Origin of the sequence: Motilimonas sp. E26 (genome assembly GCF_021278025.1) — a bacterium.
Lineage (GTDB): Bacteria > Pseudomonadota > Gammaproteobacteria > Enterobacterales > CBDFNC01 > Motilimonas.
On the sequence record NZ_JAIBHJ010000006.1, the window covers coordinates 57,672 to 173,014 of the forward strand.

A 115,343-nucleotide genomic window follows, 5' to 3' on the forward strand; every position below is an offset into this window, starting at 1 on the left:
AGACGGAAACCTTGGCCATTGAGCTGGATTTCGAGCTAGCGCAAGGATTAGGTGAGCCTTATGAGTTAGAGCTGGGTACTATCTATATTGATGTTCGAAAATAACTTAGTCAATGCGCTACTCAGCTAAATGCGGTAGCGCATTGTTAAGTGAAGGTGCTGACGAATCTTCTCATAATTTAAGCATCGTTGTTTGATGGATCACCTTTATATATTCATAGAGCGCCCACTCTAAATCCGCGCTACATATTCGGTGAACCTGCCGCCTTAGCAGCTCCCTTTGCAAGCCGTGTTATTGACTGAACGTGTCGTGTTTTGATGGTGTTGGTTTGAAACTGATATTGCCAATGTTGCTGCCAGCAATGAGCCCAATGCACCAAAATACGACTTGTGCCGACAGGCTGATTCGTAGAAGGATATCTAATCGCTTAGTGCTGCGACTCCGGCAATGGCCTAGGCCAAAACTATAAGCAGGGCTTTATCAGTCCCGAAATGATTTTTCGATTTACATCTGCTTGGCCTTGAAGCTCTTATTCGAAAGTCAACTTTGATTGCTAAGTTTCACGCCCACTTCGCCTCTTAAGCGGCCAAGTTTCTTTAAGGAGAAACGGTCACCTTGGAGCAATGCTTGAGTGGAATCAATGAGGGACTGAAGTCGCTTTTTGTGAATGAAATGACATTGATTTTGTAGCTGTTGGTGTATGATATTGAGTTGACGTATCTCGTTGTAATCTTGTTTTTTTTTGGCGAAATTAATTAGATCACACTACGAGGTGCGTTTCTATACATATGATAGCGAACGATATTTTGTGGGGACTCGCTAGCTTAAGTTATTAGGTTAGCTTTGAAATGTGATTTACATAATTTTTGGTGAATGAGTAATCATGAATGCGTTATATTTTTTTATACTTTTTATTTCATTTTCGGTTCAAGCCGTAAGGTTAGATAAAGTTAACCTACCTAAGCAAGGGGCATATGAATTTGGTAGTGAGCGCTCAGTCACCATTCCTAATTTAAAAAAAGGTTGTGTTGATGGGGTAGTTGAAAGAGCATTTAATCGAATAGTTGGTGCGACCAATACTCAGCAAGATGAGTTTATAACATCTGTTCTTGTCTATTATAAAGGTAAACCATGTCTTTCTTATATCGCAAATGGTCACGGAGATAAGAATCTCTATACCTTAAATTCGGTTACTAAGAGTATAACAAGTATTTTGGTTGGGGTGGCAATTGATAAAGGGTTTATAGATGGTGTCGGTGACGCTGCCTCTAAATATATTTCAGTAAGTTACAACTTTCTCGACGAAATAACCATACATGAATTGCTAACAATGTCGGCAAATATAAAATGGAATAATAATGATGTCTTTGTTAACGGTGAGGTTAACCTTAATTCACTACCTATGGAGTTCATGTATCACAAAAATCCTTTGAAATTTATTTCCACGTTAAGCAGGAAGAGTGTTAATAGCTTTGAATACAATGAATATTCCGCCTATTTATTAGGTAAAATTATAGAAGAAGCAAGTGGGTTGCCTATTCATATATTTGCAAAAAAATACCTTTTTGACCCGCTTGATATTAATTATTTCGAATGGACAATGCTCGGTGATAAAAGCGCTAATATGTCCGGAGGTTTGTGGTTAACAACATGGGATGTAGCGAAAATTGGCCAGTTAATAATGAATAGAGGAGTGTGGAGAAGCGAGCAAGTTGTCAGTTCTGGCTGGGTAGATGTGTCTACTAAAGCTCATACAAAAACAGCTATGAGTTGGGATTCGTACGGATATCTTTGGTGGCTTAAGAGGCAAATCATTAATGGCAAGGAGTTTGAACTAATATCAGCTCGGGGGACTGGAGGACAAACAGTCATAATTATGCCAGAACAAGAGGTTGTGGCAGTTATTACGGGGAACTATTTTCCTGAAAAAATGTTAGGCCACAAAGATTTCGATCGGCATTTTATTATGCGTTTTTTAACAAGATATTTTTAGTGTGTTCCGACCGTGCTTTCATAGCTAATTCCAGATTTAAAAATAGTGTGATCACATGTTCATTTATGCGCAATATTGTCAGCAGCCTCTTGACCTTGATCCCCTATTTTGATTTATTGCTGCTATTTAACGGTCACTCATTATGTTTGCTCCTCAGCCCGCCATTAACGTTTAGATCACTTGGGATTAATCGCCGTTTGTTGTCACGAAGTGGGGTTGCCTCGCATGATTGAGCGCATCAGTCGGCTTACAACCATTACTGCTGACGATTGCCTTCCATAATGGTTTGTAATAACGAGCCATCAAGTAACACGCGCTTGACTAGGGCAAAACCGCCCATGGTTGGCTGCTTTTGAAATTTTGCTGGCACAATCGGCAAGTTGTCATGAAAGCTAGGCAAAGATTGATGGTGAACACATTGTTTAATGGCTGGCAGCAATACTTGGTCTGCCGCCATTATCTCTCCGGCAATTAACACTTTTTCAGGGTTAAATAAGTTCACCATGATCGCGATAGCTTGGCCGAGATATTTACCGACATTAGTAAGCACTGAAATCGCAAGCGCGTCGCCTTTGTTGGCCGCTTGGCAAATACTGGAAATGTCGATTTGCTTGCCGCCGAGGCTGCTTTGACGGCCTTCTTCAATATACTGCTTAACCTGTTCAACTATGGCTTCATTAGACGCCACGGTTTCGAGGCAGCCATAGTTGCCACAATGGCAGCGTTTACCTAATGGATCAATTTGGATATGGCCTATTTCACCCACATTTCGGTTACTTCCAAGAAATACTTGGCCACGAGACATAATCCCTGAGCCGGTACCGTGATGGATAGTGATAAGAATAGAATCGTCACAATCGTTTGATGCGCCAAAGTAGTGCTCGGCCAGTGCCATGGCGCGGGTGTCGTTACCGACAAAGGCTGGCATTGAAAAGCGTCGTGAGATGATGTCTGCCAGTGGGCAGTTGCGCATATTGTATCGGGGCGTATAAATTACAATACCAGATTGCGGGTTAACCAAACCCGATAAGGTTACCGCAATGGCGATTAACTTTTTGGTTTTACGTGCATACTCGTCAATAAAGTCGGCTAATGTTTGGCAGAGAAACTCGACTAAATCATCTTGCTCTGTTACTTGAATCGGTAGCTGGATACCTACAATTTCTTTGCCGGATAAATCGTATAAAGAAAGGGTAAGAAGTCGCCGGCCAATTTTGGCGGCGACAAAATGAAATTTGGATGTCTCGGTGGTGAGTGAGATCGCGCGTCGGCCGCCGGTTGAAGCTTGTTGTGCAACTTCTTTAATTAACCCGTGTTCAATTAACTGGCGGGTAATTTTGGTGACACTTGCCGGAGCCAGTTGACTGACTTCGGCAATTTTAACGCGAGAGATTGGCCCTTGAGAATCAACTAAGCGATAAACAGCTGCGCTATTTACTTGTTTAATTAAATCTACATTGGCTATCAATCCGTTTTTCATTATTTATTGCTTCTTATAAAGACCGTTAACCACGGTACCGGTTACTTTGAAGTCACTGTTGAAAATAGCCAAGTTGGCTACTTTACCCGGCGCGATGGTGCCCAGTTTATCTTCGACAGAGACGGCTTTCGCAGGATAAAGAGTGGCCATGCGAATAGCTTCATCTAATTCAATACCAACGAACTTAACCGATTGTTCGATTGACTCGATCATGGTTACTGCGCTGCCACCTAAGGTGCCGTCTGCGCCGAAACATTTACCATCTTTGTAGTATACCGTGGTACCGACAAAGTCGAATTGGTCAATATTTGCACCTGCAGGTGCCGTCGCATCAGTAACTAAAATCAGTTTGTCACCTTTGATTTTTTTTGAAATGCGCACGTTCGGATAAGCAACATGGAAACCATCTACAATGATGCCAGTGTAAACATCTTCACTGTCATAAACTGCGCCAAGTACTCCAGGCTCACGGCCTGTCATTGGGCTCATCGCATTGAATAGATGGGTAGCAAAAGTCGCACCAGCATCGATAGCTGCTTTGGCTTGCTCATAAGTTGCATTGGTATGGCCTAGTGATACCACAACACCTGCTTGAGATAATTGTTTAATTACTTCAATAGGGGTGTTTTCTGGTGCCAGTGTGACCTTGCTCACTACATCGGCGTTTTCACAAATCAAATCAATCATTTCTTGAGCTGGTTTGCGAATAAACTCAGGGCGGTGAATACCTTTTTTCTCTAGGCTTAAATAAGGCCCTTCTAGATGTAACCCTAATACTTCATTAGGCGTTGCATCCATGTACTGACGACCTACTTGCAGTGCCGCTTTCATATCTTCGTCTGAAGATGTGATCAGGGTGGGTAGGTAGCTAGTACAACCTGATTTCAGATTGGCTTCTTGCATGATTTGCAGTGTTTTAATCGACACATCATCATTAAACATCACGCCACCACAGCCATTAAGCTGTAGATCGATAAAGCCTGGGGCAAGATTGGCGCCATTCAAATCAACTTGCTCGATATCGGCTGCTATATCAGCAGCCGCAACGATCGAGTGAATTTGGTCGCCTTCAACTAATACAGCATGCTCAGTAAGCACCGCTTCAGTTGTGTAAATTGTACAGTTAGTTAACGCGTACATCTGTCACTCCTTAGGGCTTAAAGGTTACCTACATTGCCAGCTTCAAGCTCTTTGAAGTATTTTAGGGTTTTCACTTTCAGTTCTAGTGTTGCTGGCTCGTCACAAGCGATAATTGATTTAGGGTGAAGTTGCAGTGCAGATACCGTCCATAAATGGTTTACGCTACCTTCAACTGCGGCTTCAAGTGCTTGTGCCTTGTTATGACCTGTTACTAAGATCAATACTTCTTTTGCATCAAGTAGTGTGCCGACACCAATGGTTAGGGCAATTTTTGGCACTTGGTTGATGTCGTTGTCAAAGAAACGTGAGTTAGCGATGCGGGTATCTGGCGTTAATGTTTTGATACGTGTACGAGACGCTAACGATGATGCTGGCTCGTTAAATGCGATGTGGCCGTCTGTGCCTACGCCACCCATGAATAGGTTGATTTGGCCGTAGCTTTTGATTTTGTCTTCGTAACGTTGGCATTCCGCTTCTAAATCTTCGGCATTACCGTCAAGTAGGTTGATGTTCTTTTCTTGAATATTGATGTGATTGAAGAAGTTGTTGTACATGAAGCTGCGGTAGCTTTCTGGATGATCAGGGGCGATGCCTACGTATTCATCCATGTTGAATGTGACGACATGCTCAAAACTTACTTCGCCCGCTTTGTTAAGTTCAATTAAACGCTTGTAAGTGTTTAGAGGCGTACCACCAGTAGGACAACCTAGTACAAAAGGGCGTTCAGCGGTTGGCGCAAACTTGTTAATACGATCAGCGATGTAGCGTGCAGACCAAAGGCCAACGTCTTTTGCTGTGTCAAGTGGGATAAGTCTCATGAGGTATCTCTCCAGTACAAATTAAAAGGATTAAAGTGAATGTAATTTACGTTGTGGGTGATAATCTCACCCCTAAATTTAAAGTCATTGTGGCGATTGTCGTGAAATATTGCAATAGTTAATTCGCAGCGAGAAGAAACTTTTCTTAGTATTTGTGATGGCTTTTAGCAAGTTTTTATTTTTCTGGCCAAAATTACATATTTTTAGCAAGAATCTAAGCTGAAGGCATTAAATAAGTGTATGATTTTACTTTGTAGTATTAGTACTACTCAAGGTCAAATATCGCCACCGAAGCAACGTTTCGTAATTTATCATCGCATTCAGTCAGTTTGAGCTCACCATAAGGCCCTTTCATATTGTTCTTGCTACCTTGGCATAATGGCCTCAAATTGCCATATAGAAGCTTTTAAGAGGCTCATTGGAGCTAATTATGTGGTGTTAAGCACAGTTATGAGACTAAAGGTGTAGTGCTGTTGACCGTGATCACAAAAGTTTTGAATATTAATTTGCGCAGCGAAATAAATCCCTTATGCTGCCATCTATGCTTGCTTTAGGTAGATAAAAGCTAGCTTAAAAATAAAAAATCTACGCACTCAAATACACACATAATGACCTATTGGAAAGGAGAGGTAATTGTGAATATTCTTGGTTATTTACAAAAGATTGGTAGAGCGCTAATGGTCCCCGTGGCCGTTTTGCCAGCTGCTGCCGTATTAATGGGTATTGGTTACTACATTGACCCAACGGGTTGGGGTGGTGGTAATGCTATGGCCGCATTCCTGATTAAATCAGGTGCAGCGATCATTGATAACATGTCAGTACTGTTCGCCATTGGTGTGGCATACGGCATGTCAAAAGATAAAGACGGTGCAGCGGCTTTAGCAGGTTTTGTTACCTTTATGGTAATTACGACCCTTCTTGGTCCAGGTGCAGTGGAGCAAATTGGCTTAGTTGCAATGGACAGCCCTGAAACGAAACTTGCGTTTGCTAAAATTAGCAACCAGTTTGTGGGTATCCTATCAGGTGTGGTTGCGGCTGAGATTTACAACCGTTTCTACCAAGTAGAGCTACACAAAGCACTATCATTCTTCAGCGGTAAACGCCTTGTTCCTATCTTATGTTCTTGGGCTGCTATTGTTCTTGCATTTGTGCTTATGTACATCTGGCCAATCATCTTCGGTGGCCTAATTCACTTTGGTGAAGCAATTACGGGTATGGGTGATTTTGGTGCAGGTCTATACGGTTTCTTCAACCGTCTGCTTATCCCTGTTGGTCTACACCACGCACTAAACACAGTATTCTGGTTTGATTTCGCAGGCATTAACGATCTAGGTAACTGGTGGGCTGCTGGCGAAGTGGTTAACGGTGTGAAACTAGACGCTGATGGCAACACAATTGCAGTTGTAGGCGAAACAGGTCGCTACATGGCTGGTTTCTTCCCTGTAATGATGTTTGGTCTACCGGGTGCAGCTTTAGCTATCTACCACACAGCTAAACCAGAAAACAAAGAGCGCGTGCTATCTATCATGATTGCAGCTGGCTTTGCATCTTTCTTCACAGGTGTAACTGAGCCGCTAGAATTCTCATTCATGTTCGTAGCGCCTGTACTGTACTTCTTACACGCTGTATTAACAGGTATCTCGCTATTCATCGCAGCTTCTATGCAATGGACAGCAGGCTTTGGTTTCTCAGCAGGTCTTGTGGATTTATTCTTATCAGCAAACAACCCGCTAGCGAACAAATGGTACATGCTAGTAGCACAAGGTTTAGTGTTCTTCGCTATCTACTACAGCGTATTCCGCTTTGTGATTGTTAAGTTCAACCTTGCAACACCAGGTCGTGAAGCAGTTGAAGCAAACACTTCTTCTAAAGCAAGTGGTAATGAAAGCAAGCGTGAACTAGCTGAAAAATACTTAGCGGCGTTAGGTGGTGCAGATAACCTAACAGTTATTGATGCTTGTATTACTCGTTTACGTCTGACTCTTAAAGACCGCAGCGTGATTGACGAAGGCACCCTTAAAGGCTTAGGCGCTATGGGTGTGGTGAAACTAGGTGATAACAACTTACAAGTTATCCTAGGTCCACAAGCAGAGCTTGTTGCTAGCGAAATGAAAGCTATCGCAGGTAAATAATCAACTGGGTCTTAACCTAGTATGAACTAAGGGAGCTTCGGCTCCCTTTTTTGTTGCTAAAATATATCATTGCGATGCGATCAGCTATTGTGCTTAAGCCGCGAATGGGGGATCATTAGCGGCTATTTTATTGGTATTATTTTAATTACTCGAGGTATGCGATGAGTCAGGCGGACATTCGTCCTAGCAATTTCATTCGTCAAATCATTGATGAAGATATTAAAAACGGTAAGCACGGTGGACGCGTACATACCCGTTTTCCACCTGAGCCAAACGGTTACTTACATATAGGTCACGCGAAATCGATTTGTTTAAACTTCGGTATTGCTCGTGATTACGATAATGCGCTATGTAACTTGCGCTTTGACGATACCAATCCAGAAAAAGAAGACATTGACTACGTTGAAGCAATTAAGCGTGACGTGCAATGGTTAGGGTTTAACTGGCACGGTGATATTAATTACGCGTCCAACTACTTTGACCAATTGTACCAATTTGCGGTTGAGCTAATTGAAGCAGGCAAAGCCTATGTATGTCAGTTAAATGCTGAAGAAACACGCCAATACCGCGGTACTCTGATTGAGCCTGGTAAAAATAGTCCTTACCGCGATCGCCCAATTGAAGAAAACTTAGATTTATTCCAGCGCATGCGTGCGGGTGAGTTTAAAGAAGGCGAAATGATGTTGCGTGCCAAGATTGACATGGCATCGCCTAACATGAAAATGCGCGATCCGGTGATCTATCGTATTCGTTTCGCTCATCACCATCAAACCGGTGACAAGTGGTGCATTTATCCCATGTACGACTTTACTCATTGTATCTCGGATGCGCTCGAAGGTATTACCCATAGCCTGTGTACTCTTGAGTTTGAAGACCACCGTCCGCTATATGACTGGGTATTGGATAATATCACCATCCCATGTCATCCACAGCAAATTGAATTTTCACGTTTAAACCTAGAAAGTACGTTAACGTCGAAGCGTAAGCTAAATGCTTTAGTGACAGAAAAGATTGTCAGTGGTTGGAATGACCCGCGTATGCCTACTATTGCTGGTATTCGCCGTCGTGGCTATACACCTGCTTCTATTGTTGATTTTTGTCAGCGCATTGGTGTTACCAAGCAAGAAAACACTGTTGAAATGGCGATGTTAGAAGCGTGTATTCGTGAAGATCTTGAAGTGAATGCTCCACGTGCAATGGCGGTAATTGATCCACTTAAAATTGTGATTGAAAACTACCCTGAAGATCAGGTTGAAATGATCAATGCGGCTAATCATCCAAAAGATGAAACCATGGGAACTCGTGAGTTACCTTTTAGTCGTGAAATTTATATTGATCGTGATGACTTCCGTGAAGAAGCCAATAAAAAGTACAAGCGTTTGGTGTTAGGCAAAGAAGTGCGTTTACGTAATGCTTATGTGATCAAAGCTGAACAAGTGATTAAAGATGAGCAAGGTGAAATAGTTGAGCTACGTTGTAGCTATGATACTGATACCTTGGGCAAAAACCCTGCTGATGGTCGCAAGGTAAAAGGTGTGATCCATTGGGTGAGCGCGGCGCAAAACGTGCCTGCGGAAATTCGTTTATATGACCGTTTGTTTACTGTTGCCAACCCGGGGAGTGCTGAAGATATTCACGAGGTGTTAAACCCTGATTCTTTAGTGGTTAAACAAGGCTTTGCAGAGTTGTCATTAGCCAATGCTGAGCCTCTAAAAGCGTATCAGTTTGAACGCGAGGGTTACTTTTGCTTAGATGATGTGGATACCAGCGAAGGTAAACTTGTATTTAACCGCACTGTTACCTTACGTGATACTTGGGGCAAAGTGGAAGGCTGATCTTGAGGCAATAAACAGACCCTACTAAAAAAGCCGCTATTGCGGCTTTTTTATTAGTTGACTACCGACATCTTTGACTTAGGTGTCGTATTGTTGACGTAACTTAGTGGTTACATTTACCATCAACTGAGCGGCCATAAAGGTATAAGCTGTGGTTAGTGAGCTCAATACCGTTCTCGGCTGCAATTTTTTCTTGGCGATCTTCAATCATTTGATCAGTAAACTCAATCACTTCGCCACAGTCTAAACATACAAGGTGGTCGTGGTGCTCTATTGTCGATAGTTCAAATACCGATTTGCCGCCTTCAAAATGGTGACGCGTGACAATGCCTGCGTCATCAAACTGGTTAAGGACACGATAAACGGTCGCTAAACCAATTTCTTCACCGAGTTCGATAAGTTTTTTGTAGAGATCTTCTGCGCTGATGTGCTGGCTATCAGGCTGTCTTAAAAGCTCAAGAATCTTGAGCCGAGGCAGGGTGACTTTTAAACCTGCCTGTTTGAGTGCTTTATTGTTATCGGCCATGGTAGGGATATTGTCCTGATATTTTGCGTGAAATCGGAGTTATTCCGATACGAATATATTTAGCTTACAATGCTTTTGTTAAAGTGGGCAAGGTCCACCTTAACAAAAATAGCATTCAATTGTATTTATAATATGACACCGCGGGCACGCGAGGCTCATATCTACTCAGAGAATTAATCTTCTAACTCTGCTAAGCACATTTCGTCGTAGATTTGTTTCACCCAAGTTTCAACACGCTCTGCAGTTAGCTCTGGTTGACGGTCTTCATCGATACCTAGCCCGATGAAATGTTGATCGTCTACGAGTGCTTTAGAGGCTTCAAATTCATAACCTTCGGTAGACCAGTGGCCGACAATGGTTGCTCCTTTTGCTTCGATGATATCGCGTAGGGTACCCATCGCATCTAAGAAGTATTCAGCATAGTCTTCTTGGTCACCACAACCGAAGATAGCGACCAATTTTTCACTAAAATCAATTTCTTCTAGCTCGGGAAAGAAGTCGTCCCAGTCACATTGCGCTTCGCCGTAGTACCAAGTTGGGATACCAAACAAAAGTAAGCTGAATTCATCGATTTCAGCTTGGCTACTTTTAGCGATGTCTTTCACTTCAACTAGCTTTTTACCAAGTTGCTTTTGGATCATTTTTGCGACGGCTTCAGTATTTCCTGTGTCGCTTCCAAAAAATATCCCTACACTTGCCATATCGAAATTACCTGTTGTTTAAGATTACTATTGTGGTGTGAGCTGTTGTTCTAAAATATAAACAATGAGTTCACTGCGGCTAATGTTTTGCTGCAATGCCAAATCGTTTAGCTGTTCAAACAACTGTTGCTCCACCTTTAATTCTACTCGTCTCAAACCTTTCGCTTTATCGCGTTTGATTTGATTGCGTTTGTTAATTTTAAGTTGTTGTTCGCGCGATAGCGGATTCGTTTTCGGCCTACCTGGCCGTTTATCCTCAGAGAAAAGGTCTATCGTCGTTCTATCAGTTAGCTCTTTTGCCATGTTTCTTACTGCTTAACCTAGCCCGTTAGACTCCCAAAAAACTTCAATAATGCCTTTGGATACAAATCCCGCACAGCCTAAAAACAATACCATCCATACAATTGTACGGCCAAATTTAGGCACATTACTGCGCTTTAATACATCATTAATTGAAAGCCCAATAAGTAGGAAAATCATGATGTAAAAGCCATAAAGGCCTAAAGTTTCTATTTCTTCAACATATTCACTTAACATAAGACACTTAATTTAAGATCAGTTAGGCTCAATTAGACCCAAGTAACGTCAAGGCCTATGCGCAGCGAGGGTTGCTTGGGTATCTAAACCGCGGGAATATACCATAACTGATGCCCATTCGCTAACTTGTTGCGTGTAAAAAATCGTTTACTAATTTATTAAAAATGGCTGGCTTTTCAGCATGCAACCAATGCCCAGTGCCCATGATCATTTTTATTTTTGCATTGGGAAAATGGCGCCGCCCGTGTGGCCAATAGTCGTCAATAATGTAGTCGGACAACTGCCCCTTTATAAACAGGGTTGGTCCATTGAATTTCTGGTCGGTATCAGGCCACGCAATGATGTCTGAGTAGCCCTCGACTAAGGCGGCTAAGTTATAGCGCCAAATCATTTTATCTTTATGGTGGTATAAAGACTTAAGCAAAAACTGTTGTACACCAACCTCTTCAACGTGTTTGGCTAAATATTGTTGCGCTTGGCCACGGGTTTTTACCTCACTTTCAGCAACGGCTTGTAAGCCGGCAAACACGCCTTGGTGACGAGGCTCGTAGTTGACGGGTGACATATCGGCTACCACTAATTTATGCACTTTTTCTGGTGCTTTCAGAGCTACCATCATGGCAATTTTACCGCCCATTGAATGGCCTACCAGTGAGAAGGTTTTAATGTCGAGTAGTTTCGCTAACTTCAGCACATCATCGGCCATTTCTTCGTAGGCCATACTTGGGTGGTGCGGCGATTCGCCATGATTGCGAACGTCTATCGAAATGACTCGGTAATGATGGCTCAGTACTTGGTGCAACAAGCCAAAGTTAGACAAGCTACCAAATAAGCCATGGATAAGAAAGACGGACTCTCCCTGACCATTTATTTTGTAATTAAGTTGCATGGGTTACTCTTTCATTAACTGTGTTGTCATTTTGATGCAATATAGTATCAATTATCTCTGCCACTGGCTTAGACATCTCAGGTGCTTAGCATAAAGAGAATCAGTCGCGATAACCAGAGCGTTTCAAACTCGCCTTTAACATTCTTGGAACTCACCTCGGCCCAGCTTGAATACATACTGAGCAAGTGTACTGATAGATCAGCGCAAAGTCTTGGAGTGTCAGCCTGAGTCTGGGTATAATCCCCCCATGTTTTGTCGGAAATACCTGTAAGAAATGAAAAAAATAGAGCTTGATGATGAGTTGTATCAATATATTGCTGCTCAAACAAAAGATATAGGTGAAAGCGCTTCACAAATTTTACGTCGTTTACTATCGTTACCCCCGCTAACGGATCAAGGGACGACAGAAGCAGTAAAATGCAGTGAACCCCTTGCAACAAAACAAACGGTTAAAAAAGTACTTGTTAAGGCTGAACCGTCGGTAACACAACAAGAGACGCCTGACTCCGCTAGCTTGCAGTCTTTTTTAGACAGCGCCATGTTAGCCAATGTTGAACATTCAGTAGAGCGCTTTTTGCTGATGTTGTCGCAAATGTATAAACATAACCAAGCATTATTTGCCAGTGCTAGCGAGACCACCCGTGGTCGCAAGCGCTTGTATTTAGCTACCTCGCAAGAGGCCCTTGAAGAAGGGGGGAAAACCTGTAAGCCAAGAGCGATCCCTGATACACCATTTTGGGTGATCACCAATGCTAATACAGGTAGAAAACGTATTATTATCGCGCAGTTGATGGCAAGTATGGGGTATGCCCATCATGTGATAGAAAAAGCATGTGAAAAAATCTGATATCAAACTTTAAGGATAATTATGTCACTTCACCCACGTGCAGGTTTACCTGCCGAGCAACAAGATTTAACGGATATTCCTACTTTAGTTTCGGCTTATTATACTAATAAGCCAAACGTAGAGGTACGTGAACAGCAAGTCGCTTTTGGCACTTCTGGTCACCGTGGTTGTTCATTTGACAGTGCATTCAATGAAGATCATATTTTGGCTATTAGCCAAGCGATTGCAGAATATCGTCAGCAGCAAGGCTATCAAGGTCCGTTATTTTTAGGTAAGGACACCCACGCTTTATCAGAGCCAGCGTTTGCTAGTGCGATTGAAGTGTTAGTTGCCAATGGGGTTAATGTTGTGGTGCAAGCGGGTTTAGGCTATACCCCAACACCGGTTATTTCTCACGCCATTTTGAGCTTTAACCGTAGTGGTGATAATCCCTTTGCTGATGGTATCGTGATTACGCCATCACATAATCCACCGCGTGATGGCGGGTTTAAATATAATCCGCCAAATGGTGGCCCTGCCGATGGCGATGTCACGAAAATTATTCAAGACCGAGCTAATGAAATTTTAGCGCAAGGTTTAACCGCCGTTAAACGTATGGATTATCAAACCGCACTGGCCAAAGCTGAGCACTATGATTATGTCGCTCCTTATGTGGCGGATCTTGAAAATGTGCTGGATATGAAGGCCATTGCTGCAGCGGGCGTAAAAATTGGCGTCGATACGTTAGGCGGCTCTGGCGTGGCATTTTGGCCCGCTATCGCGAAACATTATGGTTTAGATATTACCGTGGTTAACGATAAAGTTGATCCTACTTTCTCGTTTATGACCTTAGACAAAGATGGCAAGATCCGCATGGATTGTTCATCACCTTACGCCATGGCGAGTCTGATCAAACTAAAAGACCAGTTTGATATTGCGGTTGCCAATGACCCAGATTATGACCGTCACGGTATTGTTGCCCCTTCTGTTGGCCTGATGAACCCAAATCATTATCTTGCTGTTGCGATCCAATACTTATTTGGCCATCGTCCTCAATGGCCTGCCAGTGCAAAAATCGGTAAAACGCTAGTGTCTAGCTCGATGATAGATCGCGTAGCAGAAAAACTGGATAAACCATTGTGTGAAGTGCCAGTGGGCTTTAAATGGTTTGTTGATGGTTTATTTAATAGCGAATTTGGTTTTGGTGGTGAAGAAAGTGCTGGTGCGTCGTTTTTACGCAAAGACGGCGGTGTTTGGAGCACTGACAAAGACGGCATTATTTTAGCGCTATTAGCGGCAGAGATTATTGCGGTCACCAAAAAAGACCCTGGCGTGCATTATCAAGCGCTTGCCGCTGAATTTGGTGCGCCTTTGTATCAACGCTTAGATGCACCAGCCTCACCAGAACAAAAAGCGGTTCTTAGTAAACTTAGCCCTGAGATGGTTGAAGCCAGCACACTAGCAGGTGAGCCTATTCTCGCTAAGCTAACCAATGCGCCAGGCAATAATGCAGCGATTGGCGGCTTAAAGGTGGTTACTGAAAATGGTTGGTTTGCCGCGCGTCCATCCGGCACCGAAAATATTTATAAGATTTACGCGGAATCTTTTTTAAATGAAGAGCACTTAAAGAGTATCCAACATGAGGCTCAACAAATTGTCTCGGCGGCATTTACAAAAGCCGGGCTGTAAACTTCATTAGGTGTGATTAATAAAGGGAGCTTCGGCTCCCTTTTTGATAATTAAATTTCTATATATCATTGAAGTGAAACAAATGTTTGTCATGCTGTCGTCTTATTTACTGGTAAATCAACAATGAATGGTTTACTTTTAATTACCAAACTTATTCACGTTTAACCGTCTTATAGCTGTGATGTTTAAACCTCTCTTTTGTAAAGGAATCCATAATGGCGGCGACAAAAAAGCAGACCAAACCCTTTGATCTCAGTGCAGATAACCTACAACAACGCATCGTTCACCATCTTCGCTCTACTTTAGGTACTCATGAAGATAAAGCTAATGACAAGGCTTGGTGGAATGCGACCTGTGCCGCAATTAATGAACTCGTTTTTGAAAAGTTAACCGATACCCAAGCGTCACACTCTAAGCAAGATACTCGTGCGGTTAACTATTTATCTCTTGAATTCTTAATGGGCCGTCTACTGTCAAATAATTTACATAATCTCGAATTATTTGGTGAAGCAGAGCAAGCCCTCAAAGCCTTAGGTAAAGATATCTACCAAGTATGTGAAGAAGAGCCTGATATGGCATTAGGCAACGGGGGGTTAGGGCGCCTTGCAGCCTGTTACATCGATTCGTTAGCAACCTTAGGTTACCCGGCTATCGGTTACGGTATTCACTATGAACATGGCTTGTTCCGTCAAGAATTCAAAGATGGTCACCAAATTGAGCGCCCTGATAGCTGGCGTGAATACGGTAACCCGTGGGAAATTTGCCGCCCTGAGTCAGTGCAAGAAGTGCCTTTATACGGTTATGTCGAAAGTGTATTTGAAGACGATGGTAGCATGCGTAAAGTGTGGCATGCCGGTCGAAAATTAAAAGGGGTGCCTTGGGATATTCCCATTGTTGGCTACGGTGCGAAATTAGTTAACGTGCTACGTCTATGGGAAAGTAAACCCGGTGAAGCCTTTGATTGGGATGTCTTCAACGCGGGAGGTTATGTCGATTCGCAATCAGAAAAAGCGCAAGCGGAAACCGTGTCTAAGGTGCTTTATCCGAATGACTCAACCGAGCAGGGTAAAGAGTTGCGCTTAATTCAGCAGTATTTCTTCTGCGCTTGTTCAGTTAAAGATATTCTTCGCCGCTTTAAACGTACCAATGACAATAATTGGGATGTGTTTGCCGACAAAGTAGCAATCCAGCTTAATGATACTCACCCTGCTATTTCTGTGCCTGAGTTGATGCGCATTTTAATTGATGAAGAAGGTGTCACTTGGGCTAAAGCTTGGGATGTGTGCCGTCATACGTTTGCCTACACTAATCACACATTACTACCTGAAGCCCTAGAAAATTGGTCTGTGAGCCTATTTGAACGAGTACTGCCGCGCCATCTTGAAATTATCTACGAAATTAACCGCCGTTTCTTAGAAACAGAAGTAGAAGCGAAATGGCCAGGAAATGATGAGATGAAGCGCAAGTTGTCGATCATTAAAGAAGATGGCGGCCGCATGGTGCGCATGGCTTACTTAAGCGTGGTTTCATCATATAAAGTAAACGGTGTTGCAGCGATACATACTCGTTTAGTGAAAAAAGACTTATTCCCTGAGTTCAATGAACTATACCCAGAGAAAATTGTTAATGTAACTAATGGTGTAACACCACGTCGTTGGTTAAAAGCCGCCAACCCTGAGCTATCGGCATTGTATGACGAAACCGTAGGCACAGGCTGGCCAACCCAGTTAAATTTGTTAAAAGATGCATTGCCAAAAGCTAAGGATAAAAAATTCCAACAAGCGTTCATGGCCATTAAGCATGACAATAAACAGAAACTGGTTACAGAAATTAAAACGTTGACTGGTATTGATGTCAGCGCTGATGCGATCTTTGATATCCAAATTAAACGTCTACACGAGTATAAAAGACAGCAACTTAATCTGCTGCATATTTTAACCTTGTACCGCCGTTTATTGGCTAATCCTGAATTAGACATGGTGCCTCGTGTATTTATCTTTGGTGCTAAGGCTGCGCCGGGCTATCACATGGCTAAGCAAATCATTTATGCCATTAATAAAGTTGCAGATAAAATAAATAATGACCCGCGGATCCAAGACAAGCTAAAAGTGGTCTTTATGCCAAATTACCGTGTGTCATTGGCCGAGAAGCTTATCCCTGCGGCAGATGTATCTGAGCAAATTTCAACTGCGGGTCTAGAGGCATCGGGCACCGGTAATATGAAACTTGCTCTTAACGGCGCATTAACAATTGGTACCCTTGATGGTGCCAATATTGAAATAGCCGAAGAAGTAGGTGACGACAATATCTTTATTTTTGGTTTGAATGTAGATCAAGTCGAAGCGCTTAAAAAACAAGGTTATAACCCTTACGATTACTACTATGGTAATGCAGAGCTAAAAGCTGTGCTGGACTGGTTAGACAGTGATTACTTTACGCCAGGCCATCCAGGTGCGCTATCTGATATTAAGCGCAGTCTGTTAGAGTGGGGCGATCAGTACCTTTGTTTGGCTGATTATCAAGGTTATTGCGATGCCCATGGTCGTATTGATCTCGCATATCGTGATACAGCAAAGTGGGCAGAAATGGCGATCATTAACTCCGCATGCATGGGCAAGTTTAACTCTGACCGCTCTATTCAAGATTATGTTGATAACATTTGGCACTTGAAAGCTTGCCCACTAAGTTAGTTTTTTGGCTAGAAGAAGTTATAGAGGGAAGCCTATTGGCTTCCCTTTTTTGTCTATACTTCAGTTAAGTAAGCTTAGTTGGAGTGATGATGGACTTCATTGATTACACCTTAGGTCGATGTGAGGCAGCAGAATTTTTAGCGTCTAATACCAGTGGTATTCGAGTCGAATGTTGGGCGCCGGGAGTATTGTATCTTGATGGCAATGGCCCCCGTAGCCTGATTCTTTCCGCTGGCATTCATGGCGATGAAACGGCGCCTATCATTATCATAAATCAACTGATTAAACGGGTATTCTTGGGTGAATTAGAGGTTGTTAATCCATGTTTGTTTATTTTGGGGAATCCGGATGCGATTGAGCTTGGGGTGCGCTACCTTGATACTAATCTAAACCGTTTATTTTGCGGCGCACATCGTAGTATTGAACCCTGTAAAGAGGCGGCCAGAGCTGATTTATTAGAGCGTTGTGTGGAACGGTTTTATACCATTCATCAAGACACTGACAAGCTGCATTGGGATTGCCACTGTGCTATTCGGGGTTCGGTTTATAATACCTTTGCTATTGTGCCTATCGTCACCCACGAATTGAGTTTATTGAGTCACATAGATGAGCTCCAGCATGCCGGGATCCAGGCCGCGGTATTGAGTCAGCTAGCAACCAATACCTTCAGTTATGCATCATTTCAACAATTTAAAGCTCAAGCCGCTACATTAGAGTTAGGTAAAGCGTTGCCATGGCATGAAAATAAGATGAGCGATCACCAGAAGCTCGTGTGTTATTTAATTCGGCTTTTAGCTCATGTTGAGGACGAAGATGAAACGATAGCGAAAGATGCGTTGATTATTTACCAAATAGCGCAACAGATAGTCAAAACTCAAGCAGACTTTAGTTTTAATTTTTCAGCAGAGGTAGACAACTTTACCCCCTATCAGCAAGGTACCTTATTAGCGCAAGAGGCGGGGGCTGAGTATCATGTGCAAGCAGAGCGAGAATTAATTTTGTTTCCCAACGCGAATGTTGAATTAGGAGCAAGGGCATTATTAACGCTGACACCCTGCTCCTTGTAAACCAATACAACTTATTTTAGTTGCATTGGTTAACAGGTGGTGATTATTTGCGGCTATCGCGGCTTGCTTTAGCCAGTTCGTGTAGCATTTTTTCTGTGTCTGACCAATTGATACAAGCATCGGTAATACTTTTACCAAACACGAGCTCTTTACCATCTTCGACCGCTTGATTACCTTCTTCTAAGAAGCTCTCAATCATGACGCCGGCAATGGCTTTGCTGCCACTGCGCATTTGCGTCATGATGTCTTCAGCTACATCCCATTGCTTTTTATATTGCTTTAAGCTGTTGCCGTGGCTGAAGTCAACAATGATGCGCGGAGTAAGACCAACATCGCTCAGCTGTTCTGCTGATGCTGTCACATGTTTTTGACTGTAGTTCGGTGTTTTGCCGCCGCGTAGAATGATGTGGCCATATGGGTTACCTGCTGTTTTATAAATAGTCATGCGACCATTTTTGTCCGGCGAGTAAAAAATGTGACGCGCTTTAGCGGCGCGAACGGCATCCATTGCGATTTGTAAATTACCATCGGTGCCGTTTTTAAAGCCAACAGGGCAAGAAAGAGCAGATGCCATCTCACGGTGAATTTGGCTTTCCGTGGTACGTGCACCTATTGCGCCCCAAGTGATTAAATCGGCTAGATATTGCCCTGTTACCATGTCTAAAAACTCAGTGGCAGTGGCAAGGCCCAGTTCGTTAATATCAAGCAACAGGTTACGTGCAAGGGCTATCCCTTTATTCACGTTGTAGCTACCGTCCAGATCCGGATCATTTATTAAGCCTTTCCAGCCAACAATGGTGCGAGGTTTTTCAAAGTAGGTGCGCATCACAATGCATAAATCATCACTCAACTCGTCTTTTAGTTTGACGAGGCGTTTAGCGTATTCAATGCCTGCTGCTGGGTCGTGAATGGAGCAAGGGCCAACCACGACAAGTAAACGCTTGTCTTCACCGGATATGATGGCTTCTACTTCTCGTCTTGCTCTGGTGACGACACCAGCCGCCGCGTCACTGACGGGTCTGATTTCGGTTAACTCGGCAGGGGTAATTAAAAAGTCTTGTTTTTCTGTACGTAACTCGTCAGTTTTCAATGGCATCTGGCCTATTTCCTAATCGTTTGAAACTGCTTTTTTGAGCAAATGTTTAATTATGAATGATAGCTGTCATCACCTTAGCTAAAAACGCCAAGTGTTTAAAGAAAAAGGCTAATGCTGGGCTAAAAAAGCTTATCAGGTGGCAAAAATTCACAGATGTTTGTTCCTTGGTAGGGGAATAGGTAGAATGCGCGTCTAAGTCAGTTAGATAGCGTTTCGAGGTTTGGTTGCACCATTATCAAGATTTAATTGCCATATTTGAACAGTGCTTTCTCGTACATGAGAATACTCAGTTAGTGGCGGGCGAGGGAGAGCCTATCTATTTGCCGGCAGATGAAAAGCATGCGCATCACCGCATTATTTTTGCACATGGTTTTTTTGCTAGTGCGTTGCATGAGCTCTCCCATTGGTGCATCGCGGGTAAAAAACGCCGTTTGTTGGTTGATTTTGGTTATTGGTATGAGCCAGATGGACGAAACGAGCAGCAACAAGCTGCCTTTGAGCAGGTAGAAATTAAGCCCCAAGCAGTTGAATGGGCTCTGGCGGTTAGCTGCGGGTTTGATTTTTCGGTCAGTTGTGACAACCTGTCTGGCATTGAAATTGACCGGTTAGGTTTTCAGCATAGAGTGTACGACCAAGTATTAATCTATCTCGAACAAGGTTTTCCGGCAAGAGCTCAGCTTTTAATTAACGCCTTAGGTGAATTTTATGGCGTTGCTCCATTACAGCGAGGGTCATTTGACTATCGCGGCATGTATTTAAGGTAAATTTAATGTACTCCCTATATGAACAAATAGAACAAAAAGCGGCAGCTATTTTAGATGCGGGCACCAGTGATGAGCTGTTTGCGTCTGGCTATCTATCGGGGCACTTGAGCTTAGCGTTAGCCCAGTGTGAACAGAAAAATACACTGTCAGAACAAGATTTTAAGAAACAAGTTGAATCAGGTTTAGCGCAAGCTTTTACGGCTAAAGAGCTGACCCCACCCGATCAAGTTTTGGTGCAAGAAATGTGGGCGTTTTTATCACAGCCATAGACAGTACTATTGCTGTTTACGTTTCTTTATCGTCATTCGTTTTTTTCGGCAAGGCGGCAGTGCAGGTTTTGTTACGGCCTGATTCTTTTGCCTTGTACAGCGCTGCGTCAGACTCTTTAAGCCAAACACTCTCATCGGCCATATCCTCGTGAGTTTGCGCCACACCTAAACTGATGGTGAAGCAAATATCATGTTCTTCATGATAAACGTGAAGAGCTTCAATGCTTTTACGTAAACGCTCCGCAAAAAATAGGGCTTTTTCGGCTGGGGTATCAATTAATAACACGGCAAATTCTTCGCCGCCATATCGACCCGCTATGTCAGTTTCTCTTAAATTTTGCTTGAGGGCGGCACTAACAGCTTGGATTACTTTATCACCAGCTTGATGACCATAAGTGTCGTTGACACGTTTGAAATGGTCTATGTCAAACATAATTAAACAAGCGTTGGCTTGGGTACGCTTATAACGTAGAAACTCATGTTTGAATTGCTCTTCCCAATAACCACGATTAAAAAGCTGGGTTAGGGCATCAATGCGACTTAGTTCTTTCAGTTGGTTATTCAGATCTTTTAGTTGTAGTTTGTTAACTGCGCTGTCGGTGACGTCGTAAATAATCAAGCTCACATGAGTCACTTCACCGGTTAAGCTCATCAATGGAATGATGGTCATATTTTGGTACATGAACTCAGCGGTGCCGGTTATGGGACGATAATTTTTAAAACGAAAAATATATGGGCGCTGCTCCCAGGTGGTAAACGCGCGGTTTTTTAATAAAAAGACGGATTCAATTTTTTGAGTGAGCCACTCTTTGGGAATTTCATCAAACAAATCAAACATCACTTGGTTTTGTACTTGGCTACCACCTTTGCCACTGTGGTTTTCCATAAAACCATTCCAAGCTTGTACTTTATGCTCACGATCAAGGACCACAAGGCCAACATCGATGGTTTGTACCATCTCGACCATCCAATGAAATTCTTTTAAATCAAAAGCGCTATTTTGCATAATTTAATTCAACAAGTAAGTGAGTTTATTATTTAGGGTTGTGATGGAATCTTCGGTAAATAGCATCAATAAGTCACAATGAATGTTATGATTTTCAATCACATAGTTTATCTCAATAGCTAAGGTTTGCTTCCATCGGGCTTGGTTTTCATTCACTAACTCTGAAATCTGACAATGTTGACCGAGTACTACGGGGTGTCCTTGGCTAAATGACATATCTAATTGTTCTGCAAATCCTTTTAAGAAAGCACCGATCAAAATATTGGCGATATCCATCATCACTTCTACTTCGGCTTGCTCGTTAAGCTCGCCTTTAAAGTTCATTAAGCCTGCCATGTCTTTAAAGCTGGAGTCATGAAATAAAATCAGTGCCTCACCGGCAATACCAGCACCAATATAGCCTTGGCAAACGGCAGAGATAGTATCGGTCGACTCAGCCGCCTCGAGAGCCATGGTTAATTCACTAACTTCGAGTAGGTTTACCGTTGGGATAGGTAATAGTACAAATACGTTAAGTAGTCTTGCGAGTAAATCGGCCGCTTGGCCCATCGCGACGTTTGCGACTTCTTGGTAGGCGTCACGAGCATCATTAGAAAGTTCAATCTTTGGCCCCGCGTAAGCGGTTATGTCATCTTCGGCTAATTCAGCTTCCACAACACTTGGCTCCGGTGCGGCGGGTGGGGCAAGATCAGGGAGTAAGTCCGCTTCATTGATAACGCCATATTGTTTTAAAATATCAGCTATTTTTTCTTTGCTTACCGGCTTCTTAATAAAATCTAATGCGCCAAAGCCCATCACTTTTTCACGGGCTTCAGGCTGAATATCACCTGAAACAACAATTACCATGGCATTTAAGTCTTGTTTGCAAACAGCCTCTAATACTTCGTAGCCATCCATAACAGGCATGTTTAAATCTAAAAATACAACACTGCCTAGGCCCTTTTTAATTGCTTCTAAGCCTTCACCACCGTGGGTGGCAAAGGTAATCTCAACATTCCAATTATCAGGAAGGCTGCGAGCCATCTGCTTACGGGCCAGTGCCGAATCATCACAAATAAGAACGGGTAATGACATGTGAAATTCCTAAAATTGCTTTATTTCATCTTATGGCAATAAATGGGTTATTGCCACGTAAGCGGACCATATATATTGTTTTTTGTGGCATTTTTCGTTGATGTTTGTGGCATAAAGGGGGGCTGATGATTCTTTCTATCAGTTGATAGGATTAGATAAGTTGTAGTTAGATTGCATTATTCTTATTAAGAAAAATGTAAAAGAGTCTGCTTTTTGTGAGAAACATCAGTAAAAAAGCAAAAACAATCATCATCAAACTTGCTCAATTAGAATGCAAGTGATAGCTTGGAGCAGATTTTTATTGGGCTGCTCAATTTCATTTGTGACTCGATCACAGGGAATATTATAACTAAAAATGAAATACTTATCTTTACTCTCTCTGTTTTGCTGTGCAATTAGCTTAGGTTTAAACAGTGCTCATGCTGCCACACAATGGCAAGCTTCTAGTAAACTCGACATGCTGACGCCAAATGTGAACGTCAACTTTAAGTTCTATGATCTTGAAGCTAAGAGCATGTATGAATTATTCCAAAAAATTCGTATTGTTGGTCCTGCTGGACAAGCTGGCAACAAGGCGGCAGGTAAAGCCAGTTATAGTATGAACTGGCAACTCAACTTTGAAAAAAATGGGGCGCAATGTCGTGTTGGCGATGGTGCAGTGGATATCGAAATTGATATTGTGGTGCCACGTTGGTTGAATGTTGATTCTCAATCAGAGCAATCGCAGGCGCACTGGCAAACCTATTTAGGTGGCTTGTTAGACCATGAGAGTGGTCACAAAGATATCGTACTGAAGGCTGCCGACAAGCTTATTGATTACATCAAGTCATCTCCGGTTAATAAGGGATGCGCTCAATTGCAGCAACAAATAGACAAAGCTGGCTATCAATTTTTGGCCCAAGCAAAAGCAGAAAGTGATACTTATGATCAAAGAATGAAGCTGTCTTTCAAATAACGGCTCATTCTGATAAGCATATTGTTACGCAGGCCGCTTATAGCGGCCTGCCTTTTTTCAGGCTTCTAAGCCAATACCGATTCGGATGTAATAACGCTAGAATAGCTTGGCTCACTGGCAATGGCTCACCACTTAGCTCACTGGCCAGTATTTCAGCCATTAACGGAGCGGTACACAAGCCTCTTGAGCCTAATGCGCCCAGCATATAAAGGTTAGGGTAGCAGGCACTGCTTGATGACTCGGGGTTAAACTGCGAAAACGCTTCAAAGATAGGTACGCCGCCAACAAAAGGTAAGTTATCGCGGGTGCCACAGCGCACTCCGACACGCGCATTTTGACCAGAAAAGTCTAATGACTCCGGCCAGTTTACCTTATCAAGAGACGAGATTATCTTAGTGTGATTTTCTTCGTGCTCTTCCAAGCTAAAGGCGCGAGAGTTATCATTTCGTCCGTAGCTAGCACCAATGCAATGCATACCATCATGTGCTGGGGTCAGGTAACCTTGGTAGCATAAAACCGTGCTCAGATTGCTAGTCTGCTCTGTATTCGGTACATGACTCACTTGCCCGCGCACAGGATAAATAGGCAGTTGCTTTAGCGGTGCAAAGTTTAGCTGATTCGCACCACTGGCAATGATGAGCAGATCCGCCTGATGGGTTTGATCGTTACAGGAAAATTGCCAGCTTAATTGGTTTTGCTCAATCTCCTTAACCTCTGCGTTATGGTGAAGGGTTAGTTGACCGCGATCTTGTGCTTCTTTGATCAATGCGTTGGTTAAGTCACTTGGACTAAGCCAAGCGCCATTGGGGTAAAGCAGTCCTCTGGCACCAATGTCTAAGCCAACTGTCTTGCACATTTCTTCTGCACTCAGCGCTTTCACTAAAGTTGTAGGGTATTGTGTATCGATAATTCGTTGAATTTTTTTCCCAGATTTTTCATTGTAATCCACCTCAACAACACCGCAAAAATCATGACGAATAGGGTGGTGAGCGAGTTGTCTAAGGGTTTGACAGCTAAATTCAAAGGCATGAGCAAAAAGCTCGCTGTTATTGACATTGTTAGGACTCAGCAGTGGGTAGAGGGCTCCTTGTCGGTTGCCCGAGGCATCTTGTGCGAGTGTTGCATCTTTACAAAATAGCTCAACTTGCCAGCCTTTATTGACCAACGCGAGAGCCGTTGCTGCTGATGCGATCCCCCCTCCGATTATTGTTGCTTTATTGCTTGTGCATTGGGGGGGGTCTCTGCGCTGAAAAGGATGAGAAGGCTCTTCGGCGCGATGATATTCAATTTCCCCAGCTAGCATTTCTCGTTTTCTGCCAAACCCTTTTACTTTTGACATGGTAAAGCCTGCTTCTATTAAACCGCGGCGGACAAATCCTGCTGCCGTGAAAGTTGCAACAGTGGCACCGGGTTTTACTAGTTTAGCCATGGCGTTAAATAACTCTTGCGACCACATATCCGGGTTTTTACTAGGCGCAAAGCCATCTAAGAACCAACAATCCACTAAGCCGCCCAGTGGGCAATAAATTTTTGGTAAGGAATCGTGTATGTCGCCAAACCATAAATCCAATACTATCTCGCCATGTTGTAAATTCAGTCGATGGCAACCAGGCGTGGCGCTAGGGTAGTGCTGGAGCAATTGTTTCGCTAATTCAGCCAGTTCAGGCCATTGACTTAAAGCTTGAGCTAAGTCTGCATGGGTTAAAGGGTACTTTTCAAAACTGGTAAAATACAGCCTGCTGGGCCCTGAATCGGGGTTACAGACTTTAAACTCGTTGAAGCACTGCCAAGCAGTTAAAAAGTTTAGGCCGGTACCGAAGCCTGTTTCCGCGATGACAAAGTGATCTTGAGCAAAATTATGCCATCTATTTGGCAGTTTGTTAGCACTGAGAAAAACATGTTTAGTTTCATCTAATCCATTGATATTTGAGAAGTAAATATCATCAAATTGTTCCGATGTCGGGGTGCCATTGTCGTTCCAGTTGAGATTTGCGTGCTCGAGTTTTTGATTTAACAAGGAAAATTTCACTATTTTATGGCATGATGTTGCCGATTTTACCTTAAATTGTCGAAAGCCGACCAGTTGTCATAAACAAAATGATATAATAGTCGGCAACGTGAGAACCACAGGGTCTATAAATGAGAAGAGCAGTCATCACAGGTATCGGTGTTATTTCCAGTATTGGTAACAATAAAGAGGAAGTACTAACGTCACTACAACAGGGCAAGTCCGGTATCCGTTTTTCTGAGCAATTTGCAGAATACAAGTTACGTAGCCAAGTTTGGGGTGCATTGAATGTGCAACCAAAAGATCACATCGACCGCAAAGTTATGCGTTTTATGGGTGATGCAGCCGGTTTTGCTTACTTAGCAATGGAGCAAGCAATTGCTGATGCACAGCTGTCCGATGAAGACGTATCAAATGAGCGTACGGGCTTAGTGGTTGGTTCAGGTGGCGGCTCGTCTGAAAACCAAGTGGCAGCAGCAGATATATTACGTGAAAAAGGCGTAAAACGCGTTGGTCCTTATATGGTACCAAGAACGATGGCTAGTACTACATCGGCTTGTTTGGCAACGCCTTTTAAAATTAAAGGCATTAACTATTCAATTAGTTCGGCCTGTGCAACCAGTGCACACTGTATTGGCAACGCGCTAGAGCAGATCCAACTTGGCAAACAAGACATCGTTTTTGCTGGTGGTGCTGAAGAGCTACACTGGACATTGGCGATGGAATTTGATGCCATGGGTGCATTGTCAACAAAGTACAATGAAACACCTGAAAAAGCGTCTCGTACTTATGACGCTAATCGTGATGGTTTTGTTATCTCTGGCGGCGGCGGTATGGTTGTGGTCGAAGAATACGAGCACGCAGTTGCACGTGGCGCAAAAATTTACGCTGAAATTGTCGGTTATGGCGCAACATCTGATGGCTACGACATGGTGGCTCCTTCAGGTGAAGGTGCGGTACGTTGTATGAAGCAAGCCATGGCGACGGTTAAAGGTGACATTGATTACCTTAATACGCACGGCACTTCTACACCCGTTGGCGACGTTCGTGAGCTTGAAGCTATTAAAGAAGTGTTTGGCGATAAGGCACCAAAAATCAGTGCAACCAAGTCAATGACGGGTCATGCTCTTGGTGCAGCAGGTGTGCATGAAGCCATTTACAGCCTGCTAATGGTTGAAAACAACTTTATTGCGCCAAGCATTAACATCGACCAAGCAGATGAAAAAGCGGAAGGCTTGCCAATTGTTAAAAATGTTGCTGAATCAGCAGAGCTGAAAACAGTGATGTCAAATAGCTTTGGATTTGGTGGCACTAACGCAACGTTAGTATTCCAAAAAATCTAATTTAGTTGGATTGAATGGATAGAGCAGGGAGCATTCTCTGCTCTTTTTTGTTTCTGACGCTTATAAAACTTAGGCTAACGTTATTACTAAGATGAAAATTTTTCTCGATTCCAATATCCCGTTTGCTCAAGAAATGTTCAGTGATTTAGGTGAGCTGCACTTTTTCGAAGGGCGAAATGTGACCGCTGAGCAATTAAAGGATGCTGACGCCCTTTTGGTGCGTTCAATTACGCAAGTCAATGAAGCCTTATTATGTAAGAACGAACGGCTTCAGTTTGTGGGTACCGCCACCATTGGTATGGATCATATTGATAAAACCTATCTATCTGCGCGCGATATTCCATTCCATAGTGCCCCAGGTTGTAATAAAGAGTCAGTGGCACAATATGTCGTGAGTGCGATCTTAGTACATGCTGAAAAACACCTGATTAATTTACAAGGTAAAACCGTTGGTATTGTGGGTGCCGGGAATACGGGGAGCGCTGTTTGGCAAAAATTAACGGCATTGGGCATGAAGTGCCACCTATGTGATCCGTTGCTGGAGCAGGCCGGAGACAAACGTCAGTTTGTTGACATGAAAACCATCATGGAATGTGATTTTATTAGTTTGCATGTACCGCTCACGGTGGATGGGGATTATGCAACCAAGCATTTATTCGATCAGCAGCGTTTACGTCAGTTGAATCAGCATCAAGTGCTAATTAATACTTCACGTGGTGATGTTATTAACAATCAAGCTTTATTAGAGCGTGTTGAATCAGGTTCGTTACCAACCTTGATTTTAGATGTATGGGAAAATGAACCAAATATCGAAATGGCTTTGTTACCTTATACTGACATCGCGACACCGCATATCGCGGGCTACAGCTTAGAAGGAAAAGCCAATGGTACAGAAATACTGTACCGGGCTTTGTGTCAACAATTAGGTGAAACGCCAAGTAAAAAAGTAAGCCAGTTTTTACCACCTGCGGTCGTCGACAGTATTCAAATTAATGCAGAGTTGAACCAAAACTTAGTGAAGTCACTCGTTCATCTTGTTTACGACGTAAGGCGTGATGACAACATTTTTCGTGCCGAGATAGGCCTACCTAATGGTTTTGATTTAATGCGGAAAAATTATCGTGAACGGCGTGAGTTCTCGACACTGAATGTGTCTCTTGGCGCAAATCAAGAAGCTCACTTACTGGCTGCGTTAGGTTTTACCATCGCAAACTAATTTAATAACAATATTATTCTATGCATCTCAATATGATGCTTGGAGAGGGATTATGGAACGTTTAATCAATATCGCAGTACTTGGCGCTACAGGCACAGTAGGCAATGCTGTGGTCGAGCAGCTAGAAGAGCGTGAATACCCCGTTAATCAATTATTCCTACTGTCTAGTGATAATGGCGCGGGTGAAACCCTGATGTATAAAGGCAAGCGTCAACGGGTGCAAAATGTCGCTGATTTTGATTGGAGCCAAGTTGAAATTGCCATTTTTGTCGCTGGCGAGCAAGGTGCTAAAGAGTGGGCAACAGTGGCGACAGATGCTGGCTGTTTAGTAATAGACAGCTCGGCTGCGTTTACTGGTGATCCCGATATCCCACAGGTTATTCCGGAAATCAATGCAGGCGCTTTGGCACAAATTCATCAATCGAAAATTGTCGTTAGTCCAAGTTGCGCCGTTATTGCTAGCGCTTTAGTGCTGAAGCCAATCCATGATGAAGTGGGTATTACTCAGGTCAATATTTCAACCTATCAGTCAGTGTCTAGCGCGGGTAAAAAGGGCATTAGCACCTTAGCCAATCAAACCGCGAAATTACTGAACGCTAAACCTATTGAGCCTGACTATTTTGCTGCGCAAATTGCTTTTAATTGTATTCCTCAATCAGGAAATCGGTTAGCTAACGGTTACAGCCAAGATGAGATGTTACTCGTGTCGCAAACACAGCGCATTCTCTCAGATCCTGAGTTGAAAATAAGTCCAACCTGTGTCGTGGTACCGGTGTTTCATGGTTTAGGTGCATCTTTACACATTGAAACACGCTTTCCACTGGAGATAAACGAAATTACGGGCATGATCCGTGATGCGCAAGGTGTTGAGCTTGTTGAAGAAGCTGACGAGATCGCTACCCAAGTTAGCCATGCCGTTGGTCAAGATACTGTTTACGTTGATCGTGTCCGTAAAGACCTATGCAATGATAATGGAATCCAACTCTGGTTGACCCTAGATAACTTGAAAAAAGGCAGTGCAACCAATTTAGTACAAATTGCTGAACATATAGGCCAGTACTATTTATAATTTTATGTTGCTAACGCACTCGTTTTAATAGAAATATATCATCAATAGCTCCAAAATAGGGGGCTGGATCTCAATTCTAGCCCCTATCCCCCCTGCACTTTCTTTTGTAACTAGATTAGCCCTTCATGCTGGTTTATAGTGATGGGTCATTGAATAAGTATATGCGCTCTCTCAGCGTTATATTTGCTGGTTTTTTGAGCAAATCAAAAATAAAGGATAAAACATGGGACGTTATTTTTCCCGCGCGGCTGTAGCTTTACCTCTATTACTCGCTGCGAGTAACATTAGTGCCGAAGAAGATGTATTCAAAGATGCCCCGGGTTTTTATGTTGAGCTAACTGGGCCCAAAGGTGAAACCGCCAAAGAAGTAAGAACGGTGAAAGCCACGCCTACCGCAGCATCTGCTAGCAGCAGCGCATCAGCTGGAACCTATGGGCCGTTAAAATCTTCTGATACTATGTGGTCTATTGCCAGCAAGGTAAGACCTAATCGAAATGTATCCGTCCATCAAATGATGGCGGCTATCTTTAATAAAAACCCACATGCATTTCTAAATAATGATATTAATCGGCTAGTCAATGGTGCGGTATTAACCATCCCTAGCTATGAAGAAATCAGTGGTGTTGACAAGCAAGTTGCTCGTGAAAGTTTTATTGCAAAAACGCAAGCCGCTAAGCCTGCCACTAAACCTGTGGCCAAAGCTGCTGAACCAGCTAAAGCAGAAAAAGTAGCCGAGCAAGTCGTAACTGAAAAGGTGAAGCCAACGCCTGCGCCAGCAGCTTCTCCTGAGCCGGTACAAAAAGTTGCTGAAACCAAAGTCGAACAAACCATGCCTGATATGGCGGCTAATAATGCCGCGGTTAGTGGGGAGCTTGAGCAGTTAAAAACGCAACTTGATGACTCAAATGAGCAATTGATGCAAGTTGCTGAGTCTAATCAACGCATGAAAGTCAAGTTGGAAGCATTGTCCAATGATTTGTCGACGCTGAAAACACAGCTTCAAGAAGACTCTAAGGTTCAGTTAGAAATCAAAGAGCTGTTATCCCAGCAATTATCCAAGCCAGCACCTGAAGCGGCAGCGCAAGAGGAAAGTGATGATCTACTAAAAATTATCACCTCAAGCTGGTTATATCTAGGCGCGTTAATAGCGATGCCTATTTTAATTCTGTTAGTTATCTTAAGTTTCTGGTTACGAGCTAAAACGAAAAGAGAAGCAGAAGAGCAAGAGCAAGAGATCGCCACATCAACCAGCACTTTGATGGAAGAGAAAAGTGAATATGATGAATTACTTGCCGCCGATGAAGAAGCTCAAGAAGCAAGTGCTTCTGAGCAAGAGTTCACTGTTGAAGATAACTTAGCTGCTGATGAGTTAACCAATGCGAATCTAGCGTCTGATGACATTGACTTAATGAGTGAAATTGACCTTGATTCTGATGACAGCCTTAACGCAGATTTAGATTTTGGCAATGATGAACTTGAGAGTATCAATGATGAGTTTGACTCATTAAAAGAGATGAGTGAGCCCGAGTCTAAAGCAGAGCCTGAAGACAACTTTGATTTTGACTTGTCCGATGGGCTGAATCTGGAAGACGAGTTAATTGAGCCAGAAGTTGAGCAAACTAATAGCATTGAAGAGTTAGCTACTGAAGCGCCAGTGATCGAAGACGAAGTTGTTTTTGAACAACCAATCGAAGAGCCGGTAACGGCTGATACTGTAGCAGAAGCAGAAGAAATAGCATTTAACCCTGATGAGTTACTGTCTGCGGATGATCTTGAAAATATCGAGTTCGAAGAAGCTGAAGATGAATTATTTGAATTAGCTGAGAGCAATGAGTTAGTTCAAGAAGAAGACATGATTGTTGAGCTAGGTGAAGACGATGACATCTTATTAGAAGAGTTGTCGCCAAGTGCCATGGACGATGATCTGGTTTCTGATTTAGCGCCTAAGGCTGAAGCCGCTACTGAGGTTGAAGCACCTAAATCAGCAACAGACCTAGACGAATTTGACTTCAATATGGCAGAGGATACGCCATCAGAGGCGATAGAAGAGTCAGCTGCTGAGCCGATAGAAATTGAAACTGCTGAAAAAAGCAGTGGCGATGATAACGAATTAGATTGGGACTTTGCTGAGATTGATACGGTAGATGAGCCTGTTACTGCACCTGAAATAACAGAAGTCGATGATATTGACGACACTGATCTATTAGCCAGTCAACTTGGAGAGATCGCATTTAACGAGCCATCCTCTCCGGCGGATGTTCCCAATGTAGCTGATGTATCAGACGATTACATTGATATCGAACGTTTACTCGAAGAAAGCGGTGACGAAAGTACTGATGAGCCATACCAAGGTGCTAACTTTGATTTAGGCTTAGACGACTTCCCAGAAGTGTTACCGGAAGCCGGTGGTGTTGATGTTGACATCGATGAAGGCGGAATTGGTCAAAAGCTAGATCTAGCGCGTGCTTATCTTGAGATAGATGACAAAGATGGCGCCAAAAGTATTCTAGAAGAAATCCAAGGCCAAGGAAGTGAAGAGCAAATAGCGGAAGTGACGAAATTACTAAACCGTTTAGGTTAAGTGTTCAGCAAAACTTCACCATAAGGGATGCCAAAGGCATCCCTTTTTTGTTGCACTCGTTCCATCTTGACAAGGTTTGGGTATAATTGCCTCTTTTTTTAATAGGCACATTTTCTCATGCAAATAGCACTCGGTATCGAATACGATGGTTCAGCGTATTATGGCTGGCAAAAACAAATAGAAGTCGATACGGTGCAAGACCGCTTAGAAGCAGCCCTGAGCTTAGTAGCCAATGAAAAAATTGATACATTTTGCGCCGGTCGCACCGATGCGGGCGTTCATGCGACTGGTCAAGTGGTGCATTTTACCACTAACGCTATTCGCAATGAGCGTGCTTGGACGCTTGGTGTAAATGCTAATTTACCTGACGACATAGCAGTCGTTTGGGTTAAAGAAGTACCGGATACCTTTCATGCAAGGTTTTCAGCTACTGCAAGGCGCTATCGTTATATTATCGATAATTCAAACCTACGTAGCGCAATTTTAAGTAAAGGTCTTAGTCATTATCATGAACGCCTTGACGAAAAGCGGATGCATCAAGCGGCGCAATACTTAGTTGGCCGTCATGACTTTACTTCATTTAGAGCAAAGCATTGCCAAGCTAAGTCACCTTGTCGTGACATTGAACATATTCAAATCACCCGTCAGGGGCCGTATATTATCATTGATATAAAAGCGAATGCTTTCTTGCATCATATGGTGCGAAATATTACCGGCAGCTTGATTGAGGTGGGTAAAGCAAAACAGCCGATTGATTGGTTGGCACGGCTTTTAGAAGCAAAAGATCGCAGTGTGGCTGCCGCTACCGCTAAAGCTGGAGGGCTATATTTAGTTGACGTGGACTATCCCGCTGAATTTGAATTGCCAGCTCACCATATCGGCCCATTATTTATTGATAACCAATAAGAAGCATTGATGAAACCAACAAATTTATCTGACTGGCTAAGCCATCTAGAGCAGCTTCACCCAAGTGGAATCGAATTGGGTTTAACCCGTGTCCGACAAGTCGCAGAACAGTTAGCACTGATCAACTTTGATGCAAAAGTGATCCTTGTTGGCGGCACTAACGGTAAAGGTACAACCTGTGCCTTATTGGAATCAATGCTGATGACAGCTGGTTACAAGGTTGGCGTATATTGCTCTCCGCACTTAATTCGTTATACCGAGCGTGTGCGCATAAATGGGCAAGAATTATCAGAGCAAAGTCACTGTGATGCTTTTAGCACGATTGAACAAGGGCGCGGAGATACTGCATTAACCTATTTTGAATTTGGCACCCTAGGGGCATTATATTTACTTAAGCAGGCGCAATGTGATGTTATTTTACTTGAGGTTGGACTGGGTGGGCGTTTAGATGCAACTAATATCGTTGAGCCTGATGTGTCAGTGGTGACCACCATTGATATTGACCATGTAGAATGGCTAGGTGATAACCGCGAAGATGTTAGTTTTGAAAAAGCGGGCATTTTCCGCAGTGGTAAGCCAGCCATTTGCGGCGATTTTGACACTCCTGCGCGTTTGATCGAGCACGCCAATGCTATTGATGCCCACCTCATGCTTGCCAATCAAGCCTTTGCTATGGAAATAGGAGAGGGCGTTTGGCATTGGCAAGGTGGTGAGAAAGCACTGCGAGATTTACCTATTATCCCGCTGCCATTGCAAAATGCGTCAACGGCGTTGGCGACGTTAGCGGTACTGGGTCTTGACATCACACCCGAGCAAATCAAACAAGGATTATCCCAAGCGCGATTAGCGGGCAGAATGCAATGTATTCAAACTGAGCCAATGGTTATTTTGGATGTGGCCCATAATCCGCATTCTGCAGGGTATTTAGCAGAGCAATTAAAGCTAATGCCGAAACAGCCCATTCGCGCAGTGGTTGGTATGCTAAAAGATAAAGACATTAAGGCGACATTAGCGCAATTTGATGGCTTAATCAGTCATTGGTATTTAGCTGACTTGCAAGGGCCAAGAGCGGCCACTGCCGAAGTATTGGCACAATATACGCCCGCTGATGCCAGCCAACTGTTTAAAAATGTTGAGCTTGCTTATCAACAAGCAGTTGCTGACAGTGAGGCAGAGTCGGTGGTAATTGTGTTCGGCTCGTTTTACACTGTAGCGGAAATTATCGATAGACAACAAAAAGGTTAGCGCGTGGCAACTCAGTTTCAAAATCGGTTAGTCGGTACCATTATATTAGTTGCGTTGGCAGTTTTATTTTTGCCAAATTTATTAGATGGCCAGAAAGAATCATATCGGGAAGAATTTGTGGCTATTCCAATCCAACCTGAGATGGCAGAGCCGAGCCAGCAGCAAGCTTATCAGCCGCCCGCTGATTTGAGTGAAGAAGATACTGAGTTTGAGATTGAAACCTTGCCCGATGCGGTTGTTATTAAAGCGCAAGATGATGTCGAGCCAGTCAATAAGCCTGCTGACAATGCGCAAACCGCTCAGACTGATACGGCGGAAAAAGTACAAACAACTAACCCGACACCAGAGCCGATAAAAATAGTCACAGCTAAACCAGTAGAAAAAGCCGTTACTAAGGCTACGCCAGAGCCGGTGAAAGTGGCGAAGGTGAAGCCAACCCCAACACCAAAAGTGGCAAAGGTTGAACCAAAGCCAACACCAGAGCCACTGAAAGCGGGCGTAGTTAAGGCCGTCGCTCCGGTAGCTAAGGCCGAATTTAAAGATGCGGCATGGGTCGTTCAACTTGGCGCTTTTCGAAATGCTGCTAACGTTAAAGCCTTAGTGAAAAAGTTACAGAAAGCGGGCTATACAGTACACACTATTCCGGCAGTGGTGACGGATCAAAGTATTAACAAGGTATTTGTTGGTCCTGATGTATCGGCACAAAAATTAGAACAAAAATTGCCTGCATTAAAGGAACTGACTGGGTTACAAGGGCGTGTCATTGCCTACAACCCTCTTGGCTAAGTGTGATCTAATGCCATTTTTTGCAAGCAATTTGTTAACAAGGGTGATAGAATCGCGGCGTTTTTTAGCTAGGTTGTCCAACAGGATTAACCACGTTCGGGTAAATAAATGGTCTGGATAGATTACGCCATCCTCGGGATTATCAGTTTGTCAGCGATAATCAGTTTAGTGAGGGGATTTGTCAAAGAAGCCTTTTCACTGGCCAGCTGGTTTGCTGCCTTTTTTGTTGCCAGTCAATTTTACTCCGATCTTGCTACCTTATTCACAAATATCAATGACCCCATGATCCGCAATGCCGCTGCTATCGCTGCTTTGTTTGTTATCACCTTATTGCTTGGGGCGCTCGTCAACTACATTATTAGCCAACTCGTCACTAAAACCGGCCTATCAGGCACAGACCGAGTACTAGGTATCTGTTTTGGCGCCATTCGCGGCGCGCTAATCGTTAGTGCATTACTGTTTTTTATGGATTCGTTTACCGCCTTCCCAACTACACCTTGGTGGCAAGCGTCAACCTTAATACCTGAATTTGGCATAGTCATCGAGTGGTTTTTTGAGTATGTGAAAACCTCCTCCAGTTTTTTAACCAGCCCCTAAAATACAAGGACAAGAGACATGTGTGGTATTGTCGGCATCGTTGGATCTACCCCTGTTAATCAAAGCATCTATGATGCATTAACTGTGCTGCAGCACAGAGGTCAAGATGCAGCAGGCATCGTGACTATTTCAGAAGGTAACTTTAAGCAGCGTAAAGCCAATGGTTTGGTCAAAGATGTGTTTGAGTCAAAACACATGCAGCGCTTAAAAGGAAATATCGGTATTGGCCATGTGCGCTACCCAACAGCGGGTAGTTCAAGTGCCGCCGAGGCGCAGCCATTTTATGTGAACTTTCCTTACGGCATGGCTTTAGCCCATAACGGTAATCTAACCAATGCTCCTGATTTGGCGAAAGTTGCTATTAAATCTCGTCGTCACATCAACACCACGTCAGATTCTGAAACACTGTTAAACGTGCTAGCACATGAATTAGCCCGTGTTGATAAAGACCAGCTTGATGCTGCTGATATTTTTGCTGCTATCAGCAAAGTACACGAGCAAGCCCTTGGCGCTTACGCCGTGGCGACCATTTTAAATGGACATGGTTTGATTGCATTTCGTGACCCTAATGGCATTCGTCCTTTAGTGTTGGGTAAACGTGTTGCAGAAGACGGCCAAACTGAGTACATGGTGGCTTCTGAAAGTGTTGCGATTGACGCCATTGGTTTTGAGTTTATTCGCGATGTGGTGCCTGGCGAAGCGGTATATATTACCGAAAAAGGTGAGCTACATACGCAACAGTGTGCTGCTAATCCAGACTACTGTCCGTGTATCTTTGAATATGTATATTTTGCTCGCCCTGACTCCACTATCGATAATATTTCGGTATACGGCGCTCGCCTAGAAATGGGTAAAACCTTAGGTGATAAAATTAAGCGTGAGTGGGACGATCTTGATATTGATGTGGTTATTCCTATCCCGGAAACCTCTTGTGATGTGGCGCTGCAAATTGCACTCCAGCTTGAGCTACCATATCGTCAAGGTTTCGTGAAAAACCGCTACATTGGCCGTACCTTTATCATGCCGGGCCAAACTCAGCGTCGTAAATCAGTGCGCCGTAAGCTTAACGCCATTGATGCCGAGTTTGCTGGTAAAAATGTATTGTTAGTTGATGATTCGATAGTTCGTGGTACTACCAGTGAGCAAATCGTTGAAATGGCGCGTGACGCAGGTGCTAAAAAAGTGTACTTCGCTTCAGCGGCACCAGAAATTCGTTTCCCTAACGTATACGGGATTGATATGCCAACGGCTAACGAGCTGATTGCCCACGGCCGCGATGTTGACCAAATTTGTCAAAACATTGGTGCTGATGGCTTGATCTTCCAAGATCTAAAAGACCTCGTTAAAGCGGTTTCAGTCCAAAACCCAGAAATTACTAAGTTTGAAACTTCAGTGTTTAACGGTGAATACGTAACTAAAGACATTGACCAAGACTACCTTGATTATCTCAATAACTTACGCAACGACGATGCCAAAGAGCTCCGTGAGCAAAAGGAAGAAATTGCTAACCTTGAGATGCATAACGAAGGAGCATAACCTTTAATTGCTTCAGAGGTTAATAAAAAGGCTACCTAGAGTAGCCTTTTTTATTGCTGAAATATATTAAATGAACGCAGGCCCAAACCCGACTGACCATAAAATGACGGTACTCGCTAAAATCGCCACTAATAATACTAGCCCGACCGTGACCACTGAGCTTGCGAAAATAAAGCCCTGATCTTCTGGAATATGCATCAAGATAGGTACACCTGTGTAGAGCAGGTAAATTGACCAAGCTAAACCAGCAAAGCCCACCAGCATGATAAACCAAGGGTGTGGGTAGAGGGCAGCAAAGCCGACCATAAACAAGGGGGTTGCCGTATAAGCGGCAAGCTCTAGAGCATGAACAAAATTAGGTTTGGCCCCAAAGGTTTGGCTCATCCAATTGGTAAGGTAGGCGAGGGCAAAGACACCAGTGACTAACGCAAAGTAGGTTGCGATTGACATCATCGCGGCGCTATTGACTGATAAGAATATGGGGTCACCAACGCCGATACTCCAACCAATAAAAGCAGTGGAATAAAACATACACACACTAGGCACTAAGGCAATTATCAAAATATGGCTTAAGCTGGCACTGATGCTTTCATGGTTACGATCTATAGTATGCCACTCAGTTTTTGGGTGGGCATATAATCCCCAAATATGGTTAAGTATCATAATCTGTCCCTCGTCCAATGATTTAGATGTATACGTTACACATCCAATAAGTAGATCAAGTGTTAAATTTTACAACTAAGTAACATTTTTCCACTGCTCTAACTTTAGTCGAGGTTTGAAGCGACAGGCAAATTTGGCTAAAAATTAACCTTTATCGTTAAGAAAGGGTTGTGAGATAAGTTGCTTGCCAGCCGAGTTAACTAATAACATGCTACCTTGCTCATACCAGTCCCCTAACACAATACGAGTTGCGGGGCTCTGATTAATCTCAAACTCGTGTATTGCTGGCCGATGAGTGTGACCATGGATCATCAGGTTTACGCCAAACTTAAGGCAATCTTCTTGTACTGCGGGTGGGTACACATCCATGATCTCTTTGCGTTGTTGCTGTTTTTCCTTGCTTTGGTTTTTACTGCTGGTGCGGATTTTCTCGCCAATTTTAGCGCGGACAAACTTTGGCAACGCTAAGAACAGCATCCGTAACCAAGGTTTATAAACCCATTTACGATAATTTTGGTATGCCTCATCTTCGGTACAAAGGGTATCTCCATGCAGCAATAATGCGGTTTCGCCATAGAGTTGTACTAAGGATTTTTCAGCCAAGATAGTCATATCACAAAGGCGTGCGTAGCGCTCTCCGAGCATAAAATCACGGTTGCCGTGAATATAGTAACAAGGTACCCCTGATTGGCTTAAATCAGATAGGGCTTTTGCAACCTGTTCAGTTAGGGGCGTTTGAATATCGTCCCCTAACCAAATCTCAAATAAGTCACCTAAGATATATAAGGCATCAGCTTGACGCGCCTCAGTAGCCAAAAACTGCAGGAACAACGCCGTGATATCAGGGCGAGATTCAGTTAGATGTAAATCGGCAATAAAATAGGTGCTCATTATCAACTACTTATTCAGCAACAGTCGCACTAACAATAACCACTTCTTCTAGTGGTACGTCTTGGTGCATGCCGTAGTTACCTGTTGCAACTGCTTTAATTGCTTCAACAACTTCCATGCCAGCAACTACTTTACCAAATACACAGTAGCCCCAGCCTTGAGTTGTTTCAGATTTAAAATCAAGAAATGTATTGTCGTTCACATTGATAAAAAACTGAGCAGAGGCTGAGTGTGGGTCCATCGTACGAGCCATCGCTAACGTGCCCGTTTTGTTAGATAGGCCATTGTTCGCTTCATTTTTGATCGGCGCGCGCGTTTGCTTTTCATCCATGCCTGAAGCAAAACCACCACCTTGAACCATAAAACCGTCTATTACACGATGAAAAATAGTGCCATCGTAATGGCCTTCCTTAACGTATTGTGCAAAGTTTTCAGCGGTTACCGGCGCGTTCTCGTAATCGAGTTCAATTTGGATGTCGCCGTGGTTAGTTGTTAACGTGATCATTTTGTTACCTTACCTATTAATAAGGCCCGTATTCTAACCTAAGCAAAGCAGCGGGAAAACCACCGCTTCGGATAAACCGCATCAAAACCCTAGCATTTAGCTGAATTTAAATAGGCGATGAGGCAGGTTGGACAATGCATACATATTTTTTGTTGGTGAGGTGCTTGGGTATATGAGCAGGCTGTTAACAAGCAATTGCCCGTAACAGGTGAATTTAAGCGTCGCTCACGGTAGAATGCGATTTTTGTCCCCACTATTTAGTATCGAGGAACAGATGCTCAAGATATACAACACATTGACACGTCAAAAAGAGGAATTTAAACCTTTAACCGCCGGCAAAGTTGGCATGTATGTGTGTGGGGTAACCATTTACGATTACTGTCATATCGGTCATGGCCGTACGTTTGTTGCGTTTGACTTGGTTGCACGTTACCTACGCTATGCTGGATACGATTTAACCTTTGTGCGCAATATTACCGACGTTGACGACAAAATTATTAAACGTGCTAATGAAAATGGTGAAAGCTGCGACGCGCTAACCGCTCGTTTCACCCAAGCCATGCACGATGATTTTGATGCTTTAAATATTAGCCGGCCTGATTTTGAGCCACGCGTGACCAATCACATGGATGATGTGATTGAGATGATTGAAAAACTGATAGCTAAAAACAATGCTTATGTATCGAGCACAGGTGACGTCTTGTTTTCGGTTAGCTCATTTGCCGATTACGGCAAGCTCAGCCAACAGAATTTAGAGATGTTACAAGCGGGTGCGCGCGTTGAAGTAGAGCAAAGTAAAAACGACCCTCTGGATTTTGTGTTGTGGAAAATGTCTAAGCCGGGTGAGCCCAGTTGGGAGTCACCATGGGGCGCAGGTCGTCCAGGTTGGCACATTGAATGTAGCGCAATGAATAACAAAATTTTAGGTGAAGTATTTGATATTCATGGTGGAGGCTCAGACTTGGCTTTCCCGCATCATGAAAATGAAATTGCGCAGTCATGTTGTGCCCATAATGGCAAGTACGTTAACACTTGGATGCACTCCGGCATGGTGCAGGTTGATAAAGTGAAGATGTCTAAATCACTGAATAACTTTTTCACTATTCGTGATGTGTTAGCTGAATACGATGCTGAGTCGGTGCGTTACTTTTTATTGTCAGGCCATTATCGCAGTCAGCTCAACTACAGCGAAGACAACTTAAAGCAGGCGCGTTCAGCCCTCGAACGTTTATATACCGCTCTACGCGGTATTACGCCGAGCACCGCAGCAACCGATTCGCCTTATGCTACGCAGTTTAAGCTGGCAATGGATGATGACTTTAATACGCCTGAAGCGCTGCCAGTATTGTTTGAACTAGCAAAAGAAATTAACAAAGTTAAAGACAGCGACGGTGATAAGGCCCAAGCGCTGGCTGCTGAGTTATTAACTTACGCTGAGGTGTTAGGCTTACTGTACCAAGATCCTGAGCAATTTTTGCAAGGCGGTGAGTCAGATGATGAGGTGGCTGTGATTGAGGCGTTGATTAAACAACGTAACGATGCTCGCGCCGCTAAAGATTGGGCCAGTGCTGATGATGCCAGAGATAAGCTTAACGCAATGAATATTGTGCTTGAAGACAGCGCAGGTAAGACTACTTGGCGCAAAGCTTAATTTTACTTAATGCACGAATAAAAAATGGAGGCGTTAGCCTCCGTTTTTGTTATTGGCTATTTATCACCGCTTCACTTAAGCCTTATCGAAAGACTCACAAGCTTCTAAAGTATTTTCAATCAGCGTCGCGACCGTCATTGGGCCAACGCCACCCGGTACTGGCGTAATAAAAGCGGCGTGCTGACGTGCTACTTCAAATTCCACATCACCCACTAGCTTGCCGTTTTCAAGGCGATTAATACCTACATCAATAACCGTAGCACCCTGTTTCACCCATTCACCAGGAATAAAGTTAGGCTTACCTACACCAACAACCAGTAAATCGGCTTGGCGCACGTGATGTTCAAGATCAACGGTGAAGCGATGACAGCAAGTGACAGTACAGCCCGCGAGTAGTAATTCCAACATCATCGGACGACCAACAATGTTAGAAGCCCCTACAATGACCGCATGTTTACCGTGTGGCGCTTGTTGGGTGCTATTAAACAGTGTAATGATACCTTTCGGTGTACAAGGACGAAGCTGTGGAATACGCTGCGCTAGGCGGCCTACATTGTAAGGATGAAAGCCATCAACATCTTTATCAGGACGAATGCGTTCGATTACCTGAGTAGAGTCAAGTCCTTCAGGTAGTGGCAGCTGTACTAAAATGCCATCGACTGTATCATCTTCGTTTAAGCTATCAATTAATGACAATAGCTCTTCTTGAGAGGTAGTAACGGGGAGATCATAAGACTTAGATACAAAGCCTACTTCTTCACAGGCACGGCGTTTACTGCCTACATACACTTGCGAAGCGGGGTCAAGCCCTACTAATACTACCGCTAAACCGGGTGCTCTTTTTCCTAAGGCTAAACGTTGTTGCACTTTCTCAGCTACATTTGTTCTTATTTGTTTAGCGATGGCTGTTCCGTCAATTATTTGCGCAGACATTGATTTTGCTACTCTTTTATTGTCATTAAAACTGCTTATATTGTGGCAGAACAACGAAAGCTTGTCAGCCAATTCGTACAACCCTTATGCATGCTGATTAACAATTGAGCGAACAGCAAATTTTTTAAAGAAAGTGTTTGACCAACTGGGCTCAACTCAGTAATATCCCGCCCCGTTGTCAGGCACTAAGCGGTTGCAAAGCCTTTAGCGCTTACAGTATGCGCCCTTAGCTCAGCTGGATAGAGCAACGGCCTTCTAAGCCGTAGGTCGAAGGTTCGAATCCTTCAGGGTGCGCCATTTAATTTGAATGAATTCAGTTAAATGGTTAGAGATATAGCGGCGGATGTAGCTCAGTTGGTAGAGCCCCGGATTGTGATTCCGGTTGTCGCGGGTTCAATCCCCGTCATTCGCCCCATCTTCTTCAAGAAGATAAAATGCGGAAGTGGTGAAATTGGTAGACACGCTAGATTTAGGTTCTAGTGCCGCAAGGTGTGAGAGTTCAAGTCTCTCCTTCCGCACCATTTAACGTCAATGAGTTGGACAGACGTTAACTTGCTCAACAAGCAAGCCTCCAAGCAAAATTTAAGTTCGGTGATTAGCGTAGCCTGGTAGCGCATCGTCGCAAAGCTCATAGAGAGTGGGACCAGAGGGTATCGACCCTCTACAATATACCAGCGCACAGTTTAAGTTCGGTGATTAGCGCAGCCTGGTAGCGCATCTGGTTTGGGACCAGAGGGTCGGGAGTTCGAATCTCTCATCACCGACCAGTTTTAGTGGCGGATGTAGCTCAGTTGGTAGAGCCCCGGATTGTGATTCCGGTTGTCGCGGGTTCAATCCCCGTCATTCGCCCCATTATTTAAATATATAGTGAACCATTAAGTAATTTGCTTCGTTATATAACACATCGGTGATTAGCGCAGCCTGTTAGCGCATCGTCGCGAAGCTCATAAAAAGTGGGACCAGAGGGTTTCGACCCTCTACAATATACAAGCAAAAAGTTTCAGTTCGGTGATTAGCGCAGCCTGGTAGCGCATCTGGTTTGGGACCAGAGGGTCGGGAGTTCGAATCTCTCATCACCGACCAGCTATCCAAGTTTCTCTAACAAGCGAAGCTTGAGGTCGGGAGTTCACTAATTCAAAGAACACTCATCACCGACCAAATTAAAAAAGCCGCTCAATGAGCGGTTTTTTTGTGTCTGGATTTCGGCAGCTTAATTGGTGTCAGCTGATATTTTTTGATACTTATTGCTTATTGGCCACTTCAGCGCGCCCTTGCTATCGAATATCTTTCTAAGCTCGCGGATAAGGGCATCAAAATAACATTTCTATTCGATTTTCAAGTGGGTAGTATCTAACTGTGTCGCTTTATGGCTTGATTATAAATCAGGTTAATTTTCTTTAAAAAATCATTTTTTTGCGACTGTTGTTCGTAATCTAAGTGATAAGAATTATGAAAACCAAATCGCATTGTTACACCGCTACCTTGCAGATAGAGTGTGTAGCAGTCGAAGTCAGTAAACGCTAATATGCCTGAGCAGAGTTTACCTTGGCCGGTGTCTTCACCATGCTGCTGAATATATTCAAATACCGTTAGTATAGTTTTACTGCAAATCTCATTTTTCATCGCTCACTCCTTTGAGATTTGATACATGTTTTTTGATACGTAGCTATTACCTATTTAGCTCAGCTCTAGCCAAGTTGAAACCGGCATTAGCCACATTATTTTCGCCGAAACCACGCTAATATTTCTGTGGTTACGGCGTAAGCTTTCCCGACCATTTAGCTATTCAAGATGAACAACTATAGTGCGATATCCCGCCAGCGTGGAAATATTCTTGAGGTCTCAGTCGATAATACTTCTCTTCAATCGCCTTGGCTTGCTCACCGTATGGGTCGCTAAATACTTGCTTTAGTTCTTCAATCAATGAGTAATCGCCTTGCATCGCTTGTTGATAAGCGGGCGCAACCAACCACTCGCGCCAAGTGTATTTGGGGTTGGTGCGTTTCATGTTGCTTGCAATGGTTTTTAAATCTTGTTTCTCATTTGCCAGCAGATTGAGCCATTGGTCTAACCAATGCTGCCATTGCTTATCTTGCTCAGCAGATGTAGGTAGGTAAAAACTCTTTTTCAAACTGCTGATATCATTAGGTATATGGGATAGCTCACGGAAGAAGATAGTGTAGTCAACCTTGGTTTGGATCATTAACTGCATTAGCTGGCTAAATAGTTCAGGGGGGAATTCACTTAGGCCCAGTTTAGTGGCCCACATTGATTGACATTGCTGTTGTATTTCGTCTTTAAAGCCACGGCGAACGTCATCTAATTGGGCCAGTGCTTGTTCATCTTGCGCTAACAGTGGCCTTAATGCTGTCCAAAGCATATGAAAGTTAGCTTCGGCTGCCGCGGGCTGATTAAAGAAAGAAAAGTGTTTGCCCCCGCCGGTCCACGGTTGAAACTCGGGGTCAAAGGCTTCGCAAAAACCAAACGGGCCATAATCTAAGGTAAAGCCACCGGCGGCGCAGTTGTCACTGTTAAAATTGCCTTGGCAGTAGCCAACACGTAGCCAGTTAGCGATGAGTTTGCTTAAACGCACTCTGAACAACTTGGCTAATTCAATAATCTGTTGATTAAATTCAAGGTTTGCGTCTATTTCAGTTTGGTATTCACGCGCAATTAAATGCACCACTATTTGCTTTAACTCAGCGAAGGCGTTGCTGTGGGTATTTTCACGCACTCGGCGGGCAAACAGCTCTATTTGACCAACACGTAAAAATGAGGGCGCGACGCGGGTTGAGATAGCGACTGGGTTTTCAACCATCACATCGGGGTCGGCGGAATAGGAGTTGCTTGAATACCAAGGCCGAGAGACCGTTTCTGACTTGGATACATATAAGGTGAGAGAGCGAGAGCTTGGCACCCCTAAGTTGTGCATATATTCTTGCGCTAAAAATTCACGCACACTAGAGCGTAATACTGCCCGGCCATCTGCTCCGCGACAATAGGGGGTAGGGCCTCCACCTTTTAATTGCATTTCGTAGCGCTGGCCATTGAAGACGCCTTCAAATATAGACATGGCACGACCATCGCCGTAGCCATTACCGGTATGAAATGGGCATTGCTGAGTATATTCGGTGCCATAAATTGATAACGCATAGCCTGTTGCCCAGCCGAAGCGCTTCATGGGGGCTGGGGCGTTACTTAAATCACCGGAAAAAAGCTGACGAAAATTTGCATCATGAGCCAGGGCGTCCGCTAATCCCAGCTGCGCAAAAAATGCTTGGCTATGACTGACATAGTTAGCATTTGCTATAGCGGTGGGTTTTACAGGGACGTAATGACCTGAAAATACTTGTCGCGCATAGTGATCATGGCCATCTGCTGTGGCGTCTGGATCAGGGGTGAGTTGCTCCATCAAGGAATAATCGACAGCCTTAGCAAAGGTCGCTAAATCTGAAATGTTAGGCTGCGGGGCAGTGCTTGATGGAGCTGTCATCGCTGAAATCCTTTTATTATATAGTGGTTATTCATCACGCTGTTGTACGAAGTGCGGTGAATTACAGTTTAAGCAATGCTTACTTTAATTTCTTTTTGCTTGGCTGGCTATTTACTTACTGGATCTTATCGCGAATCGTTGGCGTTATGATACGCTCAATCATCATTTTGCTGCTGACCGTTAAGGCAATTGCGGGTCTATACCCAATCAACCTGGAGATGCTTGAAACATGCTTCTTCAAGTTGATTGGGTATAGATGGTTAATGGGCTGCGCTCACTGTAAAATATCGTTTTGTGTGAGTTATTTGTGAGAGTGTTATGTGGATTCAAAAAGAAATTGTTTTATCGCCGAAAAAGCGCGGTTTTCACTTAATTACTGATGAAGTATTACAGTTGTTGCCGGAAATATCTGAGGTATCTGTTGGGCTTGCGCATATTTTTATTCAACATACCTCAGCGGGCTTAACTATCAATGAAAATGCTGACCCTACTGTGCGACAAGACTTTGAGCAGTTTTTTAATCGCACTGTGCCAGAAGACGAGCCGTATTATAAGCACATTTACGAAGGCAGTGATGATTTGCCTAGTCATATTAAGTCCAGTTTATTAGGGCACAGTGTGTCAGTCCCCGTGACCAATGGCCGCTTTAATATGGGCATTTGGCAAGGACTTTACCTTTGTGAGCACCGTAATTTTGGTGGCGGCAGAACCTTGCTGGTGACGCTCCAAGGTCAGGCTTAGTTAGATAGTAAAGTCTCACTATGAGGGTGTGGGGGGCGAGTTATTTGCTAGTACCCAGCTAGCAAGGCAAATGTTAAACTGGCACCAAATTATGTTTACTAGTGAAAGGTATTTCGATGAACCCGATTATTGCACTGTTAAAAGAGAACAATGTCTCAGAAGAGAAGATCAACGAGTTATTTCAAACCCTCACGCAAAACCCGTTAGCGGCTATGACCACCTTGAGCCAGTTAGGGCTACCACAAGATAAGCTGCAACAATTAATGGTGCAAGTCATGCAAAATCCAGCTTTGCTAAAAGAAGCGGTCGATGAGCTCGGTTTAGATTTTGCTAAAGTTGAGGAAGCTAAAGAGCGTCTTCAGCAATAAGGTTTCATTTGTTGCATGCTCTTAAAATAATGAGCATGCAACGGTTAAAAGCGTAAGTATTTTCTTACTTCTTGCCAGTCTTGGAATGGCGCTTGGCCAAACTGAATCAGCTCACCAGTAAAGCCTTCCTGACTGCGACCTTTTGATTTGTCATCAATCAGATAATCTCCCTTTAACAGGCCTTTGTTTGAGCAAATGATCAGCTTTTCGGCAAAATCTAAGCCAAAATACCGCTCTACCCAGACGCGTTTTTCCGTGTAACAAAGTGGATTTCTAACTGACGGCGCGGTGAGAATATATGGCGTGTATCTTGTCGAGTCGATCAGTGCTTTGACAGCTTCTATTGCGCCTTCTATGGGCTCAAGTGCCGTATAAAAGCCATATTGTGATTGGGGAAACTGAATTTGTGGAGTATGGGCAATCGCGCGTTGGAACGCGCCACTAAAATCACACAGCACATCGTCCATATCTATGTAAACTATCATGCTACTTCTCGCCTTTGAGCTACAGAATTATTGAGATTAAGCATCATATTGTTGAGCCTGTAACGCGGCAAGTGAAATCCGCTCAAGTGCTTTTAGGAGAGAGGCTGCAATGACGGCTAGTGTGGCAACATTGGTTTTTTAACCACATTAGTGGGCAATCATGGATGCGTTGGCTAACCATTGGCTATAGCATAGTTATTTTTGCCTTTGCGTTTTATTTTATACATGGCTTGATCGGCTAATTTTATGAGCCCTTGCGCTGAAGTCGCGTGATCGGGATATAACGCAATGGTAACATAAAGTTTATTTTCATTATTTAGTCTCTACCGTGAACTGCAGTGGTGGTTTAGGTGGCATGGTAAAGCCGTTGATATCGGTTTCAGCAAAACTTGGCAAGCCGTCATAGACGCGTAAGTTATCAATGGCGTACCATTCTTCACGCATGGATTCTTTCGGCCAGCTGTGGAAAAAATCGTTACCACCAATGGCAACAATGTTCCATTTCACCATTCCGTCAGCAACGATGACATCTTCGCCATCATTACGTCCGCTGCGCAGATAAGGAATATCGGTAATGGTGAGTAAACGCCGCCCATTCATCCATTGAATGAGTATGCCGTCGCGTACATTCATGGCTGAATTCATCTTGACGTAGAAGCCCATTTTGATCCAGTCTTGCTCACTGCCATGAACTTGGTCATGATGAACCGGTGCTGCGTCGATGACGCCACCATCACGTAAATTGAGAGGTCGTTCGGTGGTGCCGTTTGGGCCCATCCCTTCTATCATATCTACGTAGTTCAGCGACCCCTGGGGAATAGTAAGTTCGCCATGATTAAATGTATAGCTGTGCCCGTGAGGGCCGCCGCGAACGGTAATCACATTACGCACGCCATAGTAGTCAGTCATCCAGTTCCAAATGACAATGGGGCCTTTATCACCACCAGGAAAGCCTTGGTATTCGCTGCCGCGTTCATCAAAGCTGGATACGCGAGCTATTTTACTCATGTCGGCGCGTCGACCAATATCTTGCCAAGGTGGGTAGACGGTGGTGTTATCGGAAAAAGTGATCCAAAATTCAAAATAAACTTCGTCTATTCCTTGGTGGATATTACTATCAAAAACAGGTTTACCCGCCACGAGATCCGGCAAATAAAGGCTCAGAATACCGTCAGTCATCCAAGCGTGACTGTTGTCTTGGGTTGGTTCACGCCAAAATACGGCCGACTTTCCTTTTTTACCTAAAGATTTATCGCTATTGGACGCGAGTATTTCAATGATTTCATGATGATTTTCATGGGCATTACGTGGACTATAATGCTGGCCTTGTTGGCGCGCAGATAAAAACTTTCCAGGTAATATATGGCCTGCGGTACGGCGCTGCGTAAAATCGGCTTTATTATCATCGCCAAATGTGCGGCCATCATGAATACCATAAAGGTTTAAGCCGTTTTCAGGTAAACCTGAGTGCCAGTCCGGCAATTCGTCGAAAGTTTCTTCTATGAGCAAGTTTGCGCCCTGTGTGCTGAATGTGATGAGTAGCAATATGCTGAGTAAAAAGTGTTTTTTGTTGCATGGGAAGGGCATATTGGGCTCCTATGATTTTGGCGAAACGAATTGGCTTAACCGGCCTTGGTGATCTTTCGTGGCAATTTCAAAATGATATTGGCCTAGCGGTAACTCGAGATCCCAGCGGGTAATATTGGCCTCTAGTTCCATTTGCTGGCTTTGCGTTGTTGCGGTATTAGTCCAGCGCAATACATAAGCTGTAATTTCATTGTTAAGTAATGGTGAGCCATCAACTCGTTGCTGCGGTGCCGCCCAATCTAAGCGATAACTTATTGTGGACGGTGCTAAAGAGGGGGTTGGCTGCGCCTCAGGAGTGGGTGAAGGCGTTGAAGCAACATTTGGAGGAACGATATTGGAATCAGTAATATGAGTGCTATCGGGGTTGTTGCTACTTGATCCGCCACATGCAATAAGGACAAAACACATAGGCACGCTGCTGATAAATGTGAACAGTGGTTTCATTACGTTTCCAGGCAAAGATATATTGTGATGTATAATATGCTATTTGTTGCATAGTAAAGGTTTGCTAAGTAAGAAATATGATCTCGATCTTTTTTTCGTTTTGCGTTGGCAGTGTTGCTTTGAGTTTAGAAAGTTGCGTCGTTAAGGCTGCTTTTTCTTAGGTCGTATGAAGCTTACCCTGTGATTATAGCGTTATACTTGTTGGGTGTACGCATGGGCTAAATTGCTCTAAGGAATAAATGATTTGTTAGTGGTGTAATATCTCGGCCAAATGGGATCTCAGATTGAATGAACCCCCTATGCGGACTTCCATTTATTTGTAAGGCAAAGCTGGGCAACTTTATTTCTGCTCTTTGTTGGGGGGCAATTTGGCTAAATGGAGCGTTATTGTGAGCAGCGATAGTGCGCAACTGAGTAGGATAAAGCTGCTTATTAGGTTATGGTTTTGTTAATAAATGTAGTGTTTTTATGTCGTTATAGGATTTTTATTTAACATACTGGAAACATAATTGCACTGTTATTGAGAGCTAGTCCTAATTTCTAGATGTAAGTTGCTCATTCAGTTACTTTCCCTCCCCATCTGTTCAAATACCAAACTATTATTAATAAAATTGTCATGTAGTTGATTTAAATTTTATGTTGTCAATTAGGCTGGATGGCAAGAAATTAAGAAAAGTTGACTGTAATTCTGGCTCAGGCAGTACCAGATGTGGCTTCAGGCACTTTACATATGTGTGCATTGTTTATACGGAGTTTTAATGAAGAAGCTAGCTTTGATCACGGGTTCAAAAGGTGGTATCGGTTCGGCCATTACTTGTAAATTAGTATCAGAAGGTTATCGCGTGATAGCCGCGTACTACACTGGCAATCGTGATTGTGCAGAGAAATGGTTCAAAGAGCAGAATTTCACAGATGAACAGGTAAAACTGTTTGAATTAGATGTGTCTGATTCGGCCCAATGTGCGGAGCGTTTGAGTGCCTTGTTACAAGAAGAAGGCACCATTGATGTGTTGGTGAATAATGCTGGTGTCACTCGCGATAGTGTGTTTAAGAAAATGACCGCTGAACAGTGGCATGATGTTATTAATACCAACCTAAACAGCTTATTTAATGTTACTCACCCCTTATTTGCCGCGATGTGTGAAAAAGGCAACTGTCGTGTAGTGAATATTTCTTCTGTTAATGGTTTGCGTGGTCAATTTGGTCAAACTAACTATTCTGCCGCCAAAGCCGGCATGATTGGTTTTTCTAAAGCCCTTGCAGCAGAAGGGGCGCGTAGTGGCGTGACGGTAAACGTAGTGGCACCTGGTTACACTGGTACTCCGATGGTAACGGCGATGCGCCCTGAAGTACTTGAAAAAATTACCGGTGAAATTCCAATGAAACGCTTGGCTAGCCCTGAAGAAATTGCAGCGGCAGTAAGCTATTTAGTGAGTGATGCGGCGGCTTATATCACAGGTGAAACTTTGTCCGTTAACGGCGGCTTATACATGCACTAAGTGCAATTCTAAGAATAATTAAGGATCTGGTTGAGATGGAAAAAGTGTATATCGTTGCGGCTAAGCGCACCCCGATAGGCTCATTTTTGGGCAGTTTGAAAGATTTTGCTGCAGGTAAATTAGCGGCTGAGAGTATTAAAGGTGCAGTGGCGTCAATTGCATTGCCAGTGGACCAAATTGATGAAGTGATTGTGGGCAATGTGATTGCCGCAGGGCAGGGTATGAATGTAGGGCGTCAAGCGTCTATATTTGCTGATATTCCCGCTGAGGTACCAGCTTATACCGTGAATATGGTATGTGGTAGTGGCATGAAGGTGGTTATGGATGCCGTTTCTCACATTCGCGCAGGTGATGCGCAAGTAGTGGTTGCTGCAGGGGTGGAAGTGATGTCACAAATTCCATTTACAGTCCCTGCGTCAATGCGCCAAGGTCAAAAGATGGGTAACTTAGCTTTGACAGATTTACTCATTAACGACGGCTTAACGGATGTGTTTAACCAATATCACATGGGAGTGACCGCTGAAAATGTGGCCAAGCATGTGGGGGTTACGCGAGAAGAACAAGATGAGTTTGCCCTCGCCAGTCAGCAAAAGGCGGTCGCTGCAATTGAAGCGGGTCGCTTTGTTGATGAAATTGTACCTGTTGAGATTGTTACTCGACGTGCGATCCAAACGTTTTCAGTAGATGAATATCCTAAAGCTGATGCCACGTTTGCTGGTTTAAGCGCTTTACGACCTGCATTTGATAAAGCCGGTACGGTGACAGCAGGTAACGCTTCGGGGATTAACGATGGTGCGAGCACTGTCATTGTAGCATCAGAAAGTGCGGTTAAGCGCCTTGGCTTAACACCATTAGCAGAGATCGTGAGTTGCGCACAAGTAGGATTAGACCCTAGCTTAATGGGATTAGGCCCTGTTGGCGCAGTGACGTCTGCATTGAAGAAATCAAACTTATCTATAAACGATGTGAGTGTGTTTGAGCTTAATGAAGCATTCGCTGCACAAGCATTAGGTGTAGCGAAACAATTAGCATCAGATCACGAAGTGCCAGTGCAGTCTATTCTAGATAAAGCTAATTTTAATGGCGGCGCTATTGCCCTTGGTCATCCTTTAGGGGCATCAGGTAATCGAATTTTAGTTTCGTTGGTTCATGAGTTAGCGCGTCAGCAAGGGGATTACGGCGTTGCCTCTCTTTGCGTCGGCGGCGGCATGGGCACGGCGGTGTTAGTAAAACGTTGTTCTTAAAGCTGTTTGTAAGCTTTTTCATTAACTAGTTAGTGGCTATACACGCTTTATGTAAGGCGTGAAATTTTAAAACTCAGGAGATAAACCATGTATACCGATATGTTTAAATTGTTTAACGAGCAGTCAGAAAAAGCATTAGCACCTTACCTTAAATTCAACAAGTTAGTGGCTAAAAATGCAGAAGTATTAACGGAGCTACAATTAAACGCAGTGCGCACTTACAGTGAAATTGGCTTATCGCAAATGAAAGCAGCAACTGAAGTAAAGGATGTATCTTCTTTAGCGGTTTTCAATAGCAATCAAGTCGCTGCGCTTACACGTCTTTCTCAACAAATGATGGAAGACAGCAGCAAGTTACAAACGATTGCAAAAGAATTTAAGCAAGACGTTGAAGAATTGACAAATGAGAACATTAAAGCGGTAACACCTGCTTAATAATTGGCAAGCCAGCCACCTTATTTAGGGTGGCTTTTCCGTTCAAGAGGGTCAACTTATGTTTCAACACTTCTTCTCGGACTATCTTGTCAAATTGCAAGAAAGCAACCAGCAATGGTGGCAGGACTTTGAGCAAGGCAAGGGAGCCGTCAATTCTCCACTTAATCAGGCAATGAATGAAGTTGGCTTAAACGACTTCAATGAGTTGTTAAAAGGTGCCGCCAACCAACCTGCTGCGATGCTTGATTTGCAAATGCACTGGTGGCAGCAGCAAATGGAAATTTGGCAAAATGTTGTTATGCAAGAAACGGGTAAATCTTCCGTAATTGAAGCCGAGCGTGGTGATAAACGTTTTGCTGATAGTGCATGGCAAGAGCAAGCCATTTTTAATTTCATTAAACAGTCTTATTTACTGTTTAGCAAAACTTACCTCGACACGATTAATGCAGTGGAAGGGGTGGATCAGAAGACGAAAGAGCGTCTAGGCTTTTTCTCTCGTCAGATGATAAACGCAATGTCGCCAAGTAACTTTATTGCGACAAATCCAGAGCTATTAAAACTCACCCTAGAAAAGAATGGGGAAAACCTAGTAGAAGGCTTATCGCTATTACAGCAAGACATGGCGAATAGTGCTGATGTACTTAAGATCCGCATGACCAATAACGATGCGTTTAAACTGGGTGAAAATGTGGCTAACACACCTGGCGAAGTGGTGTTTAGAAATCAATTGTTTGAACTGATTCAATATCGCCCGACCACAGAAACCGTTCATGCTACGCCTTTGTTAATTGTGCCGCCGTTTATTAATAAATACTACATTCTAGATTTGCGCGAAAAGAACTCGATGATGCGCTGGTTGGTCGATCAAGGCCATACCGTATTTATGATGTCGTGGTGTAACCCGAGTGCGGCTCACGCTAATGTTGAATTTGGCGATTATGTAACTGAAGGTGTGGTCAAGGCGGTTTCAGCCATTGAAGAAATCACAGGCCAAGAGCAGATCAATGCCGCCGGTTACTGTATTGGTGGCACTGTATTAGCGTCAACAATCGCTTACTATGCCGCTAAGCGTATGAAAAAACGCATTAAGTCAGCTTCATTTTTCACAACGCTGTTAGACTTTTCCCAGCCCGGCGAAGTCGGTGCTTACATCAATGACACTGTAATAAGTGCAATTGAAATGCAAAATAACACCTTGGGCTATATGGACGGCCGTTCATTGAGTGTTACTTTTAGTTTGCTACGTGAAAATAGCTTGTACTGGAATTACTACGTTGATAATTACTTAAAAGGTAATAGTCCAGTTGATTTCGATTTACTGTATTGGAACAGTGATAGTACCAATGTTGCTGCCAGCTGCCATAACTTCTTACTACGTGAGCTTTACCTAGAAAATAAACTAGTACAGGACAAAGGCGTGAAGATTGGTGGGGTGTGGATTGATTTGGAGAAAATTAAAGTACCCAGCTACTTTATTTCAACCAAAGAAGACCACATTGCACTGTGGCAAGGCACTTATCGTGGTGCGTTGCAAACGGGTGGCAATAAAACTTTCGTGCTTGGTGAGTCTGGCCATATCGCGGGCGTGGTTAATCACCCAGATAAAAACAAATATGGTTTTTGGACCAATGAGGCGATGCCAGATAATGCTGAAGAGTGGTTTGACAGCGCTGCGCACAATGATGGTTCTTGGTGGCCGCACTGGCATCAATGGCTATTGGGCTTTAACCCTGACGAGCGGGTTGAGCCTTATCAGATTGGCGCTGCTAACTACCCTGTTCTTTGTAGTGCTCCAGGCGTGTATGTGAAACAAACCTTACCAGTTGAAGCTGCGCCAGAGGTGGTTGAAACCCAAGAGTTTGCTGCCATGGTTTAGATTCAGCTTGCATGAGCTAAAAAGCGTGGCAGGGTGCCACGCTTTTTTATTTCCGCAAAATTAGATACGATTATTAGCAGGGCAGCTTGCTAAAAAATCAATCATCTCATCATAAAAATGTTGCTGGTTCTCTTCTTTATCAAAACCATGCCCTTCATCTTGTTTCAACATGTATTTTACTTCTACTCCACGTTTACGCAGTGCATTGACTATTTGATCTGACTCCTGCTGTTTAACGCGAGGGTCTTGAGCGCCTTGCGCCACAAACAAGGGGGCTTTGATCTTGTCAACATGGTAATACGGGGATATTTCTTTCAATTTCTTAATATCGGTATAAGGGTTACCGACATTCTCAAGCCAAGATTCTCGGCTCATCCCCCAAGATTCATCCATATTCATTAAGAATGTATGCAGGTTAGATATGCCAACATAATCTACTCCGCAGGCATATAAATCAGGGGTAAAGGTTAAGCCAGCTAAAGTAGCATAGCCGCCATAGGACGCGCCGTAGATCATCACTCTTTTAGGATCGGCAATCCCTTGTTCGATAAGCCACTCTACCCCGTCGGTAATATCATGCTGCATACCACCAGAACCAAATTGATGAAAGCCAGCCTTAAAGAACGCTTTACCATAGCCACCTGAGCCGCGAAAGTTAATTTGTAATACGCCGTAACCTTGATGTGCTAGCATTTGCACTTCTGGGTTATAGCCCCAAGTGTCGAGTACCCCAAATGGCCCACCATGGGGTAAGATGACAATAGGCAGGTTAGTTTTCTCTTTATTACGAGGCAAGGTTAGCAGGCCATGAATAGTTAAATCATCTCGCGCTTGGAATTGAATTGGACGCATGTCGCTTAAGTGTTCGGACTTTAACCAAGGCGAGGCTTTACCTAGCGCAGTAAAGCTTTGCGTTTCGGTATCAAATAACATGTACTCTACGGGAATGTTGGCATCGGTATTGGCTAATATCACTTCTTTGCCATCTTGGGTTATCGAATTAACCGTGAAGTGAGTCGAGAATTTTGATTCGATAACTTGATATAACTTTTTTGTCGTAGGCGATAGAGGCTGTAATTTACCTTTGCCTTCGGCAAAGTAGACCCACGAAAGTTCATTGTCTTGCGGGATAAAGCCTGCGCCCAATACATCATAATCGGCATGTTCAAACACGGTCGCCACTTGGCGAGTATCCATATCGAATTTAACGACCCTTACTTTGTCGGAGTTGCGATTAGTTAAAGCAAAGATTTCGTTAGTCGCATCATTAAAGTGGATGATTGAGAAGTCTTCGTCTTTGTTTACGGTAATTAGTTTACTAAAGGTCATGTCGCCTGGATGACGATAATGGTATTCCACTTTTTAATATTTATCATCGTTAGGTGCCTAGCGCGACTTAATTCTGGCGAAACCATCTTGGTCGTATATCGGGCCCCATAGACTATCAGAACGTGCAAATTCGGGAGTTATTCTTTTCGTGTTAATGTCTAGGGAATAGGGATAAAAGTAGCGCTTATCCTGTTTATTCATGTAGAAGATTATTTTGCCGGGTTTATTTTTGATTCTCTGTACGCCAGCAACCCGCGTAGATGGGAAAGGGGTAAGGTTAGTGATTTTCCCTGAGTGTATGTTAATCATGTTAAGTTGATAGTTTTCATCACCATCATTGTCTTGGTAATAACCCAAGTGAGCGTCATCTAACCATAAATAGCCGTCTAGGTTTTGACTGGTCACTTGCGTTAATTGCTTGTCTTGTTGCCCATCCATTTTCAAGAATAACTGCATTCTTCCTTGTTCATTTCTAGCTAACTAACTGATGTGCATACCATTGGGTGATAATTGGAAGTTACTGATAGCTGGTTTCTTAAAGAAAAGGTCAACGGCTTGATGCTTAACCTGATAAGGCCCCACTAGGGCAGGCATTGAATCAGCTTGTTGAGTATCAGAAGTTGCGCTAGGTGTGCTTGTAGTGTCGTTTGTTGTATTGGCACAGGCGCTTAATAGTCCAGCCAATAGTAAACAAGGTAGCAGCTTGGTTTCCATAAAATATCCTTAAATAGGTAGATTAAGAATATTCTATTTTCATTTCTATTGATGTAAAGACATAATATGTCAAAGGCATCATAAACAAAAACCCTGCAGTGCAGGGTTTTGTTTTAGGATTCGTGGCAATAAAACTTAGTCGTTGGCATAACCTGGTTCAGGCAGTTCAGCGCCATCAAGCACTGCTTTACCATTTTGCATACTAAGGCGATTGTTAATAAACCATTTCACTGCTAATGGGTAAATTCGATGCTCTTGGTCTTGTACACGTGCAGCTAAGTCTTCAGCTTGATCTTCAGAAAATACCGGCACCTTAGCTTGTAAAATCACCGGGCCACCGTCTAATTCTTCAGTGACAAAGTGCACACTGGCGCCATGCTCCTCATCCTTAGCATCAATAGCGCGCTGGTGGGTGTTTAAGCCTTGGTACTTAGGCAGCAAAGATGGATGAATATTCAACATTTTTCCTGCGTAATGTTGCACAAACGCAGGCGTTAGAATACGCATAAAGCCAGCCATCACTATTAAATCAGGCTGATACTTATCTATCTCGCTGATTAAAGCTTGGTCGTATTGTGCGCGATCTGTGATGCCTTTACTGGCGACAACGGATGTTGCGATACCCGCATTCGTTGCCCGCTCAAGGCCATACGCTTCGGCTTTGTTACTGATCACAGCAACAATGTTACCAGGCTCATCACTCAGATGAACTTGGTCGATGATGGCTTGCAAGTTACTGCCGCTACCAGAGATTAATACCAGTATTTTCTTACTACTCATGACGAACCTTAGTTTATTACGACTTGTTGCTCGCCATCTGCAGCGTTTTCAATGTGACCAATTAACCAAGCGTTTTCACCTAGGCCAGTTAATAGCTCAAGCGCTTTTTCTTTGTCGGCATCAGCAACGGCGATGATCATACCAACACCACAGTTAAAGGTGCGGTACATTTCTTCAGTTTCAACGTTACCGTTTTCTTGTAACCAGTTGAAAATTTCAGGCCACTGCCAGCTACTGCCATCGATAACCGCTTTGGTGTTCGCAGGAAGTACACGTGGGATATTTTCCCAGAAGCCACCACCCGTAATGTGTGATAGGGCGTGTACGTCAGTTTGCTTGATCAGTTCAAGAACTTGCTTAACGTAAATGCGAGTCGGCTCAAGTAATGCTTCACCTAAAGTGGTATCACCAAAAGCTTGGCTAGTATCAGCGCCAGATACTTCTAGGATCTTACGAACTAATGAGTAACCGTTTGAGTGTGGGCCACTCGAACCCAGTGCAATTAGTGCATCGCCAGCAGCGACTTTAGTGCCGTCAATTACTTCTGATTTTTCAACTACGCCCACACAAAAACCAGCGATGTCAAAATCGTCGCCTTCATACATGCCTGGCATTTCAGCTGTTTCGCCGCCGATTAATGAACAGTTTGACAGTTCACAACCCGCGCCAATACCTGTAACAACTTCAGCGGCAACATCAACATTGAGTTTGCCAGTTGCGTAGTAGTCAAGGAAAAATAGTGGCTCAGCACCTTGAACAATCAAGTCATTCACACACATAGCCACTAGATCGATACCGACTGTGTCGTGCTTTTTCAAGTCAATGGCGAGACGTAGCTTAGTGCCTACACCATCTGTGCCAGCAACCAATAATGGTTCTTTGTAACCAGCAGGAATTTGGCAAAGCGCGCCAAAACCACCTAGACCACCCATAACTTCAGGTCGTTTAGTACGTTTGCTTACACCTTTAATGCGTTCTACAAGAGCGTTACCCGCGTCGATATCTACGCCAGCATCTTTATAACTCAAGGAAGTGGTTTTGTTGCTCACAGAAGTCCCTCACCCATAACCAGACATTGTATTGTTAATGACAGTGTGCCACTAACTGGTAAAAATTCGCGGGTATTTTAGCAGGGCTAGAGCACGAGTAGAAATTTTTCTGTGTATTAATGCGCAAATTTATAAATATAGCGAGGTTGAAGAGGAGGTTTTTGCTAATATTAGTGGAATTTTTGCAGTTTTATCGTGTATTGGAGTTAAAAATGAAAGTTACTGAAGTTAAACACCCACTAATTCAACATAAACTAGGGTTAATGCGTGAGGCTAATATTAGTACTAAACGCTTCCGTGAATTAGCGCGTGAAGTGTCAGCATTGCTTACTTATGAAGCAACTTCCGATTTAGCCCTTGAAGACGTGAATATTCAAGGCTGGTCTGAAGAGATTACCGTACAGCAAATTAAAGGTAAAAAAATAACCGTTGTGCCAATTCTGCGTGCTGGTTTAGGCATGATGGATGGTGTGCTTGAGCACATGCCCAGTGCCAAAATTAGCATGGTCGGGATTTACCGTGATGAAGAAACCCTACAACCTGTGCCGTATTTCGAGAAACTAGTGAATCAAATTGATGATCGTTTAGCGCTCGTGGTAGACCCTATGTTGGCAACGGGTGGATCAATGATTGCGACGTTAGATCTACTCAAGAAAAAGGGCTGCTCTAACATTAAAGTATTGGTTATTGTGGCAGCGCCGGAAGGTCTTGCGGCAGTTGAAGCGGCGCATCCTGATATTGAGCTATACACCGCCTCTATTGATGATGGATTAAACAAGCACGGTTATATTATGCCAGGCTTAGGCGATGCTGGTGATAAGATTTTTGGCACCAAATAATCAACTCACGTTGCAATTAATTATTCAGGAGGAATTATGGCTCAGATAGACGGGTCTGCAACTGCAAGTGAGTCGAATAAGATACAGGGAATGGTAATGACGAGCCAGTGGCAAACCGCATTAGCAGGTTCACAAATGCTCTTCGTCGCCTTTGGTGCGTTGGTGCTTATGCCGTTGATCACGGGATTAGATCCTAACGTGGCTTTATTCACTGCGGGTATTGGTACGTTATTGTTTCAATGGGTGACTAAGCGTCAGGTGCCGATATTTTTAGCATCGTCATTTGCTTTTATTGCGCCTATTTTGTATGGCGTACAAACTTGGGGCATTCCCGCGACTATGTCGGGTTTAATGGCTGCGGGTGTGGTTTACATGTTAATGGCGGGCTTTGTGAAAGTGCGCGGCAGTGAATTTATTCATCGTATTTTACCTCCTGTGGTAGTGGGCCCAGTGATCATGGTGATAGGCCTTGGTTTGGCACCCGTTGCAGTGAATATGGCAATCGGTAAAACCGGTGATGGCTCGGCTGTGCTAATGGAACAAAGCACTGCGATGATTATTTCGTTATCGGCTTTAGTGGTCACCTTGTTAATGTCGACTATGGCAAAAGGTATTTTCAAGTTAGTGCCCATTTTTGCCGGTGTGGTGGTGGGATATGTGCTGGCCATCGCGTTTGGCCAAGTGGATTTTTCTCCCATTACTAATGCTAAATGGTTTGGCATCCCTAACTTTGTGGCGCCAGAATTTAGCTGGCAAGCTATTTTGTTTATGTTGCCTGTTGCTATTGCGCCCGCAGTTGAACACGTCGGAGATATCTTGGCGATTGGTAATGTAACGAAAAAAGATTACCTGAAAAAGCCAGGCCTACATCGCACTCTATTTGGTGATGGCGTCGCAACGGCGGCTGCGGCTTGTTTTGGCGGTCCACCTAATACAACTTACTCCGAAGTCACAGGGGCGGTGATGCTAACGCGTAACTTTAATCCTGTTGTAATGACTTGGGCAGCGGTGTTTGCTATTGCTTTGGCCTTTGTTGGCAAATTTGGCGCGGTATTACAAACCATTCCTCCTGCTGTTATGGGCGGGATCATGATGTTGCTGTTTGGTACCATTGCTTCAGTGGGGTTAAATACACTGATCCGTCATCAAGTGGATTTAAGCAAAGCACGTAACCTTTGTATTGTGTCTGTGGTATTGATTTTTGGTATCGGTGGTATGGCATTTGGGGTGGGGTCGTTTAGCTTACAAGGCGTTAGCTTGTGTGGGTTAGTGGCGATTGCGCTTAATTTATTACTGCCAAAAAATTGATTTTGTTAAAGCGATCCATGGTTAGCACCTGCTTGATTAATCAGAATTGATATTTAAGAAAAAGCCCGAGCTCTGTTAAGATCTCGGGCTGTTGTTTTTATAGATAGGAAATCAGAGCCCGTGTTTAAGGTAAAAGGTGTCATTAGCTGTTTGATATTGGTGGCAAGCTGGCTAAATGTAGCGTCAGCCGAAAATATATATCAGGTAGAAGTAAATGCTGGGGCTAATGTTTCAAACAAAGAGCTAGTTGATACAGCATTTGAACGGATCATGCTTAAAGTGACCGGTCGTTACGACACGCTAGATAACGAAATACTTCTTAAATACTTACCACCTTTACCCGAGCTTGTTCATCAGCAAACCGTTATGGGGGATGGCCGAGCTCTATTTGAGTTTAATTCTTTTAAAGTGAATCAGTTACTGCGCCAAGCACAAATTTCAGTGTGGCCGACGCCCAGACCCAACACTCTATTTTGGGTGGTTCAAGACCAAGAAGATCAGAAAACCTTGCTGTCAGAGCACGCCGCTGCAGGCTTAATTACGGGGTTAAAAGAAGGGGCGCAAGTGCGCGCCATGCCGATCACCTTTCCTTTACTCGACTTTGACGATTTAAATCAAATATCAATAACGGATGTATGGGGTCGCTTTTTAACGCCCGTTGTCACAGCCAGCCAGCGCTATAACGTCGACTATATCGTCCTGATAAAAGCTACTTTAGCTGGACCAAAAAGTCAGCTTACCTGGCAATTAATTGATGCCCAAGGTTTGCCTTTATTACAAGGGGAAGAAGTGGGTTTGGTTGAGGACAGCAGTGTGCAAGTGAGTCATCAACTAGCTGATTATTTTGTTGGCCAATCTTCACGGGTATTAGCGGCCAGCGATGATGATTACGTAGTGGTACAGGTTGAAAATGTTAATGCAATGGCTGATGTGGTTATGGTCAAACGCTTTTTTCAGCAGTTGTCTAATGTGAGTAAGGTAACGCTTAAAACTATTGCGCCCGGTAATATGCAATTACAACTTCAACTGATGGGTAGCCAAGAAGAGTTAAAGCAAACGATCGCCACGCACTCAAACATGACTGAGATTGAGCAAGATATTGAAGGGGTTGATTTAAGTTGGCGCTGGCAAGTAATAGATCATGAATAATAGGGACCTATTCGGCAGCTGCCTTTTGCCCATTATTGTTGCTAATGTTACACTGGGCGCCACACGATGCGATTAAGAATGATTAGTGGAACAGCATAACCCTTCACAGCTTTCGCTGTCAGTGCAATTACCCGATGATGAAACGTTTGCCAGTTTTTATCCGGGAGATAATTCCCAACTGTTAACTGCACTGAAAAATGCAGCCATCGGACAGGGGGACGACGTCATTTATTTATGGGGTACAGAAGGATCGGGTCGTTCTCATCTACTCCATGCAACTTGTGCCGAAGCTAATGACAGTGGCCAAGCAGCTGCTTATGTCCCACTCGATTTACATCATATGATGAACCCAGAAATGCTAGATGGGATGGAGAACATGCCCCTTATTTGCATTGACTCTCTGGAAGCAATAGCGGGAAATGCGCAATGGGAACAAGCGTTATTTAATCTTTATAATCGTTGTTTAGAAAAAAAAGCCCATACCGAGCTAACGAATTGCCTGATTTTTACTGGTAATAATAGCCCGAAGAATTTAGGTCTTTCATTACAAGATTTAATATCACGGTTGGAATGGGGCACTGGCTATCGAATTAATCATTTAGATGATGAGGCTAAGCTTGGTGCGCTACAATTACGTGCACAGCTGCGTGGCTTTAAATTACCTGTGGAAGTAGGGCGATTTCTGTTAAATCGATTAAGCCGTGAAATGGCCATGCTGTTGAAGACGTTAGATCACCTTGATAGCGCATCAATTGCAGCGCAACGCAAATTGACCATTCCCTTTGTTAAAGAAACCCTTCATCTATAGTCAAGGTTATCGGCGCTGTGCCTTACTAAAGCATCAGCGCCGTTGTGTTACGGCTACTTTGGCTCTTTTGGTTTACGAATACTCAAACCTAATTCTCGGCCGCGGTATTTGGCATAGTAAACACTGCCTGTAAAAAAAGTGGTGGCTAATATTAGCTCGATAACAGCTAACCAACGCTCATTCGGATCGGCGATGATCAGGGTGATACTATGTAGAAAATACCACAAGCTGATAAAACTCGCCCAAGCGTAAGTATATGGATTGCCTTTTAAAATGCCACGTAACGGGAATAATAAAGGAACCAACCACATTACTAGCATGAGAATGGGACTTATCCCTGTAGGGGGCGGCGAAAGCCATAGGTGCCAAAGCGGCACGTAAATGAGTAAGCCGAAATAGCCGGCTTTCGCGATAGTTCGATAATGTTGCGTTTGCATTAAAAAAGATCCAATACTTGCTCAGGCGGGCGGCCTAGCGCGGCTTTGTCACCATAAATGACGATAGGGCGCTCAATGAGCTTTGGGTTTTCAACCATGGCATTGAGTAATACTTTTTCATCAACTTCATCTTTAAGGGCAAGCTCTTTGTATAACGTTTCTTTGGTACGTATGAGCTGGCGAGCAGTGTCAAACCCCAATTTTTTTACTATTTCGCTGAGCAATGCCGTGCTCAGTGGCGTGGAGAGATACAGCACGATTTCAGGCTGCAGGCCTTGTGCTTCTAATAGGGCGAGTGTTTCTCTGCTCTTTGAGCAACGTGGATTGTGATAAATTTGCACTTGTGACATGCTGACGCTCCATATTCAGTAATATTGGTATTGTAACCAAAGGGACATGAGTTTAGTAGTGATGAAAATACGCAACCTGATCTTGCTTAGTGTTTTAGTTTTGACTGCTTGCGGCCAAGCAGAATTAACCTTATCTAATGGTCAACCCGCTAATTTGGCCGATTATCGTGGCCAATGGCTGTTGGTAAATTATTATGCGGATTGGTGTAAGCCCTGCATTAAAGAGCTTCCGGCTCTTGATAAGTTTGGCTTAGCTTCAGAGCAACGGCAAGTCATCGCAGTGAGTTATGATAATTTGCCTTTAGCTGAACTACAAACCAGTTGGCAACAGAGAAATGTATCGTTTCTATTTGCGCGGGTGGAGGTGGATGACTTCACGTTGCCAAGGCCCAAAGTGCTGCCAACTACCTATGTGCTAAACCCCCAGGGAGAGTTGGTACAAACATTGGTCGGTGAACAGGATTTAAGCAGTTTGAATCAGCACTGGCAGAGCCTTAGCGCTGCGACTGCGCCTTAAGATCGCAGCTCATCTAAGGCAGCTTGTGCTTGCTTAAATTGTTCAATTCGAGCCTCTATTCTCGCGCGATCAAGATTATTATTGGTTTCGACACCCGCGCTGGTTAATTCATCAATGGCTTTTCTATAATCGCCATGTAAAGCAAGGTATTCAGCCCTCGCTTGATAAGCTTTACCTAAATTACCAAGACCTTGATTCACTTTAATCGCCATGGACCAAGCTAACGCATTATCTGGTTGCTGGCGTAAAAATTTGTCGAGAACGACCAACGCTTTTTCATAGTCCTTCTTTTCCATATAGGTGTTAATTAGGTTGATCACAACCACAGAGTTATTTGGCATTTCTCGGTAGAGAATAGATAAACGGTCAATTGCTTGTTGGTGGCGGTTTTGTGCAATATCTAAATCTGTCTTTGTATCGATATAAAACAAGTTTCGTGGCGATTGGGCTAATAATTCATCGATTATCTTCTCAGCCTCTGAGTATTTTTCGATTTGTATTAACGCCAAACTCTTACCATAAAGTGCAGCCGCCTCTAACTTGTAATCTTTGTTTTTAATCTGATTGTTAAAAAAACTTAAGCTAGTGTTGCCTGACATATTGGAATACCTGGCTTCTATTCGGGCTTTGGCTAATTGGTAAGACAAACTAGGCGATATTTTTTTGCTCGGGAATTGGGCGGCGCGGTTACGAGACTCCGCTACCCTTGTTTCCGGTAAAGGGTGTGTGAGTAGCATTTGCGGCGGCTTGCTTGAATAGCGATATTGCGCTGACAATTTACCAAAAAAACCAGCCATTTCTCTCGGATCAAACCCACTTTGGTTCAAGGTCTGAATGCCAATTCGGTCTGCTTCAAATTCATGGGTGCGGGTGTAATTGATGTTAGCTTGCATATTAGCCGCAACGCTGGTTTGTAACATTGCAAGGCCTGCTTCAGGGGAAACGAGTGCCAGTAATAAAGAGCCCGCCATCGCGGCTAGCGTGGCGGGGTTGCTGCGCGATTGTGCTTCCATCATTCGTGCTAAATGGCGCTGTGTAACATGGGCTATTTCATGTGCGACAACAGAAGCCAGTTGGCTTTCATTATCTGCATATAAGAATAAGCCAGTATGAATTTTGACGTAGCCGCCAAAAAAAGCGGCAGCGTTTATTTCATTATCTTGAATTAAAAAGAAATTAAATGGAAATTTCACCGAGTCGGCGTGAGCAACTAAGGTGTGGCCAAGATCAGTAATATATTCAACTAAAACGGGATCATATACTACAGGTAGGCCGCCTCGAGCCATTACGCTAAATGCTTTACCATATTGAATCTCTTTTTCTATGGTTAATGCGCTGGCGCCTGCTGTGCCTATTTCTGGTAAATTGGCATGAGTAGTGCTGCTTGCAGCGAACAAAAGGATACCTGATATAAGCGAGGTTAAGGCTGATTTTGCAAACACGAAGTCATCTCAATTACAGTGATGACTGCAGCATAAACGCTCTTATGGGGCAGGTGCAAGGTTCGTTGAATTAAAATTGGTCGCTAACAATTAAATATGCTCCATATGTGGATATCGTTTGTGTTGTTATTTGATTGCCCTGATAATGACAGGGTTGTTTTGTGATTGGGAACAATGAGTAAAATATGACCACTTTAGATTGCCGAGATCTTTCTTGTCCAATGCCTTTAATCAATATGCGCCAGTGGTTGGCGAAAGCCCATCCTCCAGCACAGTTAACTTTATTGGTCAGTGATCCCGGTTCAAAACAGGATATTCCACGTTATTTAATGAAGCACGGTATTCCATTTGAGCGTGAAGAGTTGCCCAGGGCAGCCTTATCATTGGTGATTTTTTTAGCGTGATAAATGAGTGATATAGGAGTCGTTTCGGCTTATGTTTGATGTTTTTTCTCGATGGTATAAAGATAGGTTTTCTGATCCCCATGCGGTGACCTTAACTATCTTGTTGGTTTTTGGCTTTAGTGTGGTGTTCTTTTTCGGCTCATTACTGGCTCCGTTACTGGCGGCGATAGTGATCGCCTATTTACTCGATTGGCCTGTTTGTTCATTGCAACGATGGGGGGTTAATCGTACCGGCGCCGCTATTATTGTGTTATTGGCTTTTGTTGGGTTTACGGTACTCGCCTTACTGGGTTTAGTGCCTACTGTGGTTAAACAAGGCGCCAACTTTATACGTGAGTTACCTTATATGCTTAACCAAACCCAAGGTTATTTACTGACGTTGCCTGAGAAATATCCCGAAATGGTGGACGCTGAAATGGTGTCGACTGTTGTTGATAATATTCGGGATAAATTAATCAGTAGTGGTGAAGCAATCGTTTCTTTTTCATTGGGGTCGTTGATTAATTTAGCTGCGTTGCTAGTTTATTGTATTTTAGTGCCTTTATTGGTGTTTTTTATGCTCAAGGATAAAACGGAGTTAACACAAAATGTTACCCGCTTTTTACCAGAAAATCGCCAATTGGCAACGCAAGTTTGGGTTGAGATGAACAGCCAGATCATCAATTATATTCGTGGAAAAGTGGTTGAAATTTTGATTGTTGGCAGTGTTAGTTATGTTGCATTTGCTGTGCTTGATTTACGCTATTCTGCGTTGTTGGCGGTGTTGGTAGGCCTGTCGGTATTAATTCCCTTCATTGGCGCAGCAGCTGTGACGGTTCCCGTTGCGTTAGTGGGCGTGTTTCAGTGGGGGTTTACTTCTGAGTTTCTCTACTTAATGATAGCTTATGGTGTCATTCAAGCTCTTGATGGCAATGTACTCGTGCCGGTTTTATTCTCTGAAGCGGTGAATTTACATCCTGTTGCTATTATTGTCGCGGTACTTGTATTTGGTGGGGTATGGGGTTTTTGGGGAATATTTTTTGCAATTCCTTTGGCAACCTTAGTGAAAGCAGTTGTTAATGCGTGGCCATCGGATAAAGCCAAAGCGGCTGAGTCATTAGCTTCTGCTGAGTAAATAAATGTTGCTCCCGTCTTATTGAGCGGGAGCAATGGTTTTATTTGCTTGCTAAGTAATCCATTACGACTTGATGGTGCTCTTTAGTTTTAAATTTATTAAATACATGTTCAATGTTGCCTTGTTCATCAATCAAAAAGCTGATGCGATGGATCCCGTCATATTCTTTACCCATAAATTTTTTCAGGCCCCATACTCCAAACGCATCGGCAATCTTATGGTCTTCATCTGAAAGTAAGTCGAAGTTTAAATTGTCACGTTCAACAAACTTGGTCAGGCGTTTCACGGCATCAGGACTAATGCCCAATACCACTAAATTGTTATCAGCCCATTGCGCTTTGCTGTCACGCAAGCCACAAGCTTGGGTGGTACAGCCGGGGGTCATTGCTTTGGGGTAAAAGTACACCAGTACTTTCTTGCCTTTTAAGTCTGCTAAAGACACAGTTTGGTCGTTTTGATTTTGTAAACTAAACAGCGGGGCTTTATCACCAGCAACAAGTGTTTGCATGTTTTACTCCATAATTAATAGTGCGCTTTCGGCCTTCTATACCTATTTCACCAAGTTCTTGGATCAATAAATAGTAATATATTACTTTGATAAGCTTTGCAGGCAAGGATTCGTGTTAGAAAACGTATCTGTAATTTGTTGTACTGTGGTATCTTTTATTGCTGTTTTCTAGTTTATTGCAAGAGTGTGACGGGCTAGCTCTATTGGCAGAGCGAGTTTAGTGATACTTTGACAAAAATACCAACTATGTCACTGAGTAAATTGCTTTATGTTACGGGGTCGTTTAATTAGTGCGCTAAAATCCAGTTTGTTTGGCCTTTTCACTTGGTGATTCATATCTGATGCTTGTTTTTAGCCAGTTGGAAAAGTACCATATTTCGCTCGATTATAAGGAGATGTCTAAATGCTAACGGGTAGTATTGTTGCTTTAATCACACCGATGGATGATGCCGGTGAAATTGATTTTCTAGCACTTAAAAGTTTAGTGGATTACCACGTTGAAGCAGGTACTGCGGCAATTGTTTCCGTAGGCACAACAGGTGAGTCGGCAACACTTAATGTTGATGATCACGTAAAAGTGGTAATGAAGACATTAGAATTCTCCGCTGGCCGTATCCCTGTGATTGCTGGCAATGGCGCTAACTCAACTTCTGAGGCTATTGCGCTAAGTAAATTGTTCCAAAGCAGCGGTGTTGCAGCAGGCTTGAGTGTGACTCCTTATTACAATAAACCGACACAAGAAGGGTTATTTCTGCATTATAAAGCCATTGCGGAATCTTCAACCTTACCGCAAATTTTATACAATGTACCCGGTCGTACCGCGGTAGATATGAAGCCAGAAACCGTCGCGCGTTTAGCCAAGTTAGATAATATTATCGGCATCAAAGAAGCGACTGGCGATCTACAACGCTTAGCAGATATTAAAGCGTTAGTGAGTGATGACTTTGCACTGTACAGCGGTGACGACGCCACTGGACTTGATTTTATGCTGCAAGGGGGCCATGGCGTTATTTCTGTTACGACTAACGTGGCTGCTGCGCAAATGGCTAAAATGTGTCAACACGCACAAGCGGGTGAGACTGAAGCGGCTAAGGCGATAGATCAACGTTTAATGCCAGTACATGATAAATTATTTGTTGAAGCTAACCCGATCCCAGTAAAATGGGCTTGCTACCGTTTGGGGCTGATCCCAAATAATACATTACGGTTACCTTTAACCACTCTTTCTTCACCGTTGCAACCGGAAGTGGAAGCAGCGTTAAAACAAGCAAGTCTCATCGATTAAGGCGGTTATTGCGTGCTAAAAAAACAAGGTATTTTCATTGGCGGCCTGTTAATTACAGTATTGGCTGGTTGTAGTAGTTTTGAGTCACGAAAAAAAGCGACAGATAATTTTGATTATTTGGATGCTTCTTTAGCTCAACCCATTTCAACTGCCGGTATAGGTGAGGTTGCCCTTGATACTACTTACAATGTGCCTGCGCTAGGTAAAGGAGCGCTACCCACTTATTTAGGTGAACAGGTCGATGTGCGTTCGCCTGCTCAAGTTCTGACTGTGCTAGAAGGGACGCGAACAGATGACACGGCAGAAAATACAACGGTCATCTTTACCGCCAAAGACCGTGGGGTGGCTGCAAAAGATGATGTGTGGAGCTTGTTACTCAATTTCTTCGAGCAACATAATGTATCGGCTAAAAATCTAGATAAACTTAAAGGTGAATTAGTTTCAGATACATTTGTGTTTGAACAAGAGTTTGGCTCTTTTTTCAATACGACAGATTATCGTTCAGAAGAGCAGTACAAATTTACACTCAAAGAGCCTTCATCATCGCGCACGGCAAGCTTAGCTGTTGAGCTGTTGAGTTTTAAAGAGTCGGTTGATGGTGACGTGAACACTAAACCATTACTTGATGCGGAAAAGAAGCGTTATGAAATCGGTATGATTAACCGCTTCTTGGTATTTGCATTAGCAGAAAACCAACGTAAAAATGCATCATTGCAATCACAAGATAATCGAGTTCCGCTAGACTTAGGTTTTGATGACAATGGTTTACCCGCTTGGGTAACGAAGAAAAACTTCGATATTGTATGGGCAAAATTACCTTTGGCTTTAGCTGAACTTAATTTTGAATATGAATCCAGCAATAAAATCTTGGGCGCTTATGTCATGGGTTTTAAACAGCCTTCTAATGATTATTGGCGCGAGAAGGGGTTACGTAGATTTGAGTTAACTAAAGGTTCATATACTTTCCAGCTTGGTCAGTCTAAGCAGGGGGAAACCGTGATCACTATTTTTGCTGATGATAAGCAACCGTTGTCAGTACAGCAAATAAGTGAAATGTATTTAAGCATTGTCGATTTAATGCAAAAGCACATGCGAGTCGAAAACAATTAACCAACAGGGCGCGATAATATCGCGCCTTTTTTAATTAACAATACTAGCTGTATTTCAGTTATTGCTATTTAAGAAGGCATACAAACATGAGTCTTGCTGACAAGGTATTGGCAGTCAATAATGATCTTCCAATCCGTACCGATAAACCCGTTCATAGTGGTAAAGTTCGTTCGGTTTACTGGTTAACCGAAGCTGACAGTCGCCGTTTAATTGCGGAAAAAAATTACGACGTGGCGCCCGATACACCATTGGCTATCATGGTTATTAGTGATCGAATTTCAGCTTTTGACTGCATTTGGCACGGAGAAGGTGGCATGAATGGTGTGCCGGGTAAAGGCGCAGCGTTGAATGCGATTTCAAATAATTGGTTTCGTTTATTCAAAGAGCAAGGCTTAGCAGACAGCCATATTCTAGATATACCTCACCCGTTTGTATGGATAGTACAAAAAGCACGTCCTGTGATGATAGAGGCGATTTGTCGCCAGTATATTACCGGCTCGATGTGGCGCGCTTATGAAAAGGGTGAGCGTGAGTTTTGTGGCATTGAGCTACCAGATGGTTTAACTAAAGACCAAAAGCTACCTGAACTGCTGATCACGCCATCAACTAAGGGCATTTTGCGTGGTATTCCGGGCGTTCCAGAAGCTGATGATGTAAATGTGACGCGCAAGAACATAGAAGACAACTTCGCAGCGTTTAATTTTACCAAGGCTGAAGACATTAACCTTTATGAAAAGTTGCTCAAAGAAGGCTTTAATGTCATTAGTGAAGCGCTAGAAAATATCGGTCAGATGTTTGTTGATACCAAGTTTGAATTTGGCTACGTCACAGATAAAAATGGCCAAGAAAAACTGATATACATGGATGAAGTTGGTACGCCGGATTCATCGCGCATTTGGGATGCCGCTGAGTTTGCCAATGGCAACGTGGTCGAAAACTCAAAAGAGCAATTCCGTCAATTACTGCTCAATCATTTCCCCGATCCGGACATCTTGCTAAATAAAGATCGCATGCCAGAGCGTGAAGCGCTAGCGCGTGATAATGCCTTACCAGAGTCAGTTTTGATGAAGGTATCAGAAATCTACTTAGGTGTGGCAGAAAAAATCACTGGTGAGAAGATTACCTTATCGGATAATCCAAAAGCCGAAATTATTGAGATCCTACGTGAGCAGTATCAGCTAATCGCTGATTAAATAGCGCGTCGAGAAATATCTTTATAAAAAGCCAAACTGATGTTTGGCTTTTTTGTTCAGGTATAGGTGTTAGTGACTTTTTGCTTTTTCAACAATGTAATCGGTGAGGGCGAACAATACGCCCGAGATCACAAAGGTTAAGTGCACCATAATTTTCCAAAATATCTGCGCTTCGGTTAAGGCTTCTGCGTGAATAAAGAGCTTTAGCAGTTCGACAGCAGAAATCGCTACGATAGCGCCAATCAATTTCTGTTTTAAGCCCGAAAAACCTACTTTTCCCATCCAAGATGGTCTGTCTTCATGATCATCAATATCAAGCTTAGACACAAAATTTTCATAACCACTAAAGATGATTATCAGTAGCAATCCCGCTAATAGGGCGGTATCTACAAGGGTTAAAATATTAATAATGGTTTCTTCAGAGCTGGCAGTAAAAGCCGTTAGCACCATTAGGTATAAGGATTTAGTAAACTTAATTAACAGTATAATAATGGCCACAAACAGCCCGATAAAAAAGGGCGCTAACAGCCAGCGGCCTTGAAATATGACGGCTTCAATCTTTTTTTCCAACACAAGTCTTCCTAACAATTTGTTAAAAGGTAAAAAATAGAGGGATCTGGTATCTAAAGTTCATTCTATCCCGAGTTGTTTAGTTGTCATCTGTTTTATCGTTGTTTTTGTCTTTAGCTTTAAAATCCATCTTTGCAGTGTGTTTAAGTAACATAATATTACTGGCAATGATGCCAAGTACTAAAGCGATGATGATGACAATCCAAATTGTACTCATTATGGTGTGCTGATCTGAGTGATAAAACGCTGCCATATCGTGGGTAACATTATCCGCAGTGTTGATTTACCCAAAACACTCGACTGAGCTAATACGCTATCTAGCATATCAATGGTAAACATCTGTTGGTAGCGCGCAGCGACAGGGTGATAGCTTAAATGCCAGGGCTCAATAGCGACGCCGCCTAGCTGCTTTTGATAGGGTAAATAAAAGCCAAATTTGGCCATGTTTTTCTCAAGCCATAATGCAAGAGGATGCTGACATCCACCTAGTTGATATTCACTGGGAACAAGTTGCAACTGATAGTTATCAGGCAGCAATGCAGGGCTGTATACATCGATATCGGTGCCCCAATGGTGTCGGCTGGCGCCGGGCAAGGCTGACCAATGTAAAATGGCCAAAATTTTATCTCGTGGGGTCAATAAAGCTGTATCAAGGGGACGAGAGAGGTGATCCAGTACAGGTCTTTCCCCACTCATTTTCCCATCCCAAATAAGCTGTTGCCGAGAAAAACCACGAAAGCTACTGGCTATATCCAGTTCGATGCCATCATTTTTTGCCGCTTGTTGCATTGATAGAAAAGCGGCAAGGGCGTTGGCCTCTAACCAGTGATAAGGCCCATAAGGCGCCAAATGATCACTCACTTGGCCAGTTAATTTAAGGGCTATATCACGCTTAGACAGTTTCACGGCTATACCGGATCACGGCTAAGTAATTTAGTGAGGGTAAGGCGGTACATATCAACCAGCTTCTCTAAATCGGCAATTTTAACGCATTCATTCACTTTATGAATGGTAGCATTAATTGGGCCTAGTTCTACCAGTTGTGCTCCGGTTGGCGCAATAAAACGCCCGTCTGAGGTGCCGCCAGAGGTAGAAAGCTCAGTATCAAACTTAGTTACCTCTTTGATTGCCGCTTTAACGGCATCAATCAGCTCACCTTCACCTGTAATAAATGGTACGCCGTTGTAGGTCCAATTAAGCTCATAGTCTAGGCCTTGCGAGTCTAATACATTATGTGTGCGCGCCACCAAGTCAGCAGCCGTGCATTCCGTAGAGTAACGGAAATTAAACTGCGCCGTTAATGCGCCTGGTACGATGTTGGATGCGCCCGTACCTGATTGAATATTAGATATTTGGAAACTGGTTGGCGGGAAAAACTCATTACCGTTGTCCCACACTTTTTGCGATAATTCGGCAATCACTGGGCCTGCTTTATGGATTGGGTTATCCACTAAGTGCGGGTAGGCGATATGACCTTGAATCCCCTTAATGACTAAATCACCGGTCAGTGAGCCACGGCGGCCATTTTTTACAATATCACCAACCTCACGGGTACTGGATGGCTCACCCACAATACAATAATCAATTTTTTCATTGCGTGCTTCTAGCACCTCAACCACTTTGACTGTGCCATTAATAAATGGGCCTTCTTCGTCACTGGTAATTAAAAAAGCAATGGAGCCTTGATGATCATTATGTTGCTCAACAAATTGTTTTACCGCCACCATAAAGGCAGCAATTGAGCCCTTCATGTCAGCCGCGCCACGGCCATGTAGGAAGCCGTCGATAACTGTTGGCTCAAATGGTGGTGTATGCCAGTCTGCAAGTGGCCCGGTGGGGACGACGTCAGTATGGCCGGCAAAGCAAAAAAGTGGCTTAGCGGTGCCACGTCGTGCCCATAAGTTAGTGGTATCATCGAAGACCATGGTTTCACATTCAAAACCAAGTGCTTCAAGATACTCGATCATCATTTGTTGGCATCCCGCATCTTCTGGGGTAACAGATTCTCGGCTAATTAAATCTTTTGCTAAGCTAAGTACGGCACTGTCTGGCATAATAATTCCTTTATTCATTCAATTTTTGCGAGATTAAGCAAAGATTTCAGCGTATTGATCGGCTTTAAAGCCTAAGTAATATTGGCCATTATGGATCAGTAGCGGACGCTTGATCATGGCCGGATGTTCGACTAACAGGGCTAATGCGGTTTCGGCGGATAAATTCGCTTTGACCTCATCGCTCAATTGTCGATAGGTTGTGCCGCGCTTATTAACCACCTCTTGCCATGGCAAGTGAGCAAAAAAGTCCGCGATCATTTTCTCGTTAATCCCTTCAACACGATAGTCATGAAACTCAAATGCAATGTCATTTTTAGTAAGCCAAGCTTTGGCTTTTTTGATGGTGTCACAGTTTTTTATGCCATATACAAGGGTCATATTGGCCTCTTACTACAATAAATTGATAGCATCATAACACGCTCTTTTATTATCATAAATTAGCAGTGAGGGTTTCTTCTTGTAATCAAGCAAAGTGGTCGAAAAAATACTGATGATCAATTTTCTTTTACGAAAAACCTGCAGTGCTAATTTGGAGGCATTAAGCCAATTAGGATTATTGCTATACTGTCACTATCGTTGCAATGGGCGTTATTTTACATGGTAGATCAAGCAATATGACGCTGAGACATTTTCGCATAAGCATATTTTTAGCGAGTCTTCTTTTTTGCTGTAGCGTAAGGTCTGAATGTGACCGAGAATATACGATTGGTTATGAGAAATATGGTGACTTTTTGCTTGTTGATGATGCTGACCAGATTATAGGTGGCATCGATTATGACATCGTGAGCAGTATTTTTAATCGTTTAGGCTGTAAGTTAGTATGGATCTCAATGCCATGGAAACGCAATCTTGTTGCAATCAAAACGGGCAAAATCGACATGGCGTCGGGCGCGAATGCAACACCAGAGAGGGCTGTTTGGGCAAATTTCTCCATTCCTTACCGACAAAACTTCCATGGGTTGTTTGTGCAAAAAGCAAATAAGAAGATATTGCTCATTGATAACTTAAGCGACATAGTGGGAACCAGCTTGAGACTTAATTACCAACGTGGTGCTTTTTTAGGTCCACCATTTGAGGACTTGATGGAGCGACCTGAATTTAAGCAGCGGGTTAGCACTGTTACTGACGAAGAGCAGCAGATAGGCATGGTGGCCATTGGTCGAGTGGACGGTACATTTCTTAATATATCGGTTGGCAATGCTCTATTGAGAAAGAAGAAGTTAACTCATCAAATTATGGCTCACCCTAGTATCAAGCTTGGCGTTAAAGACTATGTATTTCTTTTTAGTAAAATGACGGTGGAAAAAGAGTTTATCGAAAGGTTTAACTTAGAGTTAGCAGCGTTAAAGCAGGATGGAACATTAAAGAAAATTGTTGAACAATATCAATAAAAATACCGGACAAACCGAGAGCGTATTCCTTAGTCGTCATATTTAATGGCACAAAAAAGCCCAGCTCAGCTGGGCTTTATCAATTAAATTAGAACCTGGCAGTCTTTTTATTTAGTAATGCGTAATATCACTGAATCAGACAAGGTTACTGTTCCTGCAAGCTTGTGCAGATCTTTAATTTCATCCATGTTTGAAATAACAACAGGAGTCAATGTCGATTTTGCCTTTGATTCTAGTAGCGCAAGATCAAATTCAATGATGGGATCGCCTTTTTTCACGGATTGCCCTTCTTGCGCGATACGCGTGAAGCCTTCACCTTTTAGCTCAACTGTGTCGATACCAAAGTGAACAAACAGCTCTAAACCAGTATCAGATTCAATAGAGAATGCATGGTTAGTTTCAAAGATTTTACCAATTGTACCATCACAAGGAGCAACCATTTTGTCACCCGTTGGTTTGATAGCGATACCGTCACCTACAATTTTTTCAGCAAAAACAACGTCAGGTACATCTTCAATTGGTACAATCTCACCAGATAATGGGGCAAAAATTTCAATGCCACCTGTTTCAGGTGTTGGATCTGAAACCATTTTTTTTAGTTTATCGAAAAAACCCATTTTATTGCTCCTAAATTTAATCTATGCAGCGTTACTTAACACACAGCTTGTTGTTTAATAAAGTCATCAACTAACGCTTCAATTTCAGCAGCTGTGGCAACAGATAATGCTTTGTCAGCCAATTCTTTTGCTGTCTTGTAGTTGGTATTACGGATTAGCTTTTTCACCGTTGGAATAGATATTGAGCTCATTGAAAATTCATCTAAACCCATGCCTAATAGCAGTAAAGTCGCACGGTCATCACCGGCCAGTTCACCACACATTCCAGTCCATTTACCAGCCTCGTGAGAAGCATCAATCACACGTTTAATCAACGTTAATACTGATGGTGTTAATGGATTGTATAGTTTAGAAATTAGTTCATTACCACGGTCTACCGCAAGTGTATATTGTGTTAAATCGTTTGTGCCTATACTAAAGAAGTCAACTTCTTTGATTAAATGATGTGCAATTGCTGCCGCTGCAGGTGTTTCAATCATCACACCAATTTCGACATTTTCATCAAAGGCTAAATTTTCTTCGCGAAGTTCAGCTTTCAATGTGTTTAAAATGTCTTTTAGCGCACGAATTTCTTCAACAGCAATGATCATTGGGAACATGATACGTACTTTACCAAATGCAGATGCACGCAGTAGGGCACGTAATTGAGGGTTCATGATCTCTGGGCGATCGAAACAAATGCGGATTGCACGCCAGCCCAAAAATGGGTTCATTTCTTCTGGCAAGTCCATGTAAGGTAAATCTTTATCACCACCAATATCCATAGTACGGATAATGACTGGCTGATTTGGCATCGCTTCAACAACGGCTTTGTAAGCAACAAATTGCTCTTCTTCCGTTGGCAGTTGGTCTCGATCCATAAACAAGAACTCAGTTCTGTATAGACCGATGCCTTCTGCGCCGTTACGCTCCGCGCCATCACAGTCTTTTACTGTGCCAACATTGGCACAGACTTCAACTTGGTGACCATCTAAGGTGATCGCGGGTAAGTCCTTTAACTTAGCTAATTCAGCTTTTTCTGCAAGGAATTTAGCTTGAATGGCTTTAAAGCGCGCTAGGTCTGCATCAGAAGGGTTAATGATAACTTGATTGTTTAACGCGTCTAGCACAACGGTGTCACCGTTTTTGACACGCTTAGTGATGTCGTTGGTACCGACAATTGCAGGAAGTTCTAAAGAACGCGCCATGATTGACGTATGAGAAGTGCGTCCACCAATGTCGGTAATGAAACCAAGCACTTTATCTAAGTTAATTTGTGCGGTTTCTGAAGGCGTTAAGTCATTAGCAATAAGAATAACTTCATCTTGGATTGTGCTTAGAGACACAATATCAATGCCAAGTGCATTTTTCAGCAAACGATTACCTATGTCGCGGAAATCCGTTGCTCGTTCACGTAAATAGGGGTCATCCAACTCTTGCAGCATGGTTGCGTTTTGTTCGATTACAAATTGAATGGCTGCGCCAGCTGAACTCTTATTATCCTTTAAGTAGGTTATGATATCCTGTTCTAACTCTTCATCTTCAAGCAGCATAATATGCCCTTCGAAGATTGCTTCTTTTTCTTCACCAAATGTTTCAAGTGCTTTTTGCTTGATTAACTCAAGTTGGGCAGATGCTTTGTCTCGTGCTTCTAAGAAGCATTTTATTTCTGTTTCACTATCTTCAACACGGTTGGTGTTGATGACAATTTCGTCTTCTTGGAGCAATAGCGCTTTACCAAACGCTATGCCAGGTGATGCTTGAATACCTGATATCATAACCTATCCTTTAACTGCAAAAAATGTCGGGTGATGGAGTGTGCTTATTCAAGTTCCGCCATTAACGCAACTAAAGTATCAACCGCTTTTTGCTCATCAGCACCTTCAGCTTTGATTACAACGCTGGTGCCTTTGGTTAGGCCAAGAGTTTGTAGCTTGAACAGGCTTTTTGCACTTGCAGATTTACCGCCTACTTCAACAGTGATGTCAGATGAAAATGATTTTGCTTCTTTAACAAATTGAGCTGCTGGACGAGTGTGTAGGCCGTTTTCAGCAGTAATAGTTACAGTCTTGTTATACATGGTTTTCCCCATTTTTTAGTTTGAATGTTGCAGATATTTAAAAGAACATTGCACCTTTCTTTAAAATTCTGCTTTTTGGTTTTGTAATAAAGTAACGAAAAACGACGTAAAGAAGTTTAATCCACGTCAAGTTTTTTGCGACCTCTTGTGAAAATCCTATTTTAATTGATTAGCTGATGATGGCTCAGTTATGACTAATTGTCATCTAGGATTAACACATTATAAGAATACTTATTTTAGTAAGTAAAAAATCATCCTAAATTCGTGCTAGAAGATCAACGTTTTTCTAGTTATGTCACAAATTAATCTGACTTGCGAGTAACGATTTTCCTGTACTTTAATAAAGGTAAACTTATGTTTGTTGTTCTTTTTAAAAGGAAAAGGCGCACAGAGGCGCCTTTGAAGCAGGTTTAATGCCTAATTACGCTTCAAGCTCTTGGTCGGTGAAAATTCCAGCAAATAAAGCAGATGAAAGGTAGCGCTCACCAGAGCTTGGTAAAATTACTACAATATTTTTATCGGCAAATTCTGGTAAAGCAGCAATTTGGTTGGCTGCAACAACTGCCGCACCAGATGAAATCCCGGCTAAAATACCTTCTTCTTCCATCAAACGGCGTGCCATGTCGATGGCCTCATCATTGGTAACAAGTGCAGTGCGGTCAACCATAGATAAATCTAGGTTCTTAGGTACAAATCCTGCGCCAATACCTTGGATTTTGTGAGGACCCGGTTTAACTTCTTCACCAGCTAATGTTTGCGTGATCACCGGCGAGTCAGTTGGCTCAACGGCCACTGTTGTAATTTTTTTACCTTGCTTTAACTTTATGTAGCGGCTGACGCCTGACAAGGTGCCACCCGTACCAACACCAGCGACAAATACATCAATTTCGCCATCTGTGTCTTGCCAGATTTCTGGGCCAGTGGTCTGTTCGTGGATTTCAGGGTTGGCAGGGTTATCGAACTGTTGTAAAAGTACAAATTTTTCAGGGCTCTCTGCGACGATTTCTTCTGCCTTATTGATTGCGCCTTTCATACCTTTCGCGCCATCGGTTAGGATCAGGTTAGCGCCTAAAGCTTTAAGTAGTTTACGACGCTCTAAGCTCATGGTGTTAGGCATGGTTAGGGTAATTTTGTAACCACGAGCGGCAGCTACAAAAGCAAGTGCGATACCAGTATTACCACTGGTTGGTTCGATCAGCTCTTTTTCTTTGGTGAGGATACCTTTTTTTTCTGCATCCCAAATCATGTTCGCGCCAATGCGACATTTAACACTGAAGCTTGGGTTGCGGCTTTCTATTTTTGCAAATACATTACCTTTAGCTACACGGTTAAGGCGAACTAACGGCGTTTTACCTATAGTCTGAGTATTGTCATCATAAATTTTGCTCATGGGTATTCCTTATATGCAGTAAATGGCAATAAAACTAAAGTTAGCATACCTTGATGCTAAAAGATTTGAAGTGACAATTTGTTATAACGTTATGTTATTAAAAACTAAATTTTTATCACTTTATTTTAGTGACTAGCCTAATAGTTTTTGCTGTATTTTTCATCTTATGATTTAAGCTGCTGCTTGTTTCGTCACACTTTTTTAAAGGGGTTTTTCATGCTGCCATCTTTTCTCACCGCAACAGGTATCTTCATCCCACCATTTTGTGTAAAAAACCAAGAGTTGGTGGTGGCTTATAATCAATATGCGCAATTTTTTAACCTCGAGAATGCGGCCTCAATTGAGGTGGGGCAGGTGGCCGCCAAACTCAAATCTGATGATGAGTTTATTCTCCGGCATTCAGGTATTTTGCAGCGATATTATGTCACGGATGAAGGTATTCTTGATCCTGATGTGATGTGTCCATTATTGCCCGAGATTGATGAAGAGCATACTTCATTAATGGCTGAGATGGGTAAAAATGCTGCCCTTGATGCGTTGCAGCAAGGGGCAGTTGAAGGCCATGAAGTTGATTTGATTATTGTTGCGGCTAGTAACGTGCAGCGTGCTTATCCGGCTTTAGCCATTGAAATTCAAGATTTATTAGGCGCATCCGGATTGGCCTTTGATCTCTGTGGCGCTGAGTGCTCTGCGGTGATGGCGATCCAGCTGGCGAGTCAAGCAATTGCTTGCGGCAGTGCGACTAAAGCGTTAATTATCAGCCCTGAAATAGGCTCTGCTCAAACGGATTTTAGAGACCGGGAAAGCCACTTTTTATTGGGTGATGCATGCAGCGCCTTGTTACTCGAAAATATTGCCAAAACGGGGGCGTTGGAGATCATCAACTTTAATATCGCCAGCCAATTTTCTAACCAGATACGCAATAATTTCGGTTTTTTAAATCGCTTAGCGCCCGACTCGCTGTACAGCAAAGACAAGTTATTTCATCAAACGCCGCCAAGCTTTCCTGCGATTGCTGATGCGATTTGTACCCATGTGCAGCAGCATCTTGCAGGGTTGAAGTTGCCTGTAGAGAGGGTGGCACAATACTTTTTACAGCCAACTAATCGAGTATTAAACCAAGTGATTGCAGATCAGCTTTTGACTGATGCTACAGATAAAACAGTGCCCGATTGCGTTGCGCAATACGGTGGCACAGGGGCCGCTGGACTCGGTTTAAGTTTTCATTTACATCAACAATTGGCGGCTGATGAATATTGCATGTGGGTTGCATTTGGTGCGGGATTTTGTGTTGCTTCAATGGTATTGAAAAAATGCTGATTCTTATTCAGTAATGCGGTGCGCTCAAGGTCGAGCGCATCGCAACCCTTCGTACCTTAACTATGGATAGAGTTTACATGGCAATGAAGGGCTTAAGTTGGCGAGGTTTAACCTCGTCCCGTCATATCTTTACGATAATGGGCTACCCACATCGCCGTACCGCCACACACGCCCACGGGCATTACGATAAGGTTTACAATCGGTATTGCGCTTAAAATAGTTGCAATACAACCAAAACTTAAATTGCTCATTCGTCTCGTTTTTAGTGTGTCACGCATAGTAGGAAAGCTTATTTTATGGTTATCAAAGCCATAGTCGACATACTGGATAGCCATCATCCAACAAGATAGTAAAAACCAAAGTACCGGCGCGACAGTTTGTCCAACTACAGGGATCAGGAACAAAATCAAGCAACCAATGGCTTTTGGTATAAAGTAAATCATTTTGTCCAGTTCACGTTTTAGAGCACGTGGTATGTCTTTCATTACTTGCATTAAACCATCATCGTTGATGGGCTGGCCGGTAAGGTGTAATTCAACTTTTTCAGCTAATAAACCATTAAATGGTGCTGAGATAAGGTTAGCAACGGTAGAAAACAGGTAGGAAAAGATAAATAGGATACATAACAATAAAATGGGCCAAATAACGTACGATAACCAGCTCAGCATCTCGGGTACGTAGCTCATTAATTTGTCCATCCAAGGACCTAACTGAAGATAGAGCGCATAAAAAGCGCCGGAAAATAGTAGTAAGTTAATACATAACGGCACGAGGACAAAAGTTCGAAGCCCAGGCTGACGGATCAAATTAAAGCCAGTAAGGAAAAACTCTAAACCACTCAGTGGCGCGGTTATTTTGTTGTTATTGTGCATAATTAATTAAACTTTCCAATGTTGTAATGGTTTTATCTTGTGCGCTTGGTGTCATAGTAAATCAATTTAAATCATCACTAAAGTGAGACAAGGTATGAACCGCAATAAATAAATAATGCTTAATTTCAAATTTATTTAGGCTTAAGATATAAAGGTTATGTTTACCTTATGAAATATTAACATTTATTCACCAGTTTTTCTGTTGGGTCACGGTTCACGACTGGACGAATAAAGGCTTTCAAGGTACTGTGCTCTTGTCAAAGGCGGGTTCGCTTGGGTACAGTAAACATAAATACATCAGATCAAGTTTCAGGAACACCATTTAGACGGTTAATTTGTTTACAAATAGGCTAAAAAGGCTACCATTATTAGCTTAGTCGATAGCCTTTTGACCGATTAAACGTTACTTATAACCGAGACTTAACATACATTAAGAGATTGTTGAATGCAGGATTTTCGTCTTGTTCTAATCATTGTGGGCGCAATTGCGATTGCCGCATTATTGATCCATGGCTTATGGTCAAATCATAAAAACAAACCTAAATCGCTTAAAGATAAGCCGGTACGTAAAGTAGAGCCCAAAGAAACCAGTACCGAAACTGAATTTGACGCCGACGGTATCGGTGAAGTGCGAGTGGTTTCTTCCGGTTTTAGTTCATCGAATGATCTAAAAGAGGAGCACCTTACTCGCGGGCCTAAAGTCAATTCAGACTCGTCAGAAGACTTGTACCCAAGCTTTTCAGCGGTTGAGACTGAACACCCAGAAAATACTGCGTCCATTGTTGAGCCGATGACAACGGCTAACAATCCTGTTGCGCCTCAACCAGCTGTAACCGAAGCGCAATATCAAGGAGAGAGAGTATCGCAGCAAAGCACTCATCAAGAGAGTGTTCCTGAATCTGATGAAGTGGAATACGTTACGCGCGCCCCTGCTTTTAGAGAGCCTTATTTCGATGAGCACGGCCAAAAGCATTATCACGAAGCGAAACCCGTTCAAGTAAAAGTTAAACCAGCAGCTCGCCCTGCTGCTGTTGAACACGTTGTTAAAGCTGAACCTGTCGTTAAGGCAATCGTTGAGCCAACAGTTGAAACAAATGTTGTACCTGAGGCTTCCGCGACTATTGACACCGAGCAACAAAAATACGAACAAGTTGAGCATCAGCAAGAAGCTGCCGAACAGCCAGCTAAAGCAGACGCGGCTTACGAAGGTCCACAAGATGTATTTGTACTTAACGTCATGTCGCGAGAAGGCACGTTATTTGCGGGCGCTGAATTATTACCAATATTGCTTAACTTAGGCTTTAAGTTTGGTGAAATGGATATTTTTCATCGCCATCTAAGTCCAACAGGTAATGGACCCGTATTATTTAGCATGGCTAATATGGTTAAACCCGGCACATTTGATGTTGACCATATGGAGCAATTCGAAACCCACGGGCTATCACTGTTTATGGCGCTGCCTTGTGCGGGTGATGCATCCAATAATTTCCAGCTTATGCTCCACGCATCAGAGATGCTAGCATCTGAATTAAATGGTTTATTGCTTGACGGGACTAGACAGCCGTTGACACGCCAAAAAGTGAATGAATATAAGCAGCGTATTACCGACTTTGAACGCCAGCAAGCCTTAGTTGATTAGTTCACTTATCATCGTTGATAGCCTCTTCAGTTGAAGGGGCTTTTTTATTTTAGCTTGACCGCAATGAGCCATTGAGTATGACAACTTCTGAACACTTCCAATTTAATAATGAGCAACTAGCGATTATCAATCAGCTTGACTTGGATATTGACCTTATCCCAATTCAGGAAGCCATTGGCCAACTTGAATTTGATCACCTTTCAGAGCAAGCTTTGGTTGCGACCTTAAAGATCACCAATGCCCTTTATCGCTCTGGCGCGCCACTGATTACCGATCACCAATATGATGCACTCACTTTCAAGCTCAAGGATATTGCGCCAAATCATCCTTACCTTGCCACAGTAGAGCCGGAAGTATTGGCCGAAAGCAAGACGGTGCCATTGCCGCAAAAAATGTTGTCAACAGATAAGGCCTATACCTTTGCTGAAATTGAGAAATGGGTTGACCGAGTGTTAAAAGCGGCACAAGAAATAAAAGTAGATACGAGCGAGATAAAAGTGCGGGTAACGCCAAAACTCGACGGCTACGCGGCTTTTGATGATGGCACCACCCTTTATACTCGCGGTGATGGCGTGAGAGGGCAAGATATCACCCGCGCTTTTAATCGCGGTTTACAAGTGGCGAATAATGGCGACAGAGGCTTAGGGCCGGGCGAAATCGTTATTAGTAAAAGCTACTTTGATGAAGTATTAAGTCAGCACTTTGAAAATTCTAGAAATATTCAAGCCGCAATCATTGCTGAAAAGAAAGTGGATGAGAATGTGCAAAAAGCCATTGCAGATGGCGCTTGTGTTTTTTATCCGTTTCAATTGATCGACAACTGGACTGGTGATTATCAGACCTTACTAGACGACTTTGAATCCATTGTGGAACAGATCTGGAATGCCGTTGATTACGATATAGATGGCGTCATTCTTGAAGTGACTAATGAGCAAGTAAAGGCTCATATGGGCGCGACCAGAAAGCATCATAGATGGCAAATCGCTTTTAAGGTTAATGAGGCATCTGCGGACGTTGAAGTCTTAAGCGTGGTGCCACAAACCTCAAGAACGGGCCGAGTTTCTCCCGTTGCTTTACTAAAGCCGACCAAACTCAGCGGTGCTACCATCAGCCGTGCGACAGTGCATCATTATAAAATGGTGAAAAATAATGGCGTTGGGCCAGGGGCGGTGGTGCGTTTAGTGCGCAGTGGTTTAGTTATTCCTAAAATTGAGTTAGTGGTTAAAAAAGCAGAGCCTGAACTGCCAGAGCATTGCCCTAGCTGCAATTCTGTACTCGATTGGGTGGGCGACCATCTTATGTGTGGCAACCCCAACTGCCCAGCAAGGCGCGAGAATACCCTGATCCACTTTTTCAAAACCTTAGGCAATAATGATGGTTTTGGGCCAAAAGTGATTGAAAAACTTCACCTTTACGGCGTGGATGAAATACATCAGGTATATCAGCTGACTGAGCGTGATTTTGTGCGCTTTGGCTTTGGTGAAAAGACCTCACGTAACTTAATCGACCAACTTAGAGCCAGTCGAGAGCTTGAAATTGAAGATTGGCGCTTTCTGGCGGCATTTGGGGTTAACCGTCTTGGCGCGGGAAACTGTGAAAGATTATTGCAACACCATAAGTTACTGGCACTTTTTGAATTAACCGTAGAGCAAATTGTCGACTTAGATGGTTTTGCTAAGTTAAGTGCCGAGGCGATAGTAGCTGGTTTAAGCAGCATTAAAGGTGCGTTCTTTGAGGTGTATAATTTAGGCTTTAATTTGTCTGAAACACCACAAATTTCTGAGCTTGAAGTATCGCAATCGCCTATTTCCGGCAAAATTATCGTCTTCACCGGCACTATGGTGCAAGGGGCGCGTGCCGACATGGAAAAGCAAGCCAAAGAGCTTGGAGCGAAAACCGCCAAATCGGTCACTGGTAAAACAGATTACCTAGTTGCAGGCCTCAAGGTGGGAGAGAGTAAAATTACTGCCGCGCGCGAGAAAGGCGTGCAGGTATTGAGTGAGCAAGAATACTTGGATTTATTGTCCGCTGATTGAGCTCTGGTTGTTAATCCCTAGAGGAGCAAATAGCCCTTTCATGCTCAAGTGTCTATCAAGCCCCATTTTAGGTGGGGCTTTTTGTTATACGCAACAATAGTTAGCCCGCTAATGGTTATTTATTGATGATTTAATTTTCCGTTCACCTTAAATAACTTAACCAGTAAATATTGGCAATTATTTATCGCGATTCGAAAAGTAACGCGTGGGTGATTCACCATAGGCCCGACGAAACATAGCGATAAAGTTACTTGGCGTTGAGTAACCAAGAGCATACGCTACATCGCCAATTGGCTCTCCGCGCGCCATCATTTCTAGCGAATGTATTAGCAGTATCTGCTGCCGCCATTCATTAAAACTCATGTTCAACTCATTTCGAATTAACCTTCTTAACGTACGTGATGAGATGGCTCCTATTCGTGCCCAATACTCGACAGAATTTTTACTGTTTGGCTCAACTAAAATCGCTTGAGTTACCTTTTGTAGTCTTGGATCTTTAGGCTGTGGGAAATAAAGTGATTCGTGAGGGCTGTTGCAAATTTCATCAGAAATTACGTCAACTACGCGTAAATTTTGTGTAGATAGCGCTTCGGTTTTGCTCCAAGTGGATGCCCTGCTAGATAGGACTTTTAAGACATCACTCATTTCAATCACACATGGTTTCATTGGAAACTGACTACAGCTCTCGGGAGTAAATAATAATGACCGGCCTTTAAGGGAACCACAAAAATAAACACTGTGCATCGCGCTTGGAGGGATCCATCCAGCACGATGAGGCGGTAGTATCCAGGTTCCTTCATCGGTTTTAACTTGTATCAGCCCTTCATCGATACACAGAAGCTGACCGCGATAATGCTTATGCCAATTATGTGGCCGTTGATCCAAATGCCTGAAGTTACTCCGCTCATGTTGCCACTTCTTGGCAATTAACGCTGCGCCATTTTCCCATTCACTGTAATCACAGTTTGTTGTTTTTTCTACGTGCACCAACATTGGCCAGTATTCATTATTTTATGTCCTTTTAACGTTACCATGACAAGTTAGCTTTCGCGTAGCATTTTCGCAACTAACATTTTTCGAAGGCAATACAATTATGAACGAACCTATCTTTATCTTTTATTACATTGTAGCCGGCTTGGGGGTTGGCTTTCTCGCGGGACTTGTTGGCATCGGAGGAGGAGGGATGGCTGTCCCTATTTTTGCATTTCTGTTTTCAATTCAGGCTGTAGCTGATGCAGAAGTGGTTCATCTCGCACTAGGGACATCGATGGCTTCGATGATTATTACCACATTGGGTAGTATGCGCGCTCACTACAAAAAAAAGAATGTTGATTCAACCATGGCTATAAAAATGTTGAGCGGCATTCTAGTAGGTACATTTTGTGCAACATTCGTAGCATCATATTTACAGGGGGTCTATCTAGCGGGATTTTTCAGCGTATTTATGTTGTATGTTGCCTATAAAATGTTTCGAAGTACGGAGCATGAGTACAACCCAAATCCACATGGAGTCATCGGCAATATCACTACTGGGTCAGTGATTGGTTCCATTTCGGCACTTGTTTCTATAAGTGGCGCGGGTTTAATTATCCCTTATCTTATCAAGCAAAATTATGAGGTAAAGCGCGCTATTGGCACGTCAGCTGCGATAGGTTTCCCTATCGCGTTGTCTGGAAGCCTCGGGTATATGATAAATGGTTGGGAAAATACAAACTGGGACAACTTAGTTTTAGGATACATATACCTTCCTGCAATGATCAGCTTTTCCATCAGTAGTTTTTTAACGACTAGCCTAGGAGTGCGTTGCGCTGACCTTTTCCCGAGTAAAATACTCAAAAAGATAGTGGGTATTCTTTGCGTCCTTCTAAGCTTTAAAATGTTGCTACAAGTACTGAATTGAAACCAGCGATGGTACCTCATGCTGCATTAAAAAGCGCAGCAGCTGAAATATGGCGTGACCTTTATGAAGTCAATGCGATTACGCCATAGGTTTTAATTTCAGCGGTGGAGCAAGTCTTGTAGGGCTTCTTTTATATCTGGGTGTTTAAATTGATAGCCGGATTGGCTTAATTTCTGCGGTAATACATTTTGTCCGTTGAGCAATAAGTCACTCATTTCCCCTAATAAAACTTTGAGTACAGTGGCGGGAACAGGACAAAAAGCAGGCCTGTTAAGAGTTGCTGCTAATTCCAGTGCGAAGGTTTTATTAGTTACAGGCTTAGGGGCAGTTAAGTTAAACACGCCTGACAAGGCTTCATGCTCTAACAACCATATAATGCCATTCACCATGTCATCGATATGGATCCAAGACATGTATTGCTGGCCAGAGCCTATCCTGCCTCCCACGCCCATTTTAAAAGGGGGCAGCATTTTTTTTAAAGCGCCACCTTGGTTACTGAGCACGATACCGGTGCGAAGGATACAAACGCGACTAAAAGGCTGGGCTTGATTGGCTATGTCTTCCCATTGTTGGCAAATAGTATGACTAAACTCTTCGTGATACTGGTCAAAGTCTTCGGTAATGGGCTGGGCACTTTGACGGCCATAGATGCCAATAGCAGAGCCACTGATAAATGTTTTAGGTGGTTGTTCAGATACTTTAAATAGATCGACCAATTGTTGTGTGATGGCCCATCTACTTTGACAAATTGCGTGTTTTTGTTTTTCGGTCCAGCGTTTTTCAGCAATGGGTTCTCCGGCAAGGTTAATCACTGCATCAAATTGATTAAGATTTGTTAAAGACGCTAAATCCTCAATGATGGTTATGTCAGAGCCTAGCAGTGAATGTGCTTTATGTTTGCTGCGGCTTAATACCGTTAATTGATGGGCGGAGTTAAGGGCTTTACAGAGCCTCTGACCAATAAGCCCAGTGCCCCCAGTGATCAATATATTCATACCTGTCTCATTATTGACTATTTATTCTTAGTATTACGTTAAATTAGCAAAAAAGGATGTTATTTTGAGATGAAAATTTTTTATTTCGTTTGTTGATAAATATATAGGGTAAAGCATGGTTGATCAGTCTCTCATTAGCCGAGGTATTTTAGTACTTGCGGGGATCATTATCTGTTTAGCGGGGATCAAGCTTGCTAGTGCTATTATTGTGCCTTTTTTATTGTCCTTGTTTATTGCCATCATTTGTCACCCTGCTATTAACTATCTAGTGCAGTTTAAGATCCCCAGAGGCATTGCTATAAGTTTGATCATTGGTGTTATTGTGCTGGCCTTTTTTATTATGGGCAGTGTAGTTGGGGCGTCGGTAGCGGAGTTTCGATCCCAACTACCGGAATATGAGGCACAGTTAACAGAGCGTTTTGTTGGCTTAACAACTTGGCTGCAAGCACATGATATTCAGATTTCAATGGATGTATTTAAAGACTATTTCAATCCCAGTATCGCCATGAATATGGTGACGAATATGCTTTCGGGTTTTGGCAGTGTGCTAGCTAATGTATTTTTATTATTACTGACTGTGGTCTTCATGCTGGGAGAGGCAACCGGCATGCCGGCGAAGCTACATTTGGCTTTTCGCGATCCAGAGATGAAATTACAAGGGTTGGATAAGTTTTTAAGCTCGGTCAATCAATATATGGTGATTAAAACATTTGTCAGTATCGCAACCGGCATATTGGTGTCGATTATATTGTGGCTTATCGGGGTTGATTTTTTTATTTTATGGGGCGTGTTGGCTTTTTTACTTAACTATATTCCTAACATCGGCTCAATTATCGCGGCAGTACCTGCGGTTATTTTGGCATTTTTACAGCTGAGTCTAGGCCATGCTGCTATCGTTGCCTTAAGTTATGTGATGGTCAATACCGTGATGGGTAATATGGTTGAGCCAAGATTTCTTGGTCGAGGGTTGGGCTTATCTACTTTAGTGGTATTTTTATCATTAATCTTTTGGGGTTGGTTGTTGGGGACCGTTGGTATGCTGCTGTCGGTTCCCTTGACCATGATATTAAAAATAGCCCTAGAGAACAGTGAACAAGGGCGCTGGTTTGCAGTGCTATTAAGCTCTGAAAGTGATGTAATAAATTCGATCAAGCAAAAGTAATCACTCGTTGTGAAAATAGCGCCATGGGGCGGTTCTAGTGTAGAATCGCCGTTTTACTTTTTGAGCCTTCTATATGTCTTCTTTCAGTCAAATCCAAGGTCATTTTAATTGGCCCGAGTCGACCCAAGCTTGTAGGATCTTTCATGGGCGCGGTGGTCGATACCCTGAGTTTCGTTTTATAAATATCGATTGGTTTAGCCCTGTTGTGTTGATCATTTTATACAGCGAGGTGGAGCGTAAATGGCTTGATTCATTGACCGAGGTGATTAAAGCGCAGTTGGGTGAGCGTTGCTTGAGCATTCAAGTTCAGTATCGTTTTCAGCATATGGCCCCCTATGAGCTGCTTTGGGGTGAAGACATTCCTGAGCCAGTTGCCGATGAAGCTGGGCTTAAATATCAACTGCGTTTAGGCAAAAATCAAAACTATGGTTTATTTTTTGATATGGAGCAGGGGCGACGTTGGGTACAAGCGCACAGTGAGCAAGCTAATGTGCTTAACTTGTTTGCTTACACCTGCGGTTTTTCTGTGGCAGCTATAGCGGGTAATGCCCGCCAAGTGGTTAATTTAGACATGAGTAAACCATCCCTTTCTGTTGGCCGAGAAAACCATCGCCTAAATCAACATGACTTGAGCAAAGTGAAATTCATGGCCCATGATTTATTCAAAAGCTGGGGCAAACTTAAAAAATCGGGGCCGTATGATTTAGTGATTGCCGATCCACCGTCGCTACAAAAGGGAAGCATTAATGTTATTCGAGATTACCCTAAAATTATTAGACGGTTACCTGAGCTACTAGTGCCGGGAGGACGTGCGATGTTATGTTTAAATTCACCTGATCTTGATTTTGCTTTTTTGAAATCAGCGGTGGCGGAGCATTGCCCTGAATTAGTTTTAGAAGATAAGATCGAGCCTTCTTCTGTGTTTATTAATCAACAACCAGATAAAGGCTTAAAAATCTTAATTTATAGGTTAGCGAGTTAGATTAAGTTTTGATCGAGTAATCCCGCTAGTTGGCTTTGTGTCGGGCTGTTCATCGCTTTGAGCTGCTCGATAATTACCCGTTGCTGGTTGTGACTGAACTGTTTTTTCTCTAGGTATAACATTAAAGAGATATCATTTTCATCATGGAGTAGGTCGAACAGCTGTGCAGCTTGACCTTCTATCATTCCATTCATATTGCCCCCTTAAAATGCGTTGTACATATTTAAGGTTAATCTACCTCTAGGTTTGTATTAGATTTTATTTGTCTAATGTCCGGTGTTTTTCTTGTGAAATGGAAATAATGTAAAAAATAGGGCTGTTTCATTCTTTACATGTGAATAAATATAAGTTAATAGGCGAATAATTTTTTATTTGTGTTAGTAACAATAGGGGGTTAAGCAAAGATATCCACAAAATCTGTGTATAACTCTGTGGGTTAGCTGGTAGCGCTAATTAAGTGGGGGATTTGGCTGATGTATGTTAGAAAAAAGCCCTGTTAAACAGGGCTTTAGTAATCTAGCCTTTCAGTTGTGAAGCTTGTATTGCCGTTAAAGCAATGGTGTACACAATATCATCAACTAAGGCGCCGCGCGATAAATCGTTTACCGGCTTACGCATACCTTGCAGCATTGGACCAATACTGATCAAGTCGGCACTACGTTGTACCGCTTTATAAGTCGTGTTACCGGTATTTAAATCAGGGAAAATAAATACCGTGGCCTTACCTGCCACAGGACTGTTTGGCGCTTTACTTTTAGCCACATTTTCCATGATAGCGGCATCGTATTGCAATGGGCCATCGATGATTAAGTCAGGGCGACGTTCTTTCGCTATCTTGGTGGCTTCTCGTACTTTATCAACATCTGAACCAGTACCTGAAGAGCCAGTAGAGTAGCTGATCATGGCTACTTTGGGCTCAATGCCAAATGCGGCTGCTGAGTCGGCAGACTGAATCGCAATATCCGCTAATTGCTCGGCATTTGGGTCAGGGTTGATGGCACAGTCGCCATAAACTAATACTTGATCAGGCAATAACATAAAGAAGATAGATGACACTAAATTCGCACCCGGTGCTGTTTTAATTAACTGCAGCGGTGGGCGGATAGTGTTTGCCGTGGTGTGGATCGCACCAGATACCAATCCGTCTACTTCATCTTGTGCTAGCATCATAGTGCCGAGCACTACGTTGTCTTCTAGTTGCTCACGAGCAACTACTTCGGTTAGGCCTTTACCTTTACGAAGCTCAACCATAGGTGCAACGTATTTCTCACGCACTGTTTCAGGGTCAATAATTTCAACCCCTTCACCTAACACCACACCTTGTTGAGCAGCGGCTAAGTGAATACGCTCAGGGTTACCCAGTAATATTGGGGTTGCAATACCACGTTGGTCACATAAAGCTGCTGCTTTGATGGTTCTTGGTTCTTCACCTTCGGGTAATACCACGCGACGATTGACCGCGCGCGCTAATTCAGTGAGGTGGTAACGGAATGCCGGCGGTGACAGTTTACGTGGCAAGGTGGAGCCTTGGGTTAACGTTGCAATCCAATGTTTATCAACATGCCCCGCAACATAATCTTGCACTAGCTCGATGCGCTCTGCGTCATCTGTTGGAATTTCAACGTTAAAGCTTTGTAGTCTAACTGAGGTTTGCCAAGTGTTCGTGCCGATCAACATAATCGGTAAACCAGTCGTTTCCATTGCGGTTTCACACAACTTCATCACCTGTGGCTCTGGCTCGTAACCGCCTGTTAGTAATAAACAGCCAATTTTTACGCCGTTCATTGACGCTAAACAAGCTGATACAATCACGTCACTGCGATCGCCCGAGGTTACTAGCATTGACCCCGGTTTAAAGTGTTCAACCATGTTGGGAATTGAGCGTGCACAAAAAGTAACACTTTGCAGTCGCCGAGTTGCCATTTCACCTTTATTTAGGATGGTGGCATTCATGTGCTCTGCGAGGTCTTTGGCGCGAGGGGCGACCAGACTTGGATTCCAAGGGATACAGCCCAAAATGCGCAGCGGACTTTTGCCAAACATTTGTAGCACTTCGAGGTTGGCACCAGATTTATGGTGATGCTCAAACATTTCAGTTAAATCAGGGCGCGTTTTTTCGTGATCATCAAGGGGTGCACCTACCTTGTTGATGATACAACCGATGATACGTTTATTATCGTGGCCACCAAAGGCGGATACGGCAATTTCAATGCGCTCTTTCAGCTGTTGGCTTGAGTCGTTACTAGGATGAGTAACAAATACCATTTCGGCGCCGATGGCCTTGGCTATTTGGTAGTTAAGCTCGTTTGCAAACTGAAGTTTTCCGGTTGGGACCAGTCCCTCTACTACCACGACATCTGCACCAGAGGTGCCCGTTTGAAAACGAGCAACAATGTTCTCTAATAACTCTGAGGTTTGATTCGTAGAAATCATGTTCTCAGCGTATTGCATGCTAAAAGGCTCAGGCGGGACAAAATTAGTCGCATTGCGAATAATAGTGGTTGAGCGTTCTGGGCCGGTATCACCCGACTTCGGTTGGGCAATGGGTTTAAAGAAATTGACAATTACACCGTGACGTTCCATGGCACGAACCATGCCTAGGCTAACGGACGTTACTCCAACACCAGAGCCAATGGGAATAAGCATTATTGTACGAGACACAAGCGTTCCTCAAATTAGGTTGTTGAGCAATCGCGCTTCGTATAACGAACCACGCACCATTGCTGCAAAAACTTGGGAGCGAAAGCTCCCAGCCGATTATTTTAAGCACTGACAAGAGCAGCAGAATCTTTTGCGATAACCCACTCTTCATTGGTGGGGATAACTAAGGCTATCGGGCTGTTTTCTTTAGTAATAATGCCTTCGTTGCCAAATCTTGCAGCTTCATTTTTTTCATCATCAACGGCAAAGCCAAAGATAGCTAAGTTTTGCAAAACAATTTGACGAATTAAATTAGAGTTTTCCCCTATACCGCCGGTAAATACCAGAGCGTCGAGGCGCTGTAATGGTACGGTATATGAAGCGATGTATTTTGCGAGGCGGTAGCAGAAAATTTCTAGCGCTAAGGTACACCCTTTGTGGCCTTCTGCGTAACCTTGTTCAATGGCGCGACAATCACTCGATACTTCAGAAATGCCCATTAAACCGCTTTGCTTGTTTAATACATTATTTACTTCATCTAAGGTGTAGCCTAGCTTGTTAACCATATGTTGGATAATGCTTGGGTCGATATCACCACTACGAGTACCCATTACTAGGCCTTCTAGAGGGGTGAGCCCCATGCTGGTGTCAACACTCTTACCATTTTTAATTGCGCATATAGACGCGCCGTTACCAAGATGGGCGGTAATGACATTGGTTTCGCTTGGCTCTTTACCGAGCACTTTTGCGGCCATTTGACTAACAAATAAATGACTTGTGCCGTGCATACCATAGCGACGAATACCGTGCTCGCGGTAGAGTTTGTAAGGTAAGGCGTATAAATATGCAGACTCTGGCATACTCTGATGGAAGGCAGTGTCAAAAACTGCTACTTGAGGTAAGTTAGCAAAAGCGGCTTGAGCCGCGCGAATACCAATTAGGTGAGCAGGATTGTGTAATGGAGCCAAGGCCGCGCAGGCTTGAATACCTTCAATTACATGCTCATCAATGAGCACTGACTTAGTGAATTTCTCACCGCCATGTACCACTCGATGACCAATCGCAATTAAGTTTTCTAGTAGCTCAGGCTTAGTGCTGAGGATCTTTGATACGATATATTCAACTGCTTCACGGTGAGCAGAAAATGCACCTAATGACGCTTCTTGTTTAGTGCCGTCTAACTTCCATTTTATTCGGGCCTCTTCCAAATTAAAACATTCGGCTAAACCTGAGATGTACTCATCGCCATTTTCGGCGTTAAGCACTGCAAATTTGAGAGAAGAGCTACCGCAGTTAAGAACGAGAACAAGTTTGTTCATTGGCAAATCCTAAAAATTACATTTCGATTACGAGTGGAAAACAATTGCGATTATGTCAATTGCTTGACTTAATGTATCCTTAATACAAGTCGGACAAAAAAGCCGATAGTCGGTATCATTAACTGATCCGCGCTGTTTATAATCAACGTTTAACCAAGAGAACAATAGGGTAAACGTCTGTGGATACGCTTAGTTGTAACAAGGATACAGCTAATGTAAGAAAATAACAAAGCGAAGCGTCTTTAGAGTTAATTGAAATCAATTTTTAACAAATTAGGCTCATTTTCTCGCCACTTTTAGCGGTAAGGCAGGTAAATATGAAATTTTTTGGTGGAAAATTACAAACAGGTAAAGCCTACATGAAAGTGTGGCCACAGCGAAAAGAGCTAAATGGTCTATTTCCTGAGAACCTAGTGATTAAGGCAACTGAGTTTGCTGAAAAGTTTATGCCGATGTTGGCAGTGTTAACGATTCTGCTGCAATACCAAGTTGGCCATGAAATGTTTTGGCCAACTACGGTAGGCATGGTTTTATTTATGGTTAGTTTACCGTTGCAGGGGCTTTACTGGTTAGGTAAGCGTGCGCAAAGCCCGTTACCGCCTAGTTTGGTGCGCTGGTATCACCAGATCCATCAAAAATTAGCGCAGCAAAGTAGTGAAGAAAATGAGCCGACAAAACAATCTGTTAGTAAACCCACCTATGGTGACTTAGCCTCTGTATTAAATCAGGGCTTTAAAAGTTTAGATAAAGCATTTTTGTTTGATTAGCCATTAGCCATTAGCCATTAGACATTAGACCGAGTGACACTCAATTTTATTTCAGTAAAGTTGAGTGTGTTACTTGCAACAAAGCTAGCACTTTTGGCTTTGCCTTATGACTTTATTCAATATTTGTCATTTCGCTGTGATTGTAAACATGATTCCGCTCTATTAATTTTCCTCTAACCTCCTCATTGCTCTTGATAAATAATCTACAATTGCTTCTAGTTGATCTTGATCAATTCTTAAATAGTATTTAAACTTTCAGAAATTTCTGAAACATGTATAGGTTGATATGGAAATCTCACCCCGTGTGCAATCTTTTGTATTCCATTTTGGCGAAATGGGCAGCCGTTGGGGGTTTAACCGTACGGTTGGGCAAATGTATGCCTTATTAGTGGTGACCGAGCGCCCATTAAGTGCAACTGAGCTGGCTGAAACGCTGAATATTTCACGTGGTAACGTCAGTATGGGCATGAAAGAGCTGCAATCTTGGCGCTTAGTGCAAGTGAGTCATATTCCTGGTGACCGCAAAGAGTATTATCGAGTGACTGGCTCAATTTGGGATATGGCCAACACGATTTTCGAAGAGCGGAAAAAGCGCGAAGTAGACCCAACCTTGTCTTTATTACGTGACAACCTACTTGAAGAGCCCAAAGACAAAGAAGAAGCCTTTGCATTTGAAAAAATGCAAGAAATTCATGATTTACTTGAAATGTTGACGCAATGGTCGGGGGAGTTGCAACGTTTGTCACCGGAAAAATTAAGTACCTTGATGAAGTTGGGCGCGGGGGTAAGCAAGATGTTAAGTATGAAAGATCAACTTTTTACTAAAAACAGCCAACCAACATCAGATTCATAATGTTTATATATTTGACGCAATTTAGGAGCGTTTTATGATCAACGAAACCTTAGTGGAGCTGTCTAGGTGGCAATTTGCAATTACCGCCATGTTCCATTTTTTGTTTGTACCATTGACTCTGGGAATGACATGGATCCTGTTTATTATGGAGTCTGTGTATGTCATGACTGGGCGAGAAATATACCGAGATATGACTAAATTTTGGGGCAAACTCTTTGGTATTAATTTCGCGATTGGTGTTGCCACTGGCTTAACTATGGAGTTTGAGTTTGGTACTAACTGGTCGTATTACTCACATTATGTGGGTGATATTTTTGGTGCGCCGTTAGCGATTGAAGGGCTAATGGCGTTCTTTCTAGAATCGACCTTTGTTGGTATGTTCTTTTTGGGTTGGGATCGGCTCACTAAACGTCAACATTTAGCTGCCACCTTCTTGATGGCCTTAGGCACCAATTTATCTGCATTATGGATATTAATTGCCAATGGCTGGATGCAAAACCCAGTAGGCAGTGAATTTAACTACCTAACCATGCGCATGGAAATGGTCAGTTTTGCAGAGTTAGTGTTTAACCCTGTTGCTCAGGTTAAATTTATCCATACCGTGGCTGCAGGCTATGTCGCTGGCTCGATGTTTGTGATGAGTATCAGTAGTTACTACATCTTGAAAGGCCGCGACTTGCCATTTGCGAAACGTTCATTCTCGGTTGCTGCGGGTTTTGGTTTGGCGTCTATTCTTTCGGTGATCTTACTGGGCGATGAATCGGGATACGAAGTTGGTGAAGTACAGCGGGTTAAGTTAGCGGCTATTGAAGCCGAATATGAAACGCAACCGGCACCCGCTTCATTTACTGTTATAGGCTTTCCCAATGATGAAACCATGGAAACGGAACATGCCCTGAAAATACCTTATTTAATGGGGATCATTGCCACACGTTCATTAGATGAAGAGGTGGTAGGTTTACGTGATTTGCAAGCTGAACATGAAGTGCGTATTCGTAATGGCATGGTTGCTTATGAGTATTTACAAAAGCTGCGCAATGGTGAAGACACGCCTGAAAATATCGCCCGCTTTGATGAACTTAAAGTGGATCTTGGTTATGGCTTACTGCTTAAAGCTTATACGCCGAATGTGGTTGATGCCACGGAAGCACAAATTCAAGCTGCAGTAAAAGACTCTACGCCACCAGCTGCGCCATTATTTTGGAGTTTCCGTATTATGGTGGGCTGTGGTGTTGCGATGCTCGGTTTATTCGTGTTGGCGTTTTACTACAACGCGAAGCGACAAATAGAGCAAAAGCGATGGTTACTTAAGGCTATTTTATTTGCGTTGCCTCTGCCTTGGATCGCGATTGAAACGGGTTGGTTTGTGGCGGAGTTTGGCCGTCAACCTTGGGCGATCAGTGAAGTGCTACCCACCTTCTTAGGCGTGTCAAACTTGACGGTTAGCCAAGTGATAACGACGATGGTTGCCTTTATCAGTGTTTATATCATCTTGTTTATTATTGAAATGTTCCTCATGGTGAAGTTTGCCAAAATAGGACCAAGCTCGCTGCACACGGGCCGCTACCACTTTGAACAACAAGCAGATGCCACGGCATCACTGCGTCAAAGCCATTATTAGGAGTCAGGGATGTTTGATTACGAAAGCTTAAAGCTAATTTGGTGGGTGTTAATTGGCGTATTAATGATCGGCTTTGCCATTACAGATGGCATGGACATGGGCGTGGGTACTTTGCTTCCTTTCGTCGGTAAGTCTGACGATGAGCGTCGCGTGGTAATCAATACGATTGGTGCCCATTGGGATGGTAACCAAGTCTGGTTTATCACCTTAGGTGGGGCGTTATTCGCTGCTTGGCCGATGGTTTACGCAACGGCATTCAGTGGTTTTTACTTCGCCATGATGCTGACCCTATTTGCATTGTTTTTACGCCCGTTAGGGTTTGACTACCGCAGTAAAATTGATAGTAAAAAATGGCGTAATAATTGGGATTGGGCGCTATTTGTAGGTAGTTCAGTACCGCCGTTAGTGTTTGGTGTTGCCTTTGGTAACTTATTACAAGGTGTTCCCTTTCATTTTGATGATCTCATGCGTGTTACCTATACCGGTTCATTTTTTGCTTTGTTCAACCCGTTTGCACTATTGTGTGGGGTAGTGAGTGTGGCAATGGTGACAATGCATGGCGGTGCTTGGCTAGTGATGCGCACAGAAAAAATAGTGGCAGAGCGCGCTGCTCGCATTGGTCAATGGGCTGCGTTAACTTTAGCTGTTGCTTTTATACTGGGTGGCATTTTGATTTGGCAAATGGTGCCGGGGTATCAAATTACCAGTGCTATTGAAACGGCTGGGGTAGCTAATCCCACTTTGAAGCAGGTTGAGATCGTTTCTCAAGCTTGGTTACATAATTATTCTGTGCAGCCGTTAATGTGGTTATTACCTGCACTGGGGATAATTATGGCGTTATTGGCCAGCGTATTAATGAAAATGGCACGAGGTGTCGCGGCATTTATCGCCAGTAGCTTAGCAAATGTGGGGGTTATTTTAACCGCTGGAGCTTCTATGTTCCCATTTGTTATGCCGTCTAGTTCAGTGCCAAACCACAGCTTAACGTTGTGGGATGCAGTTTCTAGTGAGATGACGTTGAATATCATGTTGCTTGTGGTCGTGCTGTTACTGCCGATAGTTTTAAGCTATTCGTTTTGGTGTTACTACAAAATGTGGCGTCGTGTCACGGTGGCTGAAATTACAGAGAATAGTCATTCATCTTACTAATTATTTTTCACTCAGGTGATGGTTATAGGTTTCTATGCTATCACCAGATAAGGACAGTTTATGTGGTATTTCAGTTGGATATTAGGTGTGTTACTGGCGTGTGCTTTTGGCATTATTAACGTGATGTGGTACGAAATGCAGCAACATGTTGATAACGTGGCAAAAGACCAAGACGTCGATAATTAAGTACCTTGTTAGGGCCTGTTGACCTTTCGCGGTTAATTGTTGTTCGAGCGGGGACACCTTGTCTAAAAACGTTTTGAGCGTGGCGAGCAGTGTGTCGTTTAGTATTCTAAACAAATACTGCTCAACAAAGCGTTGCAAAACAATCTAGAAAGGTCAGCAGGCCCTAGGCTCCTTGACAACGAGTTAAGGAGCCTTGACTCATTCATGTTACTCCCCCCATTTTTTATGATGTATCTGGCTGTGTTTCAGTTTGTTGTTAACGTTTTTCAACTCATTGTCTCTAAGGGAATACTCACATGTCGCAACAACTTAATGCTGATGAAACAAAATTAGCCAATCGTTGGCTGAAACAGCAAAAATCGAAATCCCAAGGTTTATTGGCAAAAGCCATTGCATTTGGCTCGCTAAACGGCTTGGTGATGATAGGCCAGATGGCTTTGTTAGCATGGATCATCGATGGCGCAATATTTAAGCAGCAATCGTTACATGATTTAACCCCATGGCTAGCAACCTTGGGCTTGGTGGTGCTGTTAAGAGCGGGCTTAGGTTATGCTAGCGAGCGTTTTAGCCAGCGCGGCGCAGCAAAAATAAAGCAAGAGATACGACAAGAGTTATTGCAAAAAATTGTCTCATTGGGACCGGCTTATACGCGACAGTACGGGCAAACAGCACTCGCGCAGTTACTGCATCAGGGAGTGGAATCGTTACAGGACTATTTTGCTGGCTATTTGCCTGTGGTTGCTTATTGCGCAGTGATCCCTTTGGCGGTGCTGGTACTAGTATTTCCCTTTGATTGGGGAGCAGGCCTGATCTTTCTTTTTACCGCGCCATTTATTCCTTTTTTTATGATTCTGATTGGCAAGCGCGCCGAAGCCATGAATCAGCAACATTGGGCTAAGTTGTTGCGTATGAGTAGTCACTTCCTTGATATTATTCAGGGTCTTACTCAGTTAAAAGTATTTAATAGTGCTAAGCAAGAGCTGGCGGCGGTGAGAGAAATTAGTGACGACTATCGCCGTCAAACTATGAAAATTCTGCGCGTGGCTTTCTTGTCCTCGTTTTTTTTAGAGTTTCTTGCATCTGTGTCCATTGCTTTAGTGGCGGTAATTTTCGGTTTTCGTTTGTATTATGGCGAAGCCAGCTACCTTATCGCACTATGGGTATTGCTATTGGCACCGGAGTTTTATTTACCGTTTAGAAACCTAGGCACGCAATACCACGCTAAAATGGCGGGCGCGGCAGCGGCTGCAGATATGATTAAGTTACTTGCTGAGCCTGAGATTTCTGAGTCTGATCACCCTACAACCAACGTTGCTCAATTTAAGGCGCCATTTACCTTATCTTGCGAGTCGCTAAATTATGCTTACCCTGGTCGCAGTCGCACCTTATCGGATATTAATCTTACTTTTGAACAGAGCGGTATTTACGCCATTGTTGGTGAAAGTGGCGCGGGTAAGTCGACGTTAATCGATATTCTATTAGGTTTTAATCAAGCCGATTTTGGGCAGGTGTTAATAAATGGTCAGCAGTTAACTCCGGCCTTAAGAGATGCTTGGTTGCATCACTGTGGCTGGATTGCGCAACAAGGACATATTTTCTTTGGCAGCATTGGTTACAATGTCGCTTTAACTAACGATTATGACACGACAAAAGTCAATGAAGCATTAGAGCAGGCGGGGTTATTTGACTTTGCCAATGAACAGCCTGCACAACTTGAGACCGCGGTAGGTGAAGGTGGCCTTGGGTTATCAGGTGGTCAAAGTCAACGACTGGCATTGGCCCGAGCATTTTACCATCAACCGGATGTATTAATTCTTGATGAGCCGAGCAGCCATTTAGATAAAGACAGTGAAAAAAAAGTATTACAAGCCATCACAGCCTATGCTAAAGACCATTTAGTGATAGTGATTGCTCACCGTCTGCACACGGTTAAGCAAGCAAAACAAATTCTTGTTATGTCTCAAGGTCAGATTATTGAGCAAGGCTCACATCAGCAGCTACTGGCTTTGCAGGGAAACTATCATGCTATGGTCAATGTGAGTCAGTCTCATGGAGGGCATCAAGATGCGTAACTTCTTTCGTTTACTTGAACTCATGCGCCCGCAGCTCGGCTTTATGTTACTAGGGGCGTTGCTGTCACTGTTAGCGTTACTTGCTAACATTAGTTTACTGGCGGTGTCGGGGTGGTTTTTAACCATCATGGCTATGGCGGGGTTGACAGGGGCGTCCATTAACTATTTTACACCCGGCGCAGTGGTGCGGTTTTTAGCCATAGTCCGTACTGTGGGGCGTTACGCTGAACGGGTGATTACCCATGAGGCCACTTTTCGAATTTTGGCGCAGTTGCGCTATTACTTTTACCAAAAACTTGAGCCTTTGTTGCCTTACTATCAAGTTCAGTTTCAGTCCGCTGATTTACTCACGCGAATGCAGCAAGACATCGACAATTTGGATAATTTTTATTTGCGGATCTTATTGCCTGCGATCATTGCTTTGGTCAGTGTACCTTTGGTGTGTGCGGCAGTGGCTTATTTCTCTGTGTCATTAGCGCTAATATTGGCGCTGGTGTTAGTTATTCTTGGCTTAGGTTTGCCTTATCTCAGTTTTCATTGGGCTCGCAGTCAGCAACGGAAAAAGTTAGATCTCAATAATCAAATGCAATTGGGGTTGGTGGATGGCATGTTTGCGCTACGAGAATTGGTGATGTATCAAGTGGCGGAGCGTTATCAAGAAAGCATGTTGCAACTGTCTAGCCGTTTTTTGCAATTAGAATTAGCGCTGCAGCAAAAGAACAGTGTCAGTAATTTAGTTAATTTTTTACTTGTTAACGCTTTGGTGTTATGTAGTTTTATTATACTGATCCCGTTAGTAGGGCAAGGCCAGCTGGCCCCTGAGTATATTGCTAGTCTCTCGTTATTGATGTTAGTGAGTATTGAAACGGTTATGGCGCTGCCTTTGGCTTGTCAGTTGTTGCCACAAACCTTAGCAAGTGCACAGCGGCTATTTGATATAGTGGATATGCCTGTCCCCAACTTTAAGCAAGATAATCATGGGGCGGCTATTCAAGCGGGTGCGATTGCGTTTAATCACCTTAGTTTCAGCTATCCCGAACAATCAAGCTGCGCCTTAACGGATATTCACGTTACCGTCCAGCCCGGTCAAAAAGTAGCGATTATTGGGCCTAGTGGGGCGGGTAAGTCCACCTTAGTTAACCTACTAATGGGCTTTTGGCCGACCAAAACTGGGCAGCTAACCATTGCAGATCAAGATATTAATGGCTTTAGTAAAACCACGTTACGTCAACATATTGCCTTAATGAGTCAAGCTGGGCATATATTTAATGCCACCATTGCGGATAACCTGCGCTTAGCCAGTCCTGATGCGACCGTCGATGATATGGTTCAAGTGTGTCAGCAAGTGGGGTTAGGCGACTTTATTGCGTCATTGGAGCAGGGAATCGACACTTGGCTGGGAGAAACGGGAGCAGGGTTATCGGGTGGCCAAAAGCAGCGTTTACAGCTTGCTCAAGTGTTGTTACGTGATAGCCATGTGTTGGTTTTAGACGAGCCAAGTAAAGGGTTGGACGGGTTAACAGAGCAGAAAATGATGACCGAAGTATTTAGTCATGTTAATACCAAGCAGCAAACGCTGTTGATGATCACTCATAAACCGATTATGCTCCAGCAAATGGACCTAATTTTAGTGATGGCGCAAGGGCGTATCATTGCCCAAGGCGATCATTCGAGTTTAATGGAGACGAATGAATATTACCGCGACTTACTGGATTATTTTTAACAAAGGCACTTAAGGTGCTAAATAAATTAGCTAAGTTTATGTAATAAAGATAAAAAACTAGGTGTTTAAATATACTTAACCCGAATATTGGATAAGCGAACATAGTATGCTTCCCTGCAAAAACGCGGTGAATATGTCCCTATAAGCTTTGCGTTGTCATCTCTGAAAATGACATTTTGCCGCAAAACATACTTTATTTTGCGGCGTTAAGCTTAAGCAGACCCTAGGTTTGCTTGTTGCTTCAATGTTACTGACTACAGTAAATTATTACACTTTAAACTGGCTCAGTAGGGTATCTTGCTCAGATACTTGCTGAGTCATCGCTTGGCAGTGATTAACTTGTTCAAGGGCCCCGTTAGAAACGTCTTGACTAATATCACGAATATTCGTGGTGTTACGGTTTATCTCTTCAGAGGTTGCTGATTGCTGCTCAGCAGCGGCGGCTATCTGTAAATTCATATCATTAATTTGCACTATTGCTGCGCGAATTACATCGAGTGCTTGATTTGCTTTACCTGCTTCTTCTGAGGTCTCATTTGCCATTTCACGACTCTGTTTAATCTTGGTTTCAGCTTCTCTAACGCCAGATTGTAGCTGCTCTATCATGGTTTTGATTTCGCTGGTTGATTTTTGCGTGCGTGAGGCAAGTGAGCGCACTTCATCTGCTACAACGGCAAAGCCTCGGCCTGTTTCACCTGCACGAGCGGCTTCAATCGCAGCATTAAGAGCCAGTAAGTTGGTTTGTTCAGCAATGCCTGTGATGACTAGTAAAATAGATTCGATATTGTCACTGTATTTAGCCAGCTCAACAACCGTTGCGACTGCTTGATCCATTTCAGTGGCCAAGTTTTTAATTGAAAGGCTGGCTTTAGAGACTATTTTCACGCCATTAGCTGTTTCTGTGTCAGCTGTTTGTGCCGATTGAGCGGCGACTTGAGCACTATTCGCGACTTCTACCGCACTTGATGCCATTTGGTTCATCGCGGTGGCGAGTTGGTCCAGTTCTGCTAGTTGAGTTGCCAGCTCTGACTCTGCCTTTTGCGATTCTTGACTTGTTAAATCGGTACTTTTCCTGATGTCATTGGAAATCGATTTGACGTTAGTGATCATCTGTTGCAGTTGGCCAATAAACAGGTTGAATTGATTCGCAACTTCGCCAAATTCATCTTTGGATATGACCGGTAAACGTTTAGTTAAATCGCCATTACCACTGTTAATTTCTAGTAGCGAGCTGCTTAATAAGCCGATGGGTTTGAGGATAGATTGCATCACTCCGCCAATAATCACTATACCTATGATTATACTAATAACGCCACCAAATAATGATTGCCAGGCCATCAAATCGGCTGACGCCATCACGATATTTTCATCAACCACTACCGCTAGATACCAATCTAATCCTTTCAAGCCCTCAAGCGGAATAAAGCTAACCCACAACGCTTTATTATTCACTTCAACTTCATTAATACCATGTTGCAAAGCGATTTTTTTACCGCCAAATACTTGGCTATAGTCCTTACCATTAAAATCCGCATTAGGATGAGAAATTACCTTTCCTGCCCCACTGAGCAAAAATGCATAGCCAGAGCCATTAAAATTAACGGTATTAAGAGCTTCAGAAACTACTTTTAGGCTTAAATCACCACCAAATGCGCCTTTAAAATCGCCTTTATCTGAAAATTTAGCCACCACGGATATTAGAATATCTTTGGTAACCGCATCAGCATAGGGCTCAGTAATTGCCGCTTCGCGACTATTTCTTGCTACGTTGTACCAAGGACGTTTACGGGCATCCCAATCGTTGGGTTGCCAACTAGGATCATTAGATATGCCTTTGCCATCTGTATCCAAGCCACCAAATATGAGTAGGAATTCTTGTTTTAGTAACGGACTGTTAAACACCCTTTGGATATTTTCAGAAGTAAAATCGCTATCGATAACTTGAGCCACGAGATTGATGATATCAATTTTCCCGTTGAGCCAATGAGTTATTTGCTGGCTTAGTGCCGTGCTGGACTCTTGAATAGAGCTGTGTGATTGGGCTTTAAGGTTTTGAGTCATTTCACTGTATTGATACCATGACAATATAGTAATGGTAATTGCTAAAACCAGTGAAGATGCCCCAACGACTTTCCATGCTACTTTCATATCTCGATCCTGCACAATAGATACAACTAGTTAGTTGTTAACTAGCACTGTAATATTTAGCTTAAGTTGGAATGAGATATTTGCTTGATTTTATGGTGAATTAGATATCATTTTTAAGTCAAATGTGAGGCGTGATTTCTATCTAGTTAAGTTCTTTATACTTAAAAGAAGCAAGCCATTGTGGCCGATAGGTGGCCATTAAGGTTACTGCCATGCCATTTAATAATGCTTCTGGGAAAAGGAGTAAAGGCCACAAGTAGAGGTAATCCTCTGTTACTGCTGATGCGCGGTACTGGCCATCAACTAAGTAAAATAGCCCCAAAGCAAGATGACGCCCTAGCATGGCTAAGGCGGCACCAAAGAAACCACAAACAAAAATATAAATGAAAAAATGCTGTGGCAGATAACGTCGGTAGCCAGTTAAAACACCCATGGTGACAGCAATAGGCAGTGCAACGCCAAGAAGAGCTTCAATAGTTAGTTGTGCAGGCGAGCTGCCTTGCCAGATGCCAAGGAGTATTAAATTAGCCACACCGACTAACAAACTTAAGTGCCAGCCAACCATCAGGGTTGCCACTGATAAACCAAGAAAATGCATTTCTAAGCCGGGATGTAGGCCTGCTTTTAACAACCACAAAGGCAATAAAGCGACAGCAATGCCTAAACAACGTTGCTGTATGTCGCTGGTAATACGGATAAAAGGGGAGGTGCGGTATAAACACCAAGCGACTAAAAAAATCATGCACAATAGAGCAAGGCCACTAAGAAAGGTAAATTCAATAGCGGGACTATTATTCATAATTACTAAAAAATAACGTTGTGATGGTATTCACTTAAAATCGCCTTGATGTTATTCATCACATCTCGAGAGGGTGGCGAGACCCCCTCTAGTGGGTATTCTTCACCCATGGCAATCCACTTATGGCGACCGAGTTCGTGATACGGCAGTAGTTCGATTTTTTCAATGTTTTTCATTGGTTTAATGAATTCACCTAAATCACGCGCAGATTGCTCGTCGTCGGTATGACCGGGAACAATAACATAACGTAGCCATGTTGCTTGGTTACGTTGTGCTAAGTGTTTGGCAAAGGCAAGGGTGTATTTGTTACTGACATGGGTTAACGCTATGTGGGCGTCATTATGAATTTGCTTGATGTCTAGCATCACTAGATCAGAGACGTCTAATACTTCATCGACCAATGGTGTCATTTTACGAACAAAACCATTTGTATCAAGACAGGTATGGATACCTTCTTTTTGAGCCTGGCTAAATAAAGCATGCACAAACTCTTGCTGTAGCATAACTTCACCGCCAGAGGCGGTAATGCCGCCGCCTGAAGCATTCATAAAGTGACGGTATTGAACTAAATCATCCATCAACTCTTGCACTGTGGTTTCTTTCCCGCCTTCAGTATCCCAGGTGTCACGGTTATGACAATACTGGCAACGCATCAAACAACCCTGTGTGAATATAATGAAACGAATACCGGGACCATCGACAGTACCACAGGTTTCAACAGAGTGAATTCTTCCGGTTACTTTACCAAAGTCTGGAGTGACATCGGTCTGAACATTGATGGCTTCAGAATTTGTTGTGACAGTCATAGATACCTAATCGAAAATGCATTCGCGCGAGCAAACAATGGCTCGATTGTAACTAAATTACAGTCGCCATAAAAGAGTCACACCATAAGTAACCCTTAAAAATACATGCTTTTTACTGCCCATTAAGTGCAGTGCCTTTCAGGTTGTATGCTTTTTTGTTCTTAGCTGAGTTTTTCGGCATCAGTGGTTGTTAACAATGTTAACAAGTAGAATTGTTATCCTCATGCTGTATTCGCCTGTAGACCGTTTCATTTGTTGTGATTTTGCTCCGACTTTAACTGTCCGTAAATTAACAAAATCAGCTTTTTTACTATCTATTTCTAATCACTTTAAAGTAAATAATGATACTTTAGATTATTACTGGTTAATTGTATCTTGTTGTATTTAATTGATTTTATTATTTCTTCTTTGTCTTTTTTATTATACTTTATGTCTTTAATTTATTATTTTATGTTTTTGGTGAATTCAGAGCCAAATGTCATTTTTGTTCCAGCCGAATTAAGTTAATCAAATGTAAACTTGACCTAAATAGAATGGTTATGGCTGTTAGATGCGATAAGACAATCAGCCAGTTACATGCTTCTTATCGTTAGGCTCAAGGATGAAATGTTGGTGTATAAACGCAAAACAAGCTGGCCTTTGGTGGTCGTCCATCTAATTGGCTTACTTGCTTTACTTCTGAGTTTCTTTTCAGGATTGCGGTTAGCGCAAGACAGCCTGTTTGCCTTGCCTATGCCGCAATGGTTGATGCCGCAAGGTGATGTCTATTTTTGGCATGGTATTGGTGCATTGCTTTGGATTTTTGTGCTTATCGGATACGCCGGATTTGCATTATTTCGCAATAAACCATTAAGTGCGGTGAAATCACGGCATTTGATTATTCAGCTGATTCGCGTTCTTACTCCGTTAGCTGTTATCTCTGGAACACTGCTTTACTTGAGTCCAGCTTGGCTCAGCTACCTTCTACTACTTGAAGGCCATTACTATATTGCGTTACTGATGATGTTAGTTGTGACTTTACATGTTGTGGTGCAAATACAGGCTGGGCTAAAACGCACTTGGCCTATTTTTCTACCACAGCGGGCTACGTTATTGGAATGCCTGCCAATGTTAGGTGGCGTTGTTGTCATTGTGACTTGTTTCTTGTTCTATCCCGCAATCACGCCAAAATTAGTCAGTCTGCGCACAACTGACAACATTGTGATTGATGGACTTAATAACGAATGGGATAGGGCTGAAAAAACGACGCTATTGGTTACTCAAGGCGCTAATCAAGCAACCAGTGTGACGGTTACTGCGCAGTCTATGCACGATGGTGAAGTGGTCTATTTTTTGTTTCAGTGGCCTGATGCTAAAGCAGATCTAATGCATTTACCTTTGGTTAAGACTGCACAAGGTTGGCAGGTAGAGCATCAAGGCTTTGAAGTTGATGATGAAATCACGTTCTATGAGGATAAATTTGCACTGATGTTGAGTGAGTCCGCTCGGATCGGCGGAGCAGGTAGCATTCACCTAGGGCCAGCCCCTATCAATGGTGCGCCGCCATCGCGCTCCGGTCGTGGTTACCATTATATGAAGCAGGGTATGGTAGATGTATGGCAATGGAAGTCGGTGCGGTTAAATCATATGTCAGTGCTTGATGATGATCATTTTGGTCAACCTGCGCCACCATGTGATTTTTGTCCTCGCTATACCGCTGGCTATCAAACTGATCCAAAAGAAGCAGGTGGCTATCGCATGAACTGGCAATGGTTTAAGCAAGAGCAGGTTTTACCGTTGCGCTTACCTAAGCAAGCAGCATGGCAGCGCCTTGAGCAGCGCGACCAATTTGCCATTAGTTGGTGGGATACCCAGCCTTACAGTGAGCATTTAGATACTTATCCCATTGGCACCCGTTTACCTAGCGTGTTATGGATGGATAGTTTTGAAGGTGACCGCGCTGATGTGCAAGCAAAAGCACATTGGCAAGACGGTGTATGGAGTTTAGAGATAGCACGCAATCGTGATACGGGGTCTAAGTTCGATTTGCCCTTGGTGAATGGCTTGTATTTGTGGCCGGCGACCTTTGACGCGAGCCAAACTCGCCACAGTTACTCGCAACAACCTTGGCAGCTAGTGATGGAGCAAAAAGGATGAAGTCTTTAATGCTTTGTATTTTAGTTGTAACAATGATTAACAGTGCACAAGGCGCTGAGTTACGCTTCGCTAAGGTACATCAGCAAGGGCAGATCATTTCACCTAAATCGGGACCATGGCATTGCGTTCTCGATAAACAAACTGGCTTACTTTGGGAGGTGAAATCTGCTCAAGAGGGGGCGCACTATTATAAGTCAACTTATTCATGGTGGGAGCGGCAAAGCTCGCAAGGTAGCGAAAAGGGTGGCAGTTGTGCGGTAGGAGATGGCTTTGTGCCTTGTGACAGCCAAGATTTAGTGGACTTATACAATCAATTGGAATTGTGCGGCGTCAAAAATTGGCGAGTTCCGCAACTTGATGAGTTATCAAGTTTAGTGAATTCATCTGCCTATCCCGGCCAACCATTGGTACCCGCTGGCCTGTTTCCATTAACCGTTAAAGGACCTTATTGGACTCAGACCTGGAGTGACGACAACAAACAATTAGCCATGGTGCATTTTGGCTCAGGAGAAGTTGGATTTTTGAAACCCAGTGGGGCGGCATGGCTGCGTTTAGTGAGCAGTGTAAAGGGTCATTCCTCTTCAGCTAATCAGCAACACAATCAAGACAAGGAGCAGTAAGATGCAAAGTCGAAAAAAACAGGGTTTTCGTTTGGCAATGTTGCCTACGTTAGTCATGGCCAGTATGAGTATTACCGCGCAGGCGGCCACCGAGCAAGTGCGCGTGGTGTGGGATAGTGATCCTGCACGCAATGCTGTGATTGGTTTTTCACCAAAAGGCCAATCAAGTAACGCGTATGTATTATATGGACAAAATGCAGATGAAACTAAATGGCAACGTAAAAGCCCATCAGCGTCTTATGTATTCGATGCAACATTAGAAAGTCAGTTCGTGCGCTTGAGTAACTTAGTGCCTGATAGCACAGTGTATTTTAAAGTATGTGACGACAGCGGTTGTGGTCCGAATTATTTATTCAAAACCGCGGCCAATGTTGCATCTGACTTTACTTTTGTCGCCGGTGGTGATTCGCGAAGTAACGCATCCACACGTCGCTCAGGTAACCAACTGGTGAGTAAAGTTCGGCCATTGTTTGTTATGTTCGGTGGTGATTTAACCTACGGTAATGAAGCGCATGAAGTCTCTCAGTGGCTTACAGATTGGCAAAGCACTTTTAGTCAAGATGTAGTGAATGGCAAAAGCTATCTTGCCATTCCTGCGTTAGTGCCAACAGTCGGTAACCATGAATCCAATGATCATACCTTTATGTGTAAGGTGTTTGGTATTGACGCAAACAACAATGGCCGCTGTGAGTTAGATGACACCTATTATGCCTTTAACGTTGGCGGCAACCAGTTGCGTGTTTATACCCTAAACACAGAATTTCGAAGCTCAGGTTATCAAACTCAGTGGAGCCGACAAAAAAGTTGGCTTAGCAGTGATTTGTCAGGAGCCGGAAGCAGCGCTAAGTGGCGTATCAGTCAATATCATAAGCCAATGTTTCCTCGTACCACTGCCAAAGGCTACGTAAACAGCAAAATGTTTGAATGGGCTAGTGACTTTTACAACAAGAAAATGAACTTAGCAGTGGAGTCGGATAGTCATCTAGTGAAGTATTCTTGGCCGGTGAAGCCTGCGAGTAATGACATGGAGCAAGTCACCGCGGGAACGGTGTTTATTGGTGAAGGTAGCTGGGGAGCCCCAACACGTCCCGCTGATCGTTACTCGCCTTGGATTGCTGACCAAAGCAGTTTTGCACAGTTTAAGATCGTGCAAATGAAAGGCGAGGAAATGTGGATCCGCACTGCACGCTTTTCGGGTAATCCGCAAGCCCTTAGTCAACAGGCGCGAGAGAATGATCCATTAGCATTGCCAACCGGTTTAAGTATTTGGAATGCAAATGGTATCGGTGATGTTTATCGCCTTGGTCAAGACAGCAGTGGTCGCACTGTGGTGGCAGATGCAGCGATTGCACCGGAAGCTAAGTTTGTCGCCAGTTGTAATCAACTAGCCTGTCGTTTTGATGGCACAAGCTCGGTTGGGGCAGACTTAAGTTATAGCTGGAATTTCGGTGATCAGAACAGCGCATCAGGCGCGCAAGTTAGCCACAATTTTAGCAGTGCTGGGCAATATTCAGTTACGTTATCGGTACAAGATGGTAAAGGCCAATCGGCCCAATTTAAGCAATCGGTTACAGTGCAAGCGCAACCCGATGAAGATAGGGTTCTGATTAACAATCAAGCGAAAACCAACTTATCGGGTCTGAAAGGGCAAGATCAAGTGTTTACCTTTACCAATGAAATGGTCAGTCAGCTAAGTATTACGACACAAGGTGGTAGTGGTGATGTTGATCTATTAGTGAAATTTGGCGCGGTGCCAGCAGGGGCGGATGCAGATTGTCGTCCTTATAAAAATGGTAATAATGAAAGCTGTGATATAGCCAATGCCAAAGTGGGGACTTACTACATCGTGCTCAATGGCTATGACAATTACAGTGGTGTTTCGCTTAAAGTCGTTGCTAGCCAAGGTGGCAGCAATCAACCTCCTGTTGCAAACTTTACCAGTACGGCCCAAGGCTTAAGTTTGAACTTAGTTGATAACAGTAGCGACAGCGATGGTGAGGTGACGTCTTGGCAGTGGTTACTTGGTGATGGTTCATTGGCGAATGGTCAAGTGGTTAGCCATAACTACCAAGCTGCTGGCAATTATACCGTTAAGCTCACGGTGACTGATGATCAAGGAGCGAGTCACAGTGTTAGCAAAACCATTAACGTTGCTTCATCAGGCGCTGGTAACACCTGGTCGAGCACTGCGGTTTATGAAGCTGGCGACCAAGTTACCTACCAAGGTGAGGTCTACCAAGCTCAGTGGTGGAACAAAGGCGTTGAGCCCGGTGCATCACAATGGGGACCATGGCAGCTAATTAGCGGTGGCACCTTACCGACACCAACTCCTACTCTAGCCCCCACACCAACGCCAACGGTGGCCCCAAGTGTTACCCCTACTGTCATTCCCACCACCACGCCGACACAAGCGCCGGGTAATGGCTGCACCAGCGAGAGCTGGAACGCCCAAGCTTCTTATGGTCCTGGTGATGAAGTCAGTTATAACAATCAACGCTGGAAGGCGACGTGGTATAGCACCAACTTAGCCCCTGGTTCTAGCAATGCTTGGAGCAGTTGGGAAAATCTAGGTAGTTGTAATTAATGATAAAAATTTATGGTCCTAGGTGCCATAAACACTCGCGTTACCTTAGGTTTGCCTGAGGTAACGTATGAAAAAAAACTGAAGGCAACTCTGCCTAACAAGGATGATAAAATGAACTTTAAAATGACCCCCATTGCAGTTTGTATTGCGCTGGCACCACTTGCAGCAAACGCTGTCACAGAGGCAGAAGTAAACGAAGTGTTTACTTCCCAAGGTGAGCAAATTGCTACAGTGATCGGCTCAAATCAAGAGATTGAATATCAGCTTAAACAGCTAGACGGAAAGCAATTAGCCGTTTATGAAAGCGATATTATTTTAGGTGAGCATGAAGAAATGCAACAAATGGGCGCTGTGCCTCTAGAAATCCAGTCTTTTAGCAGCAATATGCAAGCTAAAGCGTCTTGGGGCGGACGCACAACTTGGCCCAATGGTGTGGTGCCTTATGTGATCACGTCAGGCGTACCTGCCGGAGATGTCACAACCATTAAAGCTGCGATGAAATGGCTTGAGGACGCGGCTGATGTTACTTTTGTAGAGCGCAGTAACCAAAGCAGCTACATCAATATTATTCGTGGTGACGGTTGTTATTCGATGGTGGGGCGCACTGGGTCTAAGCAAGACTTATCTATCGGGAGCGGCTGTGGTACACGGGGTATTGTTGCCCATGAGTTTTTACATGCACTCGGTTTTTATCATGAACAATCTCGAGCAGATCGTGATCAGCACGTGAATATTCATTGGGAAAATATCAGACCGGGCATGGAGTCTAACTTCAAGCTAGGCGCAAGTGTTACCGCATCGGTTGGCCCATACGATGTGCGCTCAATTATGCATTATGGCTATCGTGCATTTAGTAATAATGGCCAGCCAACCATTACCTCTAAAAACCCGAATGTACCAAATTCGGCATTAGGCCAGCGCACCGCGCTAACGGATTTAGATATTTCGGCATTACAAACCATTTACGGTTTGCCAAATGGCGGCACTAAGCCAACGCCGGAGCCAACGCCAATACCTAATAGTAAGCTGAATAATGGCCAAACTGTTTATGCCGCTGGTAGCAAAGATAACAATGTGTTCTACAGCATTGACGTACCAAGCGCGAGTCAGCTGACGGTATCCATTGCGGGTGGTTCTGGTGATGCGGACCTATATGTTAAGCAAGGTAGCAAACCAACAACAACTAGTTACGATTGTCGACCATATAAAGACGGTAACAGTGAATCTTGTACCTTAGAGAATGCCTCGGGTACGGTGCACGTTATGTTACGTGGCTATGCTGATTTTGCTAATGTGGGCTTAACAGCAAGTTATACCGCAGGTACAAAACCAACACCTGCGCCGACACCTGTGCCAACCATTACACCAACACAACCGCCTGTGCCTACCACTGAGCCAACGCCGCCACCATCAGGTGCTTGTGGTGAAAACTGGAGTGCCTCAGCAGTTTATACTGCAGGTAATTTAGCTGTTGATGGCAATAAGCAATATAAAGCTAATTGGTGGACGAAAGGTGATCAGCCTTCGAGTAACAATGGCCAATGGCAAGTATGGTCTTTTGTTAAAAACTGTAACTAATAAATATTGTCAGCTGTTCAATAATATTCAATAGATTATAAGTCTCAGGGCGGCATAGTTCGCCCTGTTTGATTGACTTTATCAAAACTAACTGCTCAAATTCTCCGCTCATGTTTGCTACGGCGACAACCATTACGTTAATAGAATTAAGTCAAAGGATATGATGAAAATTCTTTATCTGTGTTGCTACTTATTGTTTTTTATTTGCTTCAAGCTGGCAGCCTTTCCTTATCAAGGGGCGCACCACTTTGAATCAATTGGCCTAGAGCAAGGTTTGTCTCAAGCGACAGCGGTTGCTATGGTGCAAGACAGTCAGGGATATATTTGGATTGGTACACAAGACGGTCTCAATCGTTATGATGGCCACAATATTGTGCATTACCGTTATTCGGCCAATGATGAGCAAAGTTTATCTGGCAATTATATCTCTAGCTTGGCCCTTGATAGCCAGCAACGCCTTTGGGTGCTGACACCCCAAGGTCTCAATTTATTTCAACAGCAAAGTAATAATTTTAAACGCTTCAATGTGCCAATATCGGCCCATCAACGTAATGCGACTAGCCCTTGGCAGTTAAAATCTGATCATCAAGGCCGGCTTTGGATAAAAAGTGCTGGTGGAATGAGTGTTTTTGACCCTGACTCAGGGAAAGAAACCATATTACCGTTACCTGACGCTCAGTTACCTATCTCTGATTTCATTTTTAGTTCAGATAATCGTTTATGGTTAACGAATCAGAGCCAATTGTATCTATGGTCAAAAGAGCGCCAGCAACTAGTGCTGCAACCGCTAAAGCTTCGAGATAACGATGAAATCATTACTCTAGCTAGTCCAGATGGTGCGTCCTCTGCAATATTATGGTTGGTAGGCAATAAAGGGTTATATCGGTTTGATGCAGAGAGCCAGCTTACGCAATTCTACGACAAACAGACGCTCGGTATAAATGCTAAGTTGACGGATTTAACTTTTGATAGTGATGGAACGCTATGGCTAGGGAGCCAGTCCGGTTTGTATGTATGGTCAACGGCGATGGTGCGCAGTCAACTAGTGCATCATAAAGTGGGTGATCGAGTGGGGCTTAAAGATCAATATATTCGTCAATTGTATTTTGACCGTACTGGGGTGTTGTGGATTGGCACGCGGTTGGGGGGCGTCAGTAAGTTAACACCACAAGCAGCGCAGTTTCACTTATTGAATCAGGCACAAGGGATGATGCACAGTAATGTCGTGATGTCGTTGGCCAAGTTTGGCTCGCAACTGTGGCTAGGCACAACGGATGGCGCCATTAGCCAAATACAGTTGGATCGACCAGAGGTTCAGAGATGGCGGCCGCTGTCGGAAACGGGGCAAGATCTGGGGGTCATCGTTGATATCGAAATGGATAAGCAAGGTGATATCTGGTTCGCTTCAAACCGTGGCTTAACAAAATACCTGCCAGAACAACATTCGTTTCAGCCCTATCCCATTACTGGGCCATCAGGGGAGCGAGACAACTATATTAGCCAATTGTTTACATTTCGGGGGCAACTTTGGCTGGCTAGTGCGCGTTATGGGTTAGCAAAATATGACGAACAGACGGATAATTTTGTTTTTTTAGAGCAGGGCCGTTCGGTTGTTTTACAAAATATATCCAGCGTACTCGTGGACGGTAACCAGCTTTGGCTGGGGTCGTTCGACGGTCAACTATGGCAACTAAGTTTCACGGATGACGTTCATTATGAGCTTCAAAAACATGAGCTTAATTATTTAGGTCAAGCCCTCAAACTCGACATTATCACAACACTTTACCAAGATGCCGATGGCTCTATCTGGGTAACTAACCGTAATGGTTTAATTATTTATCAACCGGGTAGGGGAGATGTAAAGTTTTTAAGTAGTCAAAATGGCTTCCCAGACGGCGCATACTATGAAGTGTTACCTGATGCGCAAGGCAATATTTGGGTGACCTATGCTCATGGCATATTACAGCTTAACCAGCAAGGTGAGTTGATGGGGCAGATTGATAGCGAAAGAGGGCTACCGGTAAATGAGTTTAATGGTGCCAGTGCACAAAGTGATGACGGTACATTATTTCTAGGCAGTGTTGATGGCTTATTGGCATTTAATATCAGCCAGCCCCTAGCTGTTACTTCGACATTACCTGTGGTTTTCACTGATATTCATACCCAATTAATGCAGCATAACACCCAAGGTACAAGGCAATGGCATAAAGAAAACGGCTATCAAAGTGAACTGGCGTTATCTTATGATAATGCCACTATTAAATTGGGTTTTTCGGATCTTGATTTTGGCCATTCTCCTTCTTATTTTCGTTATCGACTCAATGGCTTAGATCAACATTGGAATCTCGCTGAGCTGGGGCATAACGAAGCCATATATCATCAGTTAGATCCTGGTGAGTACCAATTTGAAGTGGAGGTGAGTAAGCACCCTGAGCAATGGACAGGCTTAACTAACATGCTACCTATTACTGTTGCTACCCCTTGGTGGCGAGAATGGTGGGCATATGTATGTTATTTAAGTAGTTTGTTACTTATTGTTTACTGCTATATTCGCTTTAGGTTAAGGGTTGCGGAGCAGCAAGCACGTAAGCTTAGAGTTCAAGTAAAGCAGCGTACCCGAACGATCGAACAGCTGTTACGACAAAAGGTGCGTATTTTTACCCATGTTGTGCATGATCTCAAAACGCCTTTAGCCTTGATTTTAGCGCCTGTTCAGCTTTTAAAGCAAGAGGTTAGAGAGTCGAGTCAACTGCAGCAATTAACCCTTGTTGAGATGCAAACAACACAGTTGTTGGAGCAAATAGATCGGCTTGTCAAATTAACCGACTCTAGCTCAATAAATAACGCCCCAGTTGTGGGAGTTTATGATTGGCAAAGGATTATTAACTCTGTATTAGAGCAATTAAGCCATTCCTTTGAGCTGAACCGTGCGAAAACAAAGTTAGATATAAATGGCCCACTATGGGTCAAAGGCTCCGTTTCTGAACTAGAGGTGATCGTATTTCATTTATTGACTTACCTTCTTACGCTTGCGAAAAAAGGTGCTGTTATTTCAACCTATGGACGCACTTGGGACCAAGAAATTAAGATTTGGCTAAGTGTGCAGGGGCTTTGTCTTGGGCAAGCACAGTGTCAAGCTTTGTTAGCGCCATTTCATGAGATCAGTGTGGTGGATGCGCTAAGGCTAGATGAATTTGGTTTAATGATGTTAAAAGAGCCCCTCAGTAGCTTGCATGGGGTAATGACGGTAGAGCATCGCCGTCAACAAAGTTATATTGTGGTTACTTTACCGCTGGCAAGGCAGCAAAGTGAGCATAGGAATACCAATGCCGTTAGGGGGGATTTGGCTTCTTGGTTAAAACAAAAGAAACCCGTTGATCTCAATGCTGCGCCGATCTTACTTTTAGCAACTTCAAGTAAAAACATGGCC

The 115,343-nt window shown here is 43.3% G+C and carries 104 protein-coding genes, 6 tRNA genes and 1 pseudogene (2 of these 111 cut by a window edge); 62 read left to right on the plus strand and 49 right to left on the minus strand.

What is annotated here, in order from left to right; genetic code table 11:
* Positions 1 to 104 carry the end of an isoleucine--tRNA ligase gene (gene ileS, locus K1M91_RS07175; protein ID WP_232801014.1) on the plus strand. Its footprint begins 3,031 nt before the window's first position, so 104 of the gene's 3,135 nt are visible here — the last part of the coding sequence; the start codon falls outside the window, past its left edge; the stop codon is at positions 102 to 104.
* A gap of 779 nt (positions 105 to 883) precedes the next feature.
* Positions 884 to 1,993, plus strand: coding sequence for a serine hydrolase (locus tag K1M91_RS07180; protein WP_232801016.1), 1,110 nt, complete (start codon positions 884 to 886; stop codon positions 1,991 to 1,993).
* Positions 1,994 to 2,249: 256 nt separating this feature from the next.
* Here the strand turns inward: K1M91_RS07180 and K1M91_RS07185 are convergent, their stop codons facing one another.
* The 3 genes from K1M91_RS07185 to nagB are packed head-to-tail and all read right to left on the minus strand — an operon-like array spanning position 2,250 to position 5,431.
* A complete protein-coding gene (locus K1M91_RS07185) occupies positions 2,250 to 3,473 on the minus strand; it encodes an ROK family protein (RefSeq protein WP_232801018.1) in 1,224 nt (407 codons plus the stop codon).
* A gap of 3 nt (positions 3,474 to 3,476) precedes the next feature.
* On the minus strand, positions 3,477 to 4,613 hold the full coding sequence (gene nagA / locus K1M91_RS07190; RefSeq protein ID WP_232801020.1) for an N-acetylglucosamine-6-phosphate deacetylase: 1,137 nt from the start codon (positions 4,611 to 4,613) through the stop codon (positions 3,477 to 3,479).
* 17 nt (positions 4,614 to 4,630) lie between these two features.
* A complete protein-coding gene (gene nagB / locus K1M91_RS07195) occupies positions 4,631 to 5,431 on the minus strand; it encodes a glucosamine-6-phosphate deaminase (RefSeq protein ID WP_232801022.1) in 801 nt (266 codons plus the stop codon).
* Positions 5,432 to 6,066: 635 nt separating this feature from the next.
* On the opposite strand from nagB, the gene nagE reads away from it, so the two are divergent.
* A complete protein-coding gene (nagE, locus tag K1M91_RS07200) occupies positions 6,067 to 7,563 on the plus strand; it encodes an N-acetylglucosamine-specific PTS transporter subunit IIBC (protein ID WP_348983262.1) in 1,497 nt (498 codons plus the stop codon).
* 161 nt (positions 7,564 to 7,724) lie between these two features.
* Entirely contained in the window at positions 7,725 to 9,398 is a 1,674-nt protein-coding gene (glnS, locus tag K1M91_RS07205) for a glutamine--tRNA ligase (RefSeq protein WP_232801024.1), read from the plus strand.
* Positions 9,399 to 9,501: 103 nt separating this feature from the next.
* Here the strand turns inward: glnS and fur are convergent, their stop codons facing one another.
* From fur to K1M91_RS07230, 5 genes are all read right to left on the minus strand, one after another.
* On the minus strand, positions 9,502 to 9,924 hold the full coding sequence (gene fur / locus K1M91_RS07210; RefSeq protein WP_232801026.1) for a ferric iron uptake transcriptional regulator: 423 nt from the start codon (positions 9,922 to 9,924) through the stop codon (positions 9,502 to 9,504).
* A 173-nt stretch (positions 9,925 to 10,097) separates the two neighbouring features.
* On the minus strand, positions 10,098 to 10,625 hold the full coding sequence (gene fldA, locus K1M91_RS07215; protein ID WP_232801028.1) for a flavodoxin FldA: 528 nt from the start codon (positions 10,623 to 10,625) through the stop codon (positions 10,098 to 10,100).
* Positions 10,626 to 10,652: 27 nt separating this feature from the next.
* Positions 10,653 to 10,928 carry a LexA regulated protein gene (gene ybfE / locus K1M91_RS07220; protein ID WP_232801030.1) on the minus strand — a complete coding sequence of 92 codons (276 nt, stop codon included), beginning with the start codon at positions 10,926 to 10,928 and terminating at the stop codon, positions 10,653 to 10,655.
* A 12-nt stretch (positions 10,929 to 10,940) separates the two neighbouring features.
* Positions 10,941 to 11,162 carry a DUF2788 domain-containing protein gene (locus K1M91_RS07225; protein ID WP_232801032.1) on the minus strand — a complete coding sequence of 74 codons (222 nt, stop codon included), beginning with the start codon at positions 11,160 to 11,162 and terminating at the stop codon, positions 10,941 to 10,943.
* 121 nt (positions 11,163 to 11,283) lie between these two features.
* A complete protein-coding gene (locus tag K1M91_RS07230; RefSeq protein ID WP_232801034.1) occupies positions 11,284 to 12,051 on the minus strand; it encodes an alpha/beta fold hydrolase in 768 nt (255 codons plus the stop codon).
* A 274-nt stretch (positions 12,052 to 12,325) separates the two neighbouring features.
* On the opposite strand from K1M91_RS07230, the gene seqA reads away from it, so the two are divergent.
* The 4 genes from seqA (at position 12,326) to K1M91_RS07250 (ending at position 18,323) form a co-directional block, all read left to right on the plus strand.
* Positions 12,326 to 12,898 (plus strand): replication initiation negative regulator SeqA, encoded by a 573-nt coding sequence (gene seqA, locus K1M91_RS07235; RefSeq protein ID WP_232801036.1) that lies wholly within the window; start codon positions 12,326 to 12,328, stop codon positions 12,896 to 12,898.
* Positions 12,899 to 12,919: 21 nt separating this feature from the next.
* Complete coding sequence (pgm, locus tag K1M91_RS07240) at positions 12,920 to 14,566, plus strand: phosphoglucomutase (alpha-D-glucose-1,6-bisphosphate-dependent) (RefSeq protein ID WP_232801038.1); 1,647 nt, start codon at positions 12,920 to 12,922, stop codon at positions 14,564 to 14,566.
* A gap of 215 nt (positions 14,567 to 14,781) precedes the next feature.
* Entirely contained in the window at positions 14,782 to 17,256 is a 2,475-nt protein-coding gene (locus tag K1M91_RS07245; RefSeq protein ID WP_232801040.1) for a glycogen/starch/alpha-glucan phosphorylase, read from the plus strand.
* Between the two features lie 86 nt (positions 17,257 to 17,342).
* Positions 17,343 to 18,323 carry a succinylglutamate desuccinylase gene (locus K1M91_RS07250; protein WP_232801042.1) on the plus strand — a complete coding sequence of 327 codons (981 nt, stop codon included), beginning with the start codon at positions 17,343 to 17,345 and terminating at the stop codon, positions 18,321 to 18,323.
* A 43-nt stretch (positions 18,324 to 18,366) separates the two neighbouring features.
* Here K1M91_RS07250 and K1M91_RS07255 read toward each other — a convergent pair whose 3' ends face one another.
* Complete coding sequence (locus tag K1M91_RS07255) at positions 18,367 to 19,419, minus strand: 3-deoxy-7-phosphoheptulonate synthase (RefSeq protein ID WP_232801043.1); 1,053 nt, start codon at positions 19,417 to 19,419, stop codon at positions 18,367 to 18,369.
* Between the two features lie 224 nt (positions 19,420 to 19,643).
* On the opposite strand from K1M91_RS07255, the gene K1M91_RS07260 reads away from it, so the two are divergent.
* Both K1M91_RS07260 and K1M91_RS07265 read left to right on the plus strand, forming a co-directional pair.
* Positions 19,644 to 20,183, plus strand: a complete 540-nt coding sequence (locus tag K1M91_RS07260; protein ID WP_232801044.1) for an elongation factor P hydroxylase — start codon at positions 19,644 to 19,646, stop codon at positions 20,181 to 20,183.
* Between the two features lie 5 nt (positions 20,184 to 20,188).
* Positions 20,189 to 20,452, plus strand: coding sequence for a YfcL family protein (locus K1M91_RS07265; RefSeq protein ID WP_232801046.1), 264 nt, complete (start codon positions 20,189 to 20,191; stop codon positions 20,450 to 20,452).
* A gap of 16 nt (positions 20,453 to 20,468) precedes the next feature.
* Here K1M91_RS07265 and K1M91_RS07270 read toward each other — a convergent pair whose 3' ends face one another.
* On the minus strand, positions 20,469 to 21,458 hold the full coding sequence (locus K1M91_RS07270) for a diguanylate cyclase (protein ID WP_232801048.1): 990 nt from the start codon (positions 21,456 to 21,458) through the stop codon (positions 20,469 to 20,471).
* 3 nt (positions 21,459 to 21,461) lie between these two features.
* Positions 21,462 to 22,532, minus strand: coding sequence for a response regulator (locus K1M91_RS07275; protein ID WP_232801050.1), 1,071 nt, complete (start codon positions 22,530 to 22,532; stop codon positions 21,462 to 21,464).
* 355 nt (positions 22,533 to 22,887) lie between these two features.
* Here K1M91_RS07275 and K1M91_RS07280 point away from each other — a divergent pair, with 355 nt between their 5' ends.
* Positions 22,888 to 23,487, plus strand: coding sequence for a DUF922 domain-containing protein (locus K1M91_RS07280; RefSeq protein WP_232801052.1), 600 nt, complete (start codon positions 22,888 to 22,890; stop codon positions 23,485 to 23,487).
* Between the two features lie 37 nt (positions 23,488 to 23,524).
* Here K1M91_RS07280 and mnmC read toward each other — a convergent pair whose 3' ends face one another.
* The gene (gene mnmC / locus K1M91_RS07285) at positions 23,525 to 25,504 is read right to left on the minus strand and encodes a bifunctional tRNA (5-methylaminomethyl-2-thiouridine)(34)-methyltransferase MnmD/FAD-dependent 5-carboxymethylaminomethyl-2-thiouridine(34) oxidoreductase MnmC (RefSeq protein WP_232801054.1); all 1,980 of its coding nucleotides are present in this window, start codon (positions 25,502 to 25,504) and stop codon (positions 23,525 to 23,527) included.
* Positions 25,505 to 25,626: 122 nt separating this feature from the next.
* Between mnmC and fabB the strand changes: the two genes are divergently transcribed.
* The 9 genes from fabB (at position 25,627) to purF (ending at position 36,774) form a co-directional block, all read left to right on the plus strand.
* Entirely contained in the window at positions 25,627 to 26,838 is a 1,212-nt protein-coding gene (gene fabB, locus K1M91_RS07290) for a beta-ketoacyl-ACP synthase I (protein ID WP_232801056.1), read from the plus strand.
* A gap of 91 nt (positions 26,839 to 26,929) precedes the next feature.
* The gene (locus tag K1M91_RS07295) at positions 26,930 to 28,054 is read left to right on the plus strand and encodes a 4-phosphoerythronate dehydrogenase (RefSeq protein ID WP_232801057.1); all 1,125 of its coding nucleotides are present in this window, start codon (positions 26,930 to 26,932) and stop codon (positions 28,052 to 28,054) included.
* 52 nt (positions 28,055 to 28,106) lie between these two features.
* Positions 28,107 to 29,123, plus strand: coding sequence for an aspartate-semialdehyde dehydrogenase (locus K1M91_RS07300; protein WP_232801059.1), 1,017 nt, complete (start codon positions 28,107 to 28,109; stop codon positions 29,121 to 29,123).
* A 223-nt stretch (positions 29,124 to 29,346) separates the two neighbouring features.
* On the plus strand, positions 29,347 to 31,704 hold the full coding sequence (locus tag K1M91_RS07305) for a FimV/HubP family polar landmark protein (RefSeq protein WP_232801061.1): 2,358 nt from the start codon (positions 29,347 to 29,349) through the stop codon (positions 31,702 to 31,704).
* Between the two features lie 117 nt (positions 31,705 to 31,821).
* A complete protein-coding gene (gene truA / locus K1M91_RS07310) occupies positions 31,822 to 32,610 on the plus strand; it encodes a tRNA pseudouridine(38-40) synthase TruA (protein ID WP_232801063.1) in 789 nt (262 codons plus the stop codon).
* A gap of 9 nt (positions 32,611 to 32,619) precedes the next feature.
* Positions 32,620 to 33,855 carry a bifunctional tetrahydrofolate synthase/dihydrofolate synthase gene (gene folC, locus K1M91_RS07315; RefSeq protein ID WP_232801064.1) on the plus strand — a complete coding sequence of 412 codons (1,236 nt, stop codon included), beginning with the start codon at positions 32,620 to 32,622 and terminating at the stop codon, positions 33,853 to 33,855.
* Between the two features lie 3 nt (positions 33,856 to 33,858).
* Complete coding sequence (gene dedD / locus K1M91_RS07320) at positions 33,859 to 34,641, plus strand: cell division protein DedD (RefSeq protein ID WP_232801066.1); 783 nt, start codon at positions 33,859 to 33,861, stop codon at positions 34,639 to 34,641.
* Positions 34,642 to 34,749: 108 nt separating this feature from the next.
* Entirely contained in the window at positions 34,750 to 35,238 is a 489-nt protein-coding gene (locus K1M91_RS07325) for a CvpA family protein (protein ID WP_232801068.1), read from the plus strand.
* Between the two features lie 18 nt (positions 35,239 to 35,256).
* Positions 35,257 to 36,774 (plus strand): amidophosphoribosyltransferase, encoded by a 1,518-nt coding sequence (gene purF, locus K1M91_RS07330; protein WP_232801070.1) that lies wholly within the window; start codon positions 35,257 to 35,259, stop codon positions 36,772 to 36,774.
* A 66-nt stretch (positions 36,775 to 36,840) separates the two neighbouring features.
* Here the strand turns inward: purF and K1M91_RS07335 are convergent, their stop codons facing one another.
* The 3 genes from K1M91_RS07335 to K1M91_RS07345 all read right to left on the minus strand — a co-directional run bounded on the left by K1M91_RS07335 (position 36,841) and on the right by K1M91_RS07345 (position 38,833).
* A complete protein-coding gene (locus K1M91_RS07335; protein ID WP_232801072.1) occupies positions 36,841 to 37,437 on the minus strand; it encodes a Yip1 family protein in 597 nt (198 codons plus the stop codon).
* A gap of 144 nt (positions 37,438 to 37,581) precedes the next feature.
* On the minus strand, positions 37,582 to 38,328 hold the full coding sequence (gene lpxH, locus K1M91_RS07340; RefSeq protein WP_238481353.1) for a UDP-2,3-diacylglucosamine diphosphatase: 747 nt from the start codon (positions 38,326 to 38,328) through the stop codon (positions 37,582 to 37,584).
* A 10-nt stretch (positions 38,329 to 38,338) separates the two neighbouring features.
* Complete coding sequence (locus K1M91_RS07345) at positions 38,339 to 38,833, minus strand: peptidylprolyl isomerase (protein ID WP_232801075.1); 495 nt, start codon at positions 38,831 to 38,833, stop codon at positions 38,339 to 38,341.
* A 274-nt stretch (positions 38,834 to 39,107) separates the two neighbouring features.
* On the opposite strand from K1M91_RS07345, the gene cysS reads away from it, so the two are divergent.
* Positions 39,108 to 40,484: a cysteine--tRNA ligase gene (cysS, locus tag K1M91_RS07350; protein WP_232801077.1), complete on the plus strand. Its 1,377-nt coding sequence runs from the start codon at positions 39,108 to 39,110 to the stop codon at positions 40,482 to 40,484.
* Positions 40,485 to 40,559: 75 nt separating this feature from the next.
* Here the strand turns inward: cysS and folD are convergent, their stop codons facing one another.
* A complete protein-coding gene (gene folD / locus K1M91_RS07355; protein ID WP_232801080.1) occupies positions 40,560 to 41,417 on the minus strand; it encodes a bifunctional methylenetetrahydrofolate dehydrogenase/methenyltetrahydrofolate cyclohydrolase FolD in 858 nt (285 codons plus the stop codon).
* 220 nt (positions 41,418 to 41,637) lie between these two features.
* Between folD and K1M91_RS07360 the strand changes: the two genes are divergently transcribed.
* The 6 genes from K1M91_RS07360 to K1M91_RS07385 all read left to right on the plus strand — a co-directional run bounded on the left by K1M91_RS07360 (position 41,638) and on the right by K1M91_RS07385 (position 42,500).
* A tRNA-Arg gene (locus K1M91_RS07360) sits at positions 41,638 to 41,714 on the plus strand.
* 42 nt (positions 41,715 to 41,756) lie between these two features.
* A tRNA-His gene (locus K1M91_RS07365) sits at positions 41,757 to 41,832 on the plus strand.
* Between the two features lie 21 nt (positions 41,833 to 41,853).
* Positions 41,854 to 41,938: transfer RNA gene (locus K1M91_RS07370), tRNA-Leu, on the plus strand.
* Between the two features lie 169 nt (positions 41,939 to 42,107).
* A tRNA-Pro gene (locus K1M91_RS07375) sits at positions 42,108 to 42,184 on the plus strand.
* A 9-nt stretch (positions 42,185 to 42,193) separates the two neighbouring features.
* Positions 42,194 to 42,269, plus strand: a tRNA-His gene (locus K1M91_RS07380).
* A gap of 154 nt (positions 42,270 to 42,423) precedes the next feature.
* A tRNA-Pro gene (locus K1M91_RS07385) sits at positions 42,424 to 42,500 on the plus strand.
* A 267-nt stretch (positions 42,501 to 42,767) separates the two neighbouring features.
* Here K1M91_RS07385 and K1M91_RS07390 read toward each other — a convergent pair.
* Both K1M91_RS07390 and K1M91_RS07395 read right to left on the minus strand, forming a co-directional pair.
* Entirely contained in the window at positions 42,768 to 43,040 is a 273-nt protein-coding gene (locus K1M91_RS07390) for a DUF3081 family protein (protein WP_232801082.1), read from the minus strand.
* A gap of 163 nt (positions 43,041 to 43,203) precedes the next feature.
* A complete protein-coding gene (locus K1M91_RS07395; RefSeq protein WP_232801084.1) occupies positions 43,204 to 44,910 on the minus strand; it encodes a protein adenylyltransferase SelO family protein in 1,707 nt (568 codons plus the stop codon).
* A 318-nt stretch (positions 44,911 to 45,228) separates the two neighbouring features.
* On the opposite strand from K1M91_RS07395, the gene K1M91_RS07400 reads away from it, so the two are divergent.
* Both K1M91_RS07400 and K1M91_RS07405 read left to right on the plus strand, forming a co-directional pair.
* The gene (locus tag K1M91_RS07400) at positions 45,229 to 45,651 is read left to right on the plus strand and encodes a secondary thiamine-phosphate synthase enzyme YjbQ (protein ID WP_232801086.1); all 423 of its coding nucleotides are present in this window, start codon (positions 45,229 to 45,231) and stop codon (positions 45,649 to 45,651) included.
* A gap of 116 nt (positions 45,652 to 45,767) precedes the next feature.
* Positions 45,768 to 46,019 (plus strand): DUF2999 family protein, encoded by a 252-nt coding sequence (locus K1M91_RS07405; RefSeq protein ID WP_232801088.1) that lies wholly within the window; start codon positions 45,768 to 45,770, stop codon positions 46,017 to 46,019.
* Between the two features lie 44 nt (positions 46,020 to 46,063).
* Here K1M91_RS07405 and K1M91_RS07410 read toward each other — a convergent pair whose 3' ends face one another.
* The 4 genes and pseudogenes from K1M91_RS07410 to K1M91_RS07425 form a co-directional block, all read right to left on the minus strand.
* Positions 46,064 to 46,504: a hypothetical protein gene (locus K1M91_RS07410; protein ID WP_232801090.1), complete on the minus strand. Its 441-nt coding sequence runs from the start codon at positions 46,502 to 46,504 to the stop codon at positions 46,064 to 46,066.
* Between the two features lie 173 nt (positions 46,505 to 46,677).
* Positions 46,678 to 46,797 (minus strand): annotated as a pseudogene (locus K1M91_RS07415) (diguanylate cyclase); the annotation flags it as partial.
* A 19-nt stretch (positions 46,798 to 46,816) separates the two neighbouring features.
* Entirely contained in the window at positions 46,817 to 48,091 is a 1,275-nt protein-coding gene (locus K1M91_RS07420) for a hypothetical protein (RefSeq protein ID WP_232801092.1), read from the minus strand.
* A gap of 9 nt (positions 48,092 to 48,100) precedes the next feature.
* Positions 48,101 to 48,535 carry a hypothetical protein gene (locus K1M91_RS07425; protein WP_232801094.1) on the minus strand — a complete coding sequence of 145 codons (435 nt, stop codon included), beginning with the start codon at positions 48,533 to 48,535 and terminating at the stop codon, positions 48,101 to 48,103.
* Positions 48,536 to 49,293: 758 nt separating this feature from the next.
* Here K1M91_RS07425 and K1M91_RS07430 point away from each other — a divergent pair.
* The 4 genes from K1M91_RS07430 (at position 49,294) to K1M91_RS07445 (ending at position 53,589) form a co-directional block, all read left to right on the plus strand.
* Positions 49,294 to 50,034 (plus strand): SDR family oxidoreductase, encoded by a 741-nt coding sequence (locus K1M91_RS07430; protein ID WP_232801096.1) that lies wholly within the window; start codon positions 49,294 to 49,296, stop codon positions 50,032 to 50,034.
* A 35-nt stretch (positions 50,035 to 50,069) separates the two neighbouring features.
* Positions 50,070 to 51,278: an acetyl-CoA C-acetyltransferase gene (locus tag K1M91_RS07435; protein WP_232801098.1), complete on the plus strand. Its 1,209-nt coding sequence runs from the start codon at positions 50,070 to 50,072 to the stop codon at positions 51,276 to 51,278.
* An 87-nt stretch (positions 51,279 to 51,365) separates the two neighbouring features.
* Entirely contained in the window at positions 51,366 to 51,713 is a 348-nt protein-coding gene (locus K1M91_RS07440; protein WP_232801100.1) for a phasin family protein, read from the plus strand.
* Between the two features lie 58 nt (positions 51,714 to 51,771).
* Positions 51,772 to 53,589 (plus strand): class I poly(R)-hydroxyalkanoic acid synthase, encoded by a 1,818-nt coding sequence (locus tag K1M91_RS07445; RefSeq protein WP_232801101.1) that lies wholly within the window; start codon positions 51,772 to 51,774, stop codon positions 53,587 to 53,589.
* 60 nt (positions 53,590 to 53,649) lie between these two features.
* On the opposite strand, the gene K1M91_RS07450 is transcribed toward K1M91_RS07445, so the two are convergent.
* The 5 genes from K1M91_RS07450 to purM all read right to left on the minus strand — a co-directional run bounded on the left by K1M91_RS07450 (position 53,650) and on the right by purM (position 57,461).
* Positions 53,650 to 54,918: a S9 family peptidase gene (locus K1M91_RS07450; RefSeq protein ID WP_232801103.1), complete on the minus strand. Its 1,269-nt coding sequence runs from the start codon at positions 54,916 to 54,918 to the stop codon at positions 53,650 to 53,652.
* 57 nt (positions 54,919 to 54,975) lie between these two features.
* Entirely contained in the window at positions 54,976 to 55,374 is a 399-nt protein-coding gene (locus K1M91_RS07455; RefSeq protein ID WP_232801105.1) for a hypothetical protein, read from the minus strand.
* 24 nt (positions 55,375 to 55,398) lie between these two features.
* Positions 55,399 to 55,632, minus strand: a complete 234-nt coding sequence (locus K1M91_RS07460) for a hypothetical protein (protein WP_232801107.1) — start codon at positions 55,630 to 55,632, stop codon at positions 55,399 to 55,401.
* A gap of 135 nt (positions 55,633 to 55,767) precedes the next feature.
* Complete coding sequence (gene purN / locus K1M91_RS07465) at positions 55,768 to 56,412, minus strand: phosphoribosylglycinamide formyltransferase (protein WP_232801109.1); 645 nt, start codon at positions 56,410 to 56,412, stop codon at positions 55,768 to 55,770.
* A gap of 8 nt (positions 56,413 to 56,420) precedes the next feature.
* A complete protein-coding gene (gene purM / locus K1M91_RS07470; protein WP_232801111.1) occupies positions 56,421 to 57,461 on the minus strand; it encodes a phosphoribosylformylglycinamidine cyclo-ligase in 1,041 nt (346 codons plus the stop codon).
* Between the two features lie 212 nt (positions 57,462 to 57,673).
* Between purM and upp the strand changes: the two genes are divergently transcribed.
* The 4 genes from upp to hda all read left to right on the plus strand — a co-directional run bounded on the left by upp (position 57,674) and on the right by hda (position 61,565).
* Positions 57,674 to 58,300 carry a uracil phosphoribosyltransferase gene (gene upp / locus K1M91_RS07475; RefSeq protein WP_232801112.1) on the plus strand — a complete coding sequence of 209 codons (627 nt, stop codon included), beginning with the start codon at positions 57,674 to 57,676 and terminating at the stop codon, positions 58,298 to 58,300.
* A 96-nt stretch (positions 58,301 to 58,396) separates the two neighbouring features.
* Complete coding sequence (locus K1M91_RS07480) at positions 58,397 to 59,608, plus strand: uracil-xanthine permease family protein (protein WP_232801211.1); 1,212 nt, start codon at positions 58,397 to 58,399, stop codon at positions 59,606 to 59,608.
* 120 nt (positions 59,609 to 59,728) lie between these two features.
* Positions 59,729 to 60,757: a DUF2066 domain-containing protein gene (locus tag K1M91_RS07485; protein ID WP_232801114.1), complete on the plus strand. Its 1,029-nt coding sequence runs from the start codon at positions 59,729 to 59,731 to the stop codon at positions 60,755 to 60,757.
* An 85-nt stretch (positions 60,758 to 60,842) separates the two neighbouring features.
* Positions 60,843 to 61,565, plus strand: coding sequence for a DnaA inactivator Hda (hda, locus tag K1M91_RS07490; RefSeq protein ID WP_232801115.1), 723 nt, complete (start codon positions 60,843 to 60,845; stop codon positions 61,563 to 61,565).
* A gap of 53 nt (positions 61,566 to 61,618) precedes the next feature.
* On the opposite strand, the gene K1M91_RS07495 is transcribed toward hda, so the two are convergent.
* Both K1M91_RS07495 and arsC read right to left on the minus strand, forming a co-directional pair.
* A complete protein-coding gene (locus tag K1M91_RS07495) occupies positions 61,619 to 62,002 on the minus strand; it encodes a DUF2069 domain-containing protein (protein WP_232801116.1) in 384 nt (127 codons plus the stop codon).
* Entirely contained in the window at positions 62,002 to 62,352 is a 351-nt protein-coding gene (gene arsC, locus K1M91_RS07500) for an arsenate reductase (glutaredoxin) (protein ID WP_232801118.1), read from the minus strand. Before arsC ends, K1M91_RS07495 begins: the two co-directional genes overlap by 1 nt.
* A gap of 61 nt (positions 62,353 to 62,413) precedes the next feature.
* On the opposite strand from arsC, the gene K1M91_RS07505 reads away from it, so the two are divergent.
* Positions 62,414 to 62,869 carry a TlpA disulfide reductase family protein gene (locus tag K1M91_RS07505; RefSeq protein ID WP_232801212.1) on the plus strand — a complete coding sequence of 152 codons (456 nt, stop codon included), beginning with the start codon at positions 62,414 to 62,416 and terminating at the stop codon, positions 62,867 to 62,869.
* Here K1M91_RS07505 and K1M91_RS07510 read toward each other — a convergent pair.
* The gene (locus K1M91_RS07510) at positions 62,866 to 64,266 is read right to left on the minus strand and encodes a M48 family metalloprotease (protein WP_232801120.1); all 1,401 of its coding nucleotides are present in this window, start codon (positions 64,264 to 64,266) and stop codon (positions 62,866 to 62,868) included. The two genes, K1M91_RS07505 and K1M91_RS07510, sit on opposite strands and share 4 nt — an antisense overlap.
* 230 nt (positions 64,267 to 64,496) lie before the next feature.
* Here K1M91_RS07510 and K1M91_RS07515 point away from each other — a divergent pair, with 230 nt between their 5' ends.
* On the plus strand, positions 64,497 to 64,715 hold the full coding sequence (locus K1M91_RS07515) for a sulfurtransferase TusA family protein (RefSeq protein WP_232801122.1): 219 nt from the start codon (positions 64,497 to 64,499) through the stop codon (positions 64,713 to 64,715).
* 31 nt (positions 64,716 to 64,746) lie between these two features.
* Complete coding sequence (locus K1M91_RS07520) at positions 64,747 to 65,829, plus strand: AI-2E family transporter (protein WP_232801124.1); 1,083 nt, start codon at positions 64,747 to 64,749, stop codon at positions 65,827 to 65,829.
* 40 nt (positions 65,830 to 65,869) lie between these two features.
* Here the strand turns inward: K1M91_RS07520 and bcp are convergent, their stop codons facing one another.
* A complete protein-coding gene (gene bcp, locus K1M91_RS07525) occupies positions 65,870 to 66,337 on the minus strand; it encodes a thioredoxin-dependent thiol peroxidase (RefSeq protein WP_232801125.1) in 468 nt (155 codons plus the stop codon).
* Between the two features lie 403 nt (positions 66,338 to 66,740).
* On the opposite strand from bcp, the gene dapA reads away from it, so the two are divergent.
* The 3 genes from dapA to K1M91_RS07540 all read left to right on the plus strand — a co-directional run bounded on the left by dapA (position 66,741) and on the right by K1M91_RS07540 (position 69,925).
* Positions 66,741 to 67,622 carry a 4-hydroxy-tetrahydrodipicolinate synthase gene (gene dapA, locus K1M91_RS07530; protein ID WP_232801126.1) on the plus strand — a complete coding sequence of 294 codons (882 nt, stop codon included), beginning with the start codon at positions 66,741 to 66,743 and terminating at the stop codon, positions 67,620 to 67,622.
* Positions 67,623 to 67,634: 12 nt separating this feature from the next.
* Positions 67,635 to 68,732 (plus strand): outer membrane protein assembly factor BamC, encoded by a 1,098-nt coding sequence (bamC, locus tag K1M91_RS07535; protein ID WP_232801127.1) that lies wholly within the window; start codon positions 67,635 to 67,637, stop codon positions 68,730 to 68,732.
* An 86-nt stretch (positions 68,733 to 68,818) separates the two neighbouring features.
* Positions 68,819 to 69,925 (plus strand): phosphoribosylaminoimidazolesuccinocarboxamide synthase, encoded by a 1,107-nt coding sequence (locus tag K1M91_RS07540; protein WP_232801128.1) that lies wholly within the window; start codon positions 68,819 to 68,821, stop codon positions 69,923 to 69,925.
* A 69-nt stretch (positions 69,926 to 69,994) separates the two neighbouring features.
* Here K1M91_RS07540 and K1M91_RS07545 read toward each other — a convergent pair whose 3' ends face one another.
* The 5 genes from K1M91_RS07545 to K1M91_RS07565 all read right to left on the minus strand — a co-directional run bounded on the left by K1M91_RS07545 (position 69,995) and on the right by K1M91_RS07565 (position 72,927).
* The gene (locus K1M91_RS07545) at positions 69,995 to 70,498 is read right to left on the minus strand and encodes a TIGR00645 family protein (RefSeq protein ID WP_232801129.1); all 504 of its coding nucleotides are present in this window, start codon (positions 70,496 to 70,498) and stop codon (positions 69,995 to 69,997) included.
* A 76-nt stretch (positions 70,499 to 70,574) separates the two neighbouring features.
* Positions 70,575 to 70,712, minus strand: coding sequence for a DUF2897 family protein (locus K1M91_RS07550; protein WP_232801130.1), 138 nt, complete (start codon positions 70,710 to 70,712; stop codon positions 70,575 to 70,577).
* Positions 70,712 to 71,401, minus strand: coding sequence for a M15 family metallopeptidase (locus K1M91_RS07555; protein WP_232801131.1), 690 nt, complete (start codon positions 71,399 to 71,401; stop codon positions 70,712 to 70,714). The genes K1M91_RS07550 and K1M91_RS07555 overlap by 1 nt, the downstream gene beginning before the upstream one ends.
* A gap of 2 nt (positions 71,402 to 71,403) precedes the next feature.
* Entirely contained in the window at positions 71,404 to 72,567 is a 1,164-nt protein-coding gene (gene dapE / locus K1M91_RS07560; RefSeq protein ID WP_232801132.1) for a succinyl-diaminopimelate desuccinylase, read from the minus strand.
* 15 nt (positions 72,568 to 72,582) lie between these two features.
* Complete coding sequence (locus K1M91_RS07565) at positions 72,583 to 72,927, minus strand: ArsC family reductase (RefSeq protein ID WP_232801133.1); 345 nt, start codon at positions 72,925 to 72,927, stop codon at positions 72,583 to 72,585.
* Between the two features lie 353 nt (positions 72,928 to 73,280).
* Between K1M91_RS07565 and K1M91_RS07570 the strand changes: the two genes are divergently transcribed.
* Positions 73,281 to 73,940 carry a transporter substrate-binding domain-containing protein gene (locus K1M91_RS07570; RefSeq protein ID WP_232801134.1) on the plus strand — a complete coding sequence of 220 codons (660 nt, stop codon included), beginning with the start codon at positions 73,281 to 73,283 and terminating at the stop codon, positions 73,938 to 73,940.
* Positions 73,941 to 74,047: 107 nt separating this feature from the next.
* Here the strand turns inward: K1M91_RS07570 and crr are convergent, their stop codons facing one another.
* The 4 genes from crr to cysK form a co-directional block, all read right to left on the minus strand.
* A complete protein-coding gene (gene crr / locus K1M91_RS07575; protein ID WP_232801135.1) occupies positions 74,048 to 74,557 on the minus strand; it encodes a PTS glucose transporter subunit IIA in 510 nt (169 codons plus the stop codon).
* Positions 74,558 to 74,592: 35 nt separating this feature from the next.
* On the minus strand, positions 74,593 to 76,314 hold the full coding sequence (ptsI, locus tag K1M91_RS07580) for a phosphoenolpyruvate-protein phosphotransferase PtsI (RefSeq protein WP_232801136.1): 1,722 nt from the start codon (positions 76,312 to 76,314) through the stop codon (positions 74,593 to 74,595).
* Between the two features lie 44 nt (positions 76,315 to 76,358).
* Positions 76,359 to 76,616 (minus strand): HPr family phosphocarrier protein, encoded by a 258-nt coding sequence (locus tag K1M91_RS07585; RefSeq protein WP_232801137.1) that lies wholly within the window; start codon positions 76,614 to 76,616, stop codon positions 76,359 to 76,361.
* Positions 76,617 to 77,037: 421 nt separating this feature from the next.
* Positions 77,038 to 78,006, minus strand: coding sequence for a cysteine synthase A (gene cysK / locus K1M91_RS07590; RefSeq protein ID WP_232801138.1), 969 nt, complete (start codon positions 78,004 to 78,006; stop codon positions 77,038 to 77,040).
* A gap of 216 nt (positions 78,007 to 78,222) precedes the next feature.
* Between cysK and K1M91_RS07595 the strand changes: the two genes are divergently transcribed.
* Complete coding sequence (locus K1M91_RS07595) at positions 78,223 to 79,326, plus strand: beta-ketoacyl-ACP synthase III (RefSeq protein WP_232801139.1); 1,104 nt, start codon at positions 78,223 to 78,225, stop codon at positions 79,324 to 79,326.
* Positions 79,327 to 79,433: 107 nt separating this feature from the next.
* Here K1M91_RS07595 and cysZ read toward each other — a convergent pair whose 3' ends face one another.
* A complete protein-coding gene (gene cysZ / locus K1M91_RS07600) occupies positions 79,434 to 80,198 on the minus strand; it encodes a sulfate transporter CysZ (protein ID WP_232801140.1) in 765 nt (254 codons plus the stop codon).
* A 445-nt stretch (positions 80,199 to 80,643) separates the two neighbouring features.
* Between cysZ and zipA the strand changes: the two genes are divergently transcribed.
* A complete protein-coding gene (gene zipA / locus K1M91_RS07605; RefSeq protein ID WP_232801141.1) occupies positions 80,644 to 81,837 on the plus strand; it encodes a cell division protein ZipA in 1,194 nt (397 codons plus the stop codon).
* A gap of 77 nt (positions 81,838 to 81,914) precedes the next feature.
* Entirely contained in the window at positions 81,915 to 83,873 is a 1,959-nt protein-coding gene (locus K1M91_RS07610) for a BRCT domain-containing protein (RefSeq protein ID WP_232801142.1), read from the plus strand.
* Between the two features lie 177 nt (positions 83,874 to 84,050).
* On the opposite strand, the gene K1M91_RS07615 is transcribed toward K1M91_RS07610, so the two are convergent.
* A complete protein-coding gene (locus K1M91_RS07615) occupies positions 84,051 to 84,866 on the minus strand; it encodes a helix-turn-helix transcriptional regulator (RefSeq protein ID WP_232801143.1) in 816 nt (271 codons plus the stop codon).
* A gap of 100 nt (positions 84,867 to 84,966) precedes the next feature.
* On the opposite strand from K1M91_RS07615, the gene K1M91_RS07620 reads away from it, so the two are divergent.
* On the plus strand, positions 84,967 to 85,773 hold the full coding sequence (locus K1M91_RS07620; protein ID WP_232801144.1) for a sulfite exporter TauE/SafE family protein: 807 nt from the start codon (positions 84,967 to 84,969) through the stop codon (positions 85,771 to 85,773).
* A gap of 98 nt (positions 85,774 to 85,871) precedes the next feature.
* On the opposite strand, the gene K1M91_RS07625 is transcribed toward K1M91_RS07620, so the two are convergent.
* Positions 85,872 to 86,768: a TIGR01777 family oxidoreductase gene (locus tag K1M91_RS07625; RefSeq protein WP_232801145.1), complete on the minus strand. Its 897-nt coding sequence runs from the start codon at positions 86,766 to 86,768 to the stop codon at positions 85,872 to 85,874.
* A gap of 115 nt (positions 86,769 to 86,883) precedes the next feature.
* Here K1M91_RS07625 and K1M91_RS07630 point away from each other — a divergent pair, with 115 nt between their 5' ends.
* Positions 86,884 to 87,930 (plus strand): AI-2E family transporter, encoded by a 1,047-nt coding sequence (locus tag K1M91_RS07630; protein ID WP_232801146.1) that lies wholly within the window; start codon positions 86,884 to 86,886, stop codon positions 87,928 to 87,930.
* Positions 87,931 to 88,003: 73 nt separating this feature from the next.
* Complete coding sequence (locus K1M91_RS07635; protein ID WP_232801147.1) at positions 88,004 to 88,912, plus strand: class I SAM-dependent methyltransferase; 909 nt, start codon at positions 88,004 to 88,006, stop codon at positions 88,910 to 88,912.
* Here K1M91_RS07635 and K1M91_RS07640 read toward each other — a convergent pair.
* The 3 genes from K1M91_RS07640 to K1M91_RS07650 all read right to left on the minus strand — a co-directional run bounded on the left by K1M91_RS07640 (position 88,909) and on the right by K1M91_RS07650 (position 92,871).
* The gene (locus K1M91_RS07640) at positions 88,909 to 89,106 is read right to left on the minus strand and encodes a hypothetical protein (RefSeq protein WP_232801148.1); all 198 of its coding nucleotides are present in this window, start codon (positions 89,104 to 89,106) and stop codon (positions 88,909 to 88,911) included. The two genes, K1M91_RS07635 and K1M91_RS07640, sit on opposite strands and share 4 nt — an antisense overlap.
* Before the next feature lie 322 nt (positions 89,107 to 89,428).
* Positions 89,429 to 91,573 carry a phosphate acetyltransferase gene (gene pta, locus K1M91_RS07645; RefSeq protein WP_232801149.1) on the minus strand — a complete coding sequence of 715 codons (2,145 nt, stop codon included), beginning with the start codon at positions 91,571 to 91,573 and terminating at the stop codon, positions 89,429 to 89,431.
* Positions 91,574 to 91,674: 101 nt separating this feature from the next.
* Entirely contained in the window at positions 91,675 to 92,871 is a 1,197-nt protein-coding gene (locus K1M91_RS07650; protein WP_232801150.1) for an acetate kinase, read from the minus strand.
* A gap of 317 nt (positions 92,872 to 93,188) precedes the next feature.
* Between K1M91_RS07650 and yfbV the strand changes: the two genes are divergently transcribed.
* The 7 genes from yfbV to cydC all read left to right on the plus strand — a co-directional run bounded on the left by yfbV (position 93,189) and on the right by cydC (position 101,242).
* Positions 93,189 to 93,638, plus strand: a complete 450-nt coding sequence (yfbV, locus tag K1M91_RS07655) for a terminus macrodomain insulation protein YfbV (RefSeq protein WP_232801151.1) — start codon at positions 93,189 to 93,191, stop codon at positions 93,636 to 93,638.
* A gap of 286 nt (positions 93,639 to 93,924) precedes the next feature.
* Entirely contained in the window at positions 93,925 to 94,491 is a 567-nt protein-coding gene (locus K1M91_RS07660) for a GbsR/MarR family transcriptional regulator (protein WP_232801152.1), read from the plus strand.
* A 34-nt stretch (positions 94,492 to 94,525) separates the two neighbouring features.
* Positions 94,526 to 96,112, plus strand: coding sequence for a cytochrome ubiquinol oxidase subunit I (locus K1M91_RS07665; RefSeq protein WP_232801153.1), 1,587 nt, complete (start codon positions 94,526 to 94,528; stop codon positions 96,110 to 96,112).
* A 9-nt stretch (positions 96,113 to 96,121) separates the two neighbouring features.
* A complete protein-coding gene (cydB, locus tag K1M91_RS07670; RefSeq protein WP_232801154.1) occupies positions 96,122 to 97,261 on the plus strand; it encodes a cytochrome d ubiquinol oxidase subunit II in 1,140 nt (379 codons plus the stop codon).
* Positions 97,262 to 97,321: 60 nt separating this feature from the next.
* Entirely contained in the window at positions 97,322 to 97,447 is a 126-nt protein-coding gene (cydX, locus tag K1M91_RS07675; RefSeq protein ID WP_232801155.1) for a cytochrome bd-I oxidase subunit CydX, read from the plus strand.
* Positions 97,448 to 97,743: 296 nt separating this feature from the next.
* Positions 97,744 to 99,519, plus strand: coding sequence for a thiol reductant ABC exporter subunit CydD (cydD, locus tag K1M91_RS07680; RefSeq protein ID WP_232801156.1), 1,776 nt, complete (start codon positions 97,744 to 97,746; stop codon positions 99,517 to 99,519).
* Positions 99,512 to 101,242, plus strand: coding sequence for a thiol reductant ABC exporter subunit CydC (gene cydC, locus K1M91_RS07685; RefSeq protein WP_232801157.1), 1,731 nt, complete (start codon positions 99,512 to 99,514; stop codon positions 101,240 to 101,242). The genes cydD and cydC overlap by 8 nt, the downstream gene beginning before the upstream one ends.
* 267 nt (positions 101,243 to 101,509) lie before the next feature.
* Here the strand turns inward: cydC and K1M91_RS07690 are convergent, their stop codons facing one another.
* The 3 genes from K1M91_RS07690 to pflA form a co-directional block, all read right to left on the minus strand.
* On the minus strand, positions 101,510 to 103,390 hold the full coding sequence (locus tag K1M91_RS07690; RefSeq protein ID WP_232801158.1) for a methyl-accepting chemotaxis protein: 1,881 nt from the start codon (positions 103,388 to 103,390) through the stop codon (positions 101,510 to 101,512).
* A 142-nt stretch (positions 103,391 to 103,532) separates the two neighbouring features.
* Positions 103,533 to 104,189 (minus strand): energy-coupling factor ABC transporter permease, encoded by a 657-nt coding sequence (locus tag K1M91_RS07695; RefSeq protein WP_232801159.1) that lies wholly within the window; start codon positions 104,187 to 104,189, stop codon positions 103,533 to 103,535.
* 5 nt (positions 104,190 to 104,194) lie between these two features.
* Positions 104,195 to 104,995, minus strand: coding sequence for a pyruvate formate lyase 1-activating protein (pflA, locus tag K1M91_RS07700; protein ID WP_232801160.1), 801 nt, complete (start codon positions 104,993 to 104,995; stop codon positions 104,195 to 104,197).
* A gap of 606 nt (positions 104,996 to 105,601) precedes the next feature.
* Between pflA and K1M91_RS07705 the strand changes: the two genes are divergently transcribed.
* The 5 genes from K1M91_RS07705 to K1M91_RS07730 form a co-directional block, all read left to right on the plus strand.
* Positions 105,602 to 107,131, plus strand: coding sequence for an ethylbenzene dehydrogenase-related protein (locus K1M91_RS07705; protein ID WP_232801161.1), 1,530 nt, complete (start codon positions 105,602 to 105,604; stop codon positions 107,129 to 107,131).
* Positions 107,128 to 107,751, plus strand: a complete 624-nt coding sequence (locus tag K1M91_RS07710) for a DUF1566 domain-containing protein (RefSeq protein WP_232801162.1) — start codon at positions 107,128 to 107,130, stop codon at positions 107,749 to 107,751. The genes K1M91_RS07705 and K1M91_RS07710 overlap by 4 nt, the downstream gene beginning before the upstream one ends.
* Position 107,752: 1 nt before the next feature.
* On the plus strand, positions 107,753 to 110,335 hold the full coding sequence (locus K1M91_RS21365; protein ID WP_282561102.1) for a PKD domain-containing protein: 2,583 nt from the start codon (positions 107,753 to 107,755) through the stop codon (positions 110,333 to 110,335).
* A gap of 111 nt (positions 110,336 to 110,446) precedes the next feature.
* The gene (locus tag K1M91_RS07725; protein ID WP_232801163.1) at positions 110,447 to 111,913 is read left to right on the plus strand and encodes a M12 family metallopeptidase; all 1,467 of its coding nucleotides are present in this window, start codon (positions 110,447 to 110,449) and stop codon (positions 111,911 to 111,913) included.
* 160 nt (positions 111,914 to 112,073) lie between these two features.
* Positions 112,074 to 115,343, plus strand: the 5' portion of a protein-coding gene (locus tag K1M91_RS07730; RefSeq protein ID WP_232801164.1) for a two-component regulator propeller domain-containing protein. 672 nt of this gene lie beyond the right edge of the window; only the first 3,270 of its 3,942 coding nucleotides appear in the window; its start codon is at positions 112,074 to 112,076; its stop codon lies beyond the right edge, outside the window.

What these genes read in the sequence shown, in the direction of transcription:
- K1M91_RS07225 (WP_232801032.1), bottom strand. Translation starts at nt 11,162, where the DNA reads ATGTTAAGTGAATATGTTGAAGAAATAGAAACTTTAGGCCTTTATGGC.
- cydD (WP_232801156.1), top strand. Translation starts at nt 97,744, where the DNA reads ATGTCGCAACAACTTAATGCTGATGAAACAAAATTAGCCAATCGTTGG.
- K1M91_RS07255 (WP_232801043.1), bottom strand. Translation starts at nt 19,419, where the DNA reads ATGCCATTGAAAACTGACGAGTTACGTACAGAAAAACAAGACTTTTTA.
- K1M91_RS07445 (WP_232801101.1), top strand. Translation starts at nt 51,772, where the DNA reads ATGTTTCAACACTTCTTCTCGGACTATCTTGTCAAATTGCAAGAAAGC.
- K1M91_RS07185 (WP_232801018.1), bottom strand. Translation starts at nt 3,473, where the DNA reads ATGAAAAACGGATTGATAGCCAATGTAGATTTAATTAAACAAGTAAAT.
- K1M91_RS07565 (WP_232801133.1), bottom strand. Translation starts at nt 72,927, where the DNA reads ATGACCCTTGTATATGGCATAAAAAACTGTGACACCATCAAAAAAGCC.
- fabB (WP_232801056.1), top strand. Translation starts at nt 25,627, where the DNA reads ATGAGAAGAGCAGTCATCACAGGTATCGGTGTTATTTCCAGTATTGGT.
- dapE (WP_232801132.1), bottom strand. Translation starts at nt 72,567, where the DNA reads ATGAATAAAGGAATTATTATGCCAGACAGTGCCGTACTTAGCTTAGCA.
- K1M91_RS07725 (WP_232801163.1), top strand. Translation starts at nt 110,447, where the DNA reads ATGAACTTTAAAATGACCCCCATTGCAGTTTGTATTGCGCTGGCACCA.
- truA (WP_232801063.1), top strand. Translation starts at nt 31,822, where the DNA reads ATGCAAATAGCACTCGGTATCGAATACGATGGTTCAGCGTATTATGGC.
- purF (WP_232801070.1), top strand. Translation starts at nt 35,257, where the DNA reads ATGTGTGGTATTGTCGGCATCGTTGGATCTACCCCTGTTAATCAAAGC.
- K1M91_RS07305 (WP_232801061.1), top strand. Translation starts at nt 29,347, where the DNA reads ATGGGACGTTATTTTTCCCGCGCGGCTGTAGCTTTACCTCTATTACTC.
- arsC (WP_232801118.1), bottom strand. Translation starts at nt 62,352, where the DNA reads ATGTCACAAGTGCAAATTTATCACAATCCACGTTGCTCAAAGAGCAGA.
- cysS (WP_232801077.1), top strand. Translation starts at nt 39,108, where the DNA reads ATGCTCAAGATATACAACACATTGACACGTCAAAAAGAGGAATTTAAA.
- K1M91_RS07405 (WP_232801088.1), top strand. Translation starts at nt 45,768, where the DNA reads ATGAACCCGATTATTGCACTGTTAAAAGAGAACAATGTCTCAGAAGAG.
- nagB (WP_232801022.1), bottom strand. Translation starts at nt 5,431, where the DNA reads ATGAGACTTATCCCACTTGACACAGCAAAAGACGTTGGCCTTTGGTCT.
- cysK (WP_232801138.1), bottom strand. Translation starts at nt 78,006, where the DNA reads ATGAGCAAAATTTATGATGACAATACTCAGACTATAGGTAAAACGCCG.
- yfbV (WP_232801151.1), top strand. Translation starts at nt 93,189, where the DNA reads ATGAAATTTTTTGGTGGAAAATTACAAACAGGTAAAGCCTACATGAAA.
- nagA (WP_232801020.1), bottom strand. Translation starts at nt 4,613, where the DNA reads ATGTACGCGTTAACTAACTGTACAATTTACACAACTGAAGCGGTGCTT.
- K1M91_RS07620 (WP_232801144.1), top strand. Translation starts at nt 84,967, where the DNA reads ATGAACGAACCTATCTTTATCTTTTATTACATTGTAGCCGGCTTGGGG.
- K1M91_RS07640 (WP_232801148.1), bottom strand. Translation starts at nt 89,106, where the DNA reads ATGAATGGAATGATAGAAGGTCAAGCTGCACAGCTGTTCGACCTACTC.
- K1M91_RS07390 (WP_232801082.1), bottom strand. Translation starts at nt 43,040, where the DNA reads ATGAAAAATGAGATTTGCAGTAAAACTATACTAACGGTATTTGAATAT.
- cysZ (WP_232801140.1), bottom strand. Translation starts at nt 80,198, where the DNA reads ATGCACAATAACAACAAAATAACCGCGCCACTGAGTGGTTTAGAGTTT.
- ptsI (WP_232801136.1), bottom strand. Translation starts at nt 76,314, where the DNA reads ATGATATCAGGTATTCAAGCATCACCTGGCATAGCGTTTGGTAAAGCG.
- fldA (WP_232801028.1), bottom strand. Translation starts at nt 10,625, where the DNA reads ATGGCAAGTGTAGGGATATTTTTTGGAAGCGACACAGGAAATACTGAA.
- K1M91_RS07480 (WP_232801211.1), top strand. Translation starts at nt 58,397, where the DNA reads ATGACGAGCCAGTGGCAAACCGCATTAGCAGGTTCACAAATGCTCTTC.
- K1M91_RS07455 (WP_232801105.1), bottom strand. Translation starts at nt 55,374, where the DNA reads ATGCAGTTATTCTTGAAAATGGATGGGCAACAAGACAAGCAATTAACG.
- pflA (WP_232801160.1), bottom strand. Translation starts at nt 104,995, where the DNA reads ATGACTGTCACAACAAATTCTGAAGCCATCAATGTTCAGACCGATGTC.
- K1M91_RS07265 (WP_232801046.1), top strand. Translation starts at nt 20,189, where the DNA reads ATGTACTCCCTATATGAACAAATAGAACAAAAAGCGGCAGCTATTTTA.
- fur (WP_232801026.1), bottom strand. Translation starts at nt 9,924, where the DNA reads ATGGCCGATAACAATAAAGCACTCAAACAGGCAGGTTTAAAAGTCACC.
- K1M91_RS07710 (WP_232801162.1), top strand. Translation starts at nt 107,128, where the DNA reads ATGAAGTCTTTAATGCTTTGTATTTTAGTTGTAACAATGATTAACAGT.
- K1M91_RS07230 (WP_232801034.1), bottom strand. Translation starts at nt 12,051, where the DNA reads ATGCAACTTAATTACAAAATAAATGGTCAGGGAGAGTCCGTCTTTCTT.
- K1M91_RS07245 (WP_232801040.1), top strand. Translation starts at nt 14,782, where the DNA reads ATGGCGGCGACAAAAAAGCAGACCAAACCCTTTGATCTCAGTGCAGAT.
- K1M91_RS07180 (WP_232801016.1), top strand. Translation starts at nt 884, where the DNA reads ATGAATGCGTTATATTTTTTTATACTTTTTATTTCATTTTCGGTTCAA.
- K1M91_RS07540 (WP_232801128.1), top strand. Translation starts at nt 68,819, where the DNA reads ATGAGTCTTGCTGACAAGGTATTGGCAGTCAATAATGATCTTCCAATC.
- K1M91_RS07270 (WP_232801048.1), bottom strand. Translation starts at nt 21,458, where the DNA reads ATGCAAAATAGCGCTTTTGATTTAAAAGAATTTCATTGGATGGTCGAG.
- K1M91_RS07325 (WP_232801068.1), top strand. Translation starts at nt 34,750, where the DNA reads ATGGTCTGGATAGATTACGCCATCCTCGGGATTATCAGTTTGTCAGCG.
- K1M91_RS07705 (WP_232801161.1), top strand. Translation starts at nt 105,602, where the DNA reads ATGTTGGTGTATAAACGCAAAACAAGCTGGCCTTTGGTGGTCGTCCAT.
- lpxH (WP_238481353.1), bottom strand. Translation starts at nt 38,328, where the DNA reads ATGAGCACCTATTTTATTGCCGATTTACATCTAACTGAATCTCGCCCT.
- purN (WP_232801109.1), bottom strand. Translation starts at nt 56,412, where the DNA reads ATGAGTAGTAAGAAAATACTGGTATTAATCTCTGGTAGCGGCAGTAAC.
- K1M91_RS07450 (WP_232801103.1), bottom strand. Translation starts at nt 54,918, where the DNA reads ATGACCTTTAGTAAACTAATTACCGTAAACAAAGACGAAGACTTCTCA.
- K1M91_RS07630 (WP_232801146.1), top strand. Translation starts at nt 86,884, where the DNA reads ATGGTTGATCAGTCTCTCATTAGCCGAGGTATTTTAGTACTTGCGGGG.
- K1M91_RS07515 (WP_232801122.1), top strand. Translation starts at nt 64,497, where the DNA reads ATGACCACTTTAGATTGCCGAGATCTTTCTTGTCCAATGCCTTTAATC.
- cydC (WP_232801157.1), top strand. Translation starts at nt 99,512, where the DNA reads ATGCGTAACTTCTTTCGTTTACTTGAACTCATGCGCCCGCAGCTCGGC.
- K1M91_RS07280 (WP_232801052.1), top strand. Translation starts at nt 22,888, where the DNA reads ATGAAATACTTATCTTTACTCTCTCTGTTTTGCTGTGCAATTAGCTTA.
- K1M91_RS07690 (WP_232801158.1), bottom strand. Translation starts at nt 103,390, where the DNA reads ATGAAAGTAGCATGGAAAGTCGTTGGGGCATCTTCACTGGTTTTAGCA.
- cydX (WP_232801155.1), top strand. Translation starts at nt 97,322, where the DNA reads ATGTGGTATTTCAGTTGGATATTAGGTGTGTTACTGGCGTGTGCTTTT.
- cydB (WP_232801154.1), top strand. Translation starts at nt 96,122, where the DNA reads ATGTTTGATTACGAAAGCTTAAAGCTAATTTGGTGGGTGTTAATTGGC.
- K1M91_RS07460 (WP_232801107.1), bottom strand. Translation starts at nt 55,632, where the DNA reads ATGGAAACCAAGCTGCTACCTTGTTTACTATTGGCTGGACTATTAAGC.
- K1M91_RS07665 (WP_232801153.1), top strand. Translation starts at nt 94,526, where the DNA reads ATGATCAACGAAACCTTAGTGGAGCTGTCTAGGTGGCAATTTGCAATT.
- K1M91_RS07430 (WP_232801096.1), top strand. Translation starts at nt 49,294, where the DNA reads ATGAAGAAGCTAGCTTTGATCACGGGTTCAAAAGGTGGTATCGGTTCG.
- bcp (WP_232801125.1), bottom strand. Translation starts at nt 66,337, where the DNA reads ATGCAAACACTTGTTGCTGGTGATAAAGCCCCGCTGTTTAGTTTACAA.
- pgm (WP_232801038.1), top strand. Translation starts at nt 12,920, where the DNA reads ATGTCACTTCACCCACGTGCAGGTTTACCTGCCGAGCAACAAGATTTA.
- K1M91_RS07335 (WP_232801072.1), bottom strand. Translation starts at nt 37,437, where the DNA reads ATGATACTTAACCATATTTGGGGATTATATGCCCACCCAAAAACTGAG.
- K1M91_RS07695 (WP_232801159.1), bottom strand. Translation starts at nt 104,189, where the DNA reads ATGAATAATAGTCCCGCTATTGAATTTACCTTTCTTAGTGGCCTTGCT.
- K1M91_RS07275 (WP_232801050.1), bottom strand. Translation starts at nt 22,532, where the DNA reads ATGTCATTACCCGTTCTTATTTGTGATGATTCGGCACTGGCCCGTAAG.
- K1M91_RS07625 (WP_232801145.1), bottom strand. Translation starts at nt 86,768, where the DNA reads ATGAATATATTGATCACTGGGGGCACTGGGCTTATTGGTCAGAGGCTC.
- K1M91_RS07435 (WP_232801098.1), top strand. Translation starts at nt 50,070, where the DNA reads ATGGAAAAAGTGTATATCGTTGCGGCTAAGCGCACCCCGATAGGCTCA.
- K1M91_RS07440 (WP_232801100.1), top strand. Translation starts at nt 51,366, where the DNA reads ATGTATACCGATATGTTTAAATTGTTTAACGAGCAGTCAGAAAAAGCA.
- K1M91_RS07650 (WP_232801150.1), bottom strand. Translation starts at nt 92,871, where the DNA reads ATGAACAAACTTGTTCTCGTTCTTAACTGCGGTAGCTCTTCTCTCAAA.
- K1M91_RS21365 (WP_282561102.1), top strand. Translation starts at nt 107,753, where the DNA reads ATGCAAAGTCGAAAAAAACAGGGTTTTCGTTTGGCAATGTTGCCTACG.
- K1M91_RS07295 (WP_232801057.1), top strand. Translation starts at nt 26,930, where the DNA reads ATGAAAATTTTTCTCGATTCCAATATCCCGTTTGCTCAAGAAATGTTC.
- zipA (WP_232801141.1), top strand. Translation starts at nt 80,644, where the DNA reads ATGCAGGATTTTCGTCTTGTTCTAATCATTGTGGGCGCAATTGCGATT.
- K1M91_RS07495 (WP_232801116.1), bottom strand. Translation starts at nt 62,002, where the DNA reads ATGCAAACGCAACATTATCGAACTATCGCGAAAGCCGGCTATTTCGGC.
- K1M91_RS07420 (WP_232801092.1), bottom strand. Translation starts at nt 48,091, where the DNA reads ATGCCCTTCCCATGCAACAAAAAACACTTTTTACTCAGCATATTGCTA.
- ybfE (WP_232801030.1), bottom strand. Translation starts at nt 10,928, where the DNA reads ATGGCAAAAGAGCTAACTGATAGAACGACGATAGACCTTTTCTCTGAG.
- K1M91_RS07615 (WP_232801143.1), bottom strand. Translation starts at nt 84,866, where the DNA reads ATGTTGGTGCACGTAGAAAAAACAACAAACTGTGATTACAGTGAATGG.
- K1M91_RS07300 (WP_232801059.1), top strand. Translation starts at nt 28,107, where the DNA reads ATGGAACGTTTAATCAATATCGCAGTACTTGGCGCTACAGGCACAGTA.
- K1M91_RS07345 (WP_232801075.1), bottom strand. Translation starts at nt 38,833, where the DNA reads ATGATCACGTTAACAACTAACCACGGCGACATCCAAATTGAACTCGAT.
- K1M91_RS07250 (WP_232801042.1), top strand. Translation starts at nt 17,343, where the DNA reads ATGATGGACTTCATTGATTACACCTTAGGTCGATGTGAGGCAGCAGAA.
- upp (WP_232801112.1), top strand. Translation starts at nt 57,674, where the DNA reads ATGAAAGTTACTGAAGTTAAACACCCACTAATTCAACATAAACTAGGG.
- glnS (WP_232801024.1), top strand. Translation starts at nt 7,725, where the DNA reads ATGAGTCAGGCGGACATTCGTCCTAGCAATTTCATTCGTCAAATCATT.
- dapA (WP_232801126.1), top strand. Translation starts at nt 66,741, where the DNA reads ATGCTAACGGGTAGTATTGTTGCTTTAATCACACCGATGGATGATGCC.
- K1M91_RS07505 (WP_232801212.1), top strand. Translation starts at nt 62,414, where the DNA reads ATGAAAATACGCAACCTGATCTTGCTTAGTGTTTTAGTTTTGACTGCT.
- folC (WP_232801064.1), top strand. Translation starts at nt 32,620, where the DNA reads ATGAAACCAACAAATTTATCTGACTGGCTAAGCCATCTAGAGCAGCTT.
- seqA (WP_232801036.1), top strand. Translation starts at nt 12,326, where the DNA reads ATGAAAAAAATAGAGCTTGATGATGAGTTGTATCAATATATTGCTGCT.
- K1M91_RS07400 (WP_232801086.1), top strand. Translation starts at nt 45,229, where the DNA reads ATGTGGATTCAAAAAGAAATTGTTTTATCGCCGAAAAAGCGCGGTTTT.
- K1M91_RS07660 (WP_232801152.1), top strand. Translation starts at nt 93,925, where the DNA reads ATGGAAATCTCACCCCGTGTGCAATCTTTTGTATTCCATTTTGGCGAA.
- K1M91_RS07520 (WP_232801124.1), top strand. Translation starts at nt 64,747, where the DNA reads ATGTTTGATGTTTTTTCTCGATGGTATAAAGATAGGTTTTCTGATCCC.
- K1M91_RS07635 (WP_232801147.1), top strand. Translation starts at nt 88,004, where the DNA reads ATGTCTTCTTTCAGTCAAATCCAAGGTCATTTTAATTGGCCCGAGTCG.
- K1M91_RS07425 (WP_232801094.1), bottom strand. Translation starts at nt 48,535, where the DNA reads ATGAAACCACTGTTCACATTTATCAGCAGCGTGCCTATGTGTTTTGTC.
- K1M91_RS07595 (WP_232801139.1), top strand. Translation starts at nt 78,223, where the DNA reads ATGCTGCCATCTTTTCTCACCGCAACAGGTATCTTCATCCCACCATTT.
- K1M91_RS07610 (WP_232801142.1), top strand. Translation starts at nt 81,915, where the DNA reads ATGACAACTTCTGAACACTTCCAATTTAATAATGAGCAACTAGCGATT.
- K1M91_RS07410 (WP_232801090.1), bottom strand. Translation starts at nt 46,504, where the DNA reads ATGATAGTTTACATAGATATGGACGATGTGCTGTGTGATTTTAGTGGC.
- K1M91_RS07585 (WP_232801137.1), bottom strand. Translation starts at nt 76,616, where the DNA reads ATGTATAACAAGACTGTAACTATTACTGCTGAAAACGGCCTACACACT.
- K1M91_RS07395 (WP_232801084.1), bottom strand. Translation starts at nt 44,910, where the DNA reads ATGACAGCTCCATCAAGCACTGCCCCGCAGCCTAACATTTCAGATTTA.
- folD (WP_232801080.1), bottom strand. Translation starts at nt 41,417, where the DNA reads ATGTCTGCGCAAATAATTGACGGAACAGCCATCGCTAAACAAATAAGA.
- K1M91_RS07550 (WP_232801130.1), bottom strand. Translation starts at nt 70,712, where the DNA reads ATGAGTACAATTTGGATTGTCATCATCATCGCTTTAGTACTTGGCATC.
- crr (WP_232801135.1), bottom strand. Translation starts at nt 74,557, where the DNA reads ATGGGTTTTTTCGATAAACTAAAAAAAATGGTTTCAGATCCAACACCT.